Annotated in this window: 106 protein-coding genes, 1 tRNA gene, 1 other RNA gene and 1 pseudogene (1 of these 109 only partly in view); 46 read left to right on the forward strand and 63 right to left on the reverse strand. The window is 63.7% G+C overall.

Annotated features, from left to right (window positions below; translation table 11 throughout):
- Positions 1–28: 28 nt before the first annotated feature.
- The 5 genes from dnaA to MesoLj_RS00025 all read left to right on the forward strand — a co-directional run bounded on the left by dnaA (position 29) and on the right by MesoLj_RS00025 (position 5,490).
- The gene (gene dnaA, locus MesoLj_RS00005; protein ID WP_140775480.1) at positions 29–1,573 is read left to right on the forward strand and encodes a chromosomal replication initiator protein DnaA; all 1,545 of its coding nucleotides are present in this window, start codon (positions 29–31) and stop codon (positions 1,571–1,573) included.
- 305 nt (positions 1,574–1,878) lie between these two features.
- A complete protein-coding gene (gene dnaN / locus MesoLj_RS00010) occupies positions 1,879–2,997 on the forward strand; it encodes a DNA polymerase III subunit beta (RefSeq protein WP_010913340.1) in 1,119 nt (372 codons plus the stop codon).
- 78 nt (positions 2,998–3,075) lie between these two features.
- Positions 3,076–4,215 carry a DNA replication/repair protein RecF gene (gene recF / locus MesoLj_RS00015; RefSeq protein ID WP_202324665.1) on the forward strand — a complete coding sequence of 380 codons (1,140 nt, stop codon included), beginning with the start codon at positions 3,076–3,078 and terminating at the stop codon, positions 4,213–4,215.
- Positions 4,216–4,246: 31 nt separating this feature from the next.
- Complete coding sequence (locus tag MesoLj_RS00020; protein WP_202324666.1) at positions 4,247–4,999, forward strand: molybdopterin-synthase adenylyltransferase MoeB; 753 nt, start codon at positions 4,247–4,249, stop codon at positions 4,997–4,999.
- A gap of 14 nt (positions 5,000–5,013) precedes the next feature.
- Positions 5,014–5,490: a GNAT family N-acetyltransferase gene (locus MesoLj_RS00025; protein ID WP_140775483.1), complete on the forward strand. Its 477-nt coding sequence runs from the start codon at positions 5,014–5,016 to the stop codon at positions 5,488–5,490.
- Positions 5,491–5,522: 32 nt separating this feature from the next.
- Here MesoLj_RS00025 and MesoLj_RS00030 read toward each other — a convergent pair whose 3' ends face one another.
- Positions 5,523–6,524, reverse strand: a complete 1,002-nt coding sequence (locus MesoLj_RS00030) for a 2-hydroxyacid dehydrogenase (protein WP_140775484.1) — start codon at positions 6,522–6,524, stop codon at positions 5,523–5,525.
- A gap of 148 nt (positions 6,525–6,672) precedes the next feature.
- Between MesoLj_RS00030 and MesoLj_RS00035 the strand changes: the two genes are divergently transcribed.
- Entirely contained in the window at positions 6,673–7,233 is a 561-nt protein-coding gene (locus MesoLj_RS00035; RefSeq protein ID WP_140775485.1) for an SH3 domain-containing protein, read from the forward strand.
- Here the strand turns inward: MesoLj_RS00035 and MesoLj_RS00040 are convergent.
- Both MesoLj_RS00040 and irrA read right to left on the reverse strand, forming a co-directional pair.
- Positions 7,206–7,347, reverse strand: a pseudogene (locus MesoLj_RS00040) (DUF4260 family protein); the annotation flags it as partial. The gene MesoLj_RS00035 and the pseudogene MesoLj_RS00040 sit on opposite strands and share 28 nt — an antisense overlap.
- A gap of 45 nt (positions 7,348–7,392) precedes the next feature.
- Entirely contained in the window at positions 7,393–7,824 is a 432-nt protein-coding gene (gene irrA, locus MesoLj_RS00045) for an iron response transcriptional regulator IrrA (protein ID WP_140775644.1), read from the reverse strand.
- 242 nt (positions 7,825–8,066) lie between these two features.
- On the opposite strand from irrA, the gene fabA reads away from it, so the two are divergent.
- The 4 genes from fabA (at position 8,067) to MesoLj_RS00065 (ending at position 12,408) form a co-directional block, all read left to right on the forward strand.
- Positions 8,067–8,582: a 3-hydroxyacyl-[acyl-carrier-protein] dehydratase FabA gene (gene fabA / locus MesoLj_RS00050; protein WP_202324667.1), complete on the forward strand. Its 516-nt coding sequence runs from the start codon at positions 8,067–8,069 to the stop codon at positions 8,580–8,582.
- A 49-nt stretch (positions 8,583–8,631) separates the two neighbouring features.
- A complete protein-coding gene (gene fabB, locus MesoLj_RS00055) occupies positions 8,632–9,852 on the forward strand; it encodes a beta-ketoacyl-ACP synthase I (RefSeq protein WP_140775486.1) in 1,221 nt (406 codons plus the stop codon).
- A 31-nt stretch (positions 9,853–9,883) separates the two neighbouring features.
- The gene (gene fabI / locus MesoLj_RS00060) at positions 9,884–10,687 is read left to right on the forward strand and encodes an enoyl-ACP reductase FabI (RefSeq protein ID WP_056569944.1); all 804 of its coding nucleotides are present in this window, start codon (positions 9,884–9,886) and stop codon (positions 10,685–10,687) included.
- A gap of 176 nt (positions 10,688–10,863) precedes the next feature.
- Complete coding sequence (locus tag MesoLj_RS00065) at positions 10,864–12,408, forward strand: putative bifunctional diguanylate cyclase/phosphodiesterase (RefSeq protein ID WP_202324668.1); 1,545 nt, start codon at positions 10,864–10,866, stop codon at positions 12,406–12,408.
- 17 nt (positions 12,409–12,425) lie between these two features.
- Here the strand turns inward: MesoLj_RS00065 and MesoLj_RS00070 are convergent, their stop codons facing one another.
- The 10 genes from MesoLj_RS00070 to rimP form a co-directional block, all read right to left on the reverse strand.
- Complete coding sequence (locus tag MesoLj_RS00070) at positions 12,426–13,436, reverse strand: class I SAM-dependent methyltransferase (protein ID WP_202324669.1); 1,011 nt, start codon at positions 13,434–13,436, stop codon at positions 12,426–12,428.
- 70 nt (positions 13,437–13,506) lie between these two features.
- Positions 13,507–15,654, reverse strand: a complete 2,148-nt coding sequence (gene pnp, locus MesoLj_RS00075; RefSeq protein WP_202324670.1) for a polyribonucleotide nucleotidyltransferase — start codon at positions 15,652–15,654, stop codon at positions 13,507–13,509.
- 408 nt (positions 15,655–16,062) lie between these two features.
- On the reverse strand, positions 16,063–16,437 hold the full coding sequence (gene rpsO, locus MesoLj_RS00080) for a 30S ribosomal protein S15 (protein WP_269465810.1): 375 nt from the start codon (positions 16,435–16,437) through the stop codon (positions 16,063–16,065).
- Positions 16,438–16,515: 78 nt separating this feature from the next.
- Positions 16,516–17,610 carry a magnesium/cobalt transporter CorA gene (gene corA / locus MesoLj_RS00085; RefSeq protein WP_202324671.1) on the reverse strand — a complete coding sequence of 365 codons (1,095 nt, stop codon included), beginning with the start codon at positions 17,608–17,610 and terminating at the stop codon, positions 16,516–16,518.
- Between the two features lie 98 nt (positions 17,611–17,708).
- On the reverse strand, positions 17,709–18,686 hold the full coding sequence (gene truB / locus MesoLj_RS00090; RefSeq protein ID WP_202324672.1) for a tRNA pseudouridine(55) synthase TruB: 978 nt from the start codon (positions 18,684–18,686) through the stop codon (positions 17,709–17,711).
- Entirely contained in the window at positions 18,686–19,111 is a 426-nt protein-coding gene (gene rbfA / locus MesoLj_RS00095; protein WP_140775492.1) for a 30S ribosome-binding factor RbfA, read from the reverse strand. Before rbfA ends, truB begins: the two co-directional genes overlap by 1 nt.
- Before the next feature lie 126 nt (positions 19,112–19,237).
- Positions 19,238–21,826 carry a translation initiation factor IF-2 gene (gene infB, locus MesoLj_RS00100; RefSeq protein ID WP_202324673.1) on the reverse strand — a complete coding sequence of 863 codons (2,589 nt, stop codon included), beginning with the start codon at positions 21,824–21,826 and terminating at the stop codon, positions 19,238–19,240.
- Positions 21,823–22,473, reverse strand: a complete 651-nt coding sequence (locus MesoLj_RS00105) for an RNA-binding protein (RefSeq protein WP_202324674.1) — start codon at positions 22,471–22,473, stop codon at positions 21,823–21,825. Before MesoLj_RS00105 ends, infB begins: the two co-directional genes overlap by 4 nt.
- Positions 22,474–22,511: 38 nt before the next feature.
- Positions 22,512–24,107 carry a transcription termination factor NusA gene (gene nusA, locus MesoLj_RS00110; RefSeq protein ID WP_140775495.1) on the reverse strand — a complete coding sequence of 532 codons (1,596 nt, stop codon included), beginning with the start codon at positions 24,105–24,107 and terminating at the stop codon, positions 22,512–22,514.
- 60 nt (positions 24,108–24,167) lie between these two features.
- The gene (gene rimP, locus MesoLj_RS00115) at positions 24,168–24,800 is read right to left on the reverse strand and encodes a ribosome maturation factor RimP (protein ID WP_202324675.1); all 633 of its coding nucleotides are present in this window, start codon (positions 24,798–24,800) and stop codon (positions 24,168–24,170) included.
- A gap of 290 nt (positions 24,801–25,090) precedes the next feature.
- Between rimP and MesoLj_RS00120 the strand changes: the two genes are divergently transcribed.
- Positions 25,091–25,255 carry a hypothetical protein gene (locus tag MesoLj_RS00120; protein WP_202324676.1) on the forward strand — a complete coding sequence of 55 codons (165 nt, stop codon included), beginning with the start codon at positions 25,091–25,093 and terminating at the stop codon, positions 25,253–25,255.
- Between the two features lie 26 nt (positions 25,256–25,281).
- Here MesoLj_RS00120 and trmB read toward each other — a convergent pair whose 3' ends face one another.
- The 18 genes from trmB to MesoLj_RS00210 form a co-directional block, all read right to left on the reverse strand.
- Complete coding sequence (gene trmB, locus MesoLj_RS00125; RefSeq protein WP_202327092.1) at positions 25,282–25,983, reverse strand: tRNA (guanine(46)-N(7))-methyltransferase TrmB; 702 nt, start codon at positions 25,981–25,983, stop codon at positions 25,282–25,284.
- A 26-nt stretch (positions 25,984–26,009) separates the two neighbouring features.
- Positions 26,010–27,275 carry a methionine adenosyltransferase gene (gene metK / locus MesoLj_RS00130; protein WP_140775500.1) on the reverse strand — a complete coding sequence of 422 codons (1,266 nt, stop codon included), beginning with the start codon at positions 27,273–27,275 and terminating at the stop codon, positions 26,010–26,012.
- A gap of 168 nt (positions 27,276–27,443) precedes the next feature.
- Positions 27,444–27,863: a helix-turn-helix domain-containing protein gene (locus tag MesoLj_RS00135; RefSeq protein WP_140607758.1), complete on the reverse strand. Its 420-nt coding sequence runs from the start codon at positions 27,861–27,863 to the stop codon at positions 27,444–27,446.
- Between the two features lie 138 nt (positions 27,864–28,001).
- Complete coding sequence (lnt, locus tag MesoLj_RS00140; protein ID WP_140775501.1) at positions 28,002–29,591, reverse strand: apolipoprotein N-acyltransferase; 1,590 nt, start codon at positions 29,589–29,591, stop codon at positions 28,002–28,004.
- Positions 29,592–29,790: 199 nt separating this feature from the next.
- Positions 29,791–30,261, reverse strand: coding sequence for a VOC family protein (locus tag MesoLj_RS00145; protein WP_202324677.1), 471 nt, complete (start codon positions 30,259–30,261; stop codon positions 29,791–29,793).
- 16 nt (positions 30,262–30,277) lie between these two features.
- Positions 30,278–31,354: a hemolysin family protein gene (locus MesoLj_RS00150; protein WP_202324678.1), complete on the reverse strand. Its 1,077-nt coding sequence runs from the start codon at positions 31,352–31,354 to the stop codon at positions 30,278–30,280.
- Positions 31,355–31,381: 27 nt separating this feature from the next.
- The gene (gene ybeY, locus MesoLj_RS00155) at positions 31,382–31,888 is read right to left on the reverse strand and encodes an rRNA maturation RNase YbeY (RefSeq protein WP_202324679.1); all 507 of its coding nucleotides are present in this window, start codon (positions 31,886–31,888) and stop codon (positions 31,382–31,384) included.
- 18 nt (positions 31,889–31,906) lie between these two features.
- The gene (locus MesoLj_RS00160; RefSeq protein ID WP_019863063.1) at positions 31,907–32,899 is read right to left on the reverse strand and encodes a PhoH family protein; all 993 of its coding nucleotides are present in this window, start codon (positions 32,897–32,899) and stop codon (positions 31,907–31,909) included.
- A gap of 83 nt (positions 32,900–32,982) precedes the next feature.
- Positions 32,983–34,392 (reverse strand): tRNA (N6-isopentenyl adenosine(37)-C2)-methylthiotransferase MiaB, encoded by a 1,410-nt coding sequence (gene miaB, locus MesoLj_RS00165; protein ID WP_202324680.1) that lies wholly within the window; start codon positions 34,390–34,392, stop codon positions 32,983–32,985.
- Positions 34,393–34,467: 75 nt separating this feature from the next.
- Entirely contained in the window at positions 34,468–35,268 is an 801-nt protein-coding gene (locus MesoLj_RS00170) for a lysophospholipid acyltransferase family protein (RefSeq protein ID WP_202324681.1), read from the reverse strand.
- Positions 35,269–35,398: 130 nt separating this feature from the next.
- Entirely contained in the window at positions 35,399–35,893 is a 495-nt protein-coding gene (rimI, locus tag MesoLj_RS00175) for a ribosomal protein S18-alanine N-acetyltransferase (protein ID WP_140775509.1), read from the reverse strand.
- A complete protein-coding gene (gene tsaB / locus MesoLj_RS00180) occupies positions 35,893–36,570 on the reverse strand; it encodes a tRNA (adenosine(37)-N6)-threonylcarbamoyltransferase complex dimerization subunit type 1 TsaB (protein WP_202324682.1) in 678 nt (225 codons plus the stop codon). Before tsaB ends, rimI begins: the two co-directional genes overlap by 1 nt.
- Before the next feature lie 101 nt (positions 36,571–36,671).
- Complete coding sequence (locus tag MesoLj_RS00185; RefSeq protein WP_202324683.1) at positions 36,672–37,775, reverse strand: DUF1513 domain-containing protein; 1,104 nt, start codon at positions 37,773–37,775, stop codon at positions 36,672–36,674.
- 226 nt (positions 37,776–38,001) lie between these two features.
- The gene (locus MesoLj_RS00190) at positions 38,002–39,081 is read right to left on the reverse strand and encodes an imelysin family protein (protein WP_202324684.1); all 1,080 of its coding nucleotides are present in this window, start codon (positions 39,079–39,081) and stop codon (positions 38,002–38,004) included.
- A complete protein-coding gene (locus MesoLj_RS00195) occupies positions 39,081–40,682 on the reverse strand; it encodes a di-heme oxidoreductase family protein (RefSeq protein WP_202324685.1) in 1,602 nt (533 codons plus the stop codon). The genes MesoLj_RS00190 and MesoLj_RS00195 overlap by 1 nt, the downstream gene beginning before the upstream one ends.
- Before the next feature lie 12 nt (positions 40,683–40,694).
- Complete coding sequence (gene bfr / locus MesoLj_RS00200) at positions 40,695–41,180, reverse strand: bacterioferritin (RefSeq protein WP_140775516.1); 486 nt, start codon at positions 41,178–41,180, stop codon at positions 40,695–40,697.
- A complete protein-coding gene (locus MesoLj_RS00205) occupies positions 41,146–41,457 on the reverse strand; it encodes a (2Fe-2S)-binding protein (RefSeq protein ID WP_140775518.1) in 312 nt (103 codons plus the stop codon). The genes bfr and MesoLj_RS00205 overlap by 35 nt, the downstream gene beginning before the upstream one ends.
- A gap of 111 nt (positions 41,458–41,568) precedes the next feature.
- Positions 41,569–42,858, reverse strand: a complete 1,290-nt coding sequence (locus MesoLj_RS00210; RefSeq protein WP_202324686.1) for an imelysin family protein — start codon at positions 42,856–42,858, stop codon at positions 41,569–41,571.
- A 433-nt stretch (positions 42,859–43,291) separates the two neighbouring features.
- Here MesoLj_RS00210 and MesoLj_RS00215 point away from each other — a divergent pair, with 433 nt between their 5' ends.
- From MesoLj_RS00215 to MesoLj_RS00225, 3 genes are read left to right on the forward strand one after another with little or no spacing between them, the layout of a single operon-like run.
- Positions 43,292–44,545 carry an NAD(P)/FAD-dependent oxidoreductase gene (locus tag MesoLj_RS00215; RefSeq protein WP_202324687.1) on the forward strand — a complete coding sequence of 418 codons (1,254 nt, stop codon included), beginning with the start codon at positions 43,292–43,294 and terminating at the stop codon, positions 44,543–44,545.
- 37 nt (positions 44,546–44,582) lie between these two features.
- On the forward strand, positions 44,583–44,813 hold the full coding sequence (locus MesoLj_RS00220; RefSeq protein ID WP_027061046.1) for a type II toxin-antitoxin system ParD family antitoxin: 231 nt from the start codon (positions 44,583–44,585) through the stop codon (positions 44,811–44,813).
- Positions 44,814–44,818: 5 nt separating this feature from the next.
- On the forward strand, positions 44,819–45,145 hold the full coding sequence (locus tag MesoLj_RS00225) for a type II toxin-antitoxin system RelE/ParE family toxin (protein ID WP_140775522.1): 327 nt from the start codon (positions 44,819–44,821) through the stop codon (positions 45,143–45,145).
- A 32-nt stretch (positions 45,146–45,177) separates the two neighbouring features.
- On the opposite strand, the gene MesoLj_RS00230 is transcribed toward MesoLj_RS00225, so the two are convergent.
- Positions 45,178–46,455, reverse strand: a complete 1,278-nt coding sequence (locus tag MesoLj_RS00230; protein ID WP_056570441.1) for a 4-aminobutyrate--2-oxoglutarate transaminase — start codon at positions 46,453–46,455, stop codon at positions 45,178–45,180.
- A 238-nt stretch (positions 46,456–46,693) separates the two neighbouring features.
- On the opposite strand from MesoLj_RS00230, the gene MesoLj_RS00235 reads away from it, so the two are divergent.
- From MesoLj_RS00235 to MesoLj_RS00245, 3 genes are read left to right on the forward strand one after another with little or no spacing between them, the layout of a single operon-like run.
- Entirely contained in the window at positions 46,694–47,827 is a 1,134-nt protein-coding gene (locus tag MesoLj_RS00235; protein WP_202324688.1) for an efflux RND transporter periplasmic adaptor subunit, read from the forward strand.
- Positions 47,824–48,900 carry an efflux RND transporter periplasmic adaptor subunit gene (locus MesoLj_RS00240; RefSeq protein WP_202324689.1) on the forward strand — a complete coding sequence of 359 codons (1,077 nt, stop codon included), beginning with the start codon at positions 47,824–47,826 and terminating at the stop codon, positions 48,898–48,900. The genes MesoLj_RS00235 and MesoLj_RS00240 overlap by 4 nt, the downstream gene beginning before the upstream one ends.
- On the forward strand, positions 48,900–51,998 hold the full coding sequence (locus MesoLj_RS00245) for an efflux RND transporter permease subunit (RefSeq protein ID WP_274609144.1): 3,099 nt from the start codon (positions 48,900–48,902) through the stop codon (positions 51,996–51,998). The genes MesoLj_RS00240 and MesoLj_RS00245 overlap by 1 nt, the downstream gene beginning before the upstream one ends.
- 12 nt (positions 51,999–52,010) lie before the next feature.
- Here MesoLj_RS00245 and MesoLj_RS00250 read toward each other — a convergent pair whose 3' ends face one another.
- The 6 genes from MesoLj_RS00250 to MesoLj_RS00275 are packed head-to-tail and all read right to left on the reverse strand — an operon-like array spanning position 52,011 to position 57,613.
- On the reverse strand, positions 52,011–52,349 hold the full coding sequence (locus MesoLj_RS00250; RefSeq protein WP_202324690.1) for a hypothetical protein: 339 nt from the start codon (positions 52,347–52,349) through the stop codon (positions 52,011–52,013).
- A 44-nt stretch (positions 52,350–52,393) separates the two neighbouring features.
- Positions 52,394–53,146, reverse strand: a complete 753-nt coding sequence (locus MesoLj_RS00255; RefSeq protein ID WP_202324691.1) for an ABC transporter ATP-binding protein — start codon at positions 53,144–53,146, stop codon at positions 52,394–52,396.
- Positions 53,143–53,976 carry an ABC transporter ATP-binding protein gene (locus tag MesoLj_RS00260; protein ID WP_202324692.1) on the reverse strand — a complete coding sequence of 278 codons (834 nt, stop codon included), beginning with the start codon at positions 53,974–53,976 and terminating at the stop codon, positions 53,143–53,145. The genes MesoLj_RS00255 and MesoLj_RS00260 overlap by 4 nt, the downstream gene beginning before the upstream one ends.
- Positions 53,973–54,893 (reverse strand): nickel transporter permease, encoded by a 921-nt coding sequence (gene nikC / locus MesoLj_RS00265; protein WP_202324693.1) that lies wholly within the window; start codon positions 54,891–54,893, stop codon positions 53,973–53,975. Before nikC ends, MesoLj_RS00260 begins: the two co-directional genes overlap by 4 nt.
- Positions 54,890–55,951, reverse strand: a complete 1,062-nt coding sequence (locus MesoLj_RS00270; protein WP_140775532.1) for an ABC transporter permease — start codon at positions 55,949–55,951, stop codon at positions 54,890–54,892. Before MesoLj_RS00270 ends, nikC begins: the two co-directional genes overlap by 4 nt.
- An 18-nt stretch (positions 55,952–55,969) precedes the next feature.
- The gene (locus MesoLj_RS00275) at positions 55,970–57,613 is read right to left on the reverse strand and encodes an ABC transporter substrate-binding protein (RefSeq protein WP_140775533.1); all 1,644 of its coding nucleotides are present in this window, start codon (positions 57,611–57,613) and stop codon (positions 55,970–55,972) included.
- On the opposite strand from MesoLj_RS00275, the gene MesoLj_RS00280 reads away from it, so the two are divergent.
- Positions 57,558–57,821, forward strand: coding sequence for a hypothetical protein (locus tag MesoLj_RS00280; protein WP_202327626.1), 264 nt, complete (start codon positions 57,558–57,560; stop codon positions 57,819–57,821). The two genes, MesoLj_RS00275 and MesoLj_RS00280, sit on opposite strands and share 56 nt — an antisense overlap.
- Before the next feature lie 48 nt (positions 57,822–57,869).
- Here the strand turns inward: MesoLj_RS00280 and MesoLj_RS00285 are convergent, their stop codons facing one another.
- The 7 genes from MesoLj_RS00285 to ffs form a co-directional block, all read right to left on the reverse strand.
- Positions 57,870–59,075 (reverse strand): lytic murein transglycosylase, encoded by a 1,206-nt coding sequence (locus tag MesoLj_RS00285; RefSeq protein WP_446720350.1) that lies wholly within the window; start codon positions 59,073–59,075, stop codon positions 57,870–57,872.
- A 68-nt stretch (positions 59,076–59,143) separates the two neighbouring features.
- Entirely contained in the window at positions 59,144–59,749 is a 606-nt protein-coding gene (gene recR / locus MesoLj_RS00290) for a recombination mediator RecR (protein ID WP_140775537.1), read from the reverse strand.
- A 92-nt stretch (positions 59,750–59,841) separates the two neighbouring features.
- The gene (locus tag MesoLj_RS00295; protein ID WP_202324695.1) at positions 59,842–60,834 is read right to left on the reverse strand and encodes a cell wall hydrolase; all 993 of its coding nucleotides are present in this window, start codon (positions 60,832–60,834) and stop codon (positions 59,842–59,844) included.
- Positions 60,835–61,063: 229 nt separating this feature from the next.
- Complete coding sequence (locus tag MesoLj_RS00300) at positions 61,064–61,471, reverse strand: hypothetical protein (protein WP_202324696.1); 408 nt, start codon at positions 61,469–61,471, stop codon at positions 61,064–61,066.
- A gap of 76 nt (positions 61,472–61,547) precedes the next feature.
- The gene (locus MesoLj_RS00305; RefSeq protein WP_140775543.1) at positions 61,548–61,871 is read right to left on the reverse strand and encodes a YbaB/EbfC family nucleoid-associated protein; all 324 of its coding nucleotides are present in this window, start codon (positions 61,869–61,871) and stop codon (positions 61,548–61,550) included.
- A gap of 23 nt (positions 61,872–61,894) precedes the next feature.
- Positions 61,895–63,727 carry a DNA polymerase III subunit gamma/tau gene (locus MesoLj_RS00310; RefSeq protein WP_202324697.1) on the reverse strand — a complete coding sequence of 611 codons (1,833 nt, stop codon included), beginning with the start codon at positions 63,725–63,727 and terminating at the stop codon, positions 61,895–61,897.
- Between the two features lie 104 nt (positions 63,728–63,831).
- An RNA gene (gene ffs, locus MesoLj_RS00315) (signal recognition particle sRNA small type) lies at positions 63,832–63,928 on the reverse strand.
- Positions 63,929–64,082: 154 nt separating this feature from the next.
- Between ffs and MesoLj_RS00320 the strand changes: the two genes are divergently transcribed.
- The 3 genes from MesoLj_RS00320 to MesoLj_RS00330 are packed head-to-tail and all read left to right on the forward strand — an operon-like array spanning position 64,083 to position 65,833.
- Positions 64,083–64,502 carry an HIT domain-containing protein gene (locus MesoLj_RS00320; RefSeq protein ID WP_140775547.1) on the forward strand — a complete coding sequence of 140 codons (420 nt, stop codon included), beginning with the start codon at positions 64,083–64,085 and terminating at the stop codon, positions 64,500–64,502.
- A gap of 52 nt (positions 64,503–64,554) precedes the next feature.
- Entirely contained in the window at positions 64,555–65,499 is a 945-nt protein-coding gene (gene nudC / locus MesoLj_RS00325) for an NAD(+) diphosphatase (RefSeq protein WP_140775548.1), read from the forward strand.
- Between the two features lie 31 nt (positions 65,500–65,530).
- Positions 65,531–65,833 (forward strand): Dabb family protein, encoded by a 303-nt coding sequence (locus MesoLj_RS00330; RefSeq protein WP_202324698.1) that lies wholly within the window; start codon positions 65,531–65,533, stop codon positions 65,831–65,833.
- Positions 65,834–65,957: 124 nt separating this feature from the next.
- Here the strand turns inward: MesoLj_RS00330 and MesoLj_RS00335 are convergent, their stop codons facing one another.
- Positions 65,958–66,821, reverse strand: coding sequence for a prephenate dehydratase (locus MesoLj_RS00335; protein ID WP_202324699.1), 864 nt, complete (start codon positions 66,819–66,821; stop codon positions 65,958–65,960).
- Positions 66,822–66,835: 14 nt separating this feature from the next.
- Positions 66,836–67,564 carry a 3-deoxy-manno-octulosonate cytidylyltransferase gene (locus MesoLj_RS00340; RefSeq protein ID WP_202324700.1) on the reverse strand — a complete coding sequence of 243 codons (729 nt, stop codon included), beginning with the start codon at positions 67,562–67,564 and terminating at the stop codon, positions 66,836–66,838.
- A 193-nt stretch (positions 67,565–67,757) separates the two neighbouring features.
- On the opposite strand from MesoLj_RS00340, the gene MesoLj_RS00345 reads away from it, so the two are divergent.
- The 7 genes from MesoLj_RS00345 (at position 67,758) to MesoLj_RS00375 (ending at position 77,230) form a co-directional block, all read left to right on the forward strand.
- Positions 67,758–68,438 (forward strand): c-type cytochrome, encoded by a 681-nt coding sequence (locus tag MesoLj_RS00345; protein ID WP_202324701.1) that lies wholly within the window; start codon positions 67,758–67,760, stop codon positions 68,436–68,438.
- A 168-nt stretch (positions 68,439–68,606) separates the two neighbouring features.
- Entirely contained in the window at positions 68,607–70,484 is a 1,878-nt protein-coding gene (locus MesoLj_RS00350) for an extracellular solute-binding protein (protein WP_202324702.1), read from the forward strand.
- 14 nt (positions 70,485–70,498) lie between these two features.
- Positions 70,499–72,367, forward strand: coding sequence for an extracellular solute-binding protein (locus MesoLj_RS00355; protein WP_202324703.1), 1,869 nt, complete (start codon positions 70,499–70,501; stop codon positions 72,365–72,367).
- Between the two features lie 30 nt (positions 72,368–72,397).
- Positions 72,398–73,492 carry a microcin C ABC transporter permease YejB gene (locus MesoLj_RS00360; RefSeq protein WP_056569814.1) on the forward strand — a complete coding sequence of 365 codons (1,095 nt, stop codon included), beginning with the start codon at positions 72,398–72,400 and terminating at the stop codon, positions 73,490–73,492.
- Positions 73,492–74,637 carry an ABC transporter permease gene (locus MesoLj_RS00365; protein ID WP_202324704.1) on the forward strand — a complete coding sequence of 382 codons (1,146 nt, stop codon included), beginning with the start codon at positions 73,492–73,494 and terminating at the stop codon, positions 74,635–74,637. Before MesoLj_RS00360 ends, MesoLj_RS00365 begins: the two co-directional genes overlap by 1 nt.
- Positions 74,634–76,265, forward strand: coding sequence for an ABC transporter ATP-binding protein (locus MesoLj_RS00370; protein ID WP_202324705.1), 1,632 nt, complete (start codon positions 74,634–74,636; stop codon positions 76,263–76,265). Before MesoLj_RS00365 ends, MesoLj_RS00370 begins: the two co-directional genes overlap by 4 nt.
- 23 nt (positions 76,266–76,288) lie before the next feature.
- Positions 76,289–77,230, forward strand: coding sequence for a 2-hydroxyacid dehydrogenase (locus MesoLj_RS00375; protein ID WP_140775558.1), 942 nt, complete (start codon positions 76,289–76,291; stop codon positions 77,228–77,230).
- A gap of 5 nt (positions 77,231–77,235) precedes the next feature.
- Here MesoLj_RS00375 and MesoLj_RS00380 read toward each other — a convergent pair whose 3' ends face one another.
- The 6 genes from MesoLj_RS00380 to MesoLj_RS00405 all read right to left on the reverse strand — a co-directional run bounded on the left by MesoLj_RS00380 (position 77,236) and on the right by MesoLj_RS00405 (position 82,842).
- A complete protein-coding gene (locus tag MesoLj_RS00380) occupies positions 77,236–78,288 on the reverse strand; it encodes an NAD(P)-dependent oxidoreductase (RefSeq protein WP_202324706.1) in 1,053 nt (350 codons plus the stop codon).
- Positions 78,289–78,371: 83 nt separating this feature from the next.
- Positions 78,372–79,157 (reverse strand): ATP-binding cassette domain-containing protein, encoded by a 786-nt coding sequence (locus MesoLj_RS00385; protein ID WP_244735258.1) that lies wholly within the window; start codon positions 79,155–79,157, stop codon positions 78,372–78,374.
- Positions 79,154–80,137 carry an ABC transporter permease gene (locus MesoLj_RS00390; protein ID WP_202324707.1) on the reverse strand — a complete coding sequence of 328 codons (984 nt, stop codon included), beginning with the start codon at positions 80,135–80,137 and terminating at the stop codon, positions 79,154–79,156. Before MesoLj_RS00390 ends, MesoLj_RS00385 begins: the two co-directional genes overlap by 4 nt.
- A gap of 13 nt (positions 80,138–80,150) precedes the next feature.
- A complete protein-coding gene (locus MesoLj_RS00395) occupies positions 80,151–81,158 on the reverse strand; it encodes a sugar ABC transporter substrate-binding protein (protein ID WP_202324708.1) in 1,008 nt (335 codons plus the stop codon).
- A 275-nt stretch (positions 81,159–81,433) separates the two neighbouring features.
- Positions 81,434–81,796: a hypothetical protein gene (locus MesoLj_RS00400; protein ID WP_202324709.1), complete on the reverse strand. Its 363-nt coding sequence runs from the start codon at positions 81,794–81,796 to the stop codon at positions 81,434–81,436.
- Between the two features lie 131 nt (positions 81,797–81,927).
- Positions 81,928–82,842 (reverse strand): class I SAM-dependent DNA methyltransferase, encoded by a 915-nt coding sequence (locus MesoLj_RS00405; RefSeq protein ID WP_202324710.1) that lies wholly within the window; start codon positions 82,840–82,842, stop codon positions 81,928–81,930.
- Between the two features lie 153 nt (positions 82,843–82,995).
- On the opposite strand from MesoLj_RS00405, the gene MesoLj_RS00410 reads away from it, so the two are divergent.
- Positions 82,996–84,003, forward strand: a complete 1,008-nt coding sequence (locus tag MesoLj_RS00410; RefSeq protein WP_202327095.1) for a ligase-associated DNA damage response exonuclease — start codon at positions 82,996–82,998, stop codon at positions 84,001–84,003.
- Between the two features lie 4 nt (positions 84,004–84,007).
- On the forward strand, positions 84,008–85,609 hold the full coding sequence (locus tag MesoLj_RS00415; protein WP_202324711.1) for a cisplatin damage response ATP-dependent DNA ligase: 1,602 nt from the start codon (positions 84,008–84,010) through the stop codon (positions 85,607–85,609).
- Between the two features lie 11 nt (positions 85,610–85,620).
- On the opposite strand, the gene MesoLj_RS00420 is transcribed toward MesoLj_RS00415, so the two are convergent.
- Complete coding sequence (locus MesoLj_RS00420; protein WP_202324712.1) at positions 85,621–86,766, reverse strand: hypothetical protein; 1,146 nt, start codon at positions 86,764–86,766, stop codon at positions 85,621–85,623.
- Positions 86,767–87,054: 288 nt separating this feature from the next.
- On the opposite strand from MesoLj_RS00420, the gene MesoLj_RS00425 reads away from it, so the two are divergent.
- A tRNA-Thr gene (locus tag MesoLj_RS00425) sits at positions 87,055–87,130 on the forward strand.
- Between the two features lie 78 nt (positions 87,131–87,208).
- On the opposite strand, the gene MesoLj_RS36800 is transcribed toward MesoLj_RS00425, so the two are convergent.
- Positions 87,209–87,415: a DUF4031 domain-containing protein gene (locus MesoLj_RS36800; protein WP_446720318.1), complete on the reverse strand. Its 207-nt coding sequence runs from the start codon at positions 87,413–87,415 to the stop codon at positions 87,209–87,211.
- Positions 87,416–87,453: 38 nt separating this feature from the next.
- Positions 87,454–88,140, reverse strand: coding sequence for a class I SAM-dependent methyltransferase (locus MesoLj_RS00435; RefSeq protein ID WP_140775572.1), 687 nt, complete (start codon positions 88,138–88,140; stop codon positions 87,454–87,456).
- A 429-nt stretch (positions 88,141–88,569) separates the two neighbouring features.
- Between MesoLj_RS00435 and MesoLj_RS00440 the strand changes: the two genes are divergently transcribed.
- The 8 genes from MesoLj_RS00440 (at position 88,570) to MesoLj_RS00475 (ending at position 94,370) form a co-directional block, all read left to right on the forward strand.
- Positions 88,570–88,758 carry a YodC family protein gene (locus MesoLj_RS00440; protein ID WP_056569801.1) on the forward strand — a complete coding sequence of 63 codons (189 nt, stop codon included), beginning with the start codon at positions 88,570–88,572 and terminating at the stop codon, positions 88,756–88,758.
- A 221-nt stretch (positions 88,759–88,979) separates the two neighbouring features.
- A complete protein-coding gene (locus MesoLj_RS00445) occupies positions 88,980–89,408 on the forward strand; it encodes an EF-hand domain-containing protein (RefSeq protein WP_140775573.1) in 429 nt (142 codons plus the stop codon).
- A gap of 45 nt (positions 89,409–89,453) precedes the next feature.
- Positions 89,454–89,990: an RNA polymerase sigma factor gene (locus MesoLj_RS00450; RefSeq protein WP_202324714.1), complete on the forward strand. Its 537-nt coding sequence runs from the start codon at positions 89,454–89,456 to the stop codon at positions 89,988–89,990.
- A gap of 119 nt (positions 89,991–90,109) precedes the next feature.
- Complete coding sequence (locus MesoLj_RS00455) at positions 90,110–90,556, forward strand: hypothetical protein (RefSeq protein WP_244735259.1); 447 nt, start codon at positions 90,110–90,112, stop codon at positions 90,554–90,556.
- Positions 90,553–91,008 (forward strand): periplasmic heavy metal sensor, encoded by a 456-nt coding sequence (locus MesoLj_RS00460; RefSeq protein WP_202324716.1) that lies wholly within the window; start codon positions 90,553–90,555, stop codon positions 91,006–91,008. The genes MesoLj_RS00455 and MesoLj_RS00460 overlap by 4 nt, the downstream gene beginning before the upstream one ends.
- Before the next feature lie 109 nt (positions 91,009–91,117).
- Complete coding sequence (locus tag MesoLj_RS00465) at positions 91,118–91,396, forward strand: GCG_CRPN prefix-to-repeats domain-containing protein (RefSeq protein ID WP_202324717.1); 279 nt, start codon at positions 91,118–91,120, stop codon at positions 91,394–91,396.
- A 129-nt stretch (positions 91,397–91,525) separates the two neighbouring features.
- Positions 91,526–93,085: a DUF1800 domain-containing protein gene (locus MesoLj_RS00470; RefSeq protein ID WP_202324718.1), complete on the forward strand. Its 1,560-nt coding sequence runs from the start codon at positions 91,526–91,528 to the stop codon at positions 93,083–93,085.
- A 46-nt stretch (positions 93,086–93,131) separates the two neighbouring features.
- Complete coding sequence (locus tag MesoLj_RS00475; RefSeq protein ID WP_202324719.1) at positions 93,132–94,370, forward strand: DUF1501 domain-containing protein; 1,239 nt, start codon at positions 93,132–93,134, stop codon at positions 94,368–94,370.
- Between the two features lie 72 nt (positions 94,371–94,442).
- Here MesoLj_RS00475 and MesoLj_RS00480 read toward each other — a convergent pair whose 3' ends face one another.
- On the reverse strand, positions 94,443–94,709 hold the full coding sequence (locus MesoLj_RS00480; protein WP_140775586.1) for a GCG_CRPN prefix-to-repeats domain-containing protein: 267 nt from the start codon (positions 94,707–94,709) through the stop codon (positions 94,443–94,445).
- 329 nt (positions 94,710–95,038) lie between these two features.
- On the opposite strand from MesoLj_RS00480, the gene MesoLj_RS00485 reads away from it, so the two are divergent.
- Entirely contained in the window at positions 95,039–95,485 is a 447-nt protein-coding gene (locus tag MesoLj_RS00485; RefSeq protein WP_202324720.1) for a pyridoxamine 5'-phosphate oxidase family protein, read from the forward strand.
- A gap of 127 nt (positions 95,486–95,612) precedes the next feature.
- On the opposite strand, the gene MesoLj_RS00490 is transcribed toward MesoLj_RS00485, so the two are convergent.
- The 6 genes from MesoLj_RS00490 to MesoLj_RS00515 all read right to left on the reverse strand — a co-directional run bounded on the left by MesoLj_RS00490 (position 95,613) and on the right by MesoLj_RS00515 (position 105,983).
- Positions 95,613–99,020: an acyl-[ACP]--phospholipid O-acyltransferase gene (locus tag MesoLj_RS00490; RefSeq protein ID WP_140775590.1), complete on the reverse strand. Its 3,408-nt coding sequence runs from the start codon at positions 99,018–99,020 to the stop codon at positions 95,613–95,615.
- 260 nt (positions 99,021–99,280) lie between these two features.
- Positions 99,281–100,870 carry an indolepyruvate oxidoreductase subunit beta family protein gene (locus tag MesoLj_RS00495; RefSeq protein WP_202324721.1) on the reverse strand — a complete coding sequence of 530 codons (1,590 nt, stop codon included), beginning with the start codon at positions 100,868–100,870 and terminating at the stop codon, positions 99,281–99,283.
- On the reverse strand, positions 100,863–103,016 hold the full coding sequence (locus tag MesoLj_RS00500; protein ID WP_202324722.1) for a thiamine pyrophosphate-dependent enzyme: 2,154 nt from the start codon (positions 103,014–103,016) through the stop codon (positions 100,863–100,865). The genes MesoLj_RS00495 and MesoLj_RS00500 overlap by 8 nt, the downstream gene beginning before the upstream one ends.
- A 59-nt stretch (positions 103,017–103,075) precedes the next feature.
- Positions 103,076–103,558: a MarR family winged helix-turn-helix transcriptional regulator gene (locus MesoLj_RS00505; protein WP_202324723.1), complete on the reverse strand. Its 483-nt coding sequence runs from the start codon at positions 103,556–103,558 to the stop codon at positions 103,076–103,078.
- A complete protein-coding gene (locus tag MesoLj_RS00510) occupies positions 103,558–105,129 on the reverse strand; it encodes a phytoene desaturase family protein (protein ID WP_202324724.1) in 1,572 nt (523 codons plus the stop codon). The genes MesoLj_RS00505 and MesoLj_RS00510 overlap by 1 nt, the downstream gene beginning before the upstream one ends.
- 62 nt (positions 105,130–105,191) lie before the next feature.
- Complete coding sequence (locus MesoLj_RS00515; RefSeq protein ID WP_202324725.1) at positions 105,192–105,983, reverse strand: cyclase family protein; 792 nt, start codon at positions 105,981–105,983, stop codon at positions 105,192–105,194.
- 118 nt (positions 105,984–106,101) lie between these two features.
- Here MesoLj_RS00515 and MesoLj_RS00520 point away from each other — a divergent pair, with 118 nt between their 5' ends.
- The 6 genes from MesoLj_RS00520 to MesoLj_RS00545 all read left to right on the forward strand — a co-directional run.
- A complete protein-coding gene (locus MesoLj_RS00520; protein WP_202324726.1) occupies positions 106,102–107,676 on the forward strand; it encodes a phytoene desaturase family protein in 1,575 nt (524 codons plus the stop codon).
- Positions 107,677–107,785: 109 nt separating this feature from the next.
- The gene (locus MesoLj_RS00525) at positions 107,786–109,315 is read left to right on the forward strand and encodes an ABC transporter substrate-binding protein (protein ID WP_202324727.1); all 1,530 of its coding nucleotides are present in this window, start codon (positions 107,786–107,788) and stop codon (positions 109,313–109,315) included.
- 91 nt (positions 109,316–109,406) lie between these two features.
- Entirely contained in the window at positions 109,407–110,414 is a 1,008-nt protein-coding gene (locus MesoLj_RS00530) for an ABC transporter permease (RefSeq protein WP_202324728.1), read from the forward strand.
- Complete coding sequence (locus MesoLj_RS00535; RefSeq protein ID WP_181180100.1) at positions 110,380–111,249, forward strand: ABC transporter permease; 870 nt, start codon at positions 110,380–110,382, stop codon at positions 111,247–111,249. Before MesoLj_RS00530 ends, MesoLj_RS00535 begins: the two co-directional genes overlap by 35 nt.
- Entirely contained in the window at positions 111,246–112,124 is an 879-nt protein-coding gene (locus MesoLj_RS00540; RefSeq protein WP_202324729.1) for an ABC transporter ATP-binding protein, read from the forward strand. Before MesoLj_RS00535 ends, MesoLj_RS00540 begins: the two co-directional genes overlap by 4 nt.
- Positions 112,117–112,866 carry the 5' portion of an ATP-binding cassette domain-containing protein gene (locus MesoLj_RS00545; RefSeq protein WP_202324730.1) on the forward strand. It continues 87 nt past the right edge of the window, so the window shows 750 of its 837 coding nt (coding positions 1–750); its start codon is at positions 112,117–112,119; the stop codon falls past the right edge of the window. Before MesoLj_RS00540 ends, MesoLj_RS00545 begins: the two co-directional genes overlap by 8 nt.

The following is a 112,866-nucleotide window of genomic DNA, read 5'->3' on the forward strand; positions in this document are numbered from 1 at the left end:
AACAGGTACAAAAACAAGGAACTCGATCATGCAGAGCGGCATCGAAAGGGAGCTTACGGGCGACCTCCCATTTCCTGGAACTTTGATCGGAGCAAACGAGATGGCGGTCTCCAGCGATGCGGAACAGAAGTTCGACCGGGTCAAGACCCAGTTGAAGGCGCGCCTGGGGGCTGAAGTCTATTCGAGCTGGTTCGGCCGGATGAAGGTCGCGGAGGCATCCAAGGGCATTGTCCGCATCTCGGTGCCCACCGCGTTCCTGCGCTCGTGGATCAACGGCCACTATCTCGACCTCATCTCCGAGCTGTGGAAGCAGGAGGATGCCGATCTCCTCAAGATCGAGATCGTGGTGCGCACGGCCACCCGCCAGGGACGCAGCCATGCGGAACCGGAATTGGCCCCGGCACGCAAGATGACACGGCAGACGCAAACGGCATTGGCCGCCGGCACCGTGAGCCCCGGCAGGGTGGAACGCCCCCCGGTGCCGCGTCCGGGCGCCGCGACAGAGAGCGAGTTCCGCCACAATGTGCTGGGATCCCCGCTTGACCCGCGCTACACGTTCGGTTCCTTCATCGAAGGCCCGTCGAACCGGGTGGCTTTCGCCGCCGCCAAGGCCGTGGCGGAATCGCAGTCGAGCGCAGTGCGCTTCAATCCGCTTTTCCTGCACGCGACTGTCGGGCTCGGCAAGACCCATCTGCTGCAGGCCATCGCGGCGGAATCGCTGAAGCAGAATCCCAAGTCGCGCGTCGTCTATCTCACCGCCGAATATTTCATGTGGCGCTTCGCCACGGCGATCCGCGACAACAATGCGCTGACGCTCAAGGAACAGCTGCGCGACATCGACCTGTTGATCATCGACGACATGCAGTTCCTGCAGGGCAAGTCGATCCAGCATGAATTCTGCCATTTGATCAACATGCTGCTCGACAGCGCCAAGCAAGTCGTTGTCGCCGCCGACCGGCCGCCGTCGGAGCTGGAATCGCTCGAGCCGCGAGTCCGCTCGCGCCTCAATGGCGGCGTCGCGCTCGAAATGTCGGCGCCTGACTTCGCCATGCGCCTCGGCATGCTCAAGCTGCGCCTGGCCACGGCCCGGGTTGACGACGCGTCGCTCGACATTTCAGACGAAATCCTCAATCACGTCGCCCGCACCGTGACCGGCAGCGGACGCGAACTGGAAGGCGCGTTCAATCAACTGCTGTTCCGCCAGTCGTTCGAGCCGCAGATCACCATCGACCGCATCGACGAGATCCTCGGCCATATCTATCGCACCGGCGAGCCGAAGCGGGTTCGCATCGAGGACATCCAGCGCATCGTGGCGCGCCACTACAATGTCTCGAAGACGGAGTTGCTATCCAACCGGCGCACGCGCACCATCGTCAAGCCGCGGCAGGTCGCCATGTACCTGTCGAAGGTGATGACGCCGCGCTCGCTGCCCGAAATCGGACGGCGCTTTGGCGGCCGTGACCACACCACGGTGCTGCACGCCGTGCGCAAGATCGAGGACCTGTCCGGCAACGACAACACGCTAGCGCAGGAACTCGAGCTGCTGCGGCGGCTGATCAACGACCAGGCCTGAACGGACCGGGACAGGCAAGCCAGAATCGCGCCGGAATTCAATGGCTTGCCTGCTCCGTGGTCGCGATGAAATTGGCTCGCGGCGCTGGCTGGCGGCGATCCGGATTCCGGATTCAGCACCCTGCCCGGCGGTCTCCGCGGCCTTTATCCCCAGAAAGCCCGCGCAGCCGGCGGGAACCGGCGGCGCGGGCTTGCGTTTGCTGGCTTTTTCCTGTCAGTTTACGCAGATTCTGAGCCTGTTCAGACCTTTCGCGGGGCGCCGCCAGCCGGAGACCCGCTCATCCTTTCAAGCGAGCCTGTTTCGTCATGCGTGTTATCCTGGAACGGTCAAATCTCCTGAAGTCGCTCAACCACGTCCATCGCGTGGTCGAACGGCGCAACACGATACCGATCCTGTCCAATGTGCTGCTCAGCGCCGAGGGCGCCAGCCTCGAAATGAAGGCGACCGACCTCGATCTGGAGGTGACGGAAGCGACGCCCGCCAAGGTCGAGCGCGGCGGCGCGACGACGGTTCCGGCGCACCTGCTCTACGACATCGTGCGCAAACTCTCGGACGGCGCCGAGGTGATGCTGAAGACGGATGAAGACGGCAACGCCATGACGGTGACGTCGGGCCGATCGAGCTTCCGCCTGCAATGCCTGCCGCAATCCGATTTCCCCGAGCTCTCCGCCGGATCCTTCTCGCATATCTTCCGGCTCGACTCGGTTGCCCTGAAGGGGCTGATCGAGAAGACGCAATTCGCCATTTCCACCGAGGAAACGCGCTATTATCTCAACGGCATCTACCTGCACACGCATGAGGTCGGCGGCAAGCTGAAGCTGCGCTCGGTGGCGACCGACGGCCACCGTCTGGCGCGCGCCGAAATCGATGCGCCGGCGGGCTCCGAGGGCATGCCGGGCATCATCATTCCGCGCAAGACGGTGAGCGAGCTGCAGAAGCTGGTCGACGACCCGGATGTCGCCGTGACGACCGAACTGTCCGACACCAAGATCCGCTTCACCATCGGCAGCGTGGTCCTGACCTCGAAGCTGATCGACGGCACCTTCCCCGATTATCAGCGGGTCATTCCGACCGGCAATGACAAGAAGCTGATCCTCGACCGCCAGAGTTTTGCCGCCGCGGTCGACCGCGTCTCGACCATCTCCTCCGAACGCGGCCGCGCGGTGAAGCTTTCGATCAGCGAAGGCCAGGTGACGCTTGCGGTCAACAACCCGGATTCAGGCAGTGCCACCGAGGAACTGGCCGCCGACTATTCGTCCGACCCGATCGAGATCGGCTTCAACGCCAAATATCTGCTCGATGTCGCCGCGCAGCTGACCGGCACGGAAGCCAAATTCATGCTGGCCGATGCCGGTTCGCCGACACTGATCCACGACATGGCCGACGAGACCGCGCTTTACGTGCTGATGCCGATGCGGGTATAGCCGGCGCTTCATCATCGATCCGGTTCTGCGGCGGGACCCGCAGCGACAACAATGGCGACTTCTACAGGCGGATAGCGGTTGCCGGCACAAACCCATATAAGTAAGCTTACACTTACCAATTTTCGCAACTATGCGGCGCTGGCGATCGATCTCGCCCCTGGGCCCGTGGTCTTTTCCGGCGACAACGGCGCCGGCAAGACCAACCTCCTCGAAGCGATTTCCTTTTTAACGCCCGGACGCGGCCTGCGCCGTGCGCCCTATGCCGATGTCGCACGCGAGGGCGGCGATGGCGGCTTTGCGCTGCACGCCCGTCTCGACGGGCCTGACGGTCAGGTCGAGATCGGCACGGGCATTTCCGGCGGTGAGGGCGAAGGCGGCAGGCGGGTTCGCATCAACGGCGCGACCGCGAGATCGGCCGAAGACATGCTGGAATGGCTGCGGGTGGTGTGGCTGACGCCGGCCATGGACGCGCTGTTCACCGGACCGGCCGCGGATCGCCGACGCTTTCTTGACCGGCTGGTGCTGGCAATCGATCCCGGCCATGGGCAGCGGGCGCTCGACTACGAAAAGGCGATGCGCGGCCGTAACCGATTGCTGACGGATGGGTCCCGGGACGATCGCTGGTTCGAAGCGATCGAGATACAGATGGCCGAAACCGGCGTCGCCATTGCGGCGGCGCGCGCCGAACTGGTGCGCCTGCTCGCCGCCATGATCGACAGGCTGCCCGACACCGGACCGTTCCCGCAGGCCGACATCAGCCTCTCCGGCGATCTGGAAGCCGAAGTTTCCGCCGCGCCGGCAGTCGATGTCGAGGAGCGGTTCCGACGGGCGCTCGCCGACGGCCGCGATCGTGACCGCGCCGCCGGACGAACGCTCGAAGGGCCGCACCGTTCCGATCTCCTGGTCAGACACAGGCCCAAGGCGATGCCGGCCGAACTCTGTTCCACCGGCGAGCAGAAGGCACTGTTGGTCGGCATCGTCTTGTCACATGCCCGGCTGACCGGCGAGATGTCGGGCCTGACGCCGATCCTGCTGCTCGACGAGATCGCCGCTCATCTCGACGGTGGGCGGCGGGCGGCGCTGTTTTCCATCCTCGAGGAGTTGAACTGCCAGGCCTTCATGACGGGAACCGATGCCGCGCTGTTTTCCAGCCTGCAAGGTCGCGCGCAATTCCTGACCGTCGACCACGGCACGGTTGGGCCAACCGAAGGCTCCTGACAAGGTTTTTCAGCCGCTATATGGTCCTGACATGACCACCGCGCTCACCTCCGACGAAATCGAACGCTATGCCCGCCACATCGTGCTGCCCGAGGTCGGCGGCCCGGGCCAGCAGAGGCTCAAGCAAGCACGGGTCCTGGTGATCGGCGCCGGCGGGCTGGGCGCGCCGGTGCTCGAATATCTTGCGGCCGCCGGCGTCGGCACGCTCGGCATCATCGACGACGACACCGTGTCGCTGTCCAATCTGCAACGCCAGGTCATCCATGGCACCGATACGGTCGGCATGCTGAAAACCGAGAGCGCAAAGGCGGCGATCGCCCGCATCAATCCCAACACCGCGGTCGAGACCCACACGGTGCGGCTGAGTACGGAGAACGCCCCTGCACTTGTCGCCCGCTATGACATCGTCGTCGACGGTTCCGACAATTTCGAGACCCGTTATACGGTGGCCGATGCTTGCGCGGGCGCGCGCAAACCGCTGGTGCATGCCGCTGTCGGTCGCTTCGACGGCTCGGTGACGGTGCTGAAGCCCTTCGAGAACGGCAAGGATGGCAAGCCGAACCCGGGCTATCGCGATCTCTTTCCGGAAGCTCCACCGCCGGGCCTCGTGCCGTCCTGCGCCGAGGCCGGGGTGCTTGGCGCGCTGACCGGCGTCGTCGGAACGCTGCAGGCGATGGAGGCGATCAAGCTGATAACCGGTATCGGCGAGCCGCTGGTCGGCAGGCTGTTGCTCTACGATGCGCTCGCGGCACGCTTCGAAACGATCCGCTACGCCAGGCGCTGACCTTGACGCAAACGATGCCGCTTTCCATCGACCGCATTTCGATCGGCTTCAACCGCTGGGACGAGGTGCTTGCCCTGATCATGCGTGCCTTCGCCTTCATGGACGGCGTTATCGACCCGCCGTCCTCCGCTCATCTGCTCACCGTAGACACACTGCGCGACAAGGCCGGGCGGGAGACCGGTTTGGTGGCCTTCGACGGCGCCAGGATCGTCGGCTGCGTCTTTGCTCTTGAAAGGGCAGATGATTTCTACGTCGGCAAGCTCGCCGTCGACCCGGACTGCCAGGGGCAAGGCATTGGCCGGCGGCTGATGCGGGCGGTCGAACTGCTCGCGCTCGACCACGGCAAGGTGGCACTGGAGTTGCAGACACGGATAGAACTCACTGCCAACCATGCCGCCTTTGCCCGCCTCGGCTTCCACGAGACCGAACGGACGGCGCATGACGGCTACACCAGGCCGACCTCGATCACCATGCGCAAGGATCTTTCGTAAGTTTTGGCTTTCGCTTGAATACGGCGAGCCGGTCAGGTCCTGAGCGGCAGCACGCGGTCCGGCGGGCGGTGGCCATCGACGAATGCCCGGATATTGATGATGACCTTCTCGCCCATGTCGATGCGGCCTTCGAGCGTCGCCGAGCCCATATGCGGGAGAAGCACGACCTTGTTCCTGGCGGCGAGCTTGAGCAGCTTGGCATTGAGCGCCGGCTCGTGCTCGTAGACGTCGAGGCCGGCGCCGGCGATCTTGCCGTCCTGGATCAGCTTGACCAGCGCTTCCTCGTCGATGATGTCGCCGCGCGCGGTGTTCACGACATAGGCCGTGGGCTGCAGCAGAGCCAGGCGCCGTGCCGACAGAAGATGGAAAGTCGCCGGCGTCGACGGACAATTGACCGAGATGATGTCCATGCGGGCCAGCATCTGGTCGAGGCTTTCCCAATAGGTCGCCTCAAGCCCGTCCTCGACAGCCGGCAGGACACGATGGCGGTTGTGGTAGTGGATGGAGAGGCCGAAGGCCTTGGCGCGCCGAGCGACGGCCGTGCCGATACGCCCCATGCCGACAATACCGAGGCGCTTGCCCCAGATACGCCGGCCAAGCATCCAGGTCGGCGACCAGCCCGCCCATTTCTTGTCGCCGGTGAGCACATTGGCGCCTTCCGCGAGCCGTCGCGGCACCGCCAGCATCAGCGCCATGGTCATGTCGGCGGTGTCTTCGGTGAGCACATTCGGCGTGTTGGTGACGGTGATGCCCTTCTTGGCCGCCGCCGCCACGTCGATCTTGTCGACGCCGTTGCCGAAATTGGCGATGAGCTTGAGGTTGTCGCCGGCCTGGGCGATCAGCGCCGCGTCAATCTGGTCGGTCACCGTCGGCACCAGCACGTCGGCCTCCTTGACGGCGGCAACCAGTTCCGGCTGCGTCATCGGCCTGTCCTCGACATTCAGCCTCGCGTCGAACAGCTCGCGCATGCGGGTCTCGACCGGGTCGGGGAGCTTTCGCGTGATGACCACGAGAGGCTTCTTTTTGCCTGGCATTGTTTCCCTCGTTGAGACCTCTTTAACCAAGACCGGCGAAACTGAAAGCCGGTCGCGGTAGCCGATTTACCCATGTAACAAGCGGTGCCGCCGAAGACAAAGAAAAAGGGGCGCCGAGGTCACCGGGCCAGCGCCGAAAGGAACGAAAGTGTCTGGTTTCGCGTCGCTTCGCCTGACCCTCAGCGCAGCATTTCTCGGCGCTCTCCTCTATTCCCCGCTCGCCGCGGCGCAGAGCGCGGCCGCACCCGCCCAGAGCGCCGTCACGCTCGGGCCTAGCGGCCTGCCATTGCCGCGATTCGTCAGCCTGAAATCCGGACGCGTCAACTCGCGCGTCGGCCCCGGCGCCAATTATTCGGTCGACTGGATGTATATGAAGGCAGGGCTGCCGATGGAGATCATCCAGGAGTTCGATACGTGGCGCCGCGTGCGCGATGCCGACGGTTCGGAAGGCTGGATCAACCAGTCGCTGCTGTCAGGCCGGCGTACCGCGATCATCGCGCCCTGGCAGCGCGGCAAGGGCGCCCAGATCAATCTTCTGCGCAGCCCCGACAAGGATGCCAGCGTGGTGGCGATCGTCGAGCCGGGCGTCATGGGCACGATCAAGTCCTGCGACGGCCAATGGTGCGAAATGACGCTCGACGGCCATACTGGCTGGCTCGCCCAGGCGGCGGTCTGGGGCGCCTATCCCGGCGAGCGGGTCAAGGACTGAGGTCGTTCCGTTGCCGATACGGCCGAGATGGGTATCCTGAAAACCGGTTGACAGTTTCAGGCCATGGCCCGATGCGCGGTCGACGGCGAAGTGGGCGATCCAGACGGCCGCCACGACAGCCGATTCGGCCGGATTGTCAGATTGTTCCGGTCTTGCCGGTCATTCCTGGCGCTTGGGGCGCAATCTCACCACGATATCGACATTGGCGATTTCCATGCCCTCGGGCGGGTCCGGCAGGTTGGTGACCGTCACCGGGCCGCTGGCGATGTCGAAAATCCGGTTCTCGCCTTCGACGTAGAAATGGTGGTGGTCCGAGGTGTTGGTGTCGAAATAGGTCTTGGCGCCCTCGACGGCCAGGATGCGCAGCAGTCCCGCCTGGGTGAATTGGTGGAGCGCGTTGTAGACCGTGGCCAGCGACACCGGCACACCGGCGGCCAGCGCCTCCTCGTGCAATTCCTCGGCCGACAAATGGCGGTCGCCCTTGGCAAAAAGCAGGTCGGCCAGCGCAATACGCTGGCGCGTCGGCCTCAGGCCGGCTTCACGCACCCGCTTGTCCACAGCGACATTTTCCTTCCGGCAGCCCCGGTCCATCTGGTCTTCCAAGCTTGCAGTCCCGCTTCAAGACACGCCCAGAATGGCAAAAAAATGAACGTCTGCCGAAACCGGACCCCTGTTGACATATATTCTGTCGTCCGAATGCGATCAATAGCGCGCATTGACCCGGGCAGACTGGCGGGTTAAGCGCAAACGCCGGTTTCCGGCCTGAAACAGATTGTGTTAGGACACCAACGACAAGGGCGCGCTACCGCCCGGACGATATGGGGACGAGATTGATGGCGGGTAAATCCAGCTACGACTACGAAGAATTGCTGGCCTGCGCCCGCGGCGAACTGTTCGGAGAGGGCAATGCCCAGCTGCCCTACCCGCCCATGCTGATGTTCAACCGCATCACCGAAATCAGCGAGACGGGCGGCGCCTTCGACAAGGGCTTCATCCGCGCCGAGTTCGACATCAAGCCGGACCTGTGGTTCTTTGCCTGCCATTTCATCGGCAATCCGATCATGCCAGGATGCCTCGGCCTCGACGCCTTGTGGCAGTTGACCGGCTTCTATCTCGGCTGGCTCGGCGAACCGGGCAAGGGAATGGCGCTGTCGACCGGAGAGGTCAAGTTCAAGGGCATGGTCACCCCATCGGTCAAAAAGGTCGAGTATGGCGTGGATTTCAAGCGCGTGATGCGTGGCCGACTGGTGCTCGGCATCGCCGATGGCTGGATGAAGGCGGATGGCGAGCCCATATATGCGGCTACCGACCTGAAGGTCGGTCTGTCCAAGCAGTCGGCGGTCGCTTGACCGCAGTCCTGGCCGACCAACTGGCCAGCATCCCTGGAAGGAGTTGCGAATGAGACGTGTCGTAGTCACAGGCCTCGGCATCGTGTCGTCGATCGGCAATAATGCCAACGAGGTGCAGACCTCGCTGCATGACGCCAGATCCGGCATCAGCTTTTCCGATTCCTTCGCCGAACATGGCTTTCGCTGCCAGGTCTGGGGCGCACCTACACTCGACCCGTCCGCCATGATCGATCGTCGCGCGATGCGCTTCCTGTCACAGGGCGCGGCCTGGAACCACGTCGCCATGGATCAGGCGATCGCGGATGCCGCCTTGAGCGAAAGCGACGTCACCAACGAGCGCACCGGCATCGTCATGGGCTCGGGCGGCCCCTCCACCCGCACCATTGTCGAGGCGGCCGAAACCACGCTCAAGAACGGCAGCCCCAAGCGCATCGGTCCGTTCGCGGTGCCAAAGGCGATGTCGTCGACCGCATCGGCGACGCTGGCCACATGGTTCAAGATCCACGGCGTCAACTATTCGATCTCATCGGCCTGCTCGACCTCGGCGCATTGCATCGGCAATGGCTACGAACTGATCCAGTGGGGCAAGCAGGATATCGTCTTTGCCGGCGGCCACGAGGATCTCGACTGGACGATGTCGGACCTGTTCGACGCCATGGGCGCCATGTCGTCGAAGTTCAACGACAGGGCATCGGCCGCTTCCCGCGCGTATGACGTCAATCGCGACGGCTTCGTCATCGCCGGCGGCGCCGGCGTGCTGGTGCTGGAAGAGCTGGAACATGCCAAGGCGCGCGGCGCCAAGATCTATGCCGAGATCGTCGGCTACGGCGCGACCTCGGACGGCCACGACATGGTCGCGCCTTCCGGCGAAGGCGCGGTCCGCTGCATGCGCCAGGCGCTGGCGACGGTTTCCACGCCGATCGATTACATCAACACCCACGGCACCTCGACGCCGGTGGGTGATTCCAAGGAAATGGGCGCCATCCGCGAGGTGTTCGGCGAGAAGATGCCGTTCATCACCTCGACGAAATCGCTGACCGGCCATTCGCTGGGCGCGGCCGGCGTGCAGGAATCCATCTATTCGATCCTGATGATGCAAGGCGGCTTTATCGGCGAGAGCGCCCATATCGAAACGCTCGACCCTGAATTCGAGGGCATGCCGATTGTGCGAAAGCGCATCGACAACGCCAAGATCGACACCGTCCTGTCAAATTCCTTCGGTTTCGGCGGCACCAACGCGACGCTCGTTTTCCAGCGCTATTCCGCATAAGGCCAGCGTTTTTCTAAAAGGATTGCCTGACATGGACGGACTGATGAAGGGCAAGCGCGGGCTTGTCATGGGTGTCGCCAACGACCATTCGATCGCCTGGGGCATCGCCCAGAAATTGTCCGAGCATGGGGCGGAGCTCGCCTTCACCTACCAGGGCGAGGCCTTCGGCCGCCGGGTCAAGCCGCTCGCCGACAGGCTGGGCGCGTCGCTGGTCGTTCCCTGCGATGTCGAGGACAGCGCTTCGGTCACCGCCACGTTCGAGACGCTTGGCAATGCCTGGGGTGGGCTGGATTTCGTCGTCCATGCCATCGGCTTTTCCGACAAGAACGAGTTGAAGGGCCTTTACGCCGACACCAGCCGCGACAACTTCGTCCGCACCATGGTGATCTCCTGCTACTCCTTCACCGAAGTCGCCCGCAATGCCGCGCCCCTGATGACGCAGGGCGGCTCGATGATCACGCTGACCTATGCCGGTTCGGTCCGCGTCATGCCGAACTACAATGTCATGGGCGTCGCCAAGGCCGGCCTCGAGGCCAGCGTGCGTTACCTCGCCAATGACTATGGCCCGCGCGGCATCCGGGTGAACGGCATCTCGGCGGGACCGGTGCGCACGCTGGCCGGCGCCGGCATTTCGGACGCCCGCCACATGTTCTCCTACCAGCAACGCAACTCGCCGCTGCGCCGTACCGTCACCATCGACGAGGTCGGCGGCTCGGCGCTTTATTTGCTGTCCGACCTGGCTTCCGGCGTCACCGGCGAAATCCACTATGTCGATTCCGGCTATCACATCGTCTCGATGCCGACGCTCGATGAGTTGAAGCAGACGGATGGCTAACGAGCCCTGAAACGGGTCAAGGCGACACGTTTCGGGCAATATGGATGGAGCCGTTTCGCGCAAATGGTCCTTTTTCCAGTAAAGAAATAATCCTCTCCAGTAAAATTGGATGCATTCGCGGAAACTCATTTTAAGAGGATTTCCGCTATAGAGGCCCGCAATCTGGGGACCTTTGAATGCCTGCCGTCAGCAACCCGAAGCGAACACCGGTGTTCCGACTGCTCACGATAGCAAGTTCGGGGATTGGCAGTTTCGTCCTCGGCATCTGGGGTCTGAAGCACGGTCTCGGCGCCGAGTTTGCCGGCATATCGGTGGACATGATGGTCGCGATCATGGCTGCGCTTTGCGCACTCGCGGCATCGGTTGCGGCAATGTCCTTCTTCGCCGGCGTCGATGAATCGGCGGATTTCGTTTTCAACGAAACCCATTTCGACAAGCTGACGGGACTTCTGGCGCGACCGGCGATGGTCGGCAAGATCGCCGAGGCGGCATGCGTGACAAGCCGGACCGGTGAACCGGTGTTCCTGATCGACATCGACATCGACCGGTTCAAGCAGATCAACGACGCGATTGGCTATAGCCAGGGCGACGAGCTGATCCGCGCCTTCACCAAGCGGCTGCAAGACAGCGTGCCCGCACGCGCCCTGATCGGGCGCATCGGTGCCGGGGAGTTCGCGGTATTGCTGCCGGATCACCAGATCCCAGGGACGATGGAGGGCATGATCGAGCGGCTCATCGACGAGATGATGGAGCCCTATGAACTCAGCAGCCATCAGCAATCGGTGAGCCTGTCCGTGGGCATCGTGGCGATGCCCAAGGATGGCGTCGATCCGGTCCTTATCCTGCGCCGGTCCAACCTGGCGCTGCAGCATGCGCGCGCCAGCGGCGTTGGCAACTGGTCGGTGTTCGACAGCGAGATGGGACGAGTCGCCGATTATCGCCAATGGGTGGAATCCGAGCTGCACACGGCTTTCGAACGTGGCGATTTCGACCTCCATTATCAGCCGCAGCTCGACCTGCCGAGCGGCCGCATCGTCGGCTATGAAGCGTTGATCCGCTGGAACCATCCTGAGCGAGGCATGATCCCGCCCATGGAGTTCATCCAGATCGCCGAGGAAACCGGAATGATCAACCCGATCGGCGAATGGGTCCTGCGCAAAGCCTGCAACGACGCCCGGCATTTGCCAGACGACTGTTTCGTCGCCGTCAACATTTCGCCGGTCCAGTTCATGACCAAGGATTTCGTCGGCATCGTGCGCGACACGATGCGGGCCACCGGCATAAAGCCGTCGCGGCTGGAGCTGGAAGTCACAGAGACGGCGATGATGCAGGATCGCGATCGCGCTGCCGCAATCCTGAAAGAGCTTGCCGAAATGGGCATCTCCGTTGCCGTCGATGATTTCGGCACCGGCTATTCGAACCTCAGCTATCTCATCGATTTCTCGTTCGGCAAGCTGAAGATCGACCGCTCCTTCGTCAGCCGCATCGATACCGATTCCAGCTCCGGCGCCGTCGTCTCGACCATTGTCGGACTTTCGCGCGCGCTTGGCGTCAGCATCATTGCTGAAGGCGTCGAGACCGAGAGCCAGGCCACGCTGCTGCGGGCAGCCGGCTGCGAGGTGGTGCAAGGTTATCTGTTCGGCCGGCCGGCGCCGCTCAAGATCAGCCTTGGTGGCGGGCAAGCCACGGAAGAAGTCCGACGCGTCGCCAATCTGCACTGACAGCGATACGCATCGTTTCAGCGACGCGCGACAAACACCTTGAACATGCCGTCGCGGGCAAGCTCCGCATGGCTGGCGAAGGCAGCCGACAGCACGGGCTCGTAGGGAAGCTGGCGGTTGGCGACCATGATCAGCCTGCCGCCTGGCTTCAACGCCTTGGCTGCCGCGCGGATCATGCCGGCACCGATCTCCGGCTCCGCCGCACGGCTGCGATGAAAGGGCGGGTTCATGGCGATGACGTCATAGCGGCGCTCGACAGGCTCGGCGAGCAGATCCGTCCAGAAGAAGCCTTGCGCCACGGTGCCGCCGAGGTTTCCCTTGGCAGCCTCCAAGGCATCGAAATCCGCCTCGTAGAGATCGAGCCCCGACAAGCCCGGCGAACGGGCAGCCATCTCGGCCGCCACATAGCCCCAGCCGGCGCAGAAATCAGCCGCATTGCCACGCAGATCGCCGGGCAAATTGTCGACCAGCAGTTTCGAACCCGCATCGACGCGATCGAAGGAAAACATGCCGGGTGCGGTGCGGAACCGGTCTTCGACCAGCAAGGCGGGGTTGGCGGCACGAAATGCCGCGGCAGCCCGCATATCCGCCGGACGGCGCAGCCAGAAAGCAATGCCGTGATATTTCGGCATATGCCCGTCGAGCGGCAAAAGCTCGTCGACGCGCTTGCGCAGGCTGGCAATGCCGTCATCCTTGCCGCCGGCAATGACGACCAGTCCGCCCGGCGCCACGCGCTCGAGAGCCTCGGCGATACGCAGTTCATTCTGGCCGCGATGGCGGCCGGCGAGCACCAGGGCGGCATCAAAACCGTCGCCCTCGGCTTTCGGCGTGACCGTGAAACCCGCCGCCTGCAACGCGCGGAAATGCGGCCGGAAGCCCTGTACGAGATGCAGCGAGGCCTCGAAGCCCGGTGGTGAGCGCAGGCCGGGCTCGGCGCCGAGGAAGAGGATGCGCTCGCCCTTTCCCGGCATGGCAAGAGCCTCGGCCTCGAACGGATGGAAAAGCGTCTTCAGCGCTTCAGCGGACATTCCCTCTACCTTCCAAACGAAAACGGGCGCGACATCAGCCGCGCCCGTTTCGATTTCCGTGTCAGACCAATCAGGCGGCGTCTTCTTCGCCTTCGGCCTTCTTCTCGCGCACGATTTCCTTGCCGGTGGCCTGGTCTACGACCTTCATCGACAGGCGGACCTTGCCGCGCTCGTCGAAGCCCATCAGCTTGACCCAGACCTTGTCGCCTTCCTTGACGACATCCGAGGTCTTGGCAACGCGCTCATTGGCGAGCTGCGAGATGTGGACGAGACCATCGCGGGGACCAAAGAAGTTGACGAAAGCGCCGAAGTCGGCGGTCTTGACGACCGTGCCTTCGTAGATCTCGCCGACTTCCGGCTCGGCGACGATGGTGTGGATCCACTTCTTCGCCGCCTCGATCTCCTTGGCGTTCGAGGAAGCGATCTTGACCGTGCCGTCGTCCTCGATGTTGATCTTGGCGCCGGTCTTCTCGACGATCTCGCGGATGACCTTGCCGCCCGAACCGATGACGTCGCGGATCTTGTCGGTCGGAATGTGCATGACCTCGATGCGCGGCGCGAACTCGCCGAGTTCGGCGCGGGCGCCGGTCAGGGCATGCGCCATTTCGCCGAGGATATGCTGGCGGCCATCCTTGGCCTGGTCCAGCGCGATCTTCATGATCTCCTCGGTGATGCCCTCGATCTTGATGTCCATCTGCAGCGAGGTGATGCCATTGGCGGTGCCGGCGACCTTGAAGTCCATGTCGCCGAGGTGATCTTCGTCACCCAGAATGTCGGACAGAACCGCGAAGCGCTCGCCTTCCTTGATCAGGCCCATGGCGATACCGGCAACGGGCTTGGCCAGCGGCACGCCGGCATCCATCAGCGCCAGCGAGGTGCCGCAGACGGTGGCCATCGACGATGAGCCGTTGGACTCGGTGATCTCCGAGACGACGCGCAGCGTGTAGGGGAACTGGTCAGCGCTCGGCAGCATCGGCCGGATGGCGCGCCAGGCCAGCTTGCCGTGGCCGATTTCGCGGCGGCCCGGCGAACCCATGCGGCCGGTCTCGCCGACGGAATAGGGAGGGAAGTTGTAGTGAAGGAGGAACTTCTCCTTGTACATGCCGGTCAGCGAATCGACATACTGCTCGTCTTCGCCGGTGCCGAGCGTGGCAACGACCAGCGCCTGGGTCTCGCCGCGGGTGAACAGCGCCGAACCATGGGTGCGCGGCAGCACGCCGACTTCGGAAACGATCTTGCGGACCGTCTTCAGGTCGCGGCCATCGATGCGCGAGCCGGTGTCGAGGATGTTCCAGCGCACGACCTTGGCCTGGAGTTCCTTGAACACGGAACCGATCTGCTCGGAGGTGTATTTGGGGTCTTCGCCTTCGGCCGGAGCGAACGCGGCCTTGACCTTGGCCTTGACGGCGTCGACGGCGGCATAGCGCTTCTGCTTGTCGGTGATCTTGTAGGCTTCACGAAGCTCGTCGCCGACGATGTTCAGCATTTCGCCTTCGAGCGCGGAATAGTCGGGCGCGGTGAAGTCGCGTGGCTCCTTGGCGGCAACTTCGGCCAACTTGATGATGGCGTCGATAACCGGCTGGAAGCCCTTGTGGCCGAACATGACAGCGCCGAGCATCAGCTCTTCGCCAAGTTCCTTGGCTTCCGACTCAACCATCAGCACGGCGTCGGCGGTGCCGGCGACGACGAGGTCGAGCTTGGATTCCTGCATCTCGTCGATGTGCGGGTTGAGAACGTATTCGCCGTTGATGTAGCCGACGCGCGCGCCGCCGACCGGACCCATGAAGGGAACGCCCGACAGGGTCAGAGCGGCCGAGGTGGCAACGATCGACAGGATGTCCGGATCATTCTCGAGGTCATGCTGGACGACCGTGACGACGATCTGGGTGTCGTTCTTGTAGCCGTCGGCGAAGAGCGGACGGATCGGGCGGTCGATGAGGCGCGAAACCAGCGTTTCCTTTTCGCTCGGACGGCCTTCACGCTTGAAATAGCCGCCCGGGATCTTGCCGGCGGCGTAGGTCTTTTCCTGGTAGTTGACGGTCAGCGGAAAGAAATCCAGGCCGGGCTTGGGCTCCTTCATCGAAACGACGGTGGCCAGAACCTTGGTCTCGCCGTAGGTGGCGAGCACGGCGCCGTCAGCCTGGCGCGCGATCTTGCCGGTTTCGAGGATGAGCGGGCGACCGCCCCATTCGATTTCCACTTTGTGTTGATTGAACATGTCTTGTCCTTTGTATGAGGAAAGGCCGCGCCGTTTCAGCGTGCGCGGGTGCCCTTTCCTCTGGCTTCCTTTCTCGGGCAGCCACGGGCAAGACAACGGGAGGCTCGGGTTTCATCGGCGCGGTGGCCTTACGAGCGTCCTGCAATCCTGCCCCATGACCGTCCATGGGTGGCTTCGAGTGGCCCTCTGCGCGCTCGAAGCCGGATATGGCCAATCGATCGACTGGCCTGCGCACAACCCCGAAGCCCACGGCTTACGGAACGCGTCATGCGCAAATTCAACTTTTGGAGCGTCCGTCCGGCATCCGGAAGGGTGCGCGGCGCTCCAGTCCTGCATTCGAGATCAGGTTGGCCCGGGGCTCGAATGCGCGACCGGCGGACTCCTTGAAGGAGCCCGCCGGTCAATTCGTCAACGGCGCAGACCGAGCTTCTCGATCAGTGTCTGGTAGCGCGCGTCGTCCTTGCGCTTGAGATAATCAAGCAGGCTGCGGCGCTGGGACACGAGAGCGAGCAGACCACGGCGGGAATGGTTATCCTTCTTGTGGTCCTTGAAATGGTCGGTCAGGTTCTTGATGCGCTCGGAAAGGATGGCCACCTGGACTTCCGGAGACCCGGTATCGCCCTTGGCGGTAGCGAATTCGCCCATCAATTCCTTCTTGCGCTCGGCAGTAATCGACATCGTGTTTTTCCTTATCTGTTTGAGGAAACGGGTCGCCCTCAGCCGGGATGTCGTCCAGCAGGGGCCGGTGCAAGCAAAGCGTCGTGGCGCTATGCTGCGGCGCATATAGTGCAATTCCCGGCAAAACACCAGCCCAATTCACCAAGCCGGCTTTTCAGCCCCAAATGGCAAGTTTTGCCGCAGTCAAAGCCATTTCTTCCATTTGAAGAACGCAATCAGGCTGACCGCGATAACAGCCATGAACAGGAGCGCCTCCGGATAACCGTAATAGGCCTTCAACTCCGGCATGTTCCAGGGCGAGCTCTCGGGATCGAAATTCATGCCCCAGACACCGACCAGGAAGGTGAGAGGCATGAAGATGACCGAAACGATGGTGAGATAGCTGATGACGTCGTTGGTGCGCGCCTGGCTCAGCGACAGATGCATCTCGATCAGGCCGGTCAGCATGTCGCGCTGGGTCTCGACGAGTTCGATCAGCCTGAGCGAATGGTCGAGCGTGTCATTGAGGAAGACCTTGGTCTCGGCTCTGACATAGGGCACTTCGTTGCGGATCAGCGTCGCCAACGCATCGCGCATCGGCCACAGCACGCCCTTCAGCACATTGGCGTCGCGCCGCAATTCGTGCAGCTGCCGCATCTGATGCTTGTGCGGCGAATGCAGCATCTCATCCTCGATGCTGTCGACCAGGTCGCCGGCTCCCTCGATCGGCGGAAAATAGCTGTCGACGATAGCGTCGATAAGCGCGTAGGCCAGATAGTCGGCGCCGCGGGTCCGCAACCGGTTGGGCGCCGAACTCTCGATGCGCTTGCGCACCGGGTCGAACGGATCGCCCTCGCGCTCCTGGAAGGTGACGACGAAGTTCTCGCCGACGAAGAGAGCGATCTGTTCGTAGCGATGCGAGGTGACATCGTCGATCATGCGCACGACGACGAAGGCATGATCCTCGAAGAAGTCGACCTTCGGCCGCTGGCCGGTGTTGACGACATCCTCCAGCGCCAGCGGATGCAGGCTGAAGATGCGACCGATCTCCTCGATCAGCCCGATGTTGGCGAGGCCGGTGCAGTCGAGCCAGATCACCGGCCATTTCTGGCAATTGGCCTTGACGTCGGCGATGCTGGCATTGTCGATGGTCTTGAACTTCTGCGGCGAGATCAAGGTCAGTCGCAATTCGGAGTGCCGCGCCGCAGGATCGGCGATCAGCGTACCCGGCGAGGCGCCGACCGGCGGCCGCCTTATCTTCACCGGCGCCCGCTTTTTCACCGCCTCGGCTTTTGCCATGTGCCCCTCGAGCGTAGAGTCGACGTGAAGTTAGAACCTTGTTCTCGCAATTTCGAACAGAAAACCGTTTCACACTTTTCCTGGAATTGCGTCAGCCGTCAGCCGGCAAAGACCCGCTTGGGCTTGAACATGCCCTGTTCGATCGCACCAATGGCGACCAGCTTGCCGCGCGCCGTGGCGCAGGCCTCTTCGGCCTCCACCGGCGCATCGCGGCCGCGAATGATGACGGGATTGCCGAGACGGATCTTGGTTGCCGCATCATCGCTGATGGCGATCTGCGGCAAGCAGTCGAGAGCCGCCGATGTGTCGACAAGAAGCGCATCAATGGCATCGAAGTTTACGGGGATCTCTATCGGCTCAGCGCCGTCGGCCGGCTCCGGTTTGTCCTCACCTTGTGCTCCGAAGCGGGCCGCCTCGAGCTCGGCGATGGTGACGAAATCCTCTTGCGTGAACGGCTCGACCTCGACCCGGCGCAGATCGGAAATATGGCCGAAGCAGCCGAGGTCGCGGCCCATGTCACGAGCCAGCGAGCGCACATAGGTGCCCTTGCCGCATTCGACCTCGAAAACCGTGTGATCAGTGTGGTGCTCGATGATGTCCAAACGACCGATCTCGATCTCGCGCGGGGGGATGTCGACCGTCTCGCCTTCGCGGGCAAGGTCATAGGCGCGTTCGCCTGATATCTTGATGGCCGAGAATTGCGGCGGCGTCTGCATGATGACGCCGGTGTATTTCGCCAGCAGCGCCTGGACCTCGGCTTCCGCCGGACGCAGCTCGGAACTCTTCGTCACCGGCCCTTCGAGATCGTCGGTGGAGCGCTCATCGCCCCAGGCAACGGTGAAGCGATAGATCTTGGCGCCGTCCTGCACATAAGGCACGGTCTTGGTGGCTTCGCCGAGCGCGATCGGCAGCATGCCGGAAGCCAGCGGGTCGAGCGTACCGGCATGGCCAGCCTTTTCCGCCTGGAACAGCCACTTGATCTTGGAGACAGCCTCGGTCGAGCCCATGCCGACCGGCTTGTCGAGCACCACCCAGCCGGAGACCGGCCGGCCCTTCTTCTTGCCGCGGCGCGCCATTATTCGCTGTCCTTGTCTTCGTCTTTGTCTTGGCCGTCCGCATCGAGATCGCGCGCCACTTCGGGCGACTTCAACAGGTCGTTGATCCTGGCGAAATTGTCGAAGGAGGTGTCCAGCCGGAAGCGGAACTCCGGCATGTATTTCATCTGCCTGAGCGCGCCGGAGACACGGCCGCGGACGAATTTCGCATGCTTGTTGAGCGCCTCAATGACGGCGCCGGCATCCTTGGCGCCGAGCGGAGAAACAAAGGCGGTGGCGATCTTCAGATCGGGCGACATACGCACTTCCGAGACCGAGACGACCGAGTTTTCAATCAACGGGTCGAGGATCTCGCCGCGCTGCAGGGTTTCGGACAGGGCGTGGCGAACCTGTTCGCCGACGCGAAGCATGCGCTGGGACGGGCCGGATGTGGTGGAACGGGGCATTTTTCTCAATCCTGAAAGCGTGAGGCGCGGGATAGGACCGTGCCGCATGTCTCAAACGGGTCATTCTCAAAAGGCTTGGGGCGGCGGTCTTTCGACCACCGCCCGTTACCGACAAGTCACGCGAACTCAGAGTGTCCGGGTCACCATCTCGACGCGGAAGCACTCGATGATGTCGCCGACGCGCATGTCCTCGTAGTTCTGGAAGGCCATGCCACACTCCTGGCCGCCGGGGACTTCCGAAACCTCGTCCTTGAAGCGCTTCAGCGTCTTCAGCGTGCCTTCGTGGATGACGACGTTGTCGCGGATCAGGCGTACGCCCGCGCCACGCTCGACCTTGCCTTCGGTGACACGGCAGCCGGCGATCTTGCCGACCTTGGTGATGTCGAAGATCTCGAGGATCTCGGCATTGCCGATGAAGGTCTCGCGACGCTCCGGCGACAGCAGGCCCGACAGAGCCGCCTTCACATCATCCACGAGGTTGTAGATGATCGAGTAATAGCGGATCTCGATGCCCGCGGCCGCGGCCGCGGCGCGCGCCTGCACGTTGGCGCGAACGTTGAAGCCGATGATCGCGGCACCGGAAGTCTCCGCCAGCGAGACATCGCTTTCGGTGATGGCGCCGGCGCCGGCATGGACGATGCGCGCACGCACCTCGTCGGTGCCGAGCTTGTCCAGTGCTGCGTTGATCGCCTCGATCGAACCCTGAACGTCGCCCTTGATGACCAGCGGGAATTCCTTCAGCCCGCTCGTCTGCAACTGCGACATCATCTGTTCGAGCGAGCCACGCTGGCCGGCATGCCTGGCTACCGCCTTCTCGCGCGCCAGACGCTGGCGATACTCGGTGATCTCGCGGGCGCGGGCCTCGTTGTTGACGACCGCGAAGCGATCGCCAGCCTGTGGCGTGCCCTGAAGGCCGAGCACCTCGACCGGCATTGCCGGCGGCGCTTCCTTGATCTGCTCGCCGCGGTCGTTGACCAGAGCGCGCACCCGGCCCCATTCGTTGCCGGCGACGAGGATGTCGCCCGGCATCAAGGTTCCGGTCTGCACCAGCACGGTGGCGACGGGACCACGGCCCTTGTCAAGCTGTGCCTCGATGACGACGCCCTCGGCGGTACGGTCCGGATTGGCCTTCAGGTCGAGGATTTCGGCCTGCAGCAGGATCGCCTCGAGCAGCTTGTCGAGATTGGTGCCCTTGGTCGCCGATACTTCGACGTCCAGCACTTCACCGCCCATGGATTCGACGAAGACCTCATGGCGCAGCAGTTCCGAGCGCACCTTCTGCGGATCGGCGTCATGCTTGTCGATCTTGTTGATCGCCACGATGATCGGAACGCCAGCCGCCTTGGCATGGCTGATCGATTCGATCGTCTGCGGCATCACGCTATCGTCGGCCGCCACCACCAGGATGGCAATGTCGGTCGCCTGGGCACCGCGGGCACGCATCGCCGTGAAGGCGGCGTGGCCGGGCGTATCGATGAAGGTGATCTTCTGACCATTCTTCTCGACCTGATAGGCACCGATATGCTGGGTGATGCCGCCGGCCTCGCCGGAAACGACATTGGCATTGCGGATCGCGTCGAGCAGCGAGGTCTTGCCGTGGTCGACGTGGCCCATGATGGTCACGACCGGCGGACGCGAGACCAGGTCCTCGGCATTGTCGGCGATGTTGAACAGGCCTTCCTCGATGTCGGATTCGGCGACGCGGCGGACCGTGTGGCCGAATTCGGTGGCGACCAGCTCGGCCGTGTCGGCGTCGATGACGTCGCCCGGCTTCAGGATCTGGCCCTGCTTCATGAAGAACTTGACCACATCGACCGCACGTTCGGACATGCGCTGCGCCAGTTCCTGGATGGTGATGGTTTCGGGCAGGATCACTTCGCGCATGACTTTCTCGCGCGGCTCATTGTGCATCGCGCGCTTGAACTTCTCCTGGCGGCGACGCATCGACGACAGCGAACGAGCCCGCGCATCCTCGTCGGAAAGCGCGGAATTCAGTGTCAGCTTGCCACGGCGACGATCTTCCTCGCCCTTGGTCGGCTTGGCCGGACGCGCCACTTCGGGCGTGACCAGGCGACGTACCGGCGCACCGGCGCCAGTCCGCTTCGGCTTGACCTCTTCCTCTTCGTCGACGGTTGCCAGTTCCGCGGCCTGCGGCGCACGGCGGCGTGCTTCTTCCTCGGCGCGACGGCGCGATTCGGCCTCGGTCTGCAACCGTGCCTCTTCCTCGGCCTGGCGGCGCGCGGATTCCTCGCGTTCGCGCTTGCGGCGCTCTTCATCCTCGGCGCGGCGCTTGGCATCCTCGGCGGCGCGCTGACGGTCCTCGACCTCGCGCACCTTCGAGCCTTCGAGCGCCCTGCGGCGCGCTTCCATTTCACTGCGCGACAGTTCGTTCAGCACCATGCCGCTGCGTTCGACCGGAGGCCGCGGGGGGGGCGGAGGCGGCGGCGCCTTGGGCGCTTCCTGCACGACAGGTGCCGCGACGGCGACCGGCGGCTTCGGCGTGAAGACAGGCACAGGCGCGGCAGCAACCGGCTCCGGCTTGTCGCCGGGCAGGGAGAACTTGCGCTTCTTGGTCTCGACCACGACCGACTTGGTACGGCCATGCGAGAAGTTCTGGCGCACGGTGCCCTGTTCCATGCCGGGGCGCTTCAGCGTCAAGGTCTTCTTCGGTGTAACACTCAACGTCTTGTCGTCGCCCGATTTCGTATCGCTCATTCCATATCCTCTGCGGGCTCATCTTCGTCAGCAACGGCCGCAAGCATTGCCAGATCGTCCGGGGTACCGCCCCGATATCGGTCGAGCGCAACCATGCGCTTCTGGACCGCCTTACCCGCGTCTCCCGCGAGGACGGCAGCATGTATCACATTTGTACCCCCCAATGCCAAGCTCAACTCGGCCTCGGAGAAAAGTTTGTAGGCAAGGGTGGAAGGGCCGCCGAGATGGACAGTCGCCCGTCGCGCCTGGCTGATCTTGCGCACGCCATCGTCCGATGCTTCGGTCGCGTGGAGCACGAAAAGCGCCAGCCCGCCGCGCACGGCACTCTCGACCTTGGTAGCACCGAGAGCGATCGCGCCTGCCTTGCGGGCGAGACCCAGCATACCCAGCGCGGATCTGGAGAGCAGTCCGTCGACCATGCCGCCAAGATCCGGCGGCACAACCACCTGTGCCTTGAAGGCGCGGGCAAAAAGGTTCTTGGCCGCCGCCTTGTCGATATGTAGGCGGTCGGCGCTTACCCAGCAACCGCGGCCGGGCAGATTTCTCTTGAGATCGGGAACGACGGCCGAATCCGGGCCGACGACGAACCGGATCAGATCATCCGGTTCGGCCTGCTTGCGGGTGACGATGCAGGTGCGATCGTTCATCTCGTCCTGGGGCGGGTTCTGTGCGATGCGGTTTCACCTCACGCACCAACGGCTTCGTCAGCCGATGCTTCTTCGGCTGCAAGCTCGTCTTCGGTGATCCAGCCGGCCTTGAGGCGGGCATTGAGCACCATCTGCTCGGCATCGGCGCGCGAAACACCGTGATTGGCCAGCACGCCCGGATAGACTTTTGTCTCGCCGTCCTTGCGTTCCTTCCAGCCGGTCAGGTCATCGGCGGCATAGCCGGCGAAATCCTCGATCGTCTTCACGCCGTCCTCGCCGAGCGTCACCATCATGGCGGTGGTGATGCCGGGGATTTCGCGCAGTTCGTCCGAGACACCCAGCGCCTTGCGCTTCTCGTCATGCTCGGCCTCGATCTTTTCGAGATATTCGCGGGCACGGGTCTGGATTTCCGAAGCGGTATCTTCGTCGAAGCCGTCGATCGAGGCGATCTCGCCAGAGTCGACATAGGCGACTTCCTCGACGCTGGTGAAGCCTTCGGAGGCCAGCACCTGGCCGACCATCTCGTCGACATCGAGGGCTTCCATGAACAGGGCCGAGCGCTCGACGAATTCCTTCTGGCGGCGCTCGGATTCCTCGGCCTCGGTCAGGATGTCGATGTCCCAGCCTGTGAGCTGCGAGGCGAGACGCACGTTCTGGCCGCGGCGGCCGATGGCCAGCGACAGCTGATCGTCGGGAACCACCACTTCGATGCGCTCGGCGTCCTCGTCGAGCACGACCTTGGCGACTTCCGCCGGCTGCAGCGCATTGACGATGAAGGAGGCGGCCGAGGGCGACCACGGAATGATGTCGATCTTCTCGCCCTGCAGTTCGCCGACGACGGCCTGGACACGGCTGCCGCGCATACCGACGCAGGCGCCGACCGGATCGATCGAGCTGTCACGCGAGATGACGGCGATCTTGGCGCGAGAGCCCGGGTCGCGAGCGACCGACTTGATCTCGATGATGCCGTCATAGATTTCCGGCACTTCCATGGTGAAGAGCTTGGCCATGAACTGCGGATGCGTGCGCGACAGGAAGATCTGCGGGCCGCGCTGCTCGCGGCGCACATCGTAGACATAGGCGCGAACGCGGTCGCCATACTTGTAGTTTTCGCGCGGGATCAGTTCGTCACGGCGGATGATGGCTTCGCCACGGCCGAGATCGACGATGACATTGCCATACTCGACGCGCTTGACGGTGCCGTTGACGATCTCGCCGATGCGGTCCTTGTATTCGTCGTACTGGCGGTCACGCTCGGCCTCGCGCACCTTCTGCACGATGACCTGCTTGGCCGACTGGGCGGCGATACGGCCGAAATCCATCGGCGGCAGCTGTTCGGCGATGAAGTCGCCGAGCTGGGCGTCGGGATTGCGCTCGCGGGCCGAGGAAATCGCGATCTGCGTGGCATAGTCGTCGACCTTTTCGACCACTTCCATCAGCCGCTGCAGCTTCATCTCGCCGGTGTTCGGGTTGATGTCGGCGCGGATGTTGGTCTCCTGGCCGTAACGCGAGCGCGCCGCCTTCTGGATCGCATCGGCCATGGCGGCGATGACGATCGACTTGTCGATCGACTTTTCACGCGCGACCGCGTCGGCAATCTGCAGCAGTTCAAGTCTGTTGGCGCTTACAACCATCTTATTTCTCCCGAGCTTGTTGCCGAGCTTTTACGCCCGGCGGCTCAATCATAGTTCCTGTTAGATTTCGTCTTCCGCGCCGCCTTCAACACCCTCGGGTGCGTCATCAGGCTCACCGCGGCGTTTCTTGGCTTCCTTGCGTTCCCGGTTGTCCTTCGACAACGCCTCACGGATGAGGTCGTCGGTAAGGATCAGCCGCACATCGGCGATCGCGTCATAGGGAACGCGCACCGTCGGCTCCTCGCCATAGGCTGCCTTGTCGCGCTCGATCAGCACATCGTTCTCGCCGGCCTCGGCGATCTTGCCCTTGAAGCGCTTGCGATCCGCGACGATGACCGACGTTTCCATCTTCACCAGATGACCGGTCCAGGTGACGAAATCCGATTTGCGCACCAACGGCCGGTCGATACCGGGCGAAGAGACTTCGAGATGATACGCCTTTTCGATCGGATCATCGACATCGAGCGCCGGCGACACCGCGCGGCTGACCTCTTCGCAATCCTCGACGGTCATGGTGCCGTCCTCGCGCTCGGCCATGATCTGCAGCGTCAGCCCGTTCTGGCCGGACAGATGCACGCGCACGAGGCGAAAGCCGATGCCGCGCAGCACCGGTTGGACGATCAGCGCAATGCGCGCATCGATACCGCTTTCGCGGATGATGCGGTCGTCACCTTCGCTTGCCGTTGCAGTCATCAATTACCTGTCGTTCGTTTCGAACCTATCGGCAGGTAATAAAAAAGAGCGGGACCGGGTGGACCCACTCTTCGTCATACCGACCAAGAATTTGAGGCTGATATAAACGAACACGGCCCGTATTTCAAGCCCGGCGTGGCAAACCGACGAGGTATCACGCCGCCGCGCCAGCGTTGCGTCAGACGCATGGCCTCCATGCAGCCTCACCTCTGTGAGCTTTGACGCCGCATCCCCATTTGTAGTGCATCACAAAAAATTAAAGAGATTTCGCAGACGCGAAAGGGCACGACATGAGCAACCGTAAGATTTTTTCCGCCATAGGCGATCTGTTCACGACGTTCGGCAGCGCGGTGGCCGCATCGCGCGCCGTGGAAGCCGGCCGCAAGCCGCGCGCTGACGACCCGCGCAAGCTTGGCATGGATCCGGCTGTCTTCAACCGGATCGGTCGTTTTTGAAAATCCGGCGGGATGCGCCGTGATACTTATTTCCTGATAAAAGTCAGATAGGCCGGCGGCCGGCCCTCGCGAATGGCCTTCGCCTCGTAACGCGTGCCTGGCCAACCATCGTAAGGGCGATGCCAATCCGCCGCTTCCGCTGCCTGCCATGCGAAGGCGCCATGCGTCCGGCAATGAAGCAAGGTCCAGTTGACATAGGTATCGATGTCTGACGCGAAGCGGAATTTTGAACCCGGTTTCAGGACGCGGGCGAAACGGTCAAGGTTGACCGGGCTGACGAAACGCCGCTTCCAATGCTTCTTCTTCGGCCAGGGATCGGGATAGAGAAGGTCTATGCCATCGAGCGAGGCTGGGGGTAACCAGTCGAGCAGCCGGGTGGCGTCGTCGTCGTAAACCCTGAGATTGGCCAGCGGCCTCGCCCGCACCGCCATCATCATCTTGGCCATGCCGTTGACGAAGGGCTCCACACCGATGAAGCCGACCGTCGGCGTCTCGATTGCGCGATGCAGAAGATGCTCGCCGCCGCCAAAGCCGATTTCGAGCCGGACCCCCGAAATGTCAGCCGCAAACAGAGTGCGCAGATCCGACGGCGCTTCGGCCGTCAGATCGAGCCGGTAGGCGCCAAGCCCGCTTTCCAGGGCCGCCGCCTGCTGCGGGCGAACGGGCTTGCCGCGTCGACGACCGAAGAAGGCTTCGGTCGCGCGGCTCGGCCTGTTTTCAGGGCTCATCTGGTTGGCGCGGGGTCTGTCGCGGCTCAAGCCGCGACAGCATCCTTGAGCGCCTTGGCGAGATCGGTCTTCTCCCAGGAGAAAGACCCGTCGCGGCCGGCCTTGCGGCCGAAATGACCGTAAGACGACGTCTTGGCGTAGATCGGCTTGTTGAGGTCGAGATGCCGGCGGATGCCGGATGGCGACAGGTCCATCACGCTGCGCAGCGCTTCCTCGAGCTTTGCCTCGTCGACCTTGCCGGTGCCGTGCAGGTCGACATAGACCGACAGCGGCTGGGCGACGCCGATGGCGTAGGAGAGCTGGATGGTGCAGCGGTCGGCAAGCTTCGCCGCCACGACATTCTTGGCCAGGTAGCGCGCCGCATAGGCGGCCGAACGGTCGACCTTGGTGGTATCCTTGCCAGAGAAGGCGCCGCCGCCATGCGGTGCCGCACCGCCATAGGTGTCGACGATGATCTTGCGGCCGGTGAGGCCGGCATCACCGTCCGGGCCGCCGATGACGAACTTGCCGGTCGGGTTGATGTACCACATGCAATCGTCGGCAATCTTGAGATCACCAAGCGCCTCGCGGATATAGGGTTCGACGACCTTGCGGACTTTCTTGGAATCCCAGGTCGCGTCGAGATGCTGTGTCGACAGCACGATCTGCGTTGCCTCGGCGGCCTTGCCGTCAATGTAGCGGACGGTAACCTGGCTCTTGGCGTCCGGTCCGAGCTTGCCGGCCTCGCCGTTGTTTTCGTGGCGGGCGGCGGCCAGCAGTTCGAGGATCTTGTGGCTGTAGTAGATCGGCGCCGGCATCAGGTCCGGCGTCTCGCGGCAGGCATAGCCGAACATGATGCCCTGGTCGCCGGCACCTTCCTCGCCCTGGCGGTCGGCGGCGTTGTCGACGCCCTGGCCGATGTCCGGCGACTGGCCGTGCAGGAGAACCTCGATCTTGGCTGTCTTCCAGTGGAAGCCGGCCTGCTCGTAGCCGATCTCGCGGATCGCCTTGCGGGCGACGGATTTGAACTTCGCCGGATTCACGACCGGGTGACCCGCCGCGTCCTTGAGGATATTGCCGGCCTTGTCCTTCTTCAGCAGCGTCTCGGGGACGCGCACTTCGCCGGCGATGACGACACGGTTGGTGGTCGCCAGCGTCTCGCAGGCGACACGCACTTTCCATGGGTCCATGCCGGTCTTCTTGGCTTCACGGTAAACCAGATCGACAATTTCGTCGGAGATCCGGTCACAGACCTTGTCGGGATGACCCTCGGCAACGGACTCCGAGGTAAAGAAGTAATTCTGCCGCGTCACGGGTGTCCCCTCTTGAAAAACGATCGGCAGGCTGCCGATTTTGGCGCGCCACGTGTTAGCGGGGCAAAGCGCCGCTCGTCAAGCGTTGCCGCCATTCTGGCACGACTGTCGATGTCAATATCTTGTGCCACCGGCGGCGGATGCCGCCGGTGGCAGGCGCATTGAGCGTCAGTCGAGGTCGTCCGCGGCGAGCGACTTCACCAGATCGATGATCCTGCGCCGTACCTTGACGTCGGCGATCTTGACGAAGGCCCGGTTGAGCTGAAGGCCTTCGGGACTGCCGCAGAATTCCACGGCGAAAGCCATCGACGCATCCTCGGCAAAGCCACGATTGGCCGCGGACTCCTGACCCGGCGCATCCTCGAAAAAGAAGGCGACGGGCACGCCGAGTATGGAGGCAATCGCCTGCAGGCGGCTGGCGCCGACGCGGTTGGTGCCCTTTTCATATTTCTGGATCTGTTGAAATGTGATGCCGAGATTCTCGCCCAGCTTTTCCTGGCTCATTCCGAGCATGTTGCGCCTGAGCCGGACGCGACTTCCAACGTGGATGTCGATGGGATTCGGTTTTTTCTTGTTTTCTTCTGTCATTTTTTCCTCGCCGAATTTTTTCGGCTTTGTGATTTTTTCCCACCCAAACAAAGCCGGGGGCGACTGCCCCAACAGAACGATCCACCGGCTTTGAGAAATTTTCAGGCAGTACAGTATGAGTTTCTAATGTGTCGACTGTCAATTCACCCGTAGCCTTTGCCTTACGTTCAACAGCGCCCCCACCACCGCAAACAGCAACATGATCAGCATTCCGTTAATGCGCCGCTGGCCCGGGGAAACGACCGTCTGTCCGGAAATCGGCACCTTCACATCGATGGCGCCGCGCGCGTCGATCGCCAGCGCATCGACGATGCGTCCGTGTGGATCGACGACGGCCGAAATGCCGTTGTTGGCAGCACGCAGCAAGGGCAATCCGTTCTCCACCGCGCGAATCTGGGCTTGTCTGAAGTGCTGATACGGTCCCGGCGTGTCCCCAAACCAGGCATCGTTGGTGACGTTCACAATAAGCTGCGCTGACGTAGCGTCAACTGCCACAAGATCCGGAAAGATCACCTCATAACAAATAAATGGCAGGGCTCGGATGCCGCCAGGCAGCGTGATGGCGTGCCGCTCGTTACCGGCTGCGAACGTCACCGGCCCGGCAACAAGCTGGGCGATGCCGAAACGGTTGAGCAGATCGGCGAAAGGCAGGTATTCGCCGAACGGCACCAGATGGACCTTATCGACGGCATCAGTGATTTCGCCCTTGTCGTCGATCGCCACCACGGAATTGTAATAACGGCTGTCGGCAGCCGCGGAGCCGCCTTCCTCGCGGACGACGCCGGCGATCAGCATCTGGCCATCGGCCAGCATGTCGCCCAGCGCCGTCAGCGCATCCGGACGCTCGGTGAAGAGGAATGGCACCGAGGTTTCCGGCCAAAGAATCAGTTGTGGCTTACCGTGACCGGGGTCCGGCGCCTTGGCGGACAGGCCCAGCAAGGTGGCGAAGATGCGGTCGCGCACCGAGGCGTCCCATTTTTCCGACAGGTCGACGGCAGGCTGGACGATGCGGACATCAAGGCTGCGCTGCGCCGGCTTTTCAGGAGCTGCAAGCCTGACATAGCCGAACCCGACATGGGCCACCGCAAGCAGGACGAACAGCGCCGCGCCCAGGCGAAGATGCCGGCGCGCCGCCAGCAGCGCGGGTAGCGAAAAAAGGAACACCGCAAGCGCATTCATACCGATCATGCCGGTGACCGAGACGCTCTGCATCAGCAGAGGCACGGGCATTGCCGCGTAACCGATCGCATTCCAGGGAAAACCGGTGAAAAGGAAGCCGCGCAGCCACTCCGTCAGCCCGAAGCCGAAGGCCAGGGCGGCAATGCGGCCGATATCGCTGCTCCACAGCAGCCGGGCAACCATCGTTGCGAAGCCATAGAAAAAGGCGAGCGCGAAGGGAATACCGACCACGGCGAAGGGAAGCGCCCAGGCAAAATCATCGGCCTCGACCAGCAACGCCGAGCCTATCCACCAGAGACCGGCGAGGAAATAGCCGAAACCAAACCACCAGCCTACGGCGAAAGCCGGCCGCAGGCGCCGGAACAGGCTGCCGGAGGCTTCGCCGGTCGCGCCATCAAGCAGCCAGACCAGCACCGGAAACGAGATGAAGCAGGCTGCGAAGAAATCATAGGGCGCCTGCCCAAGCACCGTCAGCGCTCCGGCAAGAAAGGCCACGAGCGCGCGCCGCCAACCCCAAAGCAGAATTATCCGGCCGGCAAGGCGCTCCATGCATACTTCCGAGTCGCGCGAATCAGGACGCAAGATTTATCAGGCCGCGGCCTGTGCTCCAAACGGCCGATCAGCCGGGATGCCTCGACCGCCGCTCCAAAGCGCGTCGCGTTGAAACAGATCCATGCGACGCGCTTCAGGTCTTTTGTTCTTATGCATGTCGTTCCCCCAAAACCGGGGCCACTTCTGGCGACGCCCATTAACGGTGCCAGCCGTCGATGCGCAGGCCACTCAGCCGCTCGGCTTCTTCGCGGGAAACGGAACGGATGGGCTGGGTGAAGGTCCAGACATGCCCCTCGGGATCGCGGGCCCGATACTGGCGTTCGCCGTAGAACTGATCGGTCGGCTCCTGGATTATTTCGGCGCCGGCCGCGCGCGCCTGCTCGCAATGCGCATCCAGCCCGCCCACGAGCCTGACGTAGACCGACTGCGTGTTCTTGCCCGACACCGAAGCAGGGCTGGCGACATAATCGCTCCATTCGGAATCGACGATAATGTAGCAATCGCCGAAGCGCATCTCGGAGTGGACGAGCTTTCCCGCGGCATCGGTCACCACCATGCTGGGCTCGAAGCCGAAAGCCGCTTCTAGCCATGCCAGCGCTGCGCGGGGATCCCTGTAGAAGACGCCGGAACCCAGACTTGCGTGCCTGAACGGGTCGTCGATGGTCATCGAAGAGCCGAACCGCTCAGGCCTGTTCGGTGCGCGCCGTGGCCCGCCGGCGGCGCTCGCCCTTCTGGCTCTGCACGATGCGCACGCGCTTGACACGGCGCGGATCCGCATCGAGCACATGGAACTCGAAGCCCGGAATGGCCTGTACCACCTCGCCACGCGTCGGCACGCGGCCGAGCGTGTTGAAGATCATGCCGCCAATGGTGTCGACATACTCGCCATGCTCGCCGGCGGCGAAGTCCTCGCCGATCATCTTGGCGACGTCGTCGATCTCGGCCTTGCCGTCGACGATGAACACGCCGTCACCGGCCTGGGTGATCATCGGCTCGTCATCGTCATGCTCGTCCTCGATGTCGCCGACGACCATCTCGACAATGTCCTCGAGCGACACAAGTCCGTCGGTGCCGCCATATTCATCGATGACCAGCGCCATCTGTGTGCGCGTCGTCTGCATGCGGCCCATCAGGTCGGAAGCAAGCATCGATGGCGGCACGAACAGAACCTGGCGGATCAGGTTGAGTTCGCCGATGGTGCGCGCGAGATCGACCTGGGCAAGATCGAGCTGCGTGGTGGCAGGCGTCTTCCTGGTCGTGCGGCCCTTCTTGACGCGCGCGAGCTTGGTGATGTGAGCCAGCACGTCGCGGATATGGACCATGCCGCGCGGGTCGTCGAGCGTCTCGGAATAGACCGGCATGCGGGAATGGCCGGATTGTTCGAAGGTGCCCAGCAGATCGCCGAGCGTCGTGGCTATCTCGACCGCCTCGATGTCGGCGCGCGGCACCATGACGTCCTCGACGCGCACCTCGCGCAGGCGCAGAATGTTGTTGAGCATGGCGCGCTCGCCAGGCGAGAAGGATTCGGCGTCGCTCGCCGTCTCGGCCAGCGCGCCGGCGATTTCCTCACGCAGGCTGGTGCCGTTGCGTTGCCGAAACAGGCCCAAAACACGGTCGAACAGGGAAGGTCCGGCAGGCGAAGGCTCGCTGGCAGCGCTGTCGGTTACGGTACTCGGACTTGATCCCTCTTCCGACGTATCGGAAGCCTTGGGCGCACTGCCGGCGTCGGGGCGGGCGGCAGTCTCTGGTTTGTCGTTCATCGTCGTCCGGTCAATTGTCAGATGTAGTTACGCGTAGGGATCGGGAATGGCAAGCCTTGCAAGCGCCACGCGTTCGATGGCTTCCATCTCCTCGGCCTCGGCGTCGGTCTCGTGATCATAGCCCAGCAAATGCAGCAGGCCATGGATGACGAGATGGGTGATATGGTTCTCCAGGGGCTTGTCTTCCAGTGCCGCCTCGCGCGCCACAGTCTCGGCGGCAAGCACAATATCGCCCAGCATGGGCGGCAGCGGGCCACCGGGCACGGGCGGAAAAGCCGGGAAAGACAGGACGTTGGTGGGTTTGTCCTTGCCGCGCCAACCGGCATTGAGCGTACGTATATGGGCGTCGTCGGAAAAAACGACGCTGAGCTCGGACCGACCGGCCACGCCGGTCTCGGCGAAAGCAGCGTCAACCGCTCGATCGACCAGCCGCGTCAGGCTTGCCTCATCGGGCCAGTCGCCCGCTTCGACCGATATATCGATGTCGACGGGCACCGAAAGGCTCCCGTCGCCGGATAAATTGTCCTCAGGCATGAAGCCGCATCGCTGAAATCAATTCTCCGCGCCGAGGCCGCGCGCCAGCTTGGCATCCCGGTCATAGGCCCTGACGATCTCCGCCACCAGCGGATGGCGAACGACGTCGACATCGTTGAAGCGCACGGTTACCGCGCCGGCCACACCGTCGAGGACACGCAAGGCCTCGACCAGCCCCGATTTGGTGCTCGGAGGAAGGTCGATCTGGGTCGGATCGCCGGTGACAATCATGCGCGAGTTCTCGCCAAGACGCGTCAGGAACATCTTCATCTGCATCGGCGTGGTGTTCTGTGCCTCGTCGAGAATAACAGCGGCATGCGCCAACGTGCGGCCGCGCATGAAGGCGAGCGGCGCGATTTCGATGACTTCAGCGGCAATGGCGCGCTCGACCTTGTCGGCCGGCATCATGTCGTAGAGCGCATCGTAGAGCGGCCGCAGATAAGGATCGACCTTCTCCTTCATGTCGCCGGGCAGGAAGCCCAGCCGCTCGCCGGCCTCGACGGCCGGCCGCGACAGAATGATGCGCTCGACCATGCCGCGCTCGAGCAGCATCGCCGCATGCGCCACCGCCAGATAGGTCTTGCCGGTGCCGGCAGGGCCGATGCCGAATACCAGTTCAGACCGCTCGAGCGCCCGCATATAGGCGTCCTGGTTCAGCGAGCGCGCATAGATGGTCTTCTTGCGGGTGGCGATCTGGGCGGCGGAGACCTTGCCCTTGCGCTCCAGCGTCGGCAGCGTGAGCTGATCGTCGGCGGCGACCGCCATGCGCACGGCACCGTCGACATCGGACTGGCCGATATCGACGCCTTTCTGCAGAATCCCGTAGAGATTGTCCAAGGCACGGCGCGCCTGCTCGGCGGCAGAAGCGGACCCCTTGATGGTCAGCTGGTTGCCGCGCGAGCGGATATCCACGCCGAGCTTCTGCTCGAGCCGGGCGAGGTTCTCGTCGAACTGACCGTAAAGGGCGCTGGCAAGCTTGTTGTTGTCGAAAGTCAGAACGATGTGCGCCATGTCAGAAGCCCCAGATGCCGGTACCGGGGGCAGGTTCTTCAGCTCTGCTGCGCTCAACCGTCTCTCCTCATCTGCCGAGACCATCAGGCCAATTCGGCGAACAGGCTGTTGTAGCCCGTCTTCGTGATTCGCACCTGGATAATGTCACCGATTTCGCCGGCCTTTTCATCAACAATAACGGGCTGCAGCCAAGGTGAGCGGCCGACCTTCTGACCGGCCTGGCGGCCAGGCTTCTCGATCAGCGTGTCGATGGTGCTGCCGACAAGGCTCAAGCCGAAATCCTGCTGTTGTTTCAGGAGCAGTGCCTGCAGGCGCTGCAAGCGCTCGTCCTTGATGGTTTCGGGCACGTGATCAGTCATGTCGGCGCCCGGCGTGCCCGGACGCGGCGAATATTTGAACGAGAAGGCCGAAGCGTAGTTCACCTGACGCACCAGTTCCATGGTCGCCTCGAAATCGGCTTCCGTCTCGCCGGGGAAGCCGACGATGAAGTCACCGGACAACGCGATATCGGGGCGCGCGGCGCGGATGCGGTCGAGCAACGCCAGATAATCCCTGGCCGTGTGCCTGCGATTCATCGATTTCAGGATGCGGTCGGAGCCCGATTGCACCGGCAGATGCAGATAAGGCATCAGCGACGGCAGGTCGCGGTGGGCGGCGATCAGTTCGTCGTCCATGTCGCGCGGATGGCTGGTGGTGTAGCGCAGCCGGGCCAGGCCGGGGATCTCAGCCAGCCGGAACAGCAGCCGGCCAAGGCCCCACTCCTCGCCGTTCCCGCCCTGGCCGTGCCAGGCATTGACGTTCTGGCCAAGCAGCGTCACCTCGCGCACGCCGGCTTCGGCCAGGCGCTCGGCTTCAGCAACGATCTGCGCCACCGGCCGCGAGACTTCCGAGCCCCTGGTATAGGGCACGACGCAGAAGGTGCAGAACTTGTCGCAACCTTCCTGCACCGTGAGGAAGGCGGTGACGCCGCGCTTGATCACCTCGGCGCGCTTGGGCTGCGGCAGGTGCTCGAACTTGTCCTCGATGGCGTAGTCGGTCTCGACGATCTTCTCGCCGCCGCGCACTCTCGCCAGCACGTCGGGCAGGCGGTGATAGGTCTGCGGCCCGATGACCAGGTCGACGGCCGGCGAACGCCTGATGATCTCCGCACCCTCGGCCTGCGCCACGCAGCCGGCGACGCCGATCAGCAGTTCGCGGCCGGCAATGGCGCGCTCCGCCTTCATGTCGCGGATGCGGCCTAGTTCGGAATAAACCTTTTCGGCCGCCTTCTCCCTGATATGGCAGGTGTTGAGCAGCACCAGATCGGCCTCGCCGATGGCATCGGTCGCGGTATAGCCGTCGGCGGCCAGCGCGTCGGTCATGCGCTGGGAGTCATAGACGTTCATCTGGCAGCCATAGGTCTTGACGAAGACCTTCTTCGCTGCCGTGGCGCGCACTGCCTGCTGTCCGGCCACGGTGCCGATGTCGTCGCTTTCAATCGTGTTCAAGTCCATCCGGCGGCTTCTAACGCCTTTCCGTGACAAAAAACAGACGATTCTCGGTGTGCGCCGCCAAGGCGCATGTCGGGGCTAGCGGCTCGGGCGCGGATCGGCGAGTGCCGCCTGCATCATCTCGCGCACCTGGCTTTCCATCAGCTTCGACGTTTCCTTGCGGTTCGAACCCTTCGCAAAGGCGATCGGTTCGCCGAAATGCACTTCGACGTCGAGCGCGCCTTCCGCCATCAGCACCTTGAGATGCGGCATCAGATCCTCGTCGCCGATCCAGGCCGCGATCGGCCGGTGCCGGCGGCCGAGCGGCACGCCATGCAGGCGCGTATAGGCGATCGCCACCGGCTGAATAAACACCTGCTCGGCCGCTCCCTCCGAAATCGCCATCGAGGCGGCGCCGAACAGCGTGCTCTTGAACGGCAGGACGACGTTGCCGTCACCGGTCGACCCCTCGGCGAACAGCACCATCGCGTCGCCCTTGGCCATGCGGCTGGCGATCTCGCTTGCCTGGTCGCCGGAGGAACGCTTGCGCTCGCGCTCGATGAAGACGGTGCGCTGCAGCTTGGACAGCATGCCGATCAGCGGCCAGCCTTCCATATCGGCCCTGGCGATGAACTTCACATCGGCAAAAGAGCCCAGCACCATGATGTCGGTCCAGGAGATGTGGTTCGAGGCAACCAGCAACGGGCGCTTGGCCGACAGCGCCCCTTTGACATGGACGCGCATGCCGAGCGCCCTGAGCACAAGCCTGTGCCAGATCTTGAGGATGAAGGTTTCCGGCCACCAGCCGGTCTTCATCGACAGGATCTGCAGCGGCACCAGGACCAGCGAACCGGCGACGACAAGGCCCAGGGCCAGGAAAATCCTGATTTTTCCGATCATGCTGTCCTGGTCCTGCCATTACAGCGCCGCGCGTTCTCTCGGATGCGCAAAGGACGCCGTAATGCTTTGATCTCGGCGCATGATCCTTTCCGAAAATCGGAACCGATTTTCGGGGTCATGCGGCGTCTGGCTAGCGAAGATCGCGGCGCATGACAAGCGCACCGGTCGGACCGCGATCGGGCGACCTGTAATAGTCCGGGCGCTTGCCGACTTCGCGGAAGCCCAGCCGACGGTACAGGGCGATCGCGGCGACGTTGGTCTCGTCGACCTCCAGGAACAGCGCTTCGGCGCGTTGCACATGCAGTTCGCGCAGCACAGCGTCCATCAACTGCCAGCCCAGTCCCTGGCGGCGATGGGATCGCGCCACCGCGACAGTCAGGATCTCGCCCTCGCCGGCGGCCAGCCGGGCCAGCACGAAACCGACAGGCGGCTTGGCGCCCTGCCCGGTTTCGCGCGCGGCGTAGCCGAACACGGTGTCCTGCTCGAGCAAAGCGGCGAACTCGCCATCGGTCCACGGACGGACGAAATCCTCGCGATGCAGCAACGAGACCGCGGGGCTGTCGGTGATCCTGAGCGGCTCGAGCGCATAGTCCCGGCGCCGCGGCTGTAAGAAAGGTATGCGCATTAATTCTGTTGCCTTGAAAGAATAAATCCGGCTTGCGGCTTTGCATCGGCGCCGCGCAGGTAAAGTGGTTTCGGCCTCTCACCCTCGCCTCTGGCGGCGGCGAGGCGGGCGTATGTGACAATGTCGGCGGTGGCCGTCCGAGGCCCGATGTCGGAAACCCGACCCGCCGATGCGGCGATCTGCACCGCCGCGGTGCCGGCAAGCACCGCAAGATTCTCCATCGCCAGGGCTGTGGCTTCCGGCAATGTGGTCACCGCTGGACCGTAAGTCAAAACTGACATTTTATCGTAGAGCACGGCATGGATTTCCTCGCGGCCGGCATCGAGCGCCGCCAGCACGGCGCGGCCGGGAAATGCCGCTGCCGCCTCGGCAGCCAGTGCCTCGAGCGTCGTCACCCCGATCGCCGGTATTTTCAACGCCAGCGCCAGGCCGCGCGCGGTCGATACGCCGACGCGCAGGCCGGTGAAGGACCCTGGGCCGACAGAAACGGCAATGGCGCCAAGGCCGGGATAGTCGGTCGCGCCCGCCTTCAGCGCCTCGGCGATGACGGCCATCAGGTGCTCGGCATGGCCCTTGCCGAGATCGAGCACCGCGCGGCCAAGCTCCCGCCCGGCCGCCGCGTCGTAGACGCAGGCGGCGCAGAGGCTGGCGGCACAGTCGATGGCAAGCACTTTCATGAAACGAAACAACCGGTTCCGAAAAACAACTTCCCTGTGCCCGCCAAGGGGCGCCACCGCAAGCATAATTTGTTAAGCGGCTTCGCTTCGCCGCCTCGACGTCAAACCTGCTCGATGCGCAGCATGTGGTTGTCCCAGACATAGTCCGGTTCCGACCGTGTCGCGCCGCTGCCCTCGATGATCTCGCCGGCGCCGGTGGTTGCCATGAAGCCAGCCCCGTCCGGCGCCAGGCCACAAACCTCGACCAGCGCACTGGTCGAGACCACCCTGCCGCTCACCACGTCGACCACGGCAAGCGAATTGCCTTCCGGCGACGAGACGGCGACGGTGCCCGCAAAGGGATTGGCGGCGACCGAGCCTATATAGTTGCGGAAGCCGGACAGCACGTCCGGCGACATGTCGAGCAGTTGCAAATCCTTGCCGCGCGCGGCGCGGCCGACCAGCAGCGGACGGTCGGTGCCCGGCCCCCTATACTGACAGCCGAACCAGACGGTGCCGGCCTGGTCGGTGTCCATGTGGCGGATCGACAGTTGGTGCAGGGAAGCCGCCAATTCATGCTTCTCGATCAGGTCGCCCGTGACGCGGTCGATCAGCACGTAGGACGGCTTCATGGTGGCGATGTTGAGTTCCGCGCGGCCATAGTCGGGATGGGTCTCGATGCCGCCATTGGCGACCGCGATCGTCCGGCCATCGCCCAGCAGCAGAAGCTCGTGCGGACCCATGCCGTAAGTCGGGAATTCACCGATGCGGCTGAACTTCGCCCGCGCATCGTAGATGCCGACGACGCCGGCAGCGTTGTCGAAGTCGTTCTCGGTGGCATAGAGCAGGGCGCCGTCGGGCGAGAACACCCCATGGCCGAAGAAATGCCGGCCGGTGATGCTGGCGATGGTCAACGGGGCGTCGCGGCCGGTATGATCGAACACCACGGCGAAGGTGCCGGGCTGGCGGGCAAAGACCACTGAACGCTTCGATACGGGATCGAAGGTGACGTCATGGCCGCGATCGGGCAGATCGATCGCATGCAGCACCTTGCCTGCCTCGGACAGGACGGCGGCGCCAAAACTGCCGTCGCGCTTGACGAAGGCGGTGGCGAAGACGGCGTCGGCAGCAAGTGTCTTTGCCCAGGCGGACGGCGCCATCGCAGCGGCAAAGCCGATGCCCGCGGCTCTCAGGAAATCCCGACGATCGATGAGGGTGGTTTTCAAGACATGGCCCTCCCCTGCACTGGCCGGCTCCAAGACATGCTAATTTTTAGGGATCGGAGCTGACGCTTGGCACCTGCCGATTCTTCGAATGATTCATCCCAGACGTTGGAAGTTGGCCGAAGCCTCCGGAACTTCGTCATCCTGGGGCGGAGCAGGAGCGTAGCTCCGTCGCGGAGACCCAAGGATGACGAAGCTATGGGCGTTTCGGCCAATCTCAAGGTCATGCTCAGTCTCCATCCAGCGACGAAAAGCCTGCGGTCAGGCCGAATTCGGCGGTCAGCCGGGTGCCGATCAGGGTCGACAGGCTGGAGGTGATCAGGGCGAAATGCTCGAGTTTTTCGCGCAGTGCCGGGTCCGCGAGCGCCTTGTCGATCGGACCCGGGACGGACTTCGCGGTGGCGACACCGTTGACCAGCTGGATATGGATCGACTCCGCCATCCAGCGCGCATCGGGCGGGAGCGCATCGCCAAGTTTGGAGGCCTGGAACAGCGCATCGATGCCGGCGAGATTTCCCGCCAGCGAATTGGTGGTGTTTTGCGAACGCCAGTAGATCGCCTGCTTGGGCTTGTCCGCCTCGGGCTTGCCGCCCAGAAAGCCCTTCAGACGGACATCCCGGACCATCTCCAACTCGTTGATGAAAACGCCGACCAGTTCGGTCACCGCTTCGTTGCCGTCGCGGTAAAGCGCATTCTGCGGCCCGGGATTGGCCCAGAGTGCGGCAAAACCGTCCGGCTTGTTCCAGGCTGCGCTGACCTCGCCGGCCATGGTTTCGATATTGCCGGCAACCGCCGCGCCATAGGCGCAGCGATAGGGATCATCCTTACCCGTCAGCGCATCGGCGCCGTCGCCGAAAAGCACGAATTCCAGCGCGCCGAGCCCCTGCATGGCGACGCTCTTGCCGGCAAGCTGTGCCGGATCGGCGGCTGCCGGATCCTTGTCCGACAAGGCCGCCTGCACCTGTTTGAGGCCGATGCTCTTGCGGTCCGGCCAGAACAGCATGCGCTCCAGACGGTTGTTCTCCTTGATCGGTCCAAAACCGATGATCTCGGCCGATGACCAGGCATGGACCGTGGCGGAAAACTCGGTGCGCGCCGCGTCGAGTTCGCCCTGCGAAGGCGCCTCGCAGAGCTTGTGCATCGCTTTCGTCAAGGTTTCGGCATGCTGGTGCAAATCGGCATAGGCCGGCCGGACGAAGCCGTCGATCGCCCGCTGGATGATGTCCGAGGCTTTCACCGCCGCCGATGCGGGGAAGGCACCCAGCAGGGCCAGCGGAAGAGCGAGAACCAGGGCGGAACGCTTCAGCATCAGAGTGACTCCAGGAATTTGACCAGTGCATCGCGCTCGGCCGCATTGGCGGCGGCAAAGCGGTCGCGCGCCTTCTGCGCCTCGCCACCATGCCACAGGATCGCCTCGGTCAGGCTGCGCGCGCGTCCATCGTGCAGAAAGAAGGAATTGCCGTTGACGGTCTCGGTGAGGCCGATACCCCACAGCGGCGGGGTGCGCCATTCACTGCCCGTCGCGTCACCTACCGGCTGGCCGTCAGCCAAGCCGGGACCCATGTCGTGCAGCAGGAAGTCGGAATAGGGCCAGATCAGCTGGAAGGCCTGCGCCTTGTTGGGCGCATCGCGACGGGTGACGAATTTCGGCGTGTGGCAGGAAACGCAGCCCATCTCGTAGAAAACCTTCTTGCCGGCGAGCACATCAGGCGCAGCGAGATCGCGGCGTGCCGGCACGGCCAGGTTCTGCGAATAGAAGGTGACGAGATCCATCACCGGCGTCGGCGCCTCGACCGGACCGAGGCGCGCCTGCACGCCATTCGGCATTGCGAGGCATTCCGACTGCGCGGCGGTGCAATCGCCCCAATGTCTTGGTTCTTCCGGCGTCGAGATGCCGATATCGCCGGCAAAGGCATCCGCGGCCTGCTGCCGGATCGATGCGGTCTGCGCCTTCCAGCCGAAACGGCCAAGCGTCAACTCGCCGCTCAGACCGTCGAGCACGATGTTGGGCCTGCCGGAAATGCCGTCATTGTCGCGGTCGTCCGGATCGGCGTGGGCCAGAATGTCCGCCGGCGCGATCTGCTCGATCAAGCCAAGGCCGATCATCGGCGGCGTCAGGCGCGGCGACAGCGTGGTATGCGGATCGAGCGGCCCATAGGCGAGATCAGTGACGGAATAGCTGGGCTTGCGCAGGGAAACCACGGTGCCATCCGTCAGCTCCACCTTACGTTCCTGATAGTCGACGCGCATCCGGCCTTCGCCGCGCAGGCCAGGCACCGCCAGCTCCTGCAACTGCGTGCCGTAGACCGGGTCGGGAAAATTGAGCAGTTGGCGGTTGGCGATCGCCGCTTTTTCCTCGGCGCTGCCGGCGTCCCGCGCCAGGCGCAGGAACATCGAGGTGGTGCCGGTATCGCCTTGCGGCGGACGGCCGCGGCCGTCCTTCAGATGGCAGTTCTGGCAGGCCCGCTCGTTGAACAGCGGACCAAGCCCGTCCGACGCCTGCGTCGAGGATGGCGACGAGACCCAGTTCTTGCGGAACAAGGCGTTGCCGAGCTTGAAAGTGCCCTCTTCCTCGAAGGTGATGTTGGCCGAGGATTGCGAGAAGGCGTCGCGGCTGACGTCCTTCTCGGACGTGCCGGCGCCGCCTTGCATCAGCTCGAACGGCTCGGGTTTGGAGAAATCCGTGGTCGGCCTGGTGACGGCGGTGACACGCGCCTGATCCCGGGCGTTGAGGTCGCCGCGCGTGGTGGCAAGGCTGGCTGGCTGAAGGTCACCCGCGATCGCGGACGATGTCAGCGCCAGGACAAGAATGATGCAGCGCCGACCAGCCGGTCCGGCTGGTCTTTTCAGGAGGAGCGGCGAGCCGATGGCCCGCCGCGAGCGGCGCAGGAATTCTAGGGGGCGCCGCATTCCCGCATGCCTTTACTCCGCCTCGTTGGCCGAGTCGGCGTTGAGCTGGCCGTACTTCTCCTCGCCGATCGAGGCGAGCAGGTCGAGCTGCGTCTCGAGAAAGTCTATGTGACCTTCCTCGTCGGCCAGCAGATCCTCGAACAGTTTCATCGTCACGTAATCGCCCACCTCGTGGCAGATCTCGCGCGAACGCTTGTAGGCAGTGCGCGCGTCATATTCACCGGCAAGGTCGGATTCGAGCACTTCCTTGACGTTCTGCCCGATGCGCAACGGCGCCACGGACTGCAGGTTCGGATGGCCTTCAAGGAAGATGATGCGCGCGATGAGCTTGTCGGCGTGGTGCATCTCCTCGATCGATTCGGCCCGCTCCTTCTTTGCCAGCTTGGTGTATCCCCAATCCTCCAGCAGACGGAAATGCAGCCAATATTGGTTGACGGCTCCAAGCTCCAGAAAAAGAGCCTCGTTAAGCCGCTCGATGATCTGACTTTCGCCCTTCATGGGTTCTGCTCCCGTATTGGATGCGCAGGCCTCTGACGCGATCCAGATGTGAAACGACATCCACGCCGCTCGCCTCCGAGCGGGCATGGTAATTTTCGGTGACCCGAATGATCGTTTCCACCACATTTGGGAAGCAGCCGCAACAGCGACCGCGCTTTTGCATCGAGTGATAGATCTTTGCCGGCACGATAAGTTGCCAAGGGTCCTGGTCCAGCAGCCCGATGATCGTCTGCTCGATCTCTCTCTCCGTGATGATGTTGCAATGGCAGATCAGCATTTATAGTGCTCGGATGGCTGACGGCGCCTTCCGCGCCGTGTGGCTTGATTGGTCCTGGAGCCCATTCCGGAGCCAATTGTCAGGCTCCGGAACCGCGCACCAGGTTCGGTCTTACTTGAACACCTTGTCGGGCGCGTCGAGGCTGTCGGAGCCTTCGAAGGCGATGGCGTTGAGTTTCAGCGAGCCAACGGCACGTTCGATCGACTTGGTCTGGTCGACCAACGCGTCGATCGCCGCCTGCACGGTGGCGTTGCCTTCCTTGTTTCCTTCCGCGATCTGCTGGTCATAGGCCTCGCCGGCCTCGGCCCGCGCCTTGATCGCCTCCATCTTGGCGACTGTGACATCGAGCTTGTCGGCCAGTTCCTTGTCGATCGCCGGATCGGCTGCCTTGACCATGTCATGCACCGAAGGCCCCGAAACGACGGTGCCGTCGAGCCTGGTATAGCTGGCGAGGTAGGCGGCACGGATGCCGACCGCGTCATAGAGATGCGAGTTGTAGGTGTTGTCGGAGAAGCAGTCGTGCTCCTCCTCCGGGTCATGCAGCAGCAGGCCGAGTTTCATGCGCTCGCCGGCCAGTTCACCATAGGACAGCGAGCCCATGCCGGTGAAGATGACCGAGATCGCGGTGTTCGGCTCGCCATCGACCAGGTTCTTGCGCGCCGCGCCGTCTTCCTTCCAGTTGCCGACCATCTCCTGCAGGTCCGAAACCAGAAGCGCGCTGGCCGACTTCAGATATTCTGCACGGCGGTCGCAATTGCCGCCGGTGCAGTTCTTGAGGTCGTAGTCGGTGTAGGGGCGCTCGCCGGCGCCCGGGCCGGTGCCGTGCAGATCCTGGCCCCAGAGCAGGAATTCAATGGCGTGATAGCCGGTGGCGACATTGGCCTCGATGCCGCCGGCCTCCTGCAGCGTGCCGGACAGGAATTCCGGCGAAAGCTTGGAGGCATCGACCTTCTTGCCGTTGATCTCGATTTCCTTGTTGGCGATGACATTGGCGGTATAGAGCGAATTCGCATCCGATTCGGTGCCGTAGCTCTTGGCGACATAGTCGATCAGGCCTTCGTCCAGCGGCCAGGAATTCACCTTGCCTTCCCAATCGTCGACGATCTTGTTGCCGAAGCGGTAGACCTCGGTCTGCTGGTAAGGCACGCGCGATGCCTTCCAGGCGTCGCGAGCGGCCTTGAGCGTGTCCGCGGACGGATTGGCAAGCAGCGCGTCGACCGCCTTGTCGAGGGCCTGGGCCGTGGTCAGCGAATCCTCATATTTGGCAAGCGCGATGTCGGAATAGGTCTTGATGACCGCTTTCGCATCGGTTTCGGCCTTGGCCGGCAGCACAAACACCGCCGCCGTCAGCAGTGCCGTGGCGCCAATCGCCGCAAGCCTGCCGCCATATCGTGCTGTCATTATCGCTCTCCAGTTTTTTGGAAATTGTATAAACGGCGCGTGCGGCGGCCGGCGCCATGCCATGTTGACGCCATGGGGCGCAAGACTTGCCACGCGATCGCGCGGTTCAGGGAAGAAAGACACCAAAATGCCTCCAATCGAACGGGTTCAAGGCCCAGACATCAAAGGGATGCGCTAACGCGCAGGCTTCCATAAAGCTTCGACGCCCATGGAAGTCAATGAAAATCGTCTGGAAAAGCCAATTGAAACAATAGTTTAGAATTATTCTAAACTACGAAGGTCAACTTTATGTCTCGACTGTACCGGCTTTGCCGCCGAACTGTACGATTGACAGCCGTCATCCCGGGTGCGACCCGCAAACGCTCTCTTGCGGCGGCGCCAGACAATTGCCACTTGGCGAGACGCCCTAGGATCGAATCGGGATCGGAATGCGATGAAGAACGGTGTGGTCATTGTCGGTGCGGGTCACGCGGGCGTGCAGGCGGCCGCCAGTCTGCGCGAGGACGGCTATGACGGGCCGGTGATCCTCGTCGGCGACGAGAACGAGTTGCCTTACCACAAGCCGCCGCTGTCGAAGACCTTCATCAAGGATGCCGAGGCCAAACCGCAACCCTTGCGTGGCGAGGCCTTTTACACCGGCAACGCGATCGACTACCGGCCGGGCATCCGGATCGAGCGTATCGATGCCAGCCGCCACAGCCTGGAGATATCAGGCGGCGGCGAACTTGCCTTCGACCATCTGGTCCTGGCGACCGGGTCGCGCCCACGCGTCCTGCCGCTGCCGGGCTCGGACCTGTCCGGTGTTTTGTCGTTGCGCTCTCTGGCCGACGCACGGCTGATCCGGGAGCTGAGCGCGAGCAGCGAGGATGTCGTCATCCTCGGCGGCGGTTTTATCGGACTGGAGATCGCCGCGACGCTGCGCGCGGCCGGCCGCACGGTGACTGTGGTGGAAGCGGTCGACCGGCTGCTTGGCCGCGCGGTGGCGCCAGTGGTGGCCAGCCATGTCCGCCAGCGGCTGGAGGCGAGCGGCGTGCGCATCCTGACCGGCACCTCGATTTCAAGGCTCGAAGGCGAAAACGGCCATGTCGTGGCCGCGATCACCTCGTCGGGCGAAAGGCTGCCAGCACGCATGGTCATCGTCGGCATCGGCGCCGTGCCCAATGTCGAACTGGCACAGGAAGCCGGCCTTGCCATCGCCAACGGCATCCGCGTCGACCACCAGATGCGCAGTTCGGCGCCGGAAATCCTGGCCATCGGCGACGCCGCCTCCTACCGGCACTGGTTCACCGGCGGCGACGTGCGGCTGGAATCGGTGCAGAACGCCACCGACCAGGCGCGGCTCGCGGCGCGCACGATCACCGGTCACGCGGACGCCTATTCGGCGGTGCCATGGTTCTGGTCCGATATTGGCGACATGAAGCTGCAGATGGTCGGGCTGACCGCCGGCGGCGACAGCCATGTCGTGCTGGGCGACCTGCCCGACAACAAGTTTTCCATCTATCACTATGCGGGCGACCGGCTGCTCGGCATCGAATCCGTCAACCGCCCCGGCGACCACATGCTTGGCCGCAAGATGCTCGGTGCCGGCTTCTCGCCGACACCGCAGACGGCGGCGGCGGGGCCGGATGGGCTGAAGGCGGCGCTGGCCGAGTTTCAAAATATAGAACCAGCCAAGGCGAGAGCGTAGGGTTGCCAATTTTTGCCATACCCCATAAAATGCTTGCATGAGCACCATGAACATCTCACTGCCCGACAGCTTGAAGCATTTTGTCGATCAGCAGGTGACGGATCGCGGCTATGGCACGAGCAGCGAGTATGTGCGTGAATTGATCCGCCACGATCAGGATCGTCAACTTCTGCGTGGTTTGCTCCTTGAGGGCGCATCATCGGCGCCGGGAGCTCCCGTTGATGATGACTATTTTGCCGCGCTGCGAAAACGGGCGCAGGGCCAGTAATTTACGTGGCCACAAAGGCAGTTATTCCTCGAAACCTTGCTCTGCGGGATATCGAGGACGCTGTTGATTACTATGCGCGCGAAGTTGGTTCGCATATGGCATTGGGCTACGTCGGGGAGCTTCAAAACGCCTACAAGTTGATAGCGAGCTATCCGGCATCTGGCTCTCTTAGGTTTGCCTACGAAATTGGACTGCCTGGTCTGCGAAGTGTGCAACTCAAGCGCTATCCGTATCTGATCTTCTATCTTGAGCAGCCCGACCATATCGATGTGTGGCGGGTGCTGCATGCCAAGCGGGACATTCCCGCCTGGCTACAGAATCCAAGCTCCTGACAATAAGGCTTGAAGAGAAGTGGCGCTGCGTTTCAGGCAGCGCAGACTTCGCGGATCGAGCTTTCCAGGATGTCGAGCGCCTCGTTCATGACCTCGTCCTGGATGGTGATCGGTGCCAGGAAACGGATGACGTTGCCGTAGACGCCGCAGGTCAGCAGGATCAGGCCCTTGTCCAGTGCCTTCAGCCGGATGGCGTTGGCGATCTCTGCCGAGGGCAGGCCCTTCTTGACGTCGTTGAACTCGACCGCGTTCATGAAGCCGAGGCCCCTGATATCGACGATCTCGGGCACGTCGTCGCGGATCGACTGCAGGCGCTGCTTCAGCCGCGCGCCAAGCGTGTTGGCGCGGTCGCACAGCTTTTCGTCCTCGATCACGTCAAGCACGGCGTGTGCCGCGGCGACGCCGATCGGGCTGCCGCCATAGGTGCCGCCGAGGCCGCCCGGGCCAGGCGCGTCCATGATCTCGGCGCGGCCGGTCACCGCCGACAGCGGGAAGCCGCCGGCAAGACTCTTGGCCATGGTGGTGATGTCGGCCGCGACCTCATGATGATCCATCGCAAACATCTTGCCGGTGCGGGCGAAGCCCGTCTGCACCTCGTCGGCGATCAGCAGCATGCCGTGCTGGTCGCAGAGCTTGCGCAGCGCGGTCAGGAGTTCGCGCGGCGCGTCGTAGAAGCCGCCCTCACCCTGGACAGGCTCGATGATGATCGCGGCGACGCGGGCCGGATCGACATCGGCCTTGAACAGCTTGTCGAGCGCGGCAAGCGAATCGGCGACCGAGACACCATGCAGCGCCACGGGGAACGGCACGTGGTAGACGTCGCCCGGCATGGCGCCGAAGCCGACCTTGTAGGGAACAACCTTGCCGGTCAGCGCCATGCCCATGAAGGTGCGGCCGTGGAAGCCGCCGCCAAAGGCGATGACGGCCTGGCGGCCGGTGGCGTTGCGGGCGATCTTGATGGCATTTTCGACCGCCTCGGCGCCGGTGGTGACGAAAATGGTCTTCTTCTCGAACTTGCCGGGCAGCATGGCGTTCAGCCGCTCGGCCAGCCTGACATAGCTCTCATACGGCACGACCTGGTGGCAGGTGTGGGTGAAACGGTCGAGCTGCGCCTTGACCGCCTCGATCACCCTGGGGTGGCGGTGGCCGGTGTTGACGACGGCGATGCCGGACGAGAAGTCGATGTAGCGGCGGCCCTCGACATCCCAGATCTCCGAGTTTTCAGCCCGGTCGGCGTAGATTTGCGTGGTCATGCCGACGCCGCGCGAGATCGACTGGTTCTTGCGTTCGGAAATGGCTGAATTCTTCATGATATCCCTCATCGGGCCGGCGCCCGTCCTCGTTGATCAGATGTCTTCTGACCTTATTTCATGTTTTCCTCAAGTCGGCACCAGCGGATGGCGATTGGGCCTGCCACGAGCAGATCTCCGCCCTTAACCAGTCGGGCGATACAGGTACGAGAACGGTTTCCTTTTTCGGGGGATCGATTATCCTCCGCATATCGGCGAGGCATCGCTGTCAGCGAGCGGCCCGCGGCTGGGGGAGCCCATGAGCAGGAACGCGACATCGTCCGTCTCGCCGCCATCCGTCAAAACCTCCAGCCTTTTGTCCTTTTCCTCGGCAGTGTGCGTCTGCGCAGCCGCCCTGCTGCTGGCCGGTTGCCAGAAGCAGGAAGCGGCGGCCAGGAAACTGCCGGTCATGGTGCGCGCGGAAACGGTGGCGATGGCCGACTACGCACCGAGGACCTCGCTGACCGGGGTGATCGCGGCGCGCACGCTGAACAATCTGTCGTTTCGGGTCGGCGGCCGCGTCGCCGAGCGGTTTGTCGATGTCGGCCAGCATGTCGACCAGGGCGCGGTGCTTGCCCGCATCGATCCACAGGAACAGGAATCCGATCTGCGCTCCGCACAAGCCGATCTCGATGCGGCGCAGGCGCAGCTGACCCAGTCCGCCGCCGCCTTCCAGCGGCAGAAGACGCTGCTTGCCCAGGGCTTCACCACCAGGCGCGACTATGACGCCGCCGACCAGGCGATGAAGGTGGCGCAAGGCAGCGTCGATGCCGCGCAGAGCGCATTCGCCAATGCCCAGCAAAACCTGTCCTTCACCGAGCTCAAGGCGGGCGCCCCCGGCGTCATCACCGCCCGCCAGGTCGAAACCGGCCAGGTGGTGCAAGCGGCGCAAACCGTCTTTACCGTCGCCGAGGACGGTGACCGTGACGCCGTGTTCAACGTGCAGGAGACGCTGGTCGCCAGGACGCCGGCCTCGCCGGCGGTGACGATCACGCTGCTGGCCGATCCGCAGGTCCGGGCAACTGGCAAGGTGTGCGAAATCTCGCCGGTGGTGGACCAGGCCTCCGGTTCGATCCGGGTCAGGGTCGGCATTGCCGACACGCCCGCCGGCATGCCGCTGGGGGCGGCCGTGATCGGCTCGGTCGGCGCCAAACCGACGAAGGCGATCCTGTTGCCCTGGCAGGCCCTGACGTCCAGCGCCGGCAGGCCGGCCGTCTGGATTGTCGACCCAGCGACCAAGGCAGTGTCGACGACGCCGATCGAGGTGCTGGCCTTCGATTCGGGCACGGTCGTCGTCGCCAGCGGTCTGAACGAAGGCCAGAGTGTCGTTACCGCGGGCGGGCAGTTACTCAGTCCCGGCCAGACGGTGGAGATATCGGAGGCGGGCCAATGAACCGGCTGCCACGAATCGTGCTTGGCCTGTTCGCGCTTGGCGCGCTTGGCGCCTGCTCGAAATCCGAAGAAAAGCCGACGGAAATCATCCGGCCCGTGCTTTCGGTGGTGGTCGAGCCGCGCACGACCGAGACCTTCGGCTTCGCCGGCTCGGTCGAGCCGCAGGTCAGCGCCGACCTTGCCTTCCGCCTGCTTGGCCGGGTCGTCTCGCGCGACGTCAAGGTCGGCGACATCGTCACCAAGGGCACCACGATCGCCGCGCTCGACCCGACCGCGCTGGAACTGGCGGTGCAGGCGGCCAAGGCAGAGCTCTCCAATGCCGAGGCACAGTTCGCCAACGCCGCGGCGAGCGAGGAGCGCCAGCGCCAGCTGCTTGCCTCGGCCAACGCTTCGCAGGCCGTCTTCGATGCCGCGCAGCAGGCGCGCAAGGCCGCGGAAGCCAGCGTCGAGCGGGCCAGGGCCTCGCTGGCCAAATCGCAGGAACAGCTAGGCTATGCCAGGCTGTTTTCCGACTTCGACGGCGTCGTCACCGCGGTCGGCGCCGAGGTCGGGCAAACGGTCTCGGCGGGCCAGACAGTCGTCACCGTGGCGCGCTCCGACCTGCGCGAAGCGGTGGTCGACATTCCCGACCAGCTGATCGGCGATCTCACCGCCGGCACGCCGTTCCAGGTCATCCTGCAATCGCTGCCGACGATCCAGACCGAGGCCAAGCTGCGCGAGATCGCGCCACAAGCGGAGGGCTCGACGCGCACCCGGCGCGTGCGGCTGACGCTCACCGATCCGCCGCAGGCCTTCAGGCTCGGCTCGACGGTAACGGCAACCCGCGTGACCAAGGTGGCGCCGACGATCGAACTGCCCATGTCGGCGCTGCTCGAAAAGAACGGTTCCGACAAAGTGTGGATCGTCGATCCGCAGACGTCGAGCGTGAGTACGCGCGACATCAAGATCGCTTCCAGGAATGGCGGCACCTTCACTGTGGCCGAGGGACTTGAGGCCGGCATGCGCGTGGTCACCGCCGGTGTCCATAGCCTTAGCCAAGGCCAGAAGGTTAGAGTGCCGGAGGGCGGCGTCTGATGAAGGGCTTCAATCTCTCCGACTGGGCGCTCAGCCACCGCTCCATGGTCTGGTATTTCATGCTGGTCTTCGTGGTGGCCGGCATATTCTCCTACCTCAATCTCGGCCGTGAGGAAGACCCCAACTTCACCATCAAGACGATGATCATCCAGGCCAACTGGCCGGGCGCGTCGGTCAAGGAGACGGTGCAGCAGGTGACCGACCGCATCGAGAAGAAGCTCGAGGAGCTCGACAGCCTCGACTTCACCAGATCCGTCACCACCGCCGGCCAGACCGTCATCTTCGTCAACCTGAAGGACACCACCAGGGCGCGCGATGTCGTGCCGAACTGGCTTCAGGTGCGCAACATGGTCAACGATATCAAGGCGCAGTTTCCGCAAGGCGTGCAGGGGCCGTTCTTCAACGACCGCTTCGGCGATGTCTACGGCAACATCTACGCCTTCACATCGGACGGGCTGACGCCGCGCCAGTTGCGCGACTATGTCGAGGACGTCCGCACAAGAATCCTGACCGTGCCCAATGCCGGCAAGGTCGATCTCGTGGGCGCGCAGGACGAAGCCATATATCTGGAATTCTCGACGCGCCAGATCGCGGCCCTTGGCCTCAACCAGCAGGCGATCGTCGCCAGCCTGCAGGCGCAGAACGCGATAACGCCGTCCGGCGTCATCCAGTCCGGCCCGGAGCGCATCAGCGTGCGCGTCGGCGGCCAGTTCACTTCCGAAGAGAGCCTGCGTGCCATCAATCTGCGCGTCAACGACCGCTTCTTCCGGCTGAGCGACGTGGCGACGATCACACGCGGCTATGTCGATCCGCCGACGGCGCTGTTCCGTTTCAACGGCCAGGACGCCATCGCGCTCGCTATCGGCATGAAGCCCAACGCCAATCTGCTCGAATTCGGCGCGGCGCTGCACAGGGAGATGGACAAGGTGCTGGCCGACCTGCCGGTCGGCGTCGGCGTGCATCTGGTCGCCGACCAGCCGGTGATCGTCGAGGAGGCGGTCTCGGGCTTCACCCGCGCGCTGTTCGAGGCGGTGGCCATCGTGCTTGCTGTCTCGTTCATCAGCCTTGGCATGCGCGCCGGCTTCGTCGTGGCGCTGTCGATTCCGCTGGTGTTGGCCATCACCTTCACGGTCATGGAGTATCTCGGCATTTCGTTGCAGCGCATTTCGCTGGGCGCGCTGATCATCGCGCTCGGGCTTCTGGTCGACGACGCCATGATCGCGGTCGAGATGATGGTGGCGCGGCTGGAGGTTGGCGACAACCTGCGCAAGGCGGCGACCTATGTCTACACGTCGACCGCTTTCCCAATGCTGACCGGCACGCTGGTGACGGTCGCCGGCTTCATCCCGATCGGCCTCAACTCAAGTGCCGCCGGCGAATACACCTTCACCCTGTTCGTCGTCATCGCCGTGTCGTTGCTGGTGTCATGGATCGTGGCGGTGCTGTTCGCGCCGCTGCTGGGCGTAACAATCCTGCCGGCGACGATGAAGACCAAGCATCACGACCAGCCTGGCCGATTCACCTCGCTGTTCCGGCGGGTGCTGGTGTTTTCAGTGCGCCGGCACTGGCTGACCATCATCGTCACGGTGCTGTTGTTCGCGGCCTCGATCGCCGGCTTCGGCCTCGTCCAGCAACAGTTCTTCCCGCCGTCCGACCGGCCGGAGCTGATCGTCGACTGGAACCTGCCACAGAACTCGTCGATCGCCGAGACGCGCGACCAGATGGAGCGGTTCGAGCAGCGGGCGCTGGTCGGCAATCCCGACATCGACCATTTCTCGTCCTATATCGGCCAGGGCGCGGTGCGCTTCGTGCTGGCCTATGACGTGCAGCCGGCCAACCCCTATTTCGGCCAGACCGTGATCGTCACCAAGAGCCTCGAGGCGCGCAACCGGGTCAAGCCGGCGCTGGAGAAGCTGCTGCGCGAGGAGTTTGTCGGCACCGACGCATTCGTCAAACTGCTCGAACTCGGACCGCCTGTCGGCCGTCCGGTGCAGTATCGCGTCGGCGGTCCCGACATCCAGACGGTGCGCGAGTTGGCGCAGCAATTCGCCGGCCTCATCTCGGCCAATCCGAAGCTCGCAGCACCCACCTTCGACTGGAACGAGCCGCAACGCGTGCTGAGGGTCGATGTGCTGCAGGACAAGGCACGCCAGCTCGGCATCACCTCGTCCGACATCGCCAGTGCGCTCAACAGCACGGTCGGCGGCGCCACCATCACCCAGGTGCGCGACGCCACCTATCTGATCAATGTCGTGGCGCGCTCACGCGATGCCGAACGCGGCTCGATCGGGACACTGCAGAACATGCAGCTGCCGACCAGCACCGGCGAAGCCATCCCGCTCGCGGCGGTGGCCAATTTCAGTTACGACCTCGAGCAGCCGACAGTGTGGCGGCGTGACCGCATTCCGACGATCACCGTGCGCGCCGGCATGGTGGGCGACACGCTGCCGGCCACCGTGGTCAACGAGCTGAAGCCGTCGGTGGATGCCTTCATCGCCAAGCTGCCGCCGGGCTATTCGGTGGAAACCGCCGGCTCGGTCGAGGAAAGCGCCAAAAGCCAGGGGCCGATCGCGGCCGTGGTGCCGCTGATGCTGTTCATCATGGCGACCATCCTGATGGTGCAGTTGCAGAGCTTCCAGCGCCTGTTCCTGGTGGTGGCGGTGGCGCCGCTCGGGCTGATCGGCGTGGTGGCCGCCCTGGTGCCGAGCGGGGCGCCGCTCGGCTTCGTCGCCATCCTCGGCGTGCTGGCGCTGATCGGCATCCTGATCCGCAACTCGGTCATCCTGATCGTGCAGATCGAGGACCTCGTCCGAGAGGGTAAGGACCGATGGACGGCCGTCATCGAGGCGACCGAACACCGCATGCGGCCGATCGCGCTGACGGCAGCCGCCGCCAGCCTGGCGCTGATCCCGATCGCGCGCGAAGTGTTCTGGGGCCCGATGGCCTACGCGATGATGGGCGGCATCATCGCGGGTACGGCGATCACGCTGCTGTTCCTGCCGGCGCTTTATGTGGCGTGGTTCCGGATCAAGGAGCCGAAGCAAGGGGACGGACCATCCGTTCCGGAGAACGGCGAACTGGCGCAAGGTTCGACTTAAGACCCTGCTTGATCACTCGTTATCGTTGGACGGCACAGGGAGTGATTTGGCGCGCTGCCAGGGCGACGATTTGGAACTGCGCCAAGCACGCCAACCCTTTGGCAAATCGGCCAATGCCAAGATGCTTTCATCCCGCCGAACCACCTCCTGCAGACCGACGAGCATTATCTCGCGTTGGTCCCAATCTCGCGTGTCGCTGCTGTGGAATTGCCAACTGCCACCTTCATCATTACAGGCATCGTCGTCGTCAGCTTCATGCACGACGTATGCGATCCAGTCGTCAGACTTGAATATACTCTTGTCCGATAGCACCGCGACATTTGGTGGATCTGCAAACTTCCATTCCTCCATGGAATTCCCCCAAGACGGTTGGTCTGTGCACGGGAAGAACGAATTCAGGCGGTTCTCACAAACCCGTCGCTCGCCCGCAAAAGATTGCGCGTATAATCCTTGGTGACACGGCGCTCGACAAGGTCGCCCGCCGTCAGATTCTCGACCGCCTCACCGCTCTGCATCACCATCAGCCGCTCGCACATATGGGTGATGATGGCGAGGTCGTGGCTGACCATCAGGAAGGTCAGCTTGCGCCGCCGGCGGACTTCTTCCAGCAGGTTCAGCACTTCGGCCTGCACCGAGGCATCGAGCGCCGAGGTCGGCTCGTCGAGCAGAAGGATCGATGGTTCGAGGATCAGTGCGCGGGCAATGGCCACACGCTGGCGCTGGCCGCCGGACAATTGGTGCGCGTAGCGGAAGCGGAAGCCGTTGCCGAGACCGACCTCATCAAGCGCACGCTCGATGCGCTTTTCACCATCGGCAAAGCCGTGGATGGCAAGCGGTTCCTGCAACAGGCGGTCGACGGTCTGGCGCGGATGCAGCGAGCCATACGGATCCTGGAAGACCATCTGCACTTCGCGGTAAAAGGCCTTGTCGCGGCGCGCGCCGAGCGTCTTGCCATTGACGGTGATGCTGCCCGAGGCGACCACCGGCGCAAGGCCGGCGATCGCCCTGAGCAGCGTTGATTTGCCGGAACCGCTCTCGCCGACCAGGCCGAAGGATTCGCCCGACCTGACTTCAAGGCTCACGCCTTTCAGCGCGCGAAACCGGTCGAAGATCACTTCCAGCCCGTCGATGGTGATCGCAGAAGTCATGCCGCCCACTCCGGCTTGCGGTCGAGCACCGGCAGCGGATGGCGCTCGAAGCCTATCCTGGGCATGCAGTTGAGCAGGCCGCGCGTGTAGGGATGCTGGGCCTGGCCCAGTTCGGAGGCCTTGAGCTGCTCGACCACCTTGCCGGCATACATGACGATGACGCGGTCGCAGAAGGACGAGACCAGGCGCAGATCATGCGAAATGAAGATCAGCCCCATGCCGCGATCGCTGACCAATTTATCGAGGATGCCGAGCACGTCGAGCTGCACAGTGACGTCGAGCGCCGAGGTCGGTTCGTCGGCGATCATCATTTCCGGTCCGGCGATCAGCATCATGGCGATCATGGCGCGCTGACCCATGCCGCCGGACACTTCGTGCGGATGCAGGTCGAAAACGCGTTTGGGATCGCGGATCTGCACCGCCTCCAGCATGGCCAGCGCCCGCTCGCGCGCTTCGGCCTTGGAGACCTTTTCGTGCGTGCGCAAGGTCTCGACGATCTGGCGGCCGATGCTCATCACCGGGTCGAGCGAATATTTCGGGTCCTGCAGGATCATGGCGATGCGGTTGCCCCGCAACGCCCGGCGTTGGCGCGCCGAGATACCGAGCAGGTCGATGCCGTCGAAAGCCAGTTTCCTGGCCGATATCCGGGCCTGCGGCGGCGTCAGGCCCATGATGGCGCGGCCGGTCTGCGATTTTCCCGAACCGCTTTCACCGACGATGCCCAGCCGCTCGCGGCCAAGCGCGAAGGAGACGCCGCGCACCGCTTCGATCAACCCAGTGCGGGTTGGGAAGGTAACGCGCAGGTCCTCGACCTCGAGAAGCGCGCTCATTGGTCACCACTGCGGGGATCGAGCGCATCGCGCAGGCCGTCGCCAAGCAGGTTGAAGCCGAGGCTGACGATGAGGATGGCGAAGCCGGGCGCACCGGCCACCCACCATTGGTCGAGGATGAAGCGGCGGCCGGACGCGATCATGGTGCCCCATTCGGGCAGCGGCGGCTGCGCGCCGAGACCGAGGAAGCCGAGGCCGGCGGCGGTCAGGATGATGCCGGCCATGTCGAGCGTCACGCGGACGATCAGCGAGGAGATGCAGAGTGGCATGATGTGGCGCAGCACGATGCGGAAGGGCGAAGCGCCCATCAATTGCACCGCCTTGATGTAATCGGAATTGCGCACCGTCAGCGTTTCCGCGCGGGCAATTCGAGCGTAAGGCGGCCAGGAGGTGATGGCTATCGCCAGCACCGCGTTTTCAATGCCGGGGCCAAGTGCGGCAACGAAGGCCAGCGCCAGAACCAGCTTCGGAAAGGCGAGGAAGATATCGGTGATGCGCATCAGGATGGCATCGGTCCAGCCACCGGCGTAACCGGCAACGGTGCCGACCAGCAGACCGATGGGGGCGGCGATGATGGCGACCAGGATGACGACATAGAGCGTCCAGCGCGAGCCGTAGAGGATGCGCGAATAGATGTCGCGGCCGAGGTCGTCGGTGCCGAACCAGTGCTGCGCACTCGGCGCCAGCAGCCGCGCGTTCTTCAGGTCGCCGAAGGTCGGCGAATAGGGCGCCAGCACACCGGCAAGGGCGGCAATGACCAGCAGCGCGATGATGATCAGCAAGCCGACAAAGGCCAGCCGATTGGCGGAAAAGCGCCGCCACGCGACATAGGCGCGGCCGAGCCTTGCCTGCATGCGCGATGCCGGCCGCTCGCTGAGCAACCAGTCGCGTCGGCTCTGAATGGTGTCTGTGCTCATCTTACCTTCGTCCTCGGATCGAGCACACGGTAGAGAAGATCGGACAGAAGATTGATGCCGATGAACACCGAGCCGATGACGATGGTGCCGCCGAGCACGGCGTTCATGTCGGCGTTCTGCAGCGAGTTGGTGATGTAGAGGCCGATGCCTGGCCAGGAAAAGACGGTCTCCGTCAGCACCGAACCTTCGAGCAGACCGGCATAGGAAAGCGCGATCACCGTCACCATCGGCACGGCGGCGTTGCGCAGCGCGTGGCCCCAGATGATGCGGGTTTCCGACAGGCCCTTGGCGCGCGCCGCGACGATGTATTCCTGTGCGAGCTCGTTGAGCATGAACGAGCGCGTCATGCGGCTGATATAGGCGAGCGAGAAATAGCCGAGCAGCGAGGCCGGCAGGATGATGTGGCGGAAGGCGTCTCGGAAGACATCCCACTGACCCTGCATCGCCGAATCGAGGAGGTAGAAACCGGTGATCGGCGTGAAGGTGTATTCGTAGACGACGTCGAGCCGGGCCGGAAAAGCCACCCATTGCAGCTTGGCGTAGAACAGCACCAGGCCGAGCAGGCCGAGCCAGAAGATCGGCACGGAATAGCCGATCAGGCCAATCACACGCACGACCTGGTCGATGATGCTGCCGCGCTTCACCGCGGCCAGCACGCCCAACGGTACGCCGAACAGCGCGCCGATCAGTGTCCCCAGCGTCGCCAGTTCCGTCGTTGCCGGAAGCGCGCGGCGGATGTCGGTCATGACCGGATTGGTGGTCAGCACCGAAGTGCCGAAATCACCACTCAGGGCATTTTTCACATAGATGTAGAACTGCTCGATCAGCGGCAGGTCGAGGCCCATCTCGCGACGCGTGCGCTCGACGACATTGGCCGGCGCCCGGTCCCCGAGCACTGCCAGCACTGGGTCGATCGGGATGACACGGCCAATGAAGAAGGTGACCGCGAGAAGACCAAGATAGGTCGTCACCGCGATGACCAGGAAACGGCCGAGCGATGATGCAAGGGCGACGGCGCGGGCACCACCGCGCCCGCCTCCGTTTTCAACCGCGCTCATGCGGCGCGTCCGCGGGCGCTATTCTTTCGAGACCGGCCCGACGAAATTGGTGTCGAAGCTCGGGCCAAGCGCGAAGCCCTTGAGGTTCTTGCGCACACCGGCGACTTCCAGCTGTTGATGGATGACGACGAACGGGCTGGTGTCGAGGATCTTCTTCTCGAGGTCCTTGTACATGTCGGCGCGCTTGCCCGAATCCTTTTCCAGCAGCGCTGCTTCCGTCTGCTTGGTCAGGTCCGGAATGTCCCAGGCATTGCGCCATGCGAGCGTCTTGGATTTGCCTGCATCCGAATTGTCCGGATTCGAGGCAAAGGTCTGGGCGTTGGAGTTCGGATCGAAATAGTCCTGGCCCCATTGGCCGATATAGATGTCGTGATTGCGGGCGCGATACTTGGTCAGCGTCTGCTTGCCGTCGCCCGGGATGATCTCCAGCTTGATGCCGGCTTGTCCGAGCGTCTGCTGGATCGATTCCGCCATGCCGGTCGTCGGCTGACCAGTGCGCACGTCCATGGTTACGCTGAAGCCGTCGGGCAGGCCTGCCTTGGCCAGCAACTCCTTGGCCTTGGCAACGTCAAGCTTGAACGGGTTCTCGTCCAGTTCGCCAAGCACGCCCTTGGGCAGGAAGGTCTGGTGGATCTCGCCTATCCCCTTGAGGATGGTCGAGCTCAGCGCATCATAATCGACCAGATATTTGAAGGCCTGGCGCACCTCGGGCTTGGCCAGGTTCGGATTCTTCTGGTTCAGGCTGATGTAATAAACCGTGCCCTTCGGCGCGCTGGTCGAGGTGAGGTCGGCGTTCTTGGCGATGGCGTCGAGATCGTTCGGCTCGAGGTTGCGGGCGACGTCGATATCGCCGGCTTCCAGCGCCAGGCGCTGGGCCGAGCTTTCCTTCATGTTGCGATAGATGACGCGGGCAAGCTTGGCTTTCTCGCCGTGATAATTGTCGTTGCGCTCCATGACGACGGCTTCGTTGGCGCGCCATTCACGCAGCTTGTAGGCGCCGGAGCCGGCATATCCGGTCTTCAGCCAGGCATTGCCGAAATCATTGTCCCATTTGTAGTCGGCGCTCGGCGTCACCGCCGCGACATGCTCCTTGACCAGCTTGGCGTCGACCACCGAAGCGACGGTGGCCGAGAGACAGTTCAGCACGAAGCTCGGCGCATAGGCCTTGTCGACGGTGAACTGGAAGGTGGTGTCGTCGATTGCCTTGGCCTTTTCGGTGACGTTGTCGCCGCTGATGCCGAACTGGTCGATGATGAAGGCCGGGCTCTTGTCCAGCTTGACGGCGCGCTCGAACGAATAGGCGACGTCAGCCGCGGTGATCGGATTGCCCGAGGCGAATTTGAGGCCCGGTTTGAGCTTGAACGTGTAGGTCAGGCCATCGTCGGAGACCGTCCAGCTTTCAGCGAGATCGGGCTTGACCTTGGACGTGTCGCTGAGGTCGAGGCGGACCAGCAGGTCGTAGGTGTTGCCGGTGACTTCGGCGGTCGACAGTTCGAACGCCTCGCCCGGATCCATGGAGATGATGTCGTCGATCGCAAAACCTTCGACCAGCGTGTCGGCGGGCGTGACCGCGCCAGCCGGCGCTCCGGCCAGAAGCAGTGCCGACATGGCCGCGCCCGCGAGCAAGATGCGGGATCGTAGAGCAAGCTTTTCCATCATCATGGTGATTGTTCCCTTTTTTGTTGTTAACCTGAGTTCCCGGCTCAGGATTGAGGTCTTCTTTTCAAGGCCTATGATGGCCCCTTGTCCACTTACCGTCGTGGTTTTTGTCCATTTGGTCAACACCATATCCGGCGGCTCCGTGGCCGGCAACGAGCATTTATACGACGGCTCATTGAAGCAGGATGGCCGGTCGCGCGTCGACGCATAGGCCGGCCAATCGAGGCCGCCGATCGAGAATAATCTGCTAATTTCGGCGCTATTTCAGTGCGGCGACCAGCCCCGCGTCGGGAAAGCAGGTTGCGGCCTGGCCGTTCTTGGCCTGCCACTTGCCGATCGAGCGGCGGGTCTTGAAGCCGGGCAGGCCATCGGCGCTGCCGACATCATAGCCCTTGGCCTCCAGCGACCGCTGCAGGGCGGCAATATCGGAACGGTGGAGATCGCCAACGGGACCCCAGCTGCCGGAAAAATTCTGATCGCCATGCGCGATGCGGTCGGCACCATGGCCGATGAACAGCGCGTAGAGGTCGCTGGTGTTGTATTCCTTCAGCACGTAGAAATTGGGCGTGGCGATGAAAGCCGGCCCGCTGCGGCCAGCCGGCATCAGCAGGAAGCCCTCCGCCTTAAGCTCGCTCGCCGGAAACGGCTTGCCGCCGACGCGCTTGATGCCCATACCAGCCCACTCAGATATCTTCTTGCCCTGATCGGGACCTTCCAGCGAGCAGGAGACGCTCTCGGGCACGGTCACCTCGAACCCCCAGCCACGTCCCCTCACCCAGCCATAATGGACAAGATAGTTGGCGATCGAGGCGAGCACGTCGGGCGTTGAGTTCCAGATGTCGACGCGGCCGTCGCCATCGAAATCCACGGCATGCTTGAGAAAGGAGGTCGGCATGAATTGCGGCTGGCCGAGCGCACCGGCCCAGGACGATTTCATCGAGCCGACCGGGGCCAGCCCACGCTCGACGATTTCCAGTGCGGCTAGCAATTCGGTGCGGAAGAAATCCTTCTTGGTCGACATGAATGCCTTGGTGCCCAGCACCTCGAAGGCGTCGTAGGGCATCTTCGCGGCGCCGAAACCGGTCTCGCGGCCCCAGATCGCCAGAACGATCTCGCCGGGCACGCCGTAGCGTTTTTCGATCGCGGCAAGGGTCTTGGCGTTGGCCGCCTCTCGCGTGCGTCCGCCTGATGTCACGGCGCGAACCGTCTTTTCGGCGAAATAGGCGCCGGGCGAGCCGAACTCGGCCTGATGCTGCTTCTGCGGCGTCTTCGGCTTCTCGCCGGGCATAACAAGGTCAGGCAGCTTCAGATTGGGGTTTATGCCATCGAAGGCGGCATCGAAGGTCTTCTTGGAAATGCCTTTGGCCTTGGCTTCGGGCCAGAGATCGTTCTGCAGCCACGCGCGGAACTGGTCGTCGATCTTGGCGGCCGAGACCGGGGTGACGAGGAAGACACCGAGGAGCATAGCGACAAGGGCGAAGGTGATCGTACGAAGGAATGCAGTCATTTCAGCAAACATCCCCGCCAATTGCGTCAAAACGCCGTCCGCGAGCGCAGCGCAGCGGCGAGCGTGCCCTCGTCGAGATAGTCGAGTTCACCGCCCACCGGCACGCCATGCGCCAGCCTTGTCACCTTGAGGTCGAAGCCGGACAATTGGTCGGTGAGGTAATGCGCGGTGGTCTGGCCCTCGACCGTTGCGTTGACGGCGAGGATGATTTCCTTGACCTCGCCGCCGGCAACGCGGTCGATCAGCGAGCGGATGTTGAGCTGATCAGGGCCGACGCCGTCGAGCGGCGACAGCGTGCCGCCGAGCACATGGTAGCGTACGTTCATTGCCGCCGCGCGTTCGAGCGCCCAGAGATCCGAGACGTCCTCTACGACGATGAGGGTGGCGGCATCGCGGCGCGGATCGGTGCAGATCATGCAAGGATCCGACGTATCGACATTGCCGCAGGTGGAGCAGATGCGAACCTTGTCGGCAGCCTCGCCCATGGCGGCGGCGAGCGGCGACAAAAGCTGCTCCTTCTTCTTGATCAGATGCAGTGCCGCACGCCTGGCCGAACGGGGACCAAGCCCCGGCACCTTGGCCAGGAGCTGGATCAGACGTTCGATCTCGGGACCGGCGATTCGCTTGGACATCGCTCTGATCTAGGATTTTTCAGAGCGCTTTGGAACATCCCGTGTCAGCGCATGGTCTGCCATGCTGCCACGCGAAGCCGGGGCGATGCGAATCAGTTGACCTCGAGCGGTCGACTCTGGCTGGCGATCATCGCACCGATGGCGTCGGTGTTCTCCGGCGTCGATTGGAATCCCATCGCCGCCTCTTGCGGCTCACCCTGAACCGAGGAGATGACCCTCGTGTTCAAGGTTCCGCCGAAACGGGCGGCATCCGGTTCTTCCATCGGCTCCTGCATGGCGACCATCGTCTGCTTCGTGGTCACGCGCACCGACTTCGCCGTGGCCACCGCGGCCGCGGTCACATAGGTCTCTTGAGCAGGGGCGGTCCTGGTTTTGGGCTGCCGGGCCGGTTCCGCGGCGGCGGTCATATAGACCTGCTGCGCCGGAGCGACGCGGGACGCTTTGGCCGGGCGCGCCGGCTCGGCCGAGGCAACCATCGTCACCGGCGCGGACGGCTTCACGATTTCGGACCCAGCCGAGGCAACCGCCACGGTCGGCTCATCGGGCAGCGGCTGCCAGTTGCGGCCGCGCTTCTCATAGAAGGCATTGCCGCCGGCGACCATGGTGTAATGCATGTTCTTGTAGGGGAAGCGCAGGCCCGCCGTGTGGAAATACATGGTGTTCTTGAGCTTGGCCTTGCGCTCGCCCTTGAGCACGGCGTTGGCCGCTTCCTCGACATCGGGCATGGCGCGCGAATTCATCGGCCTCGTCATGACGCCCGGCGCGAACTGCCCAGGTTCACCCACCACGTCACAGATGGTGCTGCCGTGGTTGCCGGAACGCAAGCGGTTCATCACCACGGTGCCGACGGCGATCATGCCGTCGCGGCTCGAGCGGTTGGATTCGAAGAACATCGCCCTTTCCAGGCACTCCCTGTCCTTTGGCGAGTGGCTGGAGGCGCGCGAGGTCAGGAAACTCGGCGTGATGGCATCGGTGAGGCCGGCGACGGACATGCCGTGCGAGGTTGTCTGGCTGCACGCAGCCAAAAACAGGGGAGACGTAATGACGCCGAGCAACAGCGGCGTCTTCCATCGCGTGACGATCAACAGGTTACCCTCTCACTTCGATGCCCGCCCCCAGGCTGCGGCAAGAATGAGACACTTTCGGGCAAAATGATGGCCAAAACGTTATTAACAACGTACTGTTGCCGAAAAGGCACAATTTCGAGGCTTTCCAGATAGATCGAGCCATCATTTCACAAAAGCGATGACCGCTATCCCTTCGTTTCGCCGCAATTGTCGAGGGAAAACCGCGGCACGCTTTTCCGGGGAATCGCTACCGCCCCGCCGCAATCGCGGTCGGCCGACCAGGCTCAAGCTCCTCGACTTTCTCCGAAAACAGGCCGCGCCTGAGGAACAACGCCCGCGCGTCCCTGGCCGTCGGCGCGATCTTTCCCGGCCAGTCGCTATCGATGAATTCGGCCTTGGTGAAATCGGGATTCGTTTCGGAAGCGGCTTCGAGGAATTCGGCGATTTCCAGCACGACCGCGCGCTCCTCCTTCGAAAGCGCCGAGGTGCCGGCCTCGATCGACGGGCGATGCACGAAATCCTCGAACAAGTGGAAATAGCCCTTGATGCCGACGATATCGACGCCGTCATCGCAATCCGCGAGGATTTCCAGGATCTCATAGATCCTGTTGCGGATACGCTGCTCGATCAGTCTTTCGGACGGCTCTTCGGTCATGGGCGCATCGCCGCTGGGCTCAACTTTCGTGCATGCCGTTGCCCCAAAACCGCTGCACGGTTTTGGGCATCATGCATCAGAATGGCAGTTTCATTCCCGGCGGGATCGGCAGGCCAGCGGTCAGCGCCTTGGTCTTTTCCTGCATGATCTGCTCGACCTTGGCCTTGGCGTCATTGTGGGCGGCAAGAATCAGGTCCTCGAGGATCTCGACATCGTCCTCCTTGAACAGAGACGGGTCGATCTTCAGCGACTTCATGTCGAACTTTCCGCTCAGCGTGACGCTGACCAGGCCGCCGCCGGCCTGGCCGACGGATTCGACCGTGGCGATCTCGTCCTGCATGGCCTGAAACTTGGCCTGCATTTCCTTCGCCTTGCCCATCAGGCCGAGAAGATCTTTCATGGTCCGATCCTTGTCTTGGTTTATCAGGTCTCGTCGTCATCCGCCGGCGGCTCGACCGGCACTTCCGCCTCGGTCTCGTCTGCCTCCGGCGCATCGGGAATGCGCACGTCGATGATCTTGGCGCCGGGGAAACGCGCCAGTATGGCGGCCACGGCCGGATCGCTCTTGGCATCGAGGAAGGCGTTTTCGCGCTTCGTCGATTCCATTTCAGCCAGAGTCTGGCCGCCCTCTTCCTTGGATAGCGAGACAAGCCAGTTGCGGCCGGTCCAGGCGCGCAGTTTCGTTGTCAGATCGTTGAGCAGGAGCTTGGGCGCATCTTCGGTCAGGCTGACGTCGATGCGGCCGGGTTCGATGCGCACGGGACGAATGCAGCGCTTGACCAGCACCTTGAAGGCGATGTCGCGTTGTGCGTCGGCGAGGGCAACGATGTCGGCCAGCGATTTCAGAGGTACCGGCGGCGTCTCCGGCGCCGGCTGGGGAGGGGCAACGAAAGCCACCGGCGCGGGTGTGGCCTCGACCAGCCGCATGGTCTGCGCGCCACCCTGTCCGGATGGCATGCGCGTTTGCGCAACCGCGCTGGCACCACCGCCATTGCCAGGGCCAGCGGGCGCCCCGTTTGGACGCGATGCGCCATTTTGAACCGGTCCCGCGCCATCGAGCGATCTCAGCGCCTCGTCGAGCGTCGGCAGGTCGGCGGCATGCGCCAGCCGGATCAACACCATTTCGGCGGCGCTCACCGGCCGGTTCGAGGATTGCACCTCGGGAATGCCCTTGAGCAGCATCTGCCAGGTTCGCGACAGCACCTTGACGGACAGCGTCCTGGCAAAATCGGCCCCGCGCTGGCGCTCGTCCTGCGACAGCGAAGCATCATCCATGGCGGTCGGTACGAAACGCAGCCGGGTGACAAGGTGGTTGAACTCGGCAAGATCGGTCAGTACGGCGGCCGGATCGGCGCCGGTGTCGTATTGAGCGCGGAATTCGGCGAGCGCCGCCGCCACATCACCCTTCATCACATGTTCGAACAGGTCGACGATGCGGGCGCGGTCGGCCAGGCCCAGCATGCCCCGCACGGCCTCGGCGCTGACGGAGCCAGCGCCATGGGCGATCGCCTGGTCGAGGATGGAGAGCGAATCGCGGGCCGAGCCTTCCGCGGCGCGCGCGATCATCGCCAGCGCGTCGTCGTCGACCGAAATGCCTTCCTTGGCGGCGATCGAAGAGAGATGCGCGACCAGCGATCCGGCATCGATGCGTCTCAGGTCAAAACGCTGGCAGCGCGACAGGACGGTGATCGGAACCTTGCGGATTTCGGTGGTGGCGAAGATGAATTTAACGTGCGGCGGCGGCTCTTCCAGCGTTTTCAGCAGGCCGTTGAAGGCCTGCGTCGACAGCATGTGCACTTCGTCGATGATATAGACCTTGTAGCGGGCCGAGACGGGCGCATAGCGCACACGCTCGATAATGTCCCTGATGTCGTCGATGCCGGTGTGCGAGGCGGCGTCCATCTCGATGACGTCGACATGGCGGCCTTCCATGATCGCCTGGCAATGCTCGCCGAGGACGGCAAGGTCGACCGAAGGCTGGTCCACGGTTGATGTCTTGTAGTTCAGCGCCCGTGCCAGGATGCGCGCCGTGGTGGTCTTGCCGACGCCGCGCACGCCGGTCAGCATCCAGGCCTGGGCAATGCGGCCGGTGGCAAAGGCGTTGGTGAGGGTACGCACCATCGGCTCCTGGCCGACCAGTTCGGAAAAGTTCGACGGACGGTATTTGCGCGCCAGCACGCGATAGGCAGCGGCCTTTCCATTCTCCGGGCCTTTTGGCTCCAGGCTTTTTGGCCCCGAATTTCCGGCTTCGCTCATTCGCCCGTTAAGCTCCAAAAGGCCGCGCCCAAAGGCGCCGATTCCTGCGCATAGTCTCGCCCGCGCTGCAATGCGTCGTCAATGTCGCGAGGAGGGCCGATGAGGTGGGAGGCTGGAACAATGACCCGTTCCGGGCTCGTTAGGGCTGCTTCCTTCCGGACCTGACCCGGTTGGCGAGTGGATCGTCCACCACCAACCTCCCGCTGTCCATATCGGCAATTGCGCGATGAAATGCAAGTGCACACGCGATTTGGCGCACCAAACCGTCAGAGAAACAATGATTCGCTTGCAGCCCTCTTGCCGCCGCTCTAGCGTCATGGGTTCGAGGAAACCAAGAAAAGCAAGGGAAACGCCGATGCTGCCTGGCCTGAAGGCCGGATTCACGCTGGATGCCCGGCTGGAGGCGGACAGCGAGCAGTTGATGTGGCTTGGGCTGTGCGAATTGCGGGTAATGAACGATCGCCGCTGGCCATGGCTGCTCTTGGTACCGCAGCGGCCGGGCGCGGAGGAAATCCACGACATGACGCCGCTCGACCAGGCCATGCTGACCTTCGAGACCAACATGGTGGCGCAGGCGCTGAAGAAGGTGAGCGGTTGCACCAAGATCAACACCGGCGCGCTCGGCAATATCGTGCGCCAATTGCATATCCATATCATCGCCCGGTCCGAAGGCGATCCCGGCTGGCCGGGCCCGGTGTGGGGGCACGGCCTGCGCGAGCCCTATGAGCGCTCCGACCTGCGCCGGTTTGCCGAAACGATAAGGGCGGCGCTATAAGCTCCCCTGTGTTCATTCCAAAACATGTCCATCCCAAAGAACCAGAGTCCGCATGAGCTTCAGCCTGTTTGACGCGCCGCTGCGCGAGCCGAGCCAGTTTGTCGGCTTTGCCGGCAACACCATCGACCGGCAATCCGAGAACCGCGCCGACGATTCGGTCGACAAGGCGCTGGCCGATCCAACGACGCGGCTGCTGTTGATGAATGGCGGCCGGCTCTATCTGAAATTGGGGAATGGCAGCGGCCTCGATCCCTGGTTCGGCGTCTCGGAGAGCCAGTCTTTCAAACCTTCCTTCGACCAAAGCGTCCTGCTCGGCTTTTCCGACCAAGGACCGGTGCTTGCGGTGGTGGCGGGCGTTGACCCCGAACAGCTGCCCGAGACCGTCAAGGCGATCGACTACAGGTCGGTCTACATGCAAGGGCTGATCGACGAAGCGGCCGCCGGCGCGATGGCGCAAGGGGCCGCTTTGCTCGCCTGGCACGCCAGCCACCGTTTCTGCAGCAAATGCGGCACGCAGTCGGAAATGCGGGCCGGTGGCTACAAGCGCCATTGCCCGAATTGCGGCACCGAGCATTTTCCGCGCACCGACCCAGTGGCGATCATGCTGACGGCAACGCGCGAGAAATGCCTGCTTGGGCGCGGCCGGCACTTCGCGCCGGGCATGTATTCGGCGCTCGCCGGCTTCATCGAGCCGGGCGAGACTATCGAGGCAGCGGTACGCCGCGAGACGCTGGAGGAAGCCGGCATCCGGCTCGGCCGCGTCGTCTACCATGCCAGCCAGCCCTGGCCGTTCCCTTATTCACTGATGATCGGCTGCTTCGGCGAGCCGCTCAATGACGACATCCAGGCCGACCTAAACGAGCTGGAGGACTGCCGCTGGTTTGGCCGCGACGAAGTGCGCCTGATGCTGACCAGGGAGCATGCCGATAATCTGGTCACGCCGCCGAAAGGGGCGATCGCGCATCACCTTATCCGCGCCTGGGTCGACAGCGAATAGGCGATATTGAAATTCATTGCAGGAGAGACAAATGATCCGCCACACCGTCGTCTTCACGCTGAAGCACGCGCCGCATTCGCTGGAGGAAAAGCGCTTCCTCGTCGATGCCAAGAAAATCCTCACCGCGATCCGGGGCGTCACGCATTTCGAGCAATTGCGGCAGATCAGCCCCAAGAACGACTATCAGTTCGGCTTCTCGATGGAGTTCGCCGACCAGGCCGCCTACAGCAGATACAACGACCATCCCGACCATGTCGCCTTCGTGCGCGACCGCTGGGTGCTGGAGGTCGAGAAATTTCTCGAGATCGACTATGTGCCGCTGGGCTTTGGCTGAGATGATCGGGCACCAACGTCTGAGATTGGCGCGGCCCTTCATGACGTCGTCATGAACGCCTCCGCCAATCTCGAACGTGCTGTCGCGCGTTGAAATGCCGGTCAGTTGACGGCGCAATGGCTGGCTAATCCGCCACCTTCCATTGCTCGCGCGACTGGCTGGCCGGATAGACACCCAGGATGCGCACCTCACGGGAGAAGAAGCGAAGCTCGTCCAGCGCCAGCTTGACCAGCGGATCGTCGGGATGGCCCTCGATGTCGGCGTAGAATAGCGTCGCCGTGAAAGCGCCGAGCTGGTAGCTCTCCAGCTTGGTCATGTTGATGCCGTTGGTGGCAAAGCCGCCCATCGCCTTGTAGAGCGCGGCCGGCACGTTACGGACGCGGAAGATGAAGGTCGTCATCATCTTGGTGTCGGCCGTCGGCCGTTCGGCCCATTGCTTGCTCTTGGTCAGGACGACGAAGCGCGTGACGTTGGAATCGGTGTCCTCGACGTTCTCCTCGATGATGTCGAGCCCATAGAGCGTCGCCGCCAGCGCCGGCGACAGGGCGGCCATTGTGCCGTCCTTGACCTCGGAGATCATCTTGGCGGCGCCCGCCGTATCGCCCGCGACGACCGCCTTCCAGCCGTTCTTGCGGATGTATTTGCGGCACTGGCCAAGCGCATGGATGTGGCTGTGAACCGTCTTGATTTCTTCCCGCTTGACGCCGGGCAGCACCATCAGCTGGAAATGGATCGGCAGGAAATACTCGCCGACGATGTGCATCCTCGATTCCGGCAAGAGATGGTGGATGTCGGCGACGCGTCCGGCGATGGTGTTCTCGATCGGGATCATGGCGAGATCGGCCTTGCCGGTCTCGACCGCGTTGAACGCATCCTCGAAGGTCGGGCACGGCAACGGCTCCATCGAGGGATAGACGTTGCGGCAGGCGGTATCGGAATTGGCACCCGGCTCGCCCTGGAAGGATATTCTGTTGGTTTTTTCAGGCATGGCGAAGGAATTTCTCAGTTTGAAAGGATGGTTCGGGCGCGCTCAAGGTCTTCCGGCGTGTCGACGCCTAGCGGCAGCGACCGGACGATCTCGGCATCGATGCGCATGCCGGCTTCCAGCGCCCGCAGCTGCTCCAGCCGCTCGCGGCGTTCCAGCGGCGACGGCTTCAGCGCGACGAAGCGCTCGAGTGCCGCGCGGCGATAGGCGTAGAGGCCGACATGGTGATAGAGCGGCCCCTCGCCCCAAGGTGCCGTGGCGCGGGTGAAATAGAGCGCCCTCAGCCTGGTGGCGGACAGCGGCGAGCCCACGATCTTGACGACATTGGAATTGGTCTTTTCCTCCTCGCGGACGATCTCGACACCGAGTGTGGCGATATCCACCGCCGCGTCCTCGAATGGCCTGAGCGAGGCTGCGATGATGCCGGGATCGATGGTCGGCAGGTCGCCCTGCACATTGACGATCGTTTGGACCTCATGTCCAGGATCGAGCGCGACCAGCGCCTCATGGATGCGGTCGGAGCCGGATTCGTGGTCGATGCGCGTCATCACCGCCTCGAACCCATGCGCGCGCACCGCTTCGGCCACGCTTTGCGTGTCGGTCGCCACCACCACCCGGCCGAGGCCGGCTTCGGCCGCACGGCGGGCGACATGGACGATCATCGGCACGCCGGCGATGTCGGCCAGAGGTTTGCCCGGCAGGCGGGTGGAGGCCATGCGGGCCGGTATCAGGATCAAGGTGGACATCGCTGTGGCAAGGCGTTCGAAAAGAGGAGGGGAAAAGTGGCAAAAGGTCTCACTGGCAGCGCCCTTATAGGTGTTGCAACGCCGGAGCAAAAGACCTAGTTTCCGCCCGATTTGACCGGCTCTGGAGGGCAGGTCTCGATACCGACGGACGGAGTGGACGGTTCGGTCCGCCGGAAAAGGGAGCAAGGGGCGTATGGATTCCAACGAAGTCAATAAACTGCTCGCCGGATTGCTCGGAACCGTTTTCGTCGTTTTCTCGGTCGGGCTGGTGTCGGACGCACTGTTTGCCTCGCCGGCCCCGGAAAAGCCCGGCTTCGCCATCGAGGCGGCTGAGCCCGCCGAAGGCGGCCCGGCCGCGCCGGCTGCCGCGGCCAAGCCGATCGCCGACCTGCTGCAGACCGCCAATGCCGAGGCGGGCGCTGCCGTCTTCAAGAAGTGCCAGGCCTGCCATTCCGGCGAAAAGGGCGGCCCCAACAAGGTCGGCCCCGATCTGTGGGATCTTATCGACCGCCCCGTCGCCGAACATGAAGGCTTCGCCTATTCGGCCGGCATGAAGGAATTCTCCAAGGGCGGCACCGAGAAGTGGACCTACGACAACATCAACCACTTCATCACCTCGCCGAAGAAATTCGTGAAGGGCACCGCCATGGGCTTCGCCGGCCTGCCCAAGGACGAGGACCGCGCCAACGTCATCGCGTATCTGCGCACGCTGTCGGACAATCCCAAGCCGCTGCCGGCACCTGGTGCGGCCGCGGACGCCAGCGCGCCTGCCAAGCCGGCCGATGCAGCCGCCCCGGCGAAGCCGGCTGAAGGCGCCGCACCGGCCAAGCCTGCCGCTCCAGCTCCAGCTCCAGCGCCAGCACCCGCCCAGTGAACAATTTGTAATCTCCACGATCTTGAAAAAGCCGGGTTCAGCCCGGCTTTTTTATTGGGAAAATCCGGGGTGCGGCGACAAAGCCGGCGCATTGCGGTTTTCACCAGCGCCAAATCATCTAGGATCGCGTCCCGGATGATCTGGCACGCATCGCGAAGAGGATAGTGCATGACGGCTGGCCGAACGCTTCTCAAGTCGCTGCTGGCGGCGGCCCTGCTGGCGGCGGGGTTGCAGACGACCCTGGCCGACGAGTGGCGGACCACCTCATCGCTGATCGGCCAATCCAAATACGGCGACAATTTCCAGCATTACGACTACGTCAACCCGAACGCGCCGAAAGGCGGAACGCTGAATTCGGTGCTCCTCGGCACCTATGACAGCTTCAACCCCTATATCGTCCAGGGATCGCCGGCGGCGGGTTTGGCCGGCTTCGGCGGCGGCCTGCTCTACGACACGCTGATGGAGCAGGCGACGGACGAGGGCAGCACCAGCCACCCGCTGATCGCCGATGCCTATAAATATCCCGACGACTATTCCTCGGCCACGTACCGGCTTGACCCGCGCGCGAAGTGGCATGACGGCCAGCCGATCACGGTCGACGACGTGATCTGGTCGTTCCAAGTGCTGAAGGCCAACAGCCCGCAATACAACCGGTATTTCGAGAATGTCACCGACGCGGTGGCGATCTCCGATCGCGAGGTCGAGTTCCATTTCAACCAGAAGGGCAATCGTGAACTGCCGAAGATCATCGGCGACCTCGTGGTTCTGCCGAAGCATTGGTGGGAAGGTACCGACGCCAATGGCAAGAAGCGCGACATCACCAAGGGAACGCTGGAACCACCGCTGGGCTCGGCCGCATACAAGATCGCCAGCTTCAAGCCGGGCTCCGAAATCGTCTGGCAGCGCGTGCCGGACTATTGGGCGGCCAAGCTGCCGGTGAAGATCGGCCGCGAGAATTTCGACACGCGCCGATACACCTACATCCTCGACGACAATGCCGCCTGGCTGGCCTTCACCAAGGGCGGACTGGAAGACATCAACCGCGAATACAGCTCCCGCAAATGGGCGACGGCCTATAATTTCCCGGCCCTCCAGGCCGGCGACGTCATCAAGAAGGACTTCCAGACCCAGTCGCCACAACCGATGCAGGGCTTTGTCCTCAACCAGCGCAGGCCGCTGTTCCAGGACCGGCTGGTCCGCGAGGCACTGACCATACCGTTCGATTTCGAGAGCATGAACCGCACCTTGTTCTTCGGCTTCAACACCCGCACGTCGAGCTATTTCCAGGGCACCGAGCTGGCATCCAGCGGGTTGCCGCAGGGCAAGGAACTGGAAATCCTGGAAAAATACCGTGACAAGCTGCCGCCCGAACTCTTCACCCAGGAATTCAAGCTGCCCGTCTACGATTCGCCGCAAGCGGAGCGAAAGTACCTGAAGCAGGCTGTCGATCTCTTCGCCAAGGCCGGATGGGTCATAAAGGGCGGCAAGATGGTCAACGCCAAGACAGGCGCGCCGTTCAAATTCGAGATCCTCGGCTGGAACGACACCGACCAGGTAATCGCCAGCCCCTACATTGCCAATCTGCGCAAGATCGGCGTCGACGCCTCGTTGCGCATCATCGACCAGACGCAGTACATCAACCGCGTCAACAACTTCGATTTCGACGTCGTCACGGGCCTGTTCGGCCAGTCGGATTCGCCCGGCAACGAGCAGCGCGATTTCTGGAGTTCTAAGGCCGCCGACGCACCTGGTTCGCGCAATCTGATGGGCATCAAGGATCCGACCGTCGATGCGCTGGTCGACCGCATCATCTTTGCCACGGATCGCGATGATCTCGTTGCCGCCACCCATGCGCTCGACCGCGTGCTGCTGTGGAACTTCTACGTCGTGCCGCAATATCACCGGTCGGCGGTCTGGCTGGCCTATTGGGACAAGTTCAAATTCCCCGACAAGCAGCCTGCCTATGTCGGTGTCGATATCGATTCCTGGTGGATCGACGTCGACAAGGAAAAGGCGCTGGCCGCCAAGTACAAAGGCGGCAATTGATGGGGCGGCAATCGATGACCGCCCTGCCCCGCCGTGATTTTCTCGCGCTTGGCGCGGCGGCGGCCGCCGCCGCCCTGTTGCCCGCAAAAGCCTTCGCCGACATTGCGACCGGCACCAAGCTGCATGGACTGTCCGCCTTTGGCGACCTCAAATACGGACCGGATTTCACCCATTTCGACTATGTGAATGTCGATGCACCACCCGGCGGAATTTTCAATTTCTCGCCGCCGAACTGGGGCTACAACCAGGACACACAGACCTTTAACACGATGAATTCCTTCGCCGACAAGGGCGATGCGCCGCCGCGCATGGAGATGTGCTTCGACGGGCTGATGGTACGCGCACTCGACGAGCCCGACGCCGTCTACGGCCAGATCGCCGACGGCGTGACGCTGTCGGAAGACCGCAACTCCTTCACCTTCTCGCTTCGCCCCGAGGCGCGCTTCCACGACGGCACGCCGCTGACCGCTCAGGATGCCGCCTTCACCTTCAAGCTTTACAAGGACAAGGGCCATCCCGACCTGTCGTTGTCGCTGACGCATATGGTCGATGCCGTTGCTGTCGACGACCGCACGCTGCGGCTCACCTTCTCCGGCAAGCAATCGGCCCGCACCGTGCTCAACGTTGTGGAATTCCCCATCCTGTCGAAGGCCTTCTATACGGCCAACCCGTTCGACTCTTCGCAGTTGAACCCGCCGCTCGGCTCCGGTGCCTACAAGGTCGGCCGGTTCTCGGCCGGCGCATGGATCGAATATGATCGCGTTGCGGACTATTGGGGCCGTGATCTGCCGGTCAATCGCGGCCAGAACAATTTCGACCGTATCCGCATCGAATTCTACCAGAACCGCACCGCCGGCTTTGAAGCCTTCAAGAAGGGCGAAATCACCTACCGCGAGGAATTCACCTCGCGCGTCTGGGCGACCGCCTACGACTTCCCCGCGCTGACCGCCGGCAAGGTGGTCAAGCACGAATTCCCGGCCGAGAAGCGGCCGACCATGCAGGGAACGGCGGTCAACCAGCGGCGCGAACAGTTTCGCGACGCTCGCGTGCGCCAGGCGATCGCGCTCTGCTTCGATTTCGAATGGACGCGGCGCAACTTCTTCTACGGCTCCTACGAGCGCTCGCAATCCTGCTTCGAGAAGTCGGATTTTCGCGCTGAAGGTGTGCCATCAACACAAGAGCTGGCGCTGCTGGAGCCGCTGCGAAGCCAGGTGCCGGCTGAGGTCTTCGGCCAGGCCGTGGCCCAGCCGGCATCCGACGGTTCCGGTCGCGACCGCAAGCTGCTTGGCCAGGCGGCAAAGCTTCTGGCCGCAGCCGGCTGGAAACGGTCGGGCGATTTCGTCGTCAACGGCAAGGGCGGCCGGCTTTCGGCCGAATTCATGGTCGACGACGACACTTTCGTGCAGGTCTATTCGCCCTGGGTCGCCAACATGAAGGCGATCGGCATCGATGCCACGATCCGGCTGGTGGATTCTGCCCAATACCAGGCCAGGCAGGCGACCTTCGATTTCGATCTGCTGTCAGCCGCTTTCTCGTTCAGCGCGACACCGACGCGCGACGATCTCGAAGGCTTCTTCCATTCCAGGACGGCCAACCTCTCCGGTTCGCGCAATCTGCCGGGCACGTCAGACCCGGCGATCGATGCGCTGATCGGCATGGTGGGCGCGGCAAAAGACCGTGAAAGCCTGACGGTCGCGATGCGAGCGCTCGACCGGGTCTTGCGCGCGCGGTGCGATTGGATTCCTAGTTGGTTCCTGGCGAATCACCGAAGCGCCTATTGGGATATGTTCGGCTTTCCCGAGCAAAAGCCCGATTTCGGCTTTCCGGTCGAGGCGCTGTGGTGGTTCGATAAGGGCAAGGCGGCAAAAATTGGCAAAGGCTGAGATATCGGTCCGCAGAGGGCAGGAAGCCTGATGGGCGCCTATATACTGCGCCGCATCCTTTTGATGATCCCGACCCTGTTCGGCATCATGGCGATCTCCTTCGCCGTCATCCAGTTCGCGCCGGGCGGCCCGGTCGAGCAGGTCATCGCCAAGCTGACCAATCAGGGCGGCAGCGACCGCCTCGGTGGTGGCGGCGGCGATGCGGGCGGCTCCAACTTCGACGCCGCCGGCGACGTCAGCTCGAAATATCGCGGCGCGCAGGGGCTCGATCCGGAATTCATCAAGAAACTGGAGAAACAGTTCGGCTTCGACAAGCCGCCGCTCGAGCGCTTCGGCATGATGCTGTGGAACTATGCCCGCTTCGATTTCGGCAACAGCTATTTCCGCGACATCTCGGTGCTCGACCTGATCCTGGAAAAGATGCCGGTATCGATCTCGATCGGGCTCTGGATCACGCTCCTGTCCTATCTGATTTCCATCCCGCTCGGCATCCGCAAGGCGGTGAAGGATGGCTCGCCTTTCGACGTCTGGACCAGCGGTGTCGTCATCGTCGGCTATGCCATTCCCGGCTTCCTGTTCGGCATCATGCTCATGGTGCTGTTCGCCGGCGGCTCGTTCTGGGACTGGTTCCCGTTGCGCGGCATCGTCTCGGACAATTGGGACCAGTTGTCCTGGCCGGCCAAGATCGCCGACTACATCTGGCACATGACCTTGCCGCTGACGGCGCTGGTGCTGTCGGCCTTCGCCACCACCACGCTGCTGACGAAGAACTCGTTCCTGGAGGAGATCCGCAAGCAGTATGTGGTGACGGCACGCGCCAAGGGCCTGTCAGAACGACAGGTGCTCTACGGCCACGTCTTCCGCAACGCCATGCTGATCGTCATCGCCGGCTTCCCCGGCGCCTTCATCTCGGCCTTCTTCACCGGTTCGCTGCTGATCGAGAACATCTTCTCGCTCGATGGCCTCGGCCTGCTCGGCTTCCGGTCGGTGGTCGAGCGCGACTATCCCGTGGTGTTCGCCAATCTCTACATCTTCTCGCTTCTCGGCCTGTTCGTCGGATTGTTGTCCGACCTCATGTACACCTGGGTCGATCCGCGCATCGATTTCGAGCGGAGAGACATCTGATGTCGGAGGCAAGCGTGACCGCCGGAGTGATGCCGGAGCGGATGCCACGGCCATTCCTGTCGCCGCTCAACAAGCGCCGCCTGCAGAATTTCAAGGCCAACCGGCGCGGCTACTGGTCGTTGTGGATTTTCCTCGTCCTGTTCGTGCTGTCGCTGTTTGCCGAGTTGATCGCCAACGACAAGCCGATCATCGCTTCCTACAAGGGCGAGATCCTGTTTCCCGTGCTGGTCGCCTACCCCGAGGAAAAGTTCGGCGGCTTCTATGCCGTCACCGATTATCGCGACCCGGTGATCCAGGACGAGATCAACGCCAATGGCTGGATGATCTGGCCGCCGATCCGCTATTCCTACCAGACCGTCAACAACGCCATCCCGGAGGCCGCACCCGCCAGGCCGTCCTGGCAGTATGATGCCGCCAAGCGCTGCAACCAGTATCCGCAAGGGGCTGCCGACCCGGCCTGCATCGTCGGCAACTGGAACTGGCTCGGCACGGACGACCAGGCGCGCGACGTCCTGGCGCGGGTCATCTACGGTTTCCGCATCTCGGTGCTGTTCGGCCTGATCCTGACCATCGGATCGGCGCTGATCGGCGTCGGCGCCGGCGCGTTGCAGGGCTATTTCGGCGGCTGGACGGACCTGCTGTTCCAGCGCTTCATCGAAATCTGGTCAGCGATCCCGGTGCTCTATCTGTTGCTGATCGTCGCCGCCATCCTGCCGCCGGGCTTCTTCATCCTGCTCGGGCTGATGCTGTTGTTCTCCTGGGTGGCGCTGGTCGGCGTGGTGCGGGCCGAGTTCCTGCGCGCCCGCAACTTCGAATATGTCAACGCCGCCCGCGCCCTCGGCGTGCCCAACCGCACCATCATGTTCCGGCATTTGTTGCCCAACGCCATGGTGGCGACATTGACGTTCCTGCCCTTCCTGCTCTCGGGCTCGATCTCGACGCTGACCTCGCTCGACTATCTCGGCTTCGGCCTGCCGCCGGGGTCCGCCTCGCTCGGCGAGCTGCTCAAGCAGGCGCAGCGCAACCTCAATGCGCCGTGGCTCGGCATTTCCGGCTTCGTCGTCATCTCGCTGATGCTGTCGCTGCTCGTCTTTGTCGGCGAGGCAACCCGCGACGCCTTCGATCCGCGCAAGACGTTCAAATGAGCGAAGCGCCCCTGCTCAGCGTACAGGACCTCAGCGTCGCCTTCAGCCAGGGCGGCGGCCAGTCTGTCGCCGTCGACCACATCTCCTTCGACATCGCGAAGGGCGAGACAGTGGCGCTGGTGGGAGAATCCGGCTCCGGCAAGTCGGTGTCGGCGCTGTCCGTGCTGAAGCTCCTGCCCTATCCCAGCGCCAGCCACCCCTCGGGAAAGATCCTGTTCCAGGGCGCCGACCTGCTGGCGATGGGCGAGAAGCAGCTGCGCCAGGTGCGCGGCAACAAGATCACCATGATCTTCCAGGAGCCGATGACCTCGCTCAATCCGCTGCACACGATCGAGCAGCAGATCGTCGAGATTCTGAAGCTGCATCAGGGCATGGCCGATCGCCCCGCCAAGGCGCGCACGCTGGCTTTGCTCAACGAGGTCGGCATCCGCGACCCGCAAAAGCGCCTCGACGCCTATCCGCACCAGTTGTCCGGCGGCCAGCGCCAGCGCGTGATGATCGCCATGGCGCTGGCCAACGAGCCAGAACTCCTGATCGCCGACGAGCCGACGACGGCGCTCGACGTCACCGTGCAGGCGCAGATCCTCGAACTGCTGGCCGGCCTTAAAAGCCGCAAGGGCATGTCGATGCTGTTCATCACCCACGACCTCGGCATCGTGCGCAAGATCGCCGACCGGGTCTGCGTGATGACCAAGGGCAAGATCGTCGAGACCGGTCCGACCAAGGAGATCTTCGCCAACCCGCAGCACCCCTATACGCGCCACCTTCTGGCGGCCGAGCCGAAAGGCAAGCCACCGGCGGCCAATGCCGACGCCAAGCCGGTGATGACCGGCAAGGACATCAAGGTCTGGTTCCCGATCAAGCAAGGCTTCTTCCGCAGCACCGTCGACCATGTGAAGGCTGTCGACGGTATCGATGTCACCGTGCGCGCCGGCCAGACGCTGGGCGTGGTCGGCGAATCCGGTTCGGGCAAGACCACACTGGGCCTGGCGCTGGCGCGGATGATCTCGTCGACCGGGACCATCCAGTTCAACGGGCGCGACATCAATCAGCTCACCTTCAATGCCATGCGGCCGCTCAGGCGCGAATTGCAGATAGTGTTCCAGGATCCGTTCGGTTCGCTCAGCCCGCGCATGTCGATCGCCGAGATCATCGAGGAAGGGCTGAAGATCCACGAGCCGAAGCTGTCGCCCGATGAACGCGACGACAAGGTTGCGGACGTGCTGAAGGAGGTCGGCCTCGATCCGGCGACCCGCAACCGCTATCCGCACGAATTTTCCGGTGGCCAGCGCCAGCGTGTCGCCATCGCGCGCGCCATGGTGCTCAACCCGCGCTTCGTCATGCTGGACGAGCCGACATCGGCGCTCGACATGAGCGTACAGGCGCAGGTCGTCGACCTCTTGCGCAATCTGCAGGCCAAGCACGATCTCGCCTATCTCTTCATCAGCCACGACCTCAAGGTCATCCGGGCGCTTGCCAACGATGTCATTGTCATGCGCAATGGTCAGATCGTCGAAGCCGGCCCTTCCCAGCAGATTTTTGAAAATCCGCAAACCGACTATACTCGGGCGCTGATTTCGGCGGCCTTCAAGATAGAGACGGCGCCGGTCGGCATCGTCAGCCAGTGATTAGAGGGACTAAACGAACAACAATGGAAAAAGGCCGCATCCTGCTTGCCGTCACCGGCTTTCACCCGCAGCGCTGGCGCGAGCTGTTGTCGGCCGAGCGCGAGGTGGTCCTGGAGCCGGACGGCGCCAAGGATCCGTCGATCACCTATGCGGTGGTGTGGAAGCAGAAGCCGAACCTGTTGTCGTCGCTGCCCAATCTGCGCGCCATCTTCTCGATCGGCGCCGGCGTCGACCATATTTTCGCCGATCCCGGCCTGCCCGACGTGCCGATCGTCAAGGTCGTCGCCGACAACCTCACGCAGTACATGACGGAATATGTCGTCTGGCGGGTGCTCGATCACCATCGCCATGGCCTGCTCTACCGGTCGCAGCAGCCGAAGAAGATCTGGCGCGAGCCACAGCAGAGGCCGGCCGGCGACATTTCCGTTGGCATTATGGGGCTCGGCAATCTCGGCCGCGCCGCGGCGTCGGTGCTTCTTTCGCTCGGCTTCGCCGTCAATGGCTGGTCGCGCAACGACCGGCCGATGCAAGGGGTTGCGACCTATTCCGGCGAGGCCGGCTTGATCCCGTTCCTCAAGGCAACCGACATACTCGTCGTGCTCCTGCCGCTGACACCGGACACGCAGGGCATCATCAATTATGGCGTGCTGAAGGAACTGCGCAAGCGCAACGGCCTTGGCGGCTCGGTGCTGATCAACGCCGGACGCGGCCGCCTGCAAAAGGACGCCGACATCGTGCGGGCGCTGGACGACGGCACGTTGAAGGAGGCGAGCCTCGATGTGTTCGAGGTCGAGCCGCTGCCGAAGACCAGCCCGCTATGGAGCCATCCGAAGGTGTTCGTGACGCCGCACGCCGCGGCGACCTCCGATCCGATGCACCTGGCGCCGATCATGCTGCGCCAGATGGATGCCTTCGAGCGCGGCGAGCCGTTGCAGAACCTGGTCGATCGCAAGGTGGGTTACTGATCGCGTCAGCGCTCTTGCGCCATGCTTTCCAGCTTCTTCGAATGCTGCACCCCTGCCAGGTCCATCACATGCTCCTTGCGGGCACGCTGAAGGTCCAATGGTGACTTGCCTTCGATCATCCGGGCAATGTCTTCCACAATCAGGTGGCCCATCAGTTGCCGACCGCCGCTTACCGCCGCGGCACGGTGGGGCGACAGAATGACGTTGGGCATACCGCGCAGGGCATGATCCCTGGCCAGCGGCTCCGACGGGAACACATCGATTGCAGCGCGGATGCGCTTTGTCCGCACCGCCTCGACCAAGGCATCGAAATCGATGAGATGTGCACGGCTGACAAGGACGAGCAACGCGTTCGGCTGCAGCCTGGAAATGGTGGCCGCATCCACAAGACCCTTGTTGGTCCTGGTCGGCGCCGCCGTGACAAAGAGCACGCGGCAGCTGCTCGCGACTTCCTCCAGGGAAGCGAGCCTGACGCCATGCTGCCTGGCCACCGACGGATCAAGCCAGGGGTCGTAGGCGGATATCCTCGGCGAGAACGGCGCCAGGAGCCGGCTGCACTCCTTGGCAATGGCGCCGAAGCCAACAAATCCTATCGTCTGTTCGAACAAGGTGAAATCGGTCGCCGGATTGTCGTTGAGCCAATGTTCACCGCCGGTACGGAACAGTTCATGTTCTTCCACCAGGCCACGCGCGCCCGACAACGCCATGGCCACCGCCATTTCGGCGACCGAGCCGCGCATGCCTGGACCGGTTGCCAGCACCTCGATGCCGCGGTCGAAGCAGGCAGCGTAGTCGATAGTGTCGGGAAAGGCGCCGTAGAGCTCGATCACCGCCTTGAGTTTGGCCGCGCGCTTGATCTGGGCGGCATCGAGCGTCGGCAGGGCCGAGAGATAGAAGGTCATGCCGGCCAGATTTTCATCCAGTACATGATCGGGCATGGGCTCGTTCTTCGCCCAAACCAGATCGCAAAGCTCGCCAAGTCGCCTCAGGTCAGCCTGCGTGAACAGTTCGTCAAGCTGTCGCCATTGTGGGTCAAGGACCGCAACGGGTTTGTTCATATCGACATCCTCCCTTGGAATTGAAGCTGTTGACGCGGTGCTCCCGCGGCATCACGCGTTCATTGCCTTCGCCTGCCGGCTGCTCACGACTTTGCCCCGGTGATCAAGGCGACCAGTTCCTCGCCCGAGGTCTCGCTCGTGCGGCGATGACCGACGACGTGACCATTGCGCATGATCCATATTTCGTTCGAGAGCCGCATCACCTGATCGAAATTGTGACTGATCAGAAGGAAGGTCCTGCCTTGTTGCCGCAAGCGGTCGATCAGGCCTTCGACTTCAAGACGTTCCCGCACGCCAAGGGCCGCCGTCGGCTCATCCATGATGGTGAGCTTGGCGTTCCAACCCACCGCGCGGCTGATGGCCACCGCTTGCCTCTGGCCGCCGGACAGCTGACGCACGCGCGCATTGATCGACGGTATGTTGATCTGCAGGCCGGCCAGCATGGTGCGCGCCTGGGCGGCCATGGCCCTCTTGCGGGTGATGCTCAACGGACCACCCCAGGTAAGCTCGCGGCCGAGGAAAAGGTTCTGCCAGATCGTCAGGTCATCGACGAGCGCGAGATCCTGGAACAGTGTCTCGACACCGATGCGCCTTGCGTCGTCAGGGCTGCGCAGCGTCGCCGGTCGGCCATCGAAAAATATCTCGCCGGACGTTGGTTGATGCACGCCGGTCAGTATCTTGACCAGGGTGGATTTGCCCGCGCCATTGTCGCCGACGATGGCTGCGACCTTGCCTTCCTCGACGGAGATGCTGACGCCATCGAGGGCGACGACCGAGCCGAAATGCTTGTGGACATTGCGCACCTCCAACATCTTGCGCCCGACGGGGGTGCCGACCGCGCCATCATTCGAAGCAAGAGCGATCGTCATTTTTGAAACCGGTAAGCGATGGCGAAAAGGATGACGACCATGCCGGTGACGATCGGCTGGTAGAAAACGCCGACGCCAAGCAGCGTCATCAGGTTCAGAAGGGCGGTCAGGACCAGGGCGCCCACTACCGGGCCAATGATCGTGCCACGGCCGCCAAAGAGACTCGTTCCGCCTAGCACCGATGCGGCTATCGAGTTCAGCAAGTAGGAACTGCCGGTGGCGGGTTCGGCGGATCCGATGCGCGCGGTGAGCATGACGCCGGCGATGCCGGCGAGCAAGCCGCTGATGGCAAAGGCCGCTATCTTGATCCTCGCGACCTTGAGGCCGAGGTTGCGGCTGCCTTCATGGTTGCCGCCGATGGCGAACAGGTGCGTGCCCAGTTGTGTATGGAACAGGAGCAGGTGGGCAATGACGGCAACCACGGCCGCGAGCAGCGTTATGTTGGGGATTGGCCCGAAGCTGCCGCTGGCCAGTTGCGTAAGCAAGGGTGAAATGACGCCGACCGGTCGGCCGTTCGACAGCACCAGCGCACAACCCGATGCAATGCTGAGCATTCCCAATGTCGCTATGAAATCGCTGATCTTGCCCTTCGAAATGACGATGCCGCTGATGATGCCAAACATCATGCCTGTAACAACGGCCATCACGATGCCGATCGGCACACCCCATTTCTGGGTGACGGAGATGCCGATCATCACGCTGGATATCTGCACCAGCGACCCGACCGAAAGGTCGATGCCCGCCGTGATGATGACGAAAGTCTGACCGATCGCCACCACAACGAGGATCGAACAGGCGACAAGAATCGAAGTGATGTTTCCGGCCGTCAGGAACAGTGGCGAAGCCAGCGCTCCGACCGCCATAAGTATCAGGAGCGCCAAGACGATCGCCCAGTCCAGCACACCGCTCGACCTGACCGTCCGTGCGATGCGGCCGGCCGACGCCCGGACGGCCGTTCCTGTCTCTGCTTGCAAGCTCACGCGCCACGCCCTGCTATTTGATCAGCTTGGCAATCGGGCTGTGATATTCGAACCAGGGCTGCGGCGACGACGTCTTGGCCGCGGCGATATTCTCGGAGGTGATCAGGGCCTGTGGCGCGACCGTGGTCGCGTCGACTGTGGCACCCTGCGACGCCGCAAGGCAGGCTTCGACCTCGATCTGGCCCATCAGGTAGGGGAACTGCGCGGCGGTGCCGGTCATCTGTCCGGCCTCGATGGAATTGAGCGCGTCGTCGATGGCATCCGTGCCGAACACCAGGACCTTGCCGGCCAGGCCAGCGTTGTTGACCGCCTGCTGGACGCCCAGCGCCATGCCGTCGTTGGCGGCGTAGAAACCTTTCAGGTCGGGGTGAGCGCGCAGGATCGCATCGGCGGCGTTCAGAGCCTTCTCGCGATCCCAATCGGCCGCCTGTTCCTGAACGATTTCGAGGCCGCCGGCGCCGGAGCGAAATCCTTCGAGTCTCTGGATGCTGGCCGGATGGCCCGCAAGGCCGCCGATCAGGGCAACCTTTCCCGCCCCGCCGAGGCGTTTTACCATTTCCTCCGCCACGGCCTTGCCCGCATCGGTATGGCGCACGGTGACATAGGTTGTCAGCTTGACGCCGGCGGCGGCGAGCGCGTCGTTGTCGAATGCGTCCCCCGCAACGATCGGGATGTTCTTCTTGGCCGCCGTCACCAGTGGCTGAATGAGATTGCTGTTGCTGATCGGCGCGACGATGAAGCAATTGAAATCCTGTCCGACCATTGTCTGGACCATGTTGGTCTGTTCGTCGATGGCCGACTCATCCGTGCCGGCCTGAACCGTGACAGTTGCGCCGATCTCCTTTGCCTTCGCCTCGATGCCTTGTTGCGTGGCCAGCCAATAGGGATTGGCGAGTGTCTTCAGCACCACGGCGATCTTCAGGTTCTTCCCCGGCAGGTCGGCGGCCCATGGCTGACCGACAAGGACCAGAGACAGGATCGATCCTGCAAGCAGACTTTGCATCGAGACTTTAACGCGCATGCCTTGTTCCTCCCATTGTGCGGTTCGCCAGGCTGGCTCCATCCGGTCCAGCGCAGAAGCGTGAAATTGTGCGCTTCTTGAGCGGCGCACATCTTTCCGAAGCTCAGGATAGAGGCTGCCCGGTCATCAACAATCAGCAGCTCCATCAGATCGCATCAAACGGCGGCGAACCGTCACTGTCGTGCAAAGGAACGAAGTGCATCGAGCCCCGCTTGCGGAGAAACACGTAAGGGACCGCACGGGTGGCGGCTCTCCGATACGGTGTGTCGGGATCGTCAGCCCGGCAGAGCGAACTTCTTCTTCTGATTGTCCGGCTTGCCGCAGTCGCGGCGGTCGATGGACCGGTTCATGGCGTCGATCTCGCCAGTCGCCTTGTCGCTGTCGCGCTGGGCCTTGGAGCGCATGTCGGGCGTGAACGGACCGAAACCCATCGCGGGATTGGAGAAGGTCGGCTTCACGGTCGTCGCAAGATTGTATTGCTGTGCCAACCCATTGCGCTGCGCCAGCAACTGATCGCACGGCACGGTGTCGTATTGCAGGGAGGATTCTATGTTCGCGTCCTGCCGCTCGGACATCGAATTGCCGACGCAGCCGGCCATTGCTAGGCAAGAGGCCAAGATCATCATGTTCCAGCGCATCTGATATGCTCCTCCTGATATCCCGCCCCTGACGCGACCAGATCGCAAATATCAGTCGCGCACGCAAATCGGACTTTTTCGCAGCAGCGCGGAGCGGTGACGGGATTCACCGCGCAATGATCATGCACACTTCAAGTGGCGTGAGCCTTCAGGGCCAAGACGACCAGGCCTTTGACTGGCTCGCGGCGATCCTGCCGGATGGTCGTCGGCTCCAGCGCCAGGATTGAAAGCCCGTTGGCCTCGAGTGTCCGCCTGACATAGCTGTCGGAATGGGCGTAGCGCCGCGAGGGCTGCAGCGCGAAGTCGCCGCTTGCGAGGCTCTCGACAGAGAAAGCAAACAGGCCGCCGCCGGCGAGCACACCGGCGACCCTCCCGATCAGGCCTTCGAGTGCGCCGACATAGATCAAGACGTCGGCCGATGTCACCAGATCGGGGTTTCCGCCTGAGTGGGAGAAGCCCTGCAGATCAGCCTTTGTCAGCGTGTCATAGATGCCTTTCGTCCGCGCCTTCTTCAGCATCCTGGCCGAGATGTCGATCCCCTCCAGCCGGTCGACGATCGGCCTCAGCCTCTCGCCCATCAGCCCGGTGCCGCAGCCCAGGTCGAGCGCCAGACGGAAGCGGCCCGATCTTGCCTTGCGAATCATCCGTTCGAGGACTTCGGGCAACCGGTAGTCGAGCTTGCCGACCAGCATCTCTTCGAATGTCTCGGCGTAGTGGTCGAACAGCGTTTCGACAAAGGCGCTGGGCGGCGCGCTGGAAACCGGGGCTTTGCCGATCAGCTGCAATTTGAGGGCCGCGCCCTGGCGATCGGCTGGATCCAGGTTCAGCACCATCACCCAGGCCTGCGCCGCCAGGTCGAGCCTGCCTGATGCCTCCTGCATCTCGCCAAGGCGAAACCAGCCCATTGCCCATTGCGGCGCCAATTCCAATGCGCCGAGCAGGAGCTCGGCCGCCGCCACGTGGTCACCGGAGGCAAAGAGCATCTCGGCATAGTCGGCACGGCGATCAGCGTTCAAATCGCCCGATGAGGTCTGCAACGGCTTCATGACAGCGGTTCCGCCGGCGGAGGCAGCCGGGCCGCCATCTCTGTAATGCAAAGGGTGCGGAAGCTGAACCGAATTGAGCGTTCTTTGCCAGGAGAGTCAGCAGTCTCCGACGACAGGCTTCCCGCAGCGGAATTATATCCTATCTTGCAGACCATGCGCGCCAGCGACCTGCTTCATCCCCGGCCAGAAGGCCTTTACTGCCCGCCGGGCGATTTCTTCATCGATCCGGTGCGGCCGGTGGACCGGGCGCTGATCACCCACGGTCATTCCGACCATGCGCGTTCCGGCCACCGCTCGGTGCTGGCGACGCAGCAGACGCTCGACATCATGGGGCTGCGCTATGGCGAGGGCTTCGCCGGCACGACGCAACCGGCACGGCTCGGCGAGACGATCGTCCTCAATGGCGTCAGCGTCAGCTTCCATCCGGCCGGCCATGTGCTGGGCTCGGCGCAGATATCGGTCGAACATCAGGGCATGCGTATCGTCGCCTCCGGCGACTACAAACGGCGAAAGGATGCGACCTGCGTGCCGTTCGAGCCAATCGGCTGCGACGTGTTCATCACCGAGGCGACCTTCGGCCTGCCGGTGTTTCGCCACCCGCCCGACACGGAAGAGATCGCCCGCCTGCTGAAATCGGCGGCGCAGTTTCCCGAACGCTCGCATCTGGTCGGCGCCTATGCGCTGGGAAAGGCGCAGCGGGTGATGCGGCTGTTGCGCGACGCCGGCCACGACAGGCCGCTCTATATCCATGGCGCACTGGCCAGGCTCAGCGAGTACTATCAAAGCCAGGGCATCGACCTCGGCATACTCGAACCGGCGACGGTGGAAGGCGGCAAAGGGGATTTCGCCGGCGCCATCGTGGTCGGCCCGCCATCGGCCTTCGCCGACCGCTGGGCGCGGCGGTTCCCCGATCCGATCTCATGCTTCGCGTCCGGCTGGATGCGCATCCGCCAGCGCGCCAAGCAAGGCGGTGTCGAACTGCCGCTGATCATCTCGGACCATGCCGACTGGGACGAGCTCACAGCGACCATAAAGGAGACCGGCGCCGAGGAAATCTGGGTCACGCACGGCCGTGAGGAAGCACTGGTGCGCTGGTGCGAACTCGAAGGCATTGCCGCCCGGCCACTGCATCTTGTGGGCTACGAGGACGAGGGCGATTGAGGGCATGAACCGCTTCGCCGAACTCCTCGACCGCCTGGTGCTGACGCCGTCGCGCAACGGCAAGCTGACTCTGCTGGTCGACTACTTCCGCAGTGTCGAGGACCCGGATCGCGGCCTGGCGCTCGCCGCCATCACCGGCGACCTCAACATCGCCGCGGTCAAGCCGGCGATGCTGCGCACCCTTGTCACCGAGCGCATGGACCCGGTTCTGTTCGGCTATTCCTACGACTATGTCGGCGATCTGGCCGAGACGGTGTCGCTGGTCTGGCCGCAAACGCCGGGACATATCCCGAACCGTGAACGGACGCTCGGCGAGGTCGTGGCGAGGTTGCAGGCGGCAAGCCGCTCCGACGGACCGAAGGTGCTGGCCGGGCTGCTCGACAGCGCCGGCATTTCGGCACGCTTCGCCATCATCAAGCTGGTCACCGGCGGCCTGCGCATCGGTGTGTCGGCGCGGCTCGCAAAGCAGGCGCTGGCGGATTTCGGCAAGGTCGACGTCGCCGAAATCGAGGAACTCTGGCACGGGCTGTCGCCGCCCTATACGGCGCTGTTCGCGTGGCTGGAGGGCAAGGCTGAAAAACCCCGCAACACGGCGATGGCGCTGTTCAGGCCGGTGATGCTGTCGAACCCGGTCGGCGACGGCGACCTGGAAAAGCTCGATCCGGCGGACTATGCGGCCGAATGGAAATGGGATGGCATCCGCGTCCAGGCAGTGGCGGAAGGCGGCATCCGCCGGCTCTACTCGCGCACCGGCGACGATGTCTCCGGCGCCTTTCCCGATCTTGCCGACGCGATGGATTTTTCCGCGACGCTGGATGGCGAGTTGCTGGTTGGCGATCCCCGACAGGCGACGGGAACGTTCTCGGATTTGCAGCAGAGGCTGAACCGCAAGACGGTGACGCCAAAGATGCAGCAGCAATATCCGGCCTTCATGCGCTGCTACGATCTGCTGCAGATCGGCGCCGAGGATTTGCGCGGGCTATCCTTCCGCGAGCGGCGCGGCCGCCTCGAAGCCTTCGTCAGGACGCTCGACCCGAGCCGCTTCGACCTGTCGCCCTTCGTCGACTTCGCCGATTGGCAGGCGCTGGAGGAGATGCGCCGCGCGCCGCCGCACCCGATCATCGAAGGCGTGATGCTGAAACGCTGGGATTCGCCCTATGTCGCCGGGCGGCCGAAAGGCCCGTGGTTCAAATGGAAGCGCGATCCGCACACGGTGGATGCCGTCCTGATGTATGCCCAGCGCGGCCATGGCAAGCGCTCAAGCTTCTACTCCGACTACACGTTCGGCGTCTGGTCCGGACCCGAGGGCGAGGAGGAACTGGTGCCGGTCGGCAAGGCCTATTTCGGCTTCACCGACGAGGAGCTGAAGCAGATCGACAAATATGTCCGGGACAATACGGTCGAGCGCTTCGGCCCGGTACGCTCGGTGCGGGCGGACCGCGACAATGGCCTGGTGCTGGAAGTCGCCTTCGAAGGGATCAACCGCTCGACCCGGCATAAATCCGGCGTTGCCATGCGCTTTCCCCGTATTTCACGGCTGCGCTGGGACAAGCCGGCCAACGAGGCCGACCGCATCGAGACGCTGCAGGCGCTGCTCGATCGCTGAGTTCCAGCCGACTAAGGCTCGATCGAGACGCGTATCTCGTAGATGTTGACCGCCTTGCCCTGCTTGTCGAAATCGGAATTGACGGCGATGGTTCCGGCTGAGCCCGGACGCTTGTTGGGGAACTGCACGTCGAACAGATATTCGTTGCGCTGCTGGCCGACCGCGTAGCGCTTGCGGCCACAGTCGCCAAGTTCGCCGAAATTGCAGTCGACGGATATCTGCGTGTCCTTGCCGTCCTCGGCGCGGGCGATGATATCGAACACGGCATGCTTGCCGGCGAGCTTCTCCAGCACGCCTTGCCCGACATCGAAGGCGATCGCCGAACCGGAGGCGCCGGACCGGATGCGCAGGAACGGACCGGTGTCGTCCTTCATCACCTCGGCCTTGGCGTCCGACGGGGCGGCCACATGCGTCGGATCGGCCGGCGAGAACACATTGATCCAGTCGCGCGACTGGTCCGCGGCACCGGGCTTTGCCGGCGCGTTGGCGCCGTCGGCCGGCGTGAAATCGTCGTCCTCCACGGTTGGCGGCGCCTCCGGCGGTGCCGTATCGAGTTGGGCGGCAGTCTTGAATACGCCGGTCTGCATGGCGAAAAACAGGCCGATGCCAATCGCCGCAAGCAAGGTCACGGTGAAGAAGATGGCGGTCAGCGGCAGGCGACGTCCGCGAATACGGCGCTCGTCGCGATCGGGCGCCACTTCCGCCGCGGCTCCCGAAGCGGCAGGAACGGACATGTCGATGGCCGGCGCGCCGGGGAGCGTGGCGTCCGGCATGATGTCGGGAACGACCGGCAGCACGCGCGAGCGCGGCGCGTCGGATGCGGGCTGCGCGGGCCCGTCGACGCCGACCGCGGGCGGCGGCGTCCTGTCGCCGATCTCGATCGCGGGCGCCGCGGTGGCCGCGGGCTCGACCGCCGGGGCATCGACCTGCGGACCAGCATCCGGCACCGCCGGCAGGAACTCGGATTCGATTTCGGCGATCTTCGCCTGGATCGCCTTGCGGCGCTTGATGGCGACTTCCACGGTCACGCCGGGATTGGCCTGGAGCGCACGATCGAGCGCGGCAAAGGCCGACCGATAGACCCTCTCGCGAAACGCGCGGTCCTCGGCATTGCCCTTTTCCAAGGCGTTCCGGATCGCTTTTTCGATGGCGTCCAAGCGAGACCCTCTGCAAATTGCACCAATCTTCCCTGATGGTTAGCCGTAGGCGACCAATCAATCAACGGGCGTGCGGCTGCATTCTGCCTCGACGGGCCGTCGAAAGTCCATCTTGGCGATGTTCCGGCAAATAAAATCGGACTATCCTGGCGATTCTTCGCAGGCAGCGACACCCCAACCCTGATTTCGACCGTGTTGGGCGCTCGTGCAGAATTGCCAAGTCGCATCTTGAATTCGTGGCCGGTTGAGTCTATCACCCAGCCCATCTTGGAGGCCTCGGCCTCCCGGGCCGCTTTAGCTCAGTTGGTAGAGCACATCATTCGTAATGATGGGGTCAGGTGTTCGAGTCACCTAAGCGGCACCAATATTCCCCAAGGGTTTGCGGGTTCCCGAGGCTAGAGCGAAAAACGCCTTGCCAACACCCTGCCAACATTTTTCGGGGTCATTTGTTCGCCCTTTGTAGCGCCTCGACAAGGACTCGGCTGGACACCTCGCGGGCGCCTAGAGCGATGGCCCGCGCCCGAGTGGCCTTTGAAAGGTCGTAGTGGGGACGGCCTGGCTTGTCCTGAAACCATCGGCGGACCCCGAGGGCTTCGGCCATGGTGTGAAGCTCGGCGAGTGAATCGGCCGCCATATGGCACATCACCATCCGGCCAAGGCGCCAGCGCGGCCGGTCGACGTAGACCACTATCTAGCCGCTTTGACGGATCGCTTGCGTTGCCGCAGCGTCCGCAAAATGAAAGAGTTGATGGCAGAGCGGACATCGAACCTTCCGCCATCGACTTTCTGCGCTACGATTTGGTGCCCGGCATGGAGAACTTTAATTTCCTTGCGTCTGGAAGCCACGAAAATATTGATGGCTTCTTCCGGCCTCGTTTCGATCGGTTGTTGCCGTTCCCAAGCGTAATCGTCCCAGATAATGGTCCCGCCATTCTTGAGTAGAGGCCACGCCAGAAGGGAATCGACGTGAACCGCGTCCCGGTCGTGGGCACCATCGATATAGATCAGGTCGTAAGATCTTTTTTGGCCCTGCAGGTCGATCAATGCCTTGCTGGAAATCGACTTCAGCTTTGTGACGCGCCCGGCATACGAGGCCGTGTTGGTATCGAAGCGCTGCTCTACTTGGGCAAATCCACCAGCCAAAGTTACGTATTCGTTCTGCTCTCCAGCGAACGGATCGATGCACGTAATCCGCGACAGATGGCAGTACTCAAGAAAAAATATCGCGGAACGTCCTTCCCAAGATCCGATTTCCAAGATGTTGAGAGGTCGATCCCGCATACTTGCAAGGCAAGCACTCCAGACATGGAAATTATTTGACGTCCAATCGGAGGAAAATTCTTTCCCTTCGTACCACTTAGCAAAATCGACCACTGCTAACTCCTCTATTTGCGGCGATCTAGCCCGGCTCACCATCGCCAGTTATATTGACGCCGCTTCAGCGTCAATGTTGGATCTGAACCGACGTCCCTGCCGCTGGCAAAGTGCGCCGCCCCGGCAATTGGTCGGTACCCAGGCCCCAGCTTCCCATCCGCCGATCATCATCCGAAAGGAACAATCACGGCTATTTCCCGTGAAAAAGAAGCGCTTGCCCGCGTACTTGCGCATGAAGGCGGCTATTCAAATCATGCAGACCCCGGCGGCCTGCCATCTTCTATCCCGAGCGCGTCAATAAGGCGGTGCCGCAATTGGCACATGCACCACGGTCTGCGTGGTGGAGCGAGTCGCCGGCGACCCATATCCGCCATTGTCGCGACTCAGCTTTGGTGGGAAACTCGCGGGCCTCAGCATGGGAGGTCCAAAATGCCCAACACTTTCAAGACCGGAGACGTCGTCAAGCTGAAGTCGGGAGGGCCGAGGATGACGGTCAGCGATGGGGCCGCTTCCGGCATGTATCTCTGTCACTGGTTCAACAAGGAAGGTGACGTTTGGACGCCGCAGCATGCGGGCTTCAAACCCGACCAGTTGGTCGCCGCCGATCAACCGGCGTAATCCCTGCCCGTCCGCCAGGAGTGGTGGCCGGCCCGGCGTGAATTCAGGCGGCGCGGGATAGTGCGTCAAGGTGGTCGCTCTCGGGAGCGATGCAGAATCGGCATCGCAATCGAAGAGATCGGTACAGGCGACCGACGGATTTTCCCGGTCTCGGCGTTTAACGGTTGAAGCGTGACCATGGCATGGGCCGTGGCCGACGCGCCAACCGGAGACGCCGAAGCATGATACGCCGTTCGATCCTTGCCGCTGCCTTGAGCCTGCTGACCGTCGCGGCTCTCGCCCAGACAGCGACACAGCCCCCGGCTGCCACGCCGCCAGCCGCCGCTCCCGCGGCGTCAAATGCCAAGTCTGAACTCACGCTGGCCAAGTTCCAGAAGCGGCGGGAGAAGGCGGTCATGGCCGCCGACACGGACGGTGACGGCAAGATCAGCCTCCTGGAATGGGAAGCCTTTCAAGCCAAGCGCAACGTCAAGGGAGACGCCGCCAAATCCTTCGCGCGTATCGATTCCAATCATGACGGCTTCATCGATCGCGCCGAGCTCGATGCGTTCTTCGCCAAGCGTTTTGCCAGGCTGGACAAGAATGGCGACGGCGTTCTGACGGCCGACGAGATGCCAGGCCACAAATCCGCTCCCAAGCCGGAGCAATGACCAAGAGGCTATGACGCGTGATGGATATCGGGAGTGCGCGAGCCGATGAGCGCCGATCCGGACGAGGAGCTGGTTCGTCGGGTCGGTGCTGGCGATCCCGCGGCGGTGCAGACACTCGTCGCGCGCAAATTGCCGCGCATCCTTTCCCTTGCCGTGCGTATGCTGGGCGACGCGGCGGAGGCCGAGGACGTCGCGCAGGAAACCTTCGTGCGCATCTGGCGTCATGCCTCCAGCTGGCGGCGCGGCAATGCACGCTTCGACAGCTGGATCCACCGGGTGACGCTCAACCTTTGCTACGACCGGTTGCGCCGGCGCCGCGAGGTGGTGACCGACAATCTGCCGGAAATGGCCGACCCTGCCCCGCTTCCCGACGCCCGCGAAGAGCCACATCGGGTCGAGCAAGCCCTGCAGGCGATCGCGCCGCGCCAGCGCGAGGCCATCATCCTGGTCTACTACCAGGAGATGTCCAACATAGAGGCGGCCGCGACCTTGGAGATCAGCGTCGATGCGCTGGAAAGCCTGCTTTCGCGCGGCCGTCGGTCCTTGCAGATGATTCTGGCCAGGGACGGCGTCCATGACTGAGAAAGGCGCGATCATGGATGCCGGACATTCATCGCGCCTTGCGGGCGCCAGGTGGGGACCGGTCCGCCTCGGTTCCAACCCGCGTGGGCACGCGGCACCAAGGGGCAAGGGGAAAACACATGGCTGAAGACATCGAGGACGGCCCGGCAATGGATGCCAAGCGCTTCGCGGCGCTCGCCGAAGCCTATGGCGGCGATCCGCGCCGCTGGCCGGAAGCGGAGCGTGAGGCAGCCACCATTTTCGCTTCAACCGAGGCGGGCCAGGCCATTTCGCGGCATGCCGGCTCGCTTGACGCCCTGCTTGACAGCTATGGCGCCGCGCACCCCGGCAAGACACTGCACGACACCATCCTGCGGACCGCCGGCCGGCACATCGTCCGGCGCCGGCGTCAGCGGTTCTGGTGGCTCGGGCTGGGGTTGGCCGGCATCGGGCTCGCCGGCGCCATCGCCGGACTGGCCCTGGTGACCGTCGTTACGCCGGAGGTTCAGCCCGATCGCTATGTGCTCGACGCCAACGCGACGGCCTTCGGCGACGCCGGACCCGACACGATCGAGGAAGACCTATGAGCACCGGCCGCAACCTCCTCATCGCGTCGGTGGTGGTGAATGTCTTCCTAGCCGGTGCGCTTGCCGGCGGAGCCGTCTGGATAAGAAGCGGCAAGCCGGCCCAGGGCTATTCGCTGGAAGCGGCCGGCGGCCGCCTGCCCGACCAGCAGCGCACGCTGTTCCGCAAGGCCCTGCGCGAGGTCCGCCAAGAGTCGCGCGAAATCATTCGCGATGGCCAGCAGGCGAGGCGCGAGGCGGCCGACTTGCTGCGGCAGCCTGTCCTCGACACGGCGGCCCTGTCGGCCGCGCTCGAGCGTGCCCGCAATGCCGACGTCACCGTGCGCACGCGGCTGGAGCAGCGCATCGTCGAGTTCGCGGCAGCAGCGTCCACCGAGGATCGCAACATGCTGGCGGAGGGCCTCGCGAGACGCAGCGGGACGCAGCCATCCGCCACGCCAAAAAAATCGCCGTGACGACCGACGGAAAATGCCGATGGCGACCGTTTAACAAGATGAAGGGCAGGATCTGCCGGACCACCTGGCGCCGACAGGTTTCAACCTCGGACAACTTCGGAGTTTGGTCATGAACTATCTGGCAAAATACGCGATCACCGCCGCTCTCGCGGTGACCGGAACGGCTGCGACGGTCGCGGCGTCCTCGGCAATGCCGCTGTCGCCGCTTGCCGCCCCGGCGGTGGTGGAGCAAGTCGCCTGGGGTTGCGGCCCCGGCTGGCACCCCAATCCCTGGGGGCGCTGCGTGCCCAATCGCGTGGTGGTCTATCCCCGCTATTACTACTGGCACGGCCCGGCTTATTACGCCTGGCATCCGCACCGCCACTGGCACCGCTGGCATCGCTGGTAAGGGGCATCGCTGGTAAGGGCCATGGGGCCGCCCACCGCGCGGCCCCATGATCCCAGCTAAGCAGGCACGAACCGGCTCGAATGGGCTTCAGGCGCTGCTCGCCGGAAGCCCCAGCAATGGAGAGCTGACTTGGCTATCCCGGCCTCCAATTCCCCGCCAGATCCGACCCCAGATCCGACCCTTGTCGCTTTCAACCGCTTCGGGCTCGGGGCAAGGTCCGGCGATCGCGACAGGATTGTCGGCGACCCGCGCGGCTATCTGAAGGCGGAACTGCGGCAACCCGACGTCGCCCTGATCCCGCTTGACGATCCGGCCTATGCCGGCCTGCTGGGCAGCACGCCGGCTATCCAGGCCAGCATGGCGGCAAATGTCCAGCGCAAGCTCGACCGCGAGCGGATGGCCGCGGCGCAGCCGGCGATGGCAACGGCGAGCATCCAGAACATGCCTGCCCAAGCCGCGCCGGTCCAGCCCAAGCCGGTTCAGAGCACACCGGTCCGGGTGGCGCCCGTCCAACCCATGCCGTCGCCCGCCGCTCCGCCAAAGCCAGCCGTTCCGCCAAAACCAACCGTCCCGCCGGTCGAGGCCACGCTGTTCCGCGCCGAAGCCCAGGCGCGCTTCGACAAGGCTCTGCGGGCCGATGCCGGCTTTGTCGAACGTCTGGTCTATTTCTGGTCGAACCATTTCTGCGTTTCCGTGGCCAAGGACAACATCGTGCGGGCGAGCGCCGGCGCCTTCGAACGGGAAGCGATCCGCCCTTTCGTGCTCGGCCGCTTCGCCGACATGCTGATGGCCGTGGAGCGGCATCCGGCGATGCTGTTCTATCTCGACAACCAGCAGTCGATCGGCCCGGATTCCCGCGCCGGCAAGAACCGCCAGCGCGGCCTCAACGAGAACCTCGCCCGCGAGATCATGGAACTGCATACGCTCGGCGTCGGCAGCGGCTACACCCAAGCCGATGTCACCAGCTTTGCGCGCATCCTGACCGGCTGGACGATGGCCGGGCGTGAGGGTCGGCTGGGTGAACCCGGCAGTTCCGTCTTCAACGCCAATGCGCATGAGCCGGGTGACGCGGTTCTGCTCGGCAAGACCTATCCGGCCGGGGGCATGGCTCAGGCCGAGGCGGCACTCAACGACATCGCCAGCCACCCGGCGACGGCGCAGCACATCGCCACCGAGCTTGCCCGCCATTTCATATCCGACGATCCGCCGCCGGCCGCGGTCGCGCGGCTGGCCAAGGTTTTCGCCAAGAGCGACGGCAATCTCAGGGCACTGGCCTCGACCCTCATCGATATGCCGGAGGCCTGGTCGACGCCATTGGCCAAGATGCGCTCGCCGTTCGACTACATCGCCGCCATCCGGCGGGCGGTCGGCCCGGGTCCGGCGAACGATCCCGGCCAATCGCTCGGCTGGCTTAACGCGCTGGGCGAGCCGCTCTGGCAGCCACCGGGACCGAACGGCTTCTCCGACCAGGCGGACAGCTGGGCGTCGGCGGAAGGCGTGAAGGTCCGCCTCGACATCGCCTGGCAGGCGGCCCGCCAGGTCAAGGACATAGGCAATCCCAGCGACATGCTCGACGCCGTCATTGGGCCTTCCGCCTCGCCGGAGACGCGGCAGGCGATCGCCCGCGCCGAGTCCAAGCAGCAAGGCCTGGCGCTGCTGCTGATGGCGCCCGAATTCCAGAGACGATAGGTCGAGCGATAGGTCCGGCGCCGACAACTCCCATGGAGACCAAGTCATGAGCCTGCTGTGTGAAACCCCTCATCCCTCCCGCCGCGCCGTGCTGATGGCCGGCGGCGCGCTGTTTGCCTGGGCCTATCTGCCCCGCTTCGCCCGCGCCGCCGACAATCGCGACCCACGCCTGATCGTCATCGTCCTGCGCGGCGCGCTCGACGGCCTGTCGGCGGTCGGCCCGGTCGGCGATCCCGACTATGCGGGCCTGCATGGCGACATAGCTTTGTCGCTCACCGGCCCGCACGCGGCGCTGCCGCTCGATGGTTTCTTCGCGGTCAATCCGGCGATGCCCGTGTTCGCGCGGCTGTTCAAGGCAAGCCAGGCGGCGGTGGTGCATGCGGCCGCGACGGGCTATCGCGAACGCTCGCATTTCGACGGGCAGGATGTGCTGGAAAGCGGTTTTGCCGGACCCGGCCATGTCGCCACCGGATGGCTCAACCGGGCGCTGGAAAGCCTGCCGGCGGGCGATCGCGTGGCCGCGCTTGGTGGTCTCGCCGTCGGCCCGTCGACGCCGCTGGTGATCCGTGGTGCTGCCCCCGTGCTCGGCTGGGCGCCGCAATCCCTGCCGGAGCCGGCCGGCGACCTCGCGGCGCGGGTTCTCGATCTCTACCAGCATCGCGATCCGGTGCTGTCGGTGGCGCTGCAAAAAGGCCTCGATGCCGACCGTATGGCGCTGGACGACCAGATGGGCGCCAAGGCAATGAAGCCGAAGGGCGGCCTCGACAGCGCCGCCGGCATGCGGCAGGCCGCGCAAGGCGCCGCCAAGCTGATCGCGGCCGATGACGGTCCGCGTGTTGCGGCACTGGCCTTTGACGGCTGGGACACGCATGTCAACGAAGGTGGCGCGACAGGCCGGCTCGCCACGCTGCTCGGCGGCCTCGACGGCGCCTTCGAGGAGTTCGAGAAAGGCCTGGGCGAACGCTGGAAGGACACGGCGATCGTCGCCATCACCGAGTTCGGGCGCACGGCGCAGATCAACGGCACGGTCGGCACCGATCACGGCACCGGCACGGTGGTGCTGCTCGCCGGCGGCGCAATCAAGGGCGGCCGCGTCATCGCCGACTGGCCGGGCTTGAAGCCGGCTCAACTTTACCAGCAGCGCGATCTGGCTCCGACCAGCGATGTCAGGGCGGTGCTGAAGGGATTGCTCGCCGACCAGTTCGGCCTTTCCGCGGCCGTGCTCGGCGACAAGGTGTTTCCGGAGTCGGCGGCGGTGAAGCCGATGCGCGACATCGTCGCCTGATAGCTTGAACGAAAAACACCCGCGCCGTTTCCGGAGCGGGTGTTCCGATCGCCCGTCTGATCGTTTGAAGGATCACCAGCCCCAATAGCCGGGGTGCCAACGGTGGTGCGCCCAGAAGCCGGGATGCCAATGGCGCGCCGGCCGGATCATCATGCGGCGGTTGGGCACGCAATTGCCCCAACGGTTCATGTGCCAGCCGGGACCGCAGCGCCAGCCGACGGTTTCGATCGGCGGCGGCGCGGCACTTGGCGCGGCCATCGGCATGGCCTGCGAGCCGGCGCCGGACAGCATCAAAGTGCCGGCCGCCAGTGCAAGGGGCAGCAAGTATTTTGTGAACATGCGTTGTCTCCGTGGTTTCGTCCCTAACCACCGTGAAACGCGGCGCACGGCCCAAACCCGTCGCAGCGGGACGGATCACATCTTCGTTAGGTCAGCAAAGGGTTCCGGGTTCGGCAAACCGTGCCTCGCGATTCATACCGGCTGCGCCCGCCGAAAGTTTCGATCAGCGGCGGCGCGGCTTCGTCGTTGACAGGGCGGGCCCCAACCTTTGCCGCATGGCAGATTGATCCAGATCAATAAGCGATGACAGGGCCCGCGCTAGGGTTGATGGAAGCCAATTGACAGATATGCTCAGGTTGAAGGCCAGGTAAGACCAGGAGATCACACCTATGATGATCCGCACGCTCTCTACTTTGGAATGCACGAAATTGCTGGCGGCCAACCGCACGGGCCATCTGGCATGCGCGAAGGATGGACAGCCCTACGTCGTGCCCTTCAACTACGCCTACGCCGACAGTCACCTCTATGCATTCTCCCTGCTGGGCAAGAAGATCGACTGGATGCGGGCCAATCCCCTGGTGTGCGCCCAGGTGGAAGAACATACAAAGGGGCGCGGATGGAGAAGCGTGATTGTCGACGGCCGCTATGAGGAACTGCCGGACCGGATCGGCCACAAGGTTCAACGAGACCATGCATGGTCGGTGTTGAGCAAGCACGTCGACTGGTGGGAACCTGGCGCGCTCAAGCCTGTTACGCCTCTCGTGTCAGACAGCTTGCCGCATGTCTTTTTCCGGATCCTTGTCGAAAAGGTTTCTGGGCGGGAAGCAAGCGAATAGGTCTTGTCCACCGTTCGATGCATGTCCCCCGGCGCCGCCTGGCGCAGGCGGCGTCGCGACCTTGGACGGAATCGCACGTCGACAGCACGCGGTCGACTTTCGACTGGGCGTCGCTGTCGGCCTTTGATCACGCGGCCTCGACCTTGGCGACCGGCACATCCTCCCCACGCACAAGTTTGGTCACGCCGGCAAAGTCGAGCTTGCCGGAGCCGAGCACCGGCACTTTCTGGACGACGCGCACTTCGGCGGGCACCATCAGGTCCATGGCACCGTTCGCCTTGGCGAACGCCAGGAACTCGGCACGTGTGGCGCCGGGGGCTTCGGTGATGAGAATGAGCTTCTCGCCCTTGCGCGCATCCGCCACAGCCGCGACGGCCGACAACGAGCCCTTCCACAATTCACCCGCCAGCGCTTCGACGGCGGCGAGCGAAATCATCTCGCCACCGATCTTGGCGAAACGCTTGGCGCGGCCGCGAATGGTGATGAACCCTCCGTCGTCGACCGAGACGACGTCACCAGTGTCATGCCAGCCATCCGGCAGCGGTTCGAGCACGCCAGGTCTCTCGGCGCGCAGATAACCCGCCATCACGTTCGGCCCACGGACATGCAGCCGGCCGCCATCGTCGACACCTGGCACCGGATCGAGACGATACTCCATGCCGGGCATGATCTTGCCGACGCTGCCGGAGCGGTTGTACATCGGCGTGTTGATGGAGATCACCGGTGCGGTCTCGGTGACGCCATAGCCTTCCAGGATGCGCACGCCGAACTTCTCCATATAGGTCATGCGCGTGGACGCCTTGACCGGTTCCGCGCCGGCAAAGCAATAGCGTATCGAGCGGAAGTCGTACGGGTGCGCGGTCCGCGCATAACCGCTGAGGAACGTGTCGGTGCCGAAGATGATCGTCGCGTTGGATGCGTAGATCAGTTCCGGCACGATGCGGTAGTGCAGCGGCGACGGGTAGAAATAGACCGGCACGCCCGAAATCAGCGGCAGCACCGTACCGGCCGTCATGCCGAAGGAATGGAAGATCGGCAGCACGTTGAACACCTTGTCGCCCGAGTGGAAGTCGATGCGCGAAGCCGCCTGCGCGGCATTGGCCAGGATGTTGCGGTGGGTCAGCACAACGCCCTTCGGCGTGCCTTCCGAACCCGAAGTGAACAGGATTACCGCCGGGTCGTTGGGCTTGCGCGGCGCGCGCGGCGTCGACTTGCGCAACAGGCCGAGCAGCTTGTCCTTGAGACCGATCGTCTTGCGCAAATCGTCGAGCCAGACGATGTCGACCGAGCGGCCGATTTCCTCGACCACCGCGCCGAGCTTTGCCTGCTCGACAAACGCGCGGGACGTGAGCACCGTGCGCACCTCGGCGGCCTTGCAGGCGGACAGGATGTTGGCGGCACCCGCGGTGAAGTTGATCATCGCCGGCACCTTGCCAGCCGACATCACGCCAAGCAGCGTCGCGCATGAGCCGTTGGCGTTGGGCAGCATGACGCCGAGCGTCTGCTGATCGGCATAAAGGTTCTTAAATTTCTCGCCAAGCACGGCGGCCGCCGTCAGCAGCTTGCCATAGCTTAGCGAGCCGGTGACCGGATCCTGCACGGCGAGCCGTTTCATGCCGCGTTCGTTCGCGGTCAGGATGATCTTCTCCAGAACCGTCCTGTTGATGTCCTGGGTGCGGAAGACGAGATCCGACATGACCTGATAGAGGGCAGCACCCGCCGCGGCGCGGCGCTGGCGGCCTTTCAGCGCGGGCGGCACTTCCAGCTTGACCGGCTCCAGAATGGTCACCTTGACCTTCGGGAACAGACGGCGGCGCACATGCTGCGACGTCAGCCGGGAGAATGGGCTTTTCTCCAGCCCGTCGATGCGGATCGGCACGACCATCGAGCCGGTCTTGTCGGCCACCATGGCGGCGCCGTCATAGACCTTCATCAGCCCGCCGGTGACGGTGATGCGGCCTTCGGGGAAGATGACCAGCGGATCGCCGCCCTGCACGATCTTGATCAGCGTGCGGGTCGACATCGGCTTGGCCGGGTTGAGCGGCAGAGCGCGGGCGAGCTTCATGAAAGGCTTCATCCACCAGGCCTGGGCGATGGTGTAGTCGATGGCGAAGACCGGCTCCTCATCGGTTAGCGTCAAGGCGAGCGGACCGTCGAGGAAGCTGACATGGTTGAGCGCCAGGATCGGCGCCTTGCCGGCCGCCTTGAGGTTCTCCATGCCCTCGACCTCCAGGCGCAGGAAGGCGCGGAACAGGATGGAGACGAAGTCGCGGAACGCGTTGGTCGGCAGGAATTTCAGCATCAGCCAAGCTGCAATGGCATTGGCCACGGCCAAGCCGAACAGGATGCCGCCGGTGGAGACTTTCGTCTGGATCACGGCGACAACAATGCCGCCGACCGTCATGAAGCCGGCATTGACGATGCTGACGGCGGCGACGACGCGGGCGCGGCGCGCTTCAGGCGACCAGGCCTGCACGGCAGCGAAAGTCGGCACGACGAGGAAGGCACTGGCGATGGCCATGCCGGCGAGGTCGATCGCGACACGGATCGTGTTTGGCCCGGCGAAGAACAGGGCAAGCGTTTCGGCCCTCGGCGAAGGCTGCATGCTCCAGATGGTCCAGGCCAGATGCAGGCCGAACAGCGCCAGCAGCGCCGTGCCGACGGGCGCGGGCAGAAGCACGATGCGGCCCTGCGACATCCAGGCGGCAATGGCCGAGCCGATAGCGATCGATACGGCGAAGACCGCGAGATAGACGGTGACGGCGATTTCGTCGCCGCCGAGCGAATCCTTGATCAAGGTCGGCAGGATCGACAGCACGATGGCGCCGATCAGCCAGAACCATGAAGTCATCAGGCCGGCGCGCCAGATGCGCTTGTCGGTGCGCAACTCGCTGACCTGGCGCCAGGTCGAGCGAAAGATATTTTTGTCGATGACAAGGTCGGGCGCCGCGGAACCCGTGGACGGAATGTAGCGGCTGACGAACCAGCAGCCGACCGCCAAGGCCATCATGATCGGCCCGAACACCGTGACGCCGATGCCATCGGCCGAGACGACGCCCCCGGCAATGGTGCCGCCGAGGATGGCGGCAAAAGTGGCCGACTCGATCCAGGCGTTGGCCTTGGGCAGTTCCTTGCGCTCGAGGTGATCAGGCAGGATGCCGTATTTGATCGGCCCGAACAGCGCCGAGATGATGCCGAACATCAGCAACGCCGTCATCAGCACGGGGATCGACGACAGCGCGATGCCGGCGACAGAGACACCCGCCGCGGCAATCTCGGCGAATTTCAGCCGCCGGGCGATAAGGGCCTTGTCGAAGCGGTCGGCGATCTCGCCGCCAAGCGCGGACAACAACAGGAAGGGCGCCATGAAGACGGCCCCCGCCAAAGTGACCAGCGAAGCCGCCTGATCGGCGGCCAGCGTGAAAAGAATCAGGAACACCAGCGTGTTCTTGAGGAAATTGTCATTGAAGGCGGACAGGAACTGCGTCCAGAACAGGGGCGCAAAGCGCCGGGACAACATCAGATGCGTGTTCATGGCGATTTCCATTTGGCGGAACCCTACGACGCGTGCCGGGGGCCCTGCGGGGTTGCAGGCGCTATTTCAATCTCAGTGATATCAGTGAGCTGATTAAACTTCCTTACTGCGCTTGATGCCCATCCACGGCTTTCGGCTGCTGGAAATGAACATCGTTCACAATCGAAGCTTACCATTTTTTGAACAGCGTTCAAGCGAAAAATGAACAATGTTCATTGCAGATAGAAACAGGGACGGCGGCCAGCGGCGTTTGTAAGGGGTCAGGGCGCCCCGGTTGCCGGACCTGGTCCGAGCGTCGCCACTGTCTTCAGCGCGCCATCGAGCATGTCGCCCTTCTCGTCCTTCAGCGCTGCCTCGCGCAGTCGGCGGATCCAGTCGGCGGCATCGGTTCGGCCCTTGAGCATGGGAAGCGCCGACAGCACGCGGTCGAATTTCGACTGGGCGCGCACATGGGTATCGCTGTAGCCCTTGATCAGCCGGCGGCAATTGAGGATTTCGACAGCGAGCGCATAGTCCCGGGACGCATGGGCGAGCGCCAGCGCGTACCAACGATCGAGATGGCTCATCTCGACCTTGTGGCGCAGCAGGCTCCGGCGCCAGCGGCGCAGGCCGCCGATGAACCAGAGGGCCGCAAAGCCGGCGAAACTGTCGGTGCGGATGCGGCGGCCATGGTTGATGCGCCGGTCGAGGAAGGCGGCGAGTTTCGGCCGGTTCTCGATGTAGCTGCCGAGCCCCGCCGGCAGTGTGCCGCAGAATTCCTCGATGCGCGGGTGGAAATATTCGGTCACCTGCAGGACCGAGCCTTCCTTGACCCCTACCTCCTTGCGCACACGCCGATCACGGGTCGAACGCGTCTTCAGATCGGCAACGCGGATCATGTCGTCGTAGCAGAGCGCGTTGGCGAGATGCTTGGCGGCGGCGATGGACAGCGCGTGGGCATGTCCGGCGTTGTCCAGCGCGACGGCCTTGTCCAGCCGGTCGAGATACTCGCCACCATAGGCGATATCCTGATAGTCGACGACCTTCCTCAGGCCCCGTAGCGCCATGTCGCGCACGGCGACGGGCATCAGGTCGATGCGAGCGGCGAGCACCTGCCAGCCCTGCAGCAGGCTTTGCGGACCACTCACCTGTCCGGCACCCAGGACGGATTCCGCGACAGCCGGTTCACCTGGCTTTGACGCCGGCGCGGCCGTGCCGCGCGCGCGGTCAAACGCGGCGCCAAAGGCGGCAAGGCTCGCCTTGACGCCACGGCCCCCGGCGCCAATCGCCTGCTCATAGCTTTCGCGCGTGAACGGCAACGCGTCCGACCCCGCCAGCGCGCCGAGCAGGCTGGCCGAGATCATCGAACCATTGTCGGCGGCGATCTTTTCCATGTCGAAGGCGATAAAGCGCTTCGATGCGGCCTCCGCCGTCGCATGCACCTTGGAGGACGAGGCCCGGCCATCGCCCGGCTCGATTTTTTCCGACACGGCGGCGATGCGATGCGACGAAGCGATCAGCGTCGTGCGCTCGGGCGTGACGAAGCCGCGGATGATGGCGCGGCCGGCCTCCATCAATTCAGCGGCGATCAGGATGTCGACATCGCCTTGCGAGGGCGACAGCGCGAAGACCGGCAGCCTGCCGGTGTCGCGGGCCATCTCGACATAGTAGATGGTGGCGCCGGTGCGCTGGGCGACGCCGGCGACCGAGGTCGATTGCGCGACATAACCATTGCGCTCGGCAACGTCGGTGATCCAATCAGCCAGCACGCCGCCGCCCTGGCCACCGACAGCCAGCACGGCGAGCTTGATGACGCGCTCATCGTCCTGGGCGCCGGCCTTGGCGCGGAATGGCGGGACAGCGTCAAGCATCGGCGAAGGTCAGGCGCCGGCTTTCGCGGCGGCGTTGCAACAGGCTGATCACGGCGCGGCGCGCGCTTTCCAGGAAGCGGTCCCAACGGCTCGGATTGTGCACGACGTCGGCACGATAGAAGGACGGGCAGAGCACCGCCGCATCGGCGACCTCGCCGCAATTGCCGCAACCGACACAGTTCTGGTCGATGGACGCCACCGGATCGTCGCGTAGCGGATCGTCGAGCGACTTGACCGACAGCGACGGGCAGCCGGACAGCCGCATGCAGGCATGGTCGCCGGTGCAGATGTCCTCATCGACGCCGAATTTCGGTTTGACGATCCTTGTCCCGCCCTTGATCGCCTTGTCGACCAATGGCTTTTCGCGACGCTGGCGGTTTAGCATGCATTCGGACGAGGCGACGATGACCTTCGGCCCCTTCTCCTCCGTCGTCAGCGCCTCGCGCAGCGTGGCTTGCATCTTGCCGACATCGTAGGTGCGGTCGACATGGCGCAGCCATTTGACGCCCATGCCCTTCACCGCTTCGGTGATCGGATGTTTTGTCGACTTGGTCTTGTTGCCCGCCCGCGACGACAGGATGTCCTGCCCACCGGTGGCGGCCGAATAGAAATTGTCGACGATGACAATGACGCCGTCATTCTTGTTGAACACGGCGTTGCCGATCGAGGAGGTCAAGCCGTTGTGCCAGAAGCCGCCATCGCCGACGAAGGAGATCGAGCGGCGCTTGGCGTCGGGCGAATTGAACGCCGAGGCCGAAGCCGGGCCGAGACCATAGCCCATCGTGGTGGCACCGAGTTCGAAAGGCGGCATGATCGAGAACAGATGGCAGCCTATGTCGGAGGCGATGTGGTGCTTGCCGAGTTCCTGCTCGACCAGTTTGGTCGCGGCGAAGATCGGCCGCTCCGGGCAGCCGATGCAGAAGCCCGGCGGGCGGCCCGGCACGACGTTGATCAGGTCAGCGGTATCGACGCCGTCGCCGACCTTGTTGGGCGCACGCACTTCGCCCGGCAAGAGATGCGGCGCCTCGGCGCGCAGGAAGGCGCCAATGCCGTCGAGCATGACCTGGCCGGTGTATTCGCCAGCCATCGGCAGATATTCCTTGCCGACCAGCCTCGTGCCACGCCCGGCCTTGTGCAGCATCGCGGCAAAAGCCTGTTCGATGTAATTGGGCTGGCCTTCCTCGACGACCAGCACCGGCTGCTTGCCTTCGCAGAAGGACAGGAATTCGTCATCGATCAAGGGATAGACGGCGTTGAGCACATAGAGCGGCACATCGGTGTCGCCATAGGTGTCGGCAAGACCGAGACGCTGCAAGGCACGGATGACCGAATTGTACATGCCGCCCTGCATGACGATGCCGACCGAGCCGTGGTCCGACCCGAAGAATTCGTTGATCTTGTTCCTGGCGATGAAATCCACCGCCGCTGGCCAGCGCTTCGCCACTTTCTCCTTCTCATGCAGGAAGGAGGCGGGCGGCAGCACGATGCGGCCAGTGTCGCGGCGCGGCGCTTCCAGCGCGTCGGCCACGGTCATCGGCGGGCGCTTATTGTCCTTGGCGATGAAATGGCCGTGGACGTGGCAGCAGCGGATGCGCACCTGCAGCATGACCGGCGTGTTGGAGACCTCGGACAGTTCGAAGCCGTCTTCCACCGCCTTGACGATCGACGGCAGGTTCGGACGCGGGTCGAGCAGCCAGACCTGGCTCTTCATGGCGAAGGCATGGCTGCGCTCCTGCATGATCGAGGAGCCCTCGCCATAGTCCTCGCCGACGATGATCAGCGCGCCACCGGTAACGCCGCCGGACGCGAGGTTGGCGAGCGCGTCGGAGGCGACATTGGTGCCGACGGTCGACTTGAAGGTCGCCGCGCCGCGGATCGGATAATGCACCGAGGCGGCCAGCATGGCGGTGGCGGTCGCTTCCGAGGCGCTGGCCTCGAAATGGACCCCGAGCTCGCCCAGAATGTCCTGCGCATCGGCCAGCACGTCCATCAGATGGCTGATCGGCGCGCCCTGATAGCCGCCGACATAACCGACGCCGCATTGCAGCAGCGCCTTGGTGATGGCGAGGATGCCTTCGCCGGCGAATTCATCGCCCGCGCCGAGCCGGAGTTTCTCGACTTCCTTGGCAAAAGACCGTTCGGCCATTTCTTCAATCCTTCCGTTACCGCCCAGCCCGTATCGGCTGGCACTGGCGGCGCGTAGGTCTAGATGTCGTGCTTGCGAATGTTCTTCAGCATCTTCTGCAGCGTCGTGATGAGGGCTGCGTATTCGGCGTCGTCGACATCGTCGAACATCGCCTCGAACGCATCGTGCATGGCCGGCCAGGCGCGCGTGAACTCGGCGCGGCCCTCGTCGGTCAGGAACACATGGCGGATGCGGCTGTCGGTAACGCCCTGCTCGCGTCGCACGAAGCCTTGCCCCTCCAGCGTGTCGAGCGTGCGGCTCAAGGTCGACTGCTCGATGACCGTATAGACCGAGAGGTCGTTGACGGTGACGCCGTCCGTGACCGACAGAACGGCCAGCGTGCGCACCTGCGAGATGGTCAGGCCCTGCTTGCGGAAATCATCGCGCAAGGTGGCGTTGTAGCGGCCCATGATGCGGTTCATCAGATAGGGCGCGAATTGCTGCAGGCCGATCTGCCCGAGGGTCGAGATGCGCTGGCGCTTTTCCGCCACCTTCTGCTCCATCAGAGCCTCCCCGCCAGGAGGAAGCCGGAACCGCCGCCGAGGCCGGCACCCGGATGGGTCGAGGCGCCGATATGGTAGAGGTTCCTGATACCGGTCTGGTGGTTGCGGCTGGTCTTGAACGGCCGCCACAGGAAGGACTGGTCGATGGTCGAGGAACCGCCATAGGGGTCGCCGCCGACCAGGTTGATGTTCATCGCCTCGAGATCGGCCGGCGAATAGGCGCGGCGGGCAATCACGCTGTCCTTGAAGCCGTCAATGTGGCCGGCGAGGATCGCCTCGGCGCGGTCGGCATAGGCCTCGCGCAACGCTTCGGTCCATTGCCCGTCAGCCGGGGCCTGCAGCTTGCCGGCGGCGTCGCCCTTGATGTACCGGGGCGCCTCGGGCAGTTGCAGCCACAGGATCGCCTTGCCCGCCGGACAGCGCGAGGGATCGAGCGCATGCGGCTGGCCGACACAGATGGTGGGCACCTCCGGCAGCATGCCGCGCACCGCCTCGTTGCAGGCCTTGGAGACGCCGTCCAGTCCCGGCGTCAGGTGCAGCAACGCCACCTTGTCCAGCCCCTCACCGCGCCATGCCGGCGGCTTGTCGAGGGCGTAATGGATCTGGAAGTTGCCTTTGCCGTAGCGATATTTCCGCGTCGCATCGACATCGGCTTGGGCGGCATCCTTGCCGAGCAGCCGACCGTAAAGCTGCGTCGGCGTGACCGAGCAGATCACGCTCTTCTTCGCATGAACCGTTTCGCCCGAGGCCAGCCGCACACCGGTGGCGCGGCCCCCATCCAGGATGATGGAAGCAACGTCCGCTCCCGTGGAGATGACGCCGCCGCGCTCGGTGATCAATGCCTCGAAAGCCGATAGCAAGTTCTTCGCCCCACCCTTGACGATCGGCGCGCCGGCCGCCTCGAGCGCGAAGGCGATCACCTTGGCGATCTGACCGGAGAACGCATCCTCGGGGCCCAGCCCGGCATGCAGCACCCAGGGCGCCCAGAGCGCCCGGATGGTTTCGGACTGGTAGGTACTTTCCAGCCAGCCGCGCGCCGGCACCAGGGCGTCGCCGAGAAAGGCGGCAAGGCCGCGTGAGCCACGCCGCCAGGCGTCGCCCGCCAGCAGCTTCGCCGTAGGATAGGACCAGAGCGCCCCACCGAGCAGACCGAACAGCAGGCCGGCATTGCGCTCGATGCCGCCGACATCGTCCGCGTGCCGGTCGCCATCGCCCGCCGCGATCGCGTTGAGCGCGGCGACGTTGGCGGCACGGTCGGTGCCGAGCACCGCATGGCTGCCGTCCGGCCGAAGCACGCCGGTCGGCGTTGCCGTGTGGCAGAACTCCAGCCCATGGCGGGCAAGGTCCTTGCCGAGTGCGGCGAAGGCCGGCGAGGTGATGAACAGCACGAAGGTCGTCGCCATCACATCGTGGACGAAGCCGGGCGCGGTGATCTCCTCGGTGCGCATGCAGCCGCCGATGCGGTCGTTGCGCTCGAGAACGAGCACATCAGCGCCCTTGCCGCCAAGCATCGCCGCGCAAACCAGCGCGTTGATGCCGCTGCCGACGATGATGTGGTCGGGCGCCTTCATTGACAGTTTCTCTCGACCGTCGGAGCTGCGCGCATGATCTTCTCCCGAAGACCCACCTCGCTCTATTTGCCCGATACCAGCGCCAATGCGCGGATCGGGCTGCCGGTGCCGTGCTCGATCTTGAGCGGCGCCGCGATCAGGATCGCGCCCTTCGGCGGCAACTGATCGAGATTGCAGAGGCTGGCGAGGCCGTAGCGGTTGGCCTTGTGCATCAGCGTGTGCGCCGGGAATGGCGGCTCCATGCCGCCGGCCTTGCCGGCGTCGGTGCCTATCGTCTCCGAGCCCCAGCCCTTGATGTTCTTGCTGATCAGGAACTGGATGGCTTCAGCCGTCGGGCCGGGCGTATGCGGGCCGGTCTCGTTGGCATTGAGGAACTCGGCTTCCGAGCCATTGCGCTTGTACCAGTCGGTGCGCATCACCACCCACTCGCCGGCGTTGATGGCGCCATGCTTGGCTTCCCATGCCTTGATGTGGTCGACGGTGAGCAGGAAATCGGGATCGGCGGCGGCTTCCTTCGAGCAGTCGATGACATTGACCGGGCCGACAAAGTTCTGCGCCGGAATGGTGTCGGTGGCGCCGTCCGGGTAATCCTTGCCGCTGATCCAATGCTGGGGCGCATCGAAATGCGTGCCCGAATGCTCGCCAAGCTTCAGCCAGTTCCATGCCCACCAGGGACCGTTCTTGTCGTAGCGGGAGATGTTGTGGATCTCGACTTTCGGCGTGTCGACCGCGAGTTCCGGCGGCAGCTTGATCAGCGGTGTATCGGGACCGAGCGGTGCCGACAGGTCGACCACCTTGATGGCGCCGGAAAGAAGCTGGCCGGCGACCTCGCCGAGGAGTTTTTGGGTGTCCATGGTCTCTGTTCCCTCTTTTCGATGATGATCAAGGCTCGTCTCGGCCCTTAATATCCTACTAGACGAAAACATATGCATCTGCAATTATCTTTAAGCATAAAGGAAATGGGAACGGGGCGTGAGCGAGTTCGACGCCATCTTTGTCGGGGCGGGCCATAATAGTCTGGCATGCGCCGCGCATCTTGCGCTCAAAGGCTGGAAAACCGGGATTTTTGAGCGCAGCGCAACAATCGGCGGCGCTGTCCAGACCCGCGAATTCACCCTTCCCGGCTTCCGCCACGATTTCGGCGCGATGAATCTGAGCCTGTTTGCCGGCTCCGCCTTCCATCGGAAATATGCAAATGAATTGAAAGCGCAGGGGCTGGAGTTCGCGCCCGTCGCCGACTGTTTTGCCAGCGCCTTTCCGGATGGACGCTGGTTCGGCGTCAGCAACGATCTGGAAAAGACCGCGGCGCGCATGGCGGCTTTCTCCACTGCGGACGCCACGACATGGCGCAGGCTGGTTGCCGCGTTCCCGGCGGAGGCCGAGCATCTGTTCCGGCTGCTCGGCTCGCCGATGGGTGCCCGCGCGCTTGCCGGCACGGCGTGGAACCTTTGGCGCAAGAAGGGTGTCACCGGCGCACTCGACACCGGTCGGCTGCTGTTGTCGTCGCCACGCGCCTGGCTGGAGGAGACTTTCGAGTCCCCCCATGTGCGGGCAACGCTCGCCACCTGGGGCATGCATCTCGATTTCGCGCCCGATATTGCCGGCGGTGCGGTGTTTCCCTACCTGGAATCGATGGCCAACCAGAGTTTCGGCATGGTGCTGGGCAAGGGCGGCGCCGATACCATCATCCGGGCTCTGGCCGGCATGGTGACCTCCGCCGGCGGCCAGATCGTCACTGGCGCCGATGTGGCCGAGATCACGGTATCCGGCGGCAAGGCGACGGGGGTGCGGCTCGCTTCCGGTGAGACGCATACCGCCACCAGGGCGGTGATCGCAGGCGTCGCGCCCCGGGCACTGACTGGCAAGCTGCTGCCCAACGGGTCCGGCGACGCCGGCTTCGACACGGCGATGAAGAAATTCCGCCACGCACCAGGCACGATGATGATCCACCTGGCGCTCGACGATCTGCCGGACTGGAGCGCGGGGGCCGCGCTTCGGCAGTTTGCCTATGTGCATCTATCACCGTCGCTCGATGCGATGTCGCGCACCTATCAGCAGGCGATGGCGGGCATGCTGCCGGACGAGCCGGTGCTGGTCGTCGGCCAGCCCTCGGCGATCGACCCGTCGCGCGCGCCTCAGGGCAAGCATGTGCTGTGGGTGCAGGTGCGCATGCTGCCAGCCGACATCCTGGGTGATGCATCGGCCAGGATCGCGCCCGCGCATTGGGATCAGGTCAAGGAGGCCTATGCCGAGCGCGTGCTCGACATCATCGAGACCTATGCGCCCGGCCTGCGGGGCAAAATTCTCGGGCGGGCGGTGTTCTCGCCCATCGACCTCGAACGCGAGAACCCGAACCTCGTCGGCGGCGACCAGGTCTGCGGCAGCCACCATCTGGCGCAGAACTTTCTGTTCCGCCCGGCGCGCGGCTATACCGGCTGGAACACGCCGGTCAAAAATCTGCATCTAACGGGCGCCGCGACATGGCCGGGCGCCGGCACCGGTGCGGCCTCGGGCTTCATGCTCGCGCAACAGCTTGGCGGGAGGTAGGCCGACGATTTTATCGGGGCGACGAGAGGCAAGGCGCTGCTGTCCACGAAGCCTGAACCAATGACCTGACACTGCCGCGCAAAGACAATAACCAACAAGGGGAACGACCATGACAATCACCAGACGCGAATTGCTTGGATACAGTGCCGCCGCACTTGGTGTGGCCGCCGTTGGCCTGCCGCGGATCGCCAAGGCGGCCGCCGGCGAACTGACCATCGCCTACAATGTCAACCTGCCCTCCTGGGATCCGACCACCGGACCCTCGGCCGTCAACCCGACGATCCAGGGCCTCTATCAATCAGTCTTCGACCAGTTCATTCCGCAGAAGCCGGACCTGTCCTTCGCGCCGGGCCTGCTCACCGAATGGGGCTGGAACGACGACCGCACCAAGGTGACGATGACGGTGCGCGAAGGCGTGACCTGGCATGACGGCTCGCCGTTCACGCCCGAGGACGTGGTCTGGTCGCTGCAGCGGGCAGGCGACGAAAAGACCGGCAATCCGATCCAGTTCGTCTGGAAGAACGTCAACAACTTCAAGATCGACGGCAACAAGATCACCGGCGACGTGGTGCAGTTCGACCCGGTCTATTTCAAGTGGATGTCGTTCCTGACCGGCTACATCCTGCCGAAGGCCTATTACGAGAAGGTCGGCGCCGAAGGTTTCGAGAAGGCGCCGATCGGCACCGGCCCGTACATGGTCGAAAAATTCGAACGCAACGCCTTCCTGCGGCTCAAGGCCAATCCGAACTATTGGGGCGGCAAGCCGGCCTTCGAGAATGTGACGATCAAATTCGTCACCGACGCGGCGAGCCGCGTTGCCGAGATCGAGTCCGGCTCCTCGCAGGTGACGCTTGAAATCCCGTATGAGGAATATGACCGGCTGATCGCCAAGGACGGGCTGGCCGGCTCGTGCAAGAACGTCTCCGACATCGGCATGATCTTCTTCAACAACAAGGACGCCATGCTGGACAAGAATGTCCGCCTAGCGGCCGTGATGGCGGTGGACAAGGAGCTTCTGGTCAAGCGGCTGCTGCGTGGCTACGGCCAGCCGATCGCGACACTGGAGACGCCGGAATACGCGGCCTTCGATCCATCGATCAAGGTCGAGCACAATCCCGAAAAGGCCAAGGAGTTGCTGGCGGCCTCCGGCTACTCGCCGGAGAAGCCGGCCAAGGTCACCATCCAGACGACCAAGGGCTTCAAACCCAAGGACTACGAGATCGTGCAGGCGATCGTCGGCATGTGGCGCAAGGTCGGCATCGAGGCGACGATCGAGGTCTACGAGATTGCCAAGCACTATGAACTGCGCGCCGCGCACAAGCTGGCGCCGGCGGCCTTCTACAACTGGGGCAACGCCATCGGCGATCCGACCACCTCGACCGGTTTCGCCATGTTCGGGCCGTCGCCGCACTCGTCCTGGAAGACCGACGACCTCGACGCCAAGATCGGTCCGCTCTGGGGCGAGAAGGACGAGGCCAAGCGCATCGCCGGCTGGAAGGCGGTCGACAAATACATCGCCGAGCAGGCCTATGTGCTGCCGCTGCTGCAGTTCGCCCAGCCGATCGTGCACGCCAAGGGCGTCAACGTCGTGCAGCATATCTCCGGCGCGCTGCTGCCGGCGCTGATGACCCCGGCCTGATATCGGCCTGGAATTGCCGCGCGCCGTCGATAGCGACGGCGCGCATTTTTCTATCGGGCATACGAGCCTGCGGGCTCCTGCAAAGATTTACATGCTCCTGCAACGATTCCTGATCCGTGTGCTGACGATGCTGATCACGCTGTTCGGCGTGGCGATCGTTGTCTTCGTCGTGATCCGCGTCGCGCCTGGCGATCCGATCGCGATGATGCTGCCGCCCGGCGCGACCGATGCCGACATCGCCCGGCTGCGCGCGCTCTACGGCCTCGACAAGACCATCGTCCAACAATTCTTCATCTGGCTGTCCGGCGTGGTGCGCGGCGATTTCGGCACCTCGATCTCGCTGCGGCAAGACGTGCTCGGCCTCGTGTTCAACCGGCTGCCGGCGACGCTGGAACTCGCCATTGTCGCGCTGATCATGGCGGTGGCGCTCGGCGGCACGACGGCCGTCCTCGGCGCGCGCGAGCGCGGCACGGCGGTGGAAGCCGGCATCGACATCGCCAGCGGCGCCGCGCTTTCCATTCCCGATTTCCTCTGGGGCCTGGTGTTGATCCTTTTGTTCGGCGTGCTGGTGCCGATCTTCGACATTTCCGGCCGGGTCTCGCCACAGCTCGACCTGCCCTTCGTCACCCAGTTCTATTTCTTCGAGAGCCTGCTTCGGCTGCGCTTCGACCTGACCTGGGACCTGTTGAAGCACATGCTGATGCCGGCGGTGGCATTGGCGCTGCCGCTGGCGGCGATCATCGCGCAGTTGTTGAAACAGTCGCTCAAGGAAGTGCTCGACCTCGACTATGTCGTGCTGGCCCGGGTCAAGGGTTTTTCCGAGACGCAGGTAATCCTGCGCGAGGCACTGAAGAACGCCGCTCTGCCGACGCTGACCCTGGTCGGCGTGCAATTCACGTTCCTCATCGGCGGCACGGTCATCGTCGAGCGGCTGTTTTCCTATGAAGGCCTCGGCAACATGGCGATCGATGCCGTCATCAACCGCGACCTGCCGCTGATCCAGGGCATCGTGCTGGTCTTCGCGCTGCTGTTCGTGCTGATCAACCTTGCCGTCGACATGATGTATGCGCTGCTCAATCCGAGGCTGCGCCATGGATAGAGCCACAAGACGCGGACTGAGCCCCAGGCTGTGGCTCGCCGGCGGCTGGCTGCTGCTGGCGCTTCTGGCCGCGATCTTCGCGCCGCTGGTGGCGCCGCAGGATCCGCTGGCGCAGGATCTGATGCTGGAGCGGCTGCCGCCCTTCTGGCTCGATGGCGCCGAGCCGGGCTATTGGCTGGGCACCGACAGCCTCGGCCGCGATCTCTTGTCCAGGCTGATCTTCGGTGGCCGCATCGCCTTCATCGTCGCCTTTGCCGCGGCCATCGCCGCCTGCCTGGTCGGCTCGACGCTCGGGCTGATCGCGGGCTATTTCGGCGGCTGGGCCGACCGCATCATCTCGCGCATCGTCGATGTCTGGATGGCGTTCCCGCCGGTGCTGTTCGCCATCCTTTTGGTGGCCGTGCTGGGCACCGGCTTGAGCTCCGTCATCCTCGCCATCGCGATCATCGACTGGACGCGCTTCTGCCGGGTGATCCGCGCCGAGGCGATGGGCCAGTCGCGCATGGATTATGTCGAGAATGCCCGCATCGCCGGCTATGGCCGCATCGGCATCATGCTGCGCGAAGTGCTGCCCAACGTGGTGCCGTCGATCGTCGCACTCCTGTCGCTGGAGATGGGCATCGCCGTCATCGTCGAGGCGATCCTGTCCTTCGTCAATCTGTCGATCTCGACCGACGACCCAACCTGGGGCGGCCTCATCGCCGAGGGCCGGCTGTCGATCCACCAGGCCTGGTGGGTGCTGGTGTTTCCGCTGATCACGCTGATCCTCACCGTGCTGTCGTTCAGCCAGTTCGGCGAAGCGCTGAAGGCGCGTTTCGACCCGGTGCTTCGATGAACGCCTGTCTCGACATCGCCAATCTCAGCGCCGTGCTGCCCAACGGCGCCCGCGTGCTGCGCTCGGTGTCCCTCTCGGTGCAGCCCGGCGAGGTCCGCGCCCTGGTCGGCGAGAGCGGCGCCGGCAAGACGATGATCGGCAAGGCGGTGCTCGGCGTGCTGCCGTCGAGCGTGCGCATCGTGGAAGGCGACATGAGGCTCGAGGGCGAAGACCTCGGCAAGCTGCAACCCAAGGCACGGCGCACGCTGATCGGTGCCCGTACGGCACTGATCCCGCAGGATCCGCTGACCGCTCTCAACCCGTCACGCCGCATCGGCCCGCAGATGACCGACCGGCTGGTGCGCATCCTCGGCTGGAGCGGCGAGAAGGCCGACATCCGCATCCGGCACTTGCTTGACGAGGTGCAGATCCGCGACCCCGACCGCGTGCTGAAAAGCTATCCGCACGAGCTCTCCGGCGGCATGCGCCAGCGCGTGCTGATCGCCGCCGCCTTCGCCGCCGAGCCCCGGCTGATCGTCGCCGACGAACCGACCACGGCGCTCGACGTCACCGTGCAGAAGCAGATCCTGCGGCTGATCGCTGCGTTGCAGCGCGAGCACGGCACGGCGATCCTGTTCGTCACCCACGATCTCGGCGTCGTCGCCAAGATCAGCCAGAAGGTCTCGGTTCTCTATGCCGGCAAGGTGGTGGAGGAGGCTGACACGGCCGCTCTCTTCGCGGCGCCGCAGCATCCCTATACGCGCGCCCTGATGGCGGCGACGCCGCGCTACACCGATCCGTTCGCCTCGCTGAAACCGGTGGACGAAGCGGTGCTGGCCGGGCTTGCTGCGGAGATCGCGGCGGCGGACCAGGCGTGGAGGCCCAGCCATGGCTGAGCCGCTGTTTTCCGTGCGCGGGCTGAAGGTCGCGCTGCCAGACATGACACGCAAGCCGCTGATCGGCCGCGCGCCCTTGGCCGAGATCTTGAAAGGCCTGGATTTCGACCTGCCCAAGGGTTCGGTGACCGGCATTGTCGGCGAATCCGGGTCCGGCAAGTCGACGCTCGGCCGCGCTTTGGTGCGGCTCTTGGAACCCAGCGCCGGCTCGATCAGCTTCGACGGCCGCGATATCACGCATCTGCCGGAAGCGGAGTTGCGGCCGTTGCGCCGCGACCTGCAGATGATTTTCCAGGATCCGATGTCGTCGCTCAATCCGCGCCGCACCATCGCCAGCATCATCGCCGCGCCGCTCAAGCAGAACGGGCTTGGCGACAGGCTCAAGGAACGCGTCGCCGAGGCGCTGCAGCGCGTCGGGCTGCCGCACGGCTTCGCCGGCCGCTATCGCCACGAACTGTCGGGTGGCCAGCGCCAGCGTGTCGGCATTGCGCGCGCGCTGGCGCTGTCGCCGAAATTCGTGCTGGCCGACGAGATCGTCTCCGGCCTCGACGTGTCGACACAGGCGCAGATCCTCACCCTTCTGGAAAAGCTGGCGGCGGAGATGGGTCTGACCGTCGCCTTCATCAGCCACGATTTGTCCGTCATCCGGCGGCTGTGCCGGCAAGTGATCGTCATGCGCGAAGGCGTGATCGTCGAAGCCAGCGCCACCGACGCTTTGTTCGACAATCCGCGGCAGGCCTAC

Source organism: Mesorhizobium sp. 113-3-9 (genome assembly GCF_016756515.1).
Taxonomy (GTDB): domain Bacteria; phylum Pseudomonadota; class Alphaproteobacteria; order Rhizobiales; family Rhizobiaceae; genus Mesorhizobium.

What these genes read in the sequence shown, in the direction of transcription:
- dnaA (WP_140775480.1), top strand. Translation starts at nt 29, where the DNA reads ATGCAGAGCGGCATCGAAAGGGAGCTTACGGGCGACCTCCCATTTCCT.
- dnaN (WP_010913340.1), top strand. Translation starts at nt 1,879, where the DNA reads ATGCGTGTTATCCTGGAACGGTCAAATCTCCTGAAGTCGCTCAACCAC.
- MesoLj_RS00020 (WP_202324666.1), top strand. Translation starts at nt 4,247, where the DNA reads ATGACCACCGCGCTCACCTCCGACGAAATCGAACGCTATGCCCGCCAC.
- MesoLj_RS00025 (WP_140775483.1), top strand. Translation starts at nt 5,014, where the DNA reads ATGCCGCTTTCCATCGACCGCATTTCGATCGGCTTCAACCGCTGGGAC.
- MesoLj_RS00030 (WP_140775484.1), bottom strand. Translation starts at nt 6,524, where the DNA reads ATGCCAGGCAAAAAGAAGCCTCTCGTGGTCATCACGCGAAAGCTCCCC.
- irrA (WP_140775644.1), bottom strand. Translation starts at nt 7,824, where the DNA reads ATGGACCGGGGCTGCCGGAAGGAAAATGTCGCTGTGGACAAGCGGGTG.
- fabA (WP_202324667.1), top strand. Translation starts at nt 8,067, where the DNA reads ATGGCGGGTAAATCCAGCTACGACTACGAAGAATTGCTGGCCTGCGCC.
- fabB (WP_140775486.1), top strand. Translation starts at nt 8,632, where the DNA reads ATGAGACGTGTCGTAGTCACAGGCCTCGGCATCGTGTCGTCGATCGGC.
- fabI (WP_056569944.1), top strand. Translation starts at nt 9,884, where the DNA reads ATGGACGGACTGATGAAGGGCAAGCGCGGGCTTGTCATGGGTGTCGCC.
- MesoLj_RS00065 (WP_202324668.1), top strand. Translation starts at nt 10,864, where the DNA reads ATGCCTGCCGTCAGCAACCCGAAGCGAACACCGGTGTTCCGACTGCTC.
- MesoLj_RS00070 (WP_202324669.1), bottom strand. Translation starts at nt 13,436, where the DNA reads ATGTCCGCTGAAGCGCTGAAGACGCTTTTCCATCCGTTCGAGGCCGAG.
- pnp (WP_202324670.1), bottom strand. Translation starts at nt 15,654, where the DNA reads ATGTTCAATCAACACAAAGTGGAAATCGAATGGGGCGGTCGCCCGCTC.
- rpsO (WP_269465810.1), bottom strand. Translation starts at nt 16,437, where the DNA reads ATGCGCCGCAGCATAGCGCCACGACGCTTTGCTTGCACCGGCCCCTGC.
- corA (WP_202324671.1), bottom strand. Translation starts at nt 17,610, where the DNA reads ATGGCAAAAGCCGAGGCGGTGAAAAAGCGGGCGCCGGTGAAGATAAGG.
- truB (WP_202324672.1), bottom strand. Translation starts at nt 18,686, where the DNA reads ATGGCGCGCCGCGGCAAGAAGAAGGGCCGGCCGGTCTCCGGCTGGGTG.
- rbfA (WP_140775492.1), bottom strand. Translation starts at nt 19,111, where the DNA reads ATGCCCCGTTCCACCACATCCGGCCCGTCCCAGCGCATGCTTCGCGTC.
- infB (WP_202324673.1), bottom strand. Translation starts at nt 21,826, where the DNA reads ATGAGCGATACGAAATCGGGCGACGACAAGACGTTGAGTGTTACACCG.
- MesoLj_RS00105 (WP_202324674.1), bottom strand. Translation starts at nt 22,473, where the DNA reads ATGAACGATCGCACCTGCATCGTCACCCGCAAGCAGGCCGAACCGGAT.
- nusA (WP_140775495.1), bottom strand. Translation starts at nt 24,107, where the DNA reads ATGGTTGTAAGCGCCAACAGACTTGAACTGCTGCAGATTGCCGACGCG.
- rimP (WP_202324675.1), bottom strand. Translation starts at nt 24,800, where the DNA reads ATGACTGCAACGGCAAGCGAAGGTGACGACCGCATCATCCGCGAAAGC.
- MesoLj_RS00120 (WP_202324676.1), top strand. Translation starts at nt 25,091, where the DNA reads ATGAGCAACCGTAAGATTTTTTCCGCCATAGGCGATCTGTTCACGACG.
- trmB (WP_202327092.1), bottom strand. Translation starts at nt 25,983, where the DNA reads ATGAGCCCTGAAAACAGGCCGAGCCGCGCGACCGAAGCCTTCTTCGGT.
- MesoLj_RS00135 (WP_140607758.1), bottom strand. Translation starts at nt 27,863, where the DNA reads ATGACAGAAGAAAACAAGAAAAAACCGAATCCCATCGACATCCACGTT.
- lnt (WP_140775501.1), bottom strand. Translation starts at nt 29,591, where the DNA reads ATGGAGCGCCTTGCCGGCCGGATAATTCTGCTTTGGGGTTGGCGGCGC.
- MesoLj_RS00145 (WP_202324677.1), bottom strand. Translation starts at nt 30,261, where the DNA reads ATGACCATCGACGACCCGTTCAGGCACGCAAGTCTGGGTTCCGGCGTC.
- MesoLj_RS00150 (WP_202324678.1), bottom strand. Translation starts at nt 31,354, where the DNA reads ATGAACGACAAACCAGAGACTGCCGCCCGCCCCGACGCCGGCAGTGCG.
- ybeY (WP_202324679.1), bottom strand. Translation starts at nt 31,888, where the DNA reads ATGCCTGAGGACAATTTATCCGGCGACGGGAGCCTTTCGGTGCCCGTC.
- MesoLj_RS00160 (WP_019863063.1), bottom strand. Translation starts at nt 32,899, where the DNA reads ATGGCGCACATCGTTCTGACTTTCGACAACAACAAGCTTGCCAGCGCC.
- miaB (WP_202324680.1), bottom strand. Translation starts at nt 34,392, where the DNA reads ATGGACTTGAACACGATTGAAAGCGACGACATCGGCACCGTGGCCGGA.
- MesoLj_RS00170 (WP_202324681.1), bottom strand. Translation starts at nt 35,268, where the DNA reads ATGATCGGAAAAATCAGGATTTTCCTGGCCCTGGGCCTTGTCGTCGCC.
- rimI (WP_140775509.1), bottom strand. Translation starts at nt 35,893, where the DNA reads ATGCGCATACCTTTCTTACAGCCGCGGCGCCGGGACTATGCGCTCGAG.
- tsaB (WP_202324682.1), bottom strand. Translation starts at nt 36,570, where the DNA reads ATGAAAGTGCTTGCCATCGACTGTGCCGCCAGCCTCTGCGCCGCCTGC.
- MesoLj_RS00190 (WP_202324684.1), bottom strand. Translation starts at nt 39,081, where the DNA reads ATGCTGAAGCGTTCCGCCCTGGTTCTCGCTCTTCCGCTGGCCCTGCTG.
- MesoLj_RS00195 (WP_202324685.1), bottom strand. Translation starts at nt 40,682, where the DNA reads ATGCGGCGCCCCCTAGAATTCCTGCGCCGCTCGCGGCGGGCCATCGGC.
- bfr (WP_140775516.1), bottom strand. Translation starts at nt 41,180, where the DNA reads ATGAAGGGCGAAAGTCAGATCATCGAGCGGCTTAACGAGGCTCTTTTT.
- MesoLj_RS00205 (WP_140775518.1), bottom strand. Translation starts at nt 41,457, where the DNA reads ATGCTGATCTGCCATTGCAACATCATCACGGAGAGAGAGATCGAGCAG.
- MesoLj_RS00210 (WP_202324686.1), bottom strand. Translation starts at nt 42,858, where the DNA reads ATGACAGCACGATATGGCGGCAGGCTTGCGGCGATTGGCGCCACGGCA.
- MesoLj_RS00215 (WP_202324687.1), top strand. Translation starts at nt 43,292, where the DNA reads ATGAAGAACGGTGTGGTCATTGTCGGTGCGGGTCACGCGGGCGTGCAG.
- MesoLj_RS00220 (WP_027061046.1), top strand. Translation starts at nt 44,583, where the DNA reads ATGAGCACCATGAACATCTCACTGCCCGACAGCTTGAAGCATTTTGTC.
- MesoLj_RS00230 (WP_056570441.1), bottom strand. Translation starts at nt 46,455, where the DNA reads ATGAAGAATTCAGCCATTTCCGAACGCAAGAACCAGTCGATCTCGCGC.
- MesoLj_RS00235 (WP_202324688.1), top strand. Translation starts at nt 46,694, where the DNA reads ATGAGCAGGAACGCGACATCGTCCGTCTCGCCGCCATCCGTCAAAACC.
- MesoLj_RS00240 (WP_202324689.1), top strand. Translation starts at nt 47,824, where the DNA reads ATGAACCGGCTGCCACGAATCGTGCTTGGCCTGTTCGCGCTTGGCGCG.
- MesoLj_RS00245 (WP_274609144.1), top strand. Translation starts at nt 48,900, where the DNA reads ATGAAGGGCTTCAATCTCTCCGACTGGGCGCTCAGCCACCGCTCCATG.
- MesoLj_RS00250 (WP_202324690.1), bottom strand. Translation starts at nt 52,349, where the DNA reads ATGGAGGAATGGAAGTTTGCAGATCCACCAAATGTCGCGGTGCTATCG.
- MesoLj_RS00255 (WP_202324691.1), bottom strand. Translation starts at nt 53,146, where the DNA reads ATGACTTCTGCGATCACCATCGACGGGCTGGAAGTGATCTTCGACCGG.
- MesoLj_RS00260 (WP_202324692.1), bottom strand. Translation starts at nt 53,976, where the DNA reads ATGAGCGCGCTTCTCGAGGTCGAGGACCTGCGCGTTACCTTCCCAACC.
- nikC (WP_202324693.1), bottom strand. Translation starts at nt 54,893, where the DNA reads ATGAGCACAGACACCATTCAGAGCCGACGCGACTGGTTGCTCAGCGAG.
- MesoLj_RS00270 (WP_140775532.1), bottom strand. Translation starts at nt 55,951, where the DNA reads ATGAGCGCGGTTGAAAACGGAGGCGGGCGCGGTGGTGCCCGCGCCGTC.
- MesoLj_RS00280 (WP_202327626.1), top strand. Translation starts at nt 57,558, where the DNA reads ATGGCCGCGCCCGCGAGCAAGATGCGGGATCGTAGAGCAAGCTTTTCC.
- MesoLj_RS00275 (WP_140775533.1), bottom strand. Translation starts at nt 57,613, where the DNA reads ATGATGATGGAAAAGCTTGCTCTACGATCCCGCATCTTGCTCGCGGGC.
- MesoLj_RS00285 (WP_446720350.1), bottom strand. Translation starts at nt 59,075, where the DNA reads ATGCTCCTCGGTGTCTTCCTCGTCACCCCGGTCTCGGCCGCCAAGATC.
- recR (WP_140775537.1), bottom strand. Translation starts at nt 59,749, where the DNA reads ATGTCCAAGCGAATCGCCGGTCCCGAGATCGAACGTCTGATCCAGCTC.
- MesoLj_RS00300 (WP_202324696.1), bottom strand. Translation starts at nt 61,471, where the DNA reads ATGACCGAAGAGCCGTCCGAAAGACTGATCGAGCAGCGTATCCGCAAC.
- MesoLj_RS00305 (WP_140775543.1), bottom strand. Translation starts at nt 61,871, where the DNA reads ATGAAAGATCTTCTCGGCCTGATGGGCAAGGCGAAGGAAATGCAGGCC.
- MesoLj_RS00310 (WP_202324697.1), bottom strand. Translation starts at nt 63,727, where the DNA reads ATGAGCGAAGCCGGAAATTCGGGGCCAAAAAGCCTGGAGCCAAAAGGC.
- MesoLj_RS00320 (WP_140775547.1), top strand. Translation starts at nt 64,083, where the DNA reads ATGCTGCCTGGCCTGAAGGCCGGATTCACGCTGGATGCCCGGCTGGAG.
- nudC (WP_140775548.1), top strand. Translation starts at nt 64,555, where the DNA reads ATGAGCTTCAGCCTGTTTGACGCGCCGCTGCGCGAGCCGAGCCAGTTT.
- MesoLj_RS00330 (WP_202324698.1), top strand. Translation starts at nt 65,531, where the DNA reads ATGATCCGCCACACCGTCGTCTTCACGCTGAAGCACGCGCCGCATTCG.
- MesoLj_RS00335 (WP_202324699.1), bottom strand. Translation starts at nt 66,821, where the DNA reads ATGCCTGAAAAAACCAACAGAATATCCTTCCAGGGCGAGCCGGGTGCC.
- MesoLj_RS00340 (WP_202324700.1), bottom strand. Translation starts at nt 67,564, where the DNA reads ATGTCCACCTTGATCCTGATACCGGCCCGCATGGCCTCCACCCGCCTG.
- MesoLj_RS00345 (WP_202324701.1), top strand. Translation starts at nt 67,758, where the DNA reads ATGGATTCCAACGAAGTCAATAAACTGCTCGCCGGATTGCTCGGAACC.
- MesoLj_RS00350 (WP_202324702.1), top strand. Translation starts at nt 68,607, where the DNA reads ATGACGGCTGGCCGAACGCTTCTCAAGTCGCTGCTGGCGGCGGCCCTG.
- MesoLj_RS00355 (WP_202324703.1), top strand. Translation starts at nt 70,499, where the DNA reads ATGACCGCCCTGCCCCGCCGTGATTTTCTCGCGCTTGGCGCGGCGGCG.
- MesoLj_RS00360 (WP_056569814.1), top strand. Translation starts at nt 72,398, where the DNA reads ATGGGCGCCTATATACTGCGCCGCATCCTTTTGATGATCCCGACCCTG.
- MesoLj_RS00365 (WP_202324704.1), top strand. Translation starts at nt 73,492, where the DNA reads ATGTCGGAGGCAAGCGTGACCGCCGGAGTGATGCCGGAGCGGATGCCA.
- MesoLj_RS00370 (WP_202324705.1), top strand. Translation starts at nt 74,634, where the DNA reads ATGAGCGAAGCGCCCCTGCTCAGCGTACAGGACCTCAGCGTCGCCTTC.
- MesoLj_RS00375 (WP_140775558.1), top strand. Translation starts at nt 76,289, where the DNA reads ATGGAAAAAGGCCGCATCCTGCTTGCCGTCACCGGCTTTCACCCGCAG.
- MesoLj_RS00380 (WP_202324706.1), bottom strand. Translation starts at nt 78,288, where the DNA reads ATGAACAAACCCGTTGCGGTCCTTGACCCACAATGGCGACAGCTTGAC.
- MesoLj_RS00385 (WP_244735258.1), bottom strand. Translation starts at nt 79,157, where the DNA reads ATGACGATCGCTCTTGCTTCGAATGATGGCGCGGTCGGCACCCCCGTC.
- MesoLj_RS00395 (WP_202324708.1), bottom strand. Translation starts at nt 81,158, where the DNA reads ATGCGCGTTAAAGTCTCGATGCAAAGTCTGCTTGCAGGATCGATCCTG.
- MesoLj_RS00400 (WP_202324709.1), bottom strand. Translation starts at nt 81,796, where the DNA reads ATGCGCTGGAACATGATGATCTTGGCCTCTTGCCTAGCAATGGCCGGC.
- MesoLj_RS00405 (WP_202324710.1), bottom strand. Translation starts at nt 82,842, where the DNA reads ATGAAGCCGTTGCAGACCTCATCGGGCGATTTGAACGCTGATCGCCGT.
- MesoLj_RS00410 (WP_202327095.1), top strand. Translation starts at nt 82,996, where the DNA reads ATGCGCGCCAGCGACCTGCTTCATCCCCGGCCAGAAGGCCTTTACTGC.
- MesoLj_RS00415 (WP_202324711.1), top strand. Translation starts at nt 84,008, where the DNA reads ATGAACCGCTTCGCCGAACTCCTCGACCGCCTGGTGCTGACGCCGTCG.
- MesoLj_RS36800 (WP_446720318.1), bottom strand. Translation starts at nt 87,415, where the DNA reads ATGGTGATGTGCCATATGGCGGCCGATTCACTCGCCGAGCTTCACACC.
- MesoLj_RS00440 (WP_056569801.1), top strand. Translation starts at nt 88,570, where the DNA reads ATGCCCAACACTTTCAAGACCGGAGACGTCGTCAAGCTGAAGTCGGGA.
- MesoLj_RS00445 (WP_140775573.1), top strand. Translation starts at nt 88,980, where the DNA reads ATGATACGCCGTTCGATCCTTGCCGCTGCCTTGAGCCTGCTGACCGTC.
- MesoLj_RS00450 (WP_202324714.1), top strand. Translation starts at nt 89,454, where the DNA reads ATGAGCGCCGATCCGGACGAGGAGCTGGTTCGTCGGGTCGGTGCTGGC.
- MesoLj_RS00455 (WP_244735259.1), top strand. Translation starts at nt 90,110, where the DNA reads ATGGCTGAAGACATCGAGGACGGCCCGGCAATGGATGCCAAGCGCTTC.
- MesoLj_RS00460 (WP_202324716.1), top strand. Translation starts at nt 90,553, where the DNA reads ATGAGCACCGGCCGCAACCTCCTCATCGCGTCGGTGGTGGTGAATGTC.
- MesoLj_RS00465 (WP_202324717.1), top strand. Translation starts at nt 91,118, where the DNA reads ATGAACTATCTGGCAAAATACGCGATCACCGCCGCTCTCGCGGTGACC.
- MesoLj_RS00475 (WP_202324719.1), top strand. Translation starts at nt 93,132, where the DNA reads ATGAGCCTGCTGTGTGAAACCCCTCATCCCTCCCGCCGCGCCGTGCTG.
- MesoLj_RS00480 (WP_140775586.1), bottom strand. Translation starts at nt 94,709, where the DNA reads ATGTTCACAAAATACTTGCTGCCCCTTGCACTGGCGGCCGGCACTTTG.
- MesoLj_RS00485 (WP_202324720.1), top strand. Translation starts at nt 95,039, where the DNA reads ATGATGATCCGCACGCTCTCTACTTTGGAATGCACGAAATTGCTGGCG.
- MesoLj_RS00490 (WP_140775590.1), bottom strand. Translation starts at nt 99,020, where the DNA reads ATGAACACGCATCTGATGTTGTCCCGGCGCTTTGCGCCCCTGTTCTGG.
- MesoLj_RS00495 (WP_202324721.1), bottom strand. Translation starts at nt 100,870, where the DNA reads ATGCTTGACGCTGTCCCGCCATTCCGCGCCAAGGCCGGCGCCCAGGAC.
- MesoLj_RS00500 (WP_202324722.1), bottom strand. Translation starts at nt 103,016, where the DNA reads ATGGCCGAACGGTCTTTTGCCAAGGAAGTCGAGAAACTCCGGCTCGGC.
- MesoLj_RS00505 (WP_202324723.1), bottom strand. Translation starts at nt 103,558, where the DNA reads ATGGAGCAGAAGGTGGCGGAAAAGCGCCAGCGCATCTCGACCCTCGGG.
- MesoLj_RS00510 (WP_202324724.1), bottom strand. Translation starts at nt 105,129, where the DNA reads ATGAAGGCGCCCGACCACATCATCGTCGGCAGCGGCATCAACGCGCTG.
- MesoLj_RS00515 (WP_202324725.1), bottom strand. Translation starts at nt 105,983, where the DNA reads ATGGACACCCAAAAACTCCTCGGCGAGGTCGCCGGCCAGCTTCTTTCC.
- MesoLj_RS00525 (WP_202324727.1), top strand. Translation starts at nt 107,786, where the DNA reads ATGACAATCACCAGACGCGAATTGCTTGGATACAGTGCCGCCGCACTT.
- MesoLj_RS00530 (WP_202324728.1), top strand. Translation starts at nt 109,407, where the DNA reads ATGCTCCTGCAACGATTCCTGATCCGTGTGCTGACGATGCTGATCACG.
- MesoLj_RS00535 (WP_181180100.1), top strand. Translation starts at nt 110,380, where the DNA reads ATGCGCTGCTCAATCCGAGGCTGCGCCATGGATAGAGCCACAAGACGC.
- MesoLj_RS00540 (WP_202324729.1), top strand. Translation starts at nt 111,246, where the DNA reads ATGAACGCCTGTCTCGACATCGCCAATCTCAGCGCCGTGCTGCCCAAC.